Genomic DNA, 115343 nt, shown 5'->3' with positions numbered 1-115343 from the left:
GTCTTCAGCTGAGAGAGAGGAGGATTAACAAATGAGCACGATTATTGATTACTTTATGTCATTACCATCAGATATTATCTTTGCTGATCTGTCTTTCACAATCATGGCGATTGCAGCAGTCTATTTATTAACGAAATATCATAAATGGAAGTGGCTCTGGGCTTGGATGACTTCAACTGACCATAAAAAAATCGGCGTTATGTATTTATTTGTATCGTTCCTATTTTTTATACGGCAGGAATCGAAGCACTTCTCATTCGCATGCAATTGGCTTTTCCAGCGAATGAATTCTGGGTATTTCAGGGGGATAGATTTAACCAACTTACGAGTACACACGGAACTGTGATGATCTTTCTAGTTGCAACCCCTCTCCTCATTGGACTGATGAATGTGATTGTTCCCCTACAAATCGGCGCAAGGGACGTCGCCTTTCCGTTTCTCAATTCATTAAGCCTCTGGCTATTTATTTCTGGAGGAATTCTCATTAATGCGAGTTTTGTAGCTGGTGGCTCCCCTAACGCCGGATGGACCACCTATGCTCCCCTCGCTTTAAAGGAATTCACTCCAGGGCCAGGTAACAGCTATTACCCTATTGGCCTCCAGGTTGCAGGTCTCGGTACGATAATGGGGGGCATTAATTTCATCGTTACCATAATCAAAATGCGGACCCCTGGTATGCGTTTTATGAGAATGCCACTTTCAACCTGGTCAATGTTTATCACTTCTATTTTGATTGTATATGCTTTTTCAGCGCTTGCCGTTGCCCTATTGCTATTGACGGTTGAGCGTTTATTTGGAACGGTTATCCTGTCAGGCTCTGAGGGAAATCCATTAATCTGGCAGCACCTTTTCTGGATATTTGGTCACCCGGAGGTATACATTATCGCACTTCCTGCTTTTGGTATTTTCTCAGACGTCATCAGCACCTTTTCTAAACGAAAGCTATTATATTAATCGGTTTCCTTGGATTTATGGTATGGGTTCATCACATGTTTACTGTTGGACTCGGAGCAAACATTAATGTGTTCTTTGCAATTACAACGATGTTAATTGCAGTTCCTACAGGGATTAAAATTTTCAACTGGCTTTTTACAATGCGAGGCGGGAGGATCCGATTTGATACCCCGATGCTTTACGCGCTCGGTTTTATCTTCACCTTTGTTATTGGTGGAGTAACCGGAGTAATGCTGGGTACTGTTCCTGCCGACTACCAGTATCACGATAGTTATTTTGTAGTCGCCCACTTGCATTATGTCATTATTGGAGCAACTATTTTTGGAGTACTTTCAGGCGTCTACTTCTGGTGGCCAAAAATGTTTGGAAAGATGCTTAATGAAACTTTAGGAAAATGGAACTTCTGGACATTCGCCGTTGGATTCCATATTACATTCTTTCCTATGCATATCATGGGATTAATGGGAATGCCGAGACGCGTATTTACTTATCCGGAAGGAGCAGGAATTGGATGGCTGAACTTTGTTAGTACCTGTGGTGCCTTCTTAATGGGCATTGGTGTCTTATTTTTCATGGTAAACATTTATATAACCGTCCGCTATGGTAAGAGTGTTACAGCGCATGATCCATGGTTTAAAAGAGGGCGTACGCTGGAGTGGACCATCCCATCCCCATCCCCTGCATATAACTTTGCTAGAAAACCCGTAATCCGGAGCAGAGAACCGCTATGGGATGCATACGAAAACGGCAAAGAGAACATTGATTTCATCGGCGAATATGAGGATATTCACATGCCTTCTTCAAGTTCATTACCCGCTTTAATGGGACTTGCATTTCTCATCGCATCATTTGGTTTTGTTTTTGAAATATGGTTCGTTGCAATTACTGGTATGCTTGGCGTTTTCCTACTGATGGGCGTTCGTTCTTTTCAAAATAAAGATGGTTACTATATCCCAAAGAACACAGTGATGTCCAAAGACAAAGGGGTTGAGAAGTAATGGAGTATTCCTTAGAGAAAGGATTATTCAATGGCAAAACGGCTCAAATGAATATTCTTGCCTTCTGGTTCCTGATCGGAGCAGAAATCGTTGTTTTTGGCTGTTTATTTGGTGTTTATCTAGCTGTTAAAGAATTAACTGCCGATAGCCCCGCTCCAAGTGAACTATTTAAGCTTGGAGAGGTTATGATCTCGACGATTCTGTTACTTTCAAGTAGCTTCACCTGTGCCATTGGCGTTTACATGCTTCAACGCCGAAATAAAGTAGCCACACTTATTTGGTTTATTGTAACCATTTTATTGGGACTGGGATTTCTCGGCATGGAAATAAGAGAATTCCTTGCCTATGTACAAAAAGAGGCAACAATTTCCACAAGCGCCTTTCTTGGAGGCTTTTACATCCTGCTGGGGACGCACGGAACCCACGTTCTTTTTGGAGTAGTATGGATTTCATTGCTCCTTGTTCAGATGTGGATTCAAGGAATTAATGAAGTTACTGGTCCAAAATTGTTCATTGCAAGTCTTTACTGGCATTTTATTGATGTAATCTGGGTATTTATATTCACAGTTGTCTATTTATTAGGAAAGGTGTGAGAAAGGTGAAGAGTAAGAAACCACATGTCATCAAACTGTTCTCCTATTTTATAGTGATGATCGTGTTAACCGTTCTTGCATTTTGTCTTGTTATGATAAGTGACTTATCGACCAACTTGCTCATCATCGCTCTCCTTACCTTTGCATGTATTCAAATTGTCATTCAACTTCAGGTATTTATGGAATTAACAGAGAAGGAAGGAAGATATCGCATTACATCTATCGTGGGGGGAAGTTTCATTGCTCTCCTTACGATTTTCTTCTTATTGCTTCTATAACTAACAAAAACCGAAGCATCCGCTTCGGTTTTTGCTAGTTTAGCAATTCTTCTGTTGAGGCGTCTCTATTCTTAATCGAACCAAGCTCTTTTCCAAGGACCAGAAGTGATTGATTGATTCTCCAGATATAATAAAGATCATTCACAAATTTTTTCACTTCAATATCCTCATGTGTTAAGTTTTCAGAAAGACCTTCAATACGCTCACGCTGTTTGTTCAAATTGTATAGATAGATACCTGTTTCACCTTTCAGTAACCGAAGCAGGGTTTGGATATTATGTGTCAAAGCATACTTAATCAGCATCACCGTATCCTCTGTTCCAGAAATCATCTGAGCTCGATTGTTTCTGTTTGTAGAAGCCAGAAGGTGCTTTGCGAAATAATTAATGGCTGTGAGAACAGTAAGCCACCTTTCAATACCAGATCGCGCGAGTATCGCCGGCCTATTTCTAAGTGGCCTGGCATCTTCTGTAATTTTCCTCATCTGCTCATCGATTCCGAATGCTTGATTCGTAAAATCATACTCTTTGTCAGAAGCTACAAACGAATTGAGATAGTCTGACACATAGTCACTGAGCTGATTAAGGAAATCTTCAGCTGTTTCAGCAACTTTTTCTCCTGTCTTTCTAGGATAGATTAAAGCAGCTGCGAGAAACCCGATAAATGCTCCTGCAAGCGTATCAAAAACACGCGCCATCAGAATTTGTTCTGTAATTCCTCCGAGGATAAAATCATACATGATTGCAATCAACATCGTCATCCAGAACATCATCATCGCATAAGAAATGGAAAGAAGATAAAATGCCATAAAGATACAGCAGAACAAAGCTACAAGTTCCAGAATGATTTGCCCTGCCAAAAGATGTGCAAGTCCAAAACCAGCAATCGCACCGAAAATCGTTCCTAGTGAACGCTGGGAAGCTTTTTGAAGTGTCATCCCTACGGTATCTGTTCCGAGGAGGACTACAAAAGCTGATAATAGCACCCAGTACTGGTGAGCAGGTGATAAGAAATAACCTAGAACGATCGCAGCCACCCCCGCCACGATCGCTTGCATGGCCTTCCTTGTTGCTAGACGCGGTTGTTTTATTGATTCATCCTCTTCTTTTTTAGCGTTCTCTTGTTTAACTTCCTCTGCATCTTCTAACCTTTCACTTTCTTCAATGTTCGCTATACGTCGTTTTCCTAATTCCTCAGAACTATCAACTAGATGATTCGCTATTGATTCGATCCTTCTAATAAGCCATAACCAATCTTTATTCTCAGGATTTGATAACCTGAGGTGAGCAACCTGTAATTTAAGTTCTGCAATGACTGTTTCTGTTTGTTTTAAATTCCCTATGATATCATGACTTCGCAATACTTCTGCATCCCTGATCGATTCAACTACTTTATAAAGAAGCCTCCTTACTTCATTGTGTTCAAGGGCATGCATTTCTTTTAGCCGTTTTACTGCGGGGTACAAGGTTTCAATCAGCATTTCAGCATCAAAAACATATAATCTTAATTGCTCTGCATCGATACCGTCCCATATTTCCCCAGGTTTTGTTGATGTTAATTGACTTGAAATGACCTGAGCATATTCGTTTAGTTTTCTAACATCTCGCTTTAGAAGGAAAATTCTAAGGCGATTAGGGGTTGGATCTGCAATTCCTTCTAACACCAGATCTAGCGTTAGGTTAGTTTGAATATGGAATGAACTCATACTTCGCATAAGCTGCTTTTTCGGTCTATTGCGAAATAGTTGGAAATGATAAATATATGAATAGGCACCACCCACAAGAATTCCGAGGATAAAACCAGGTAGATCATCTGGGTGAAGATTTAACAGAGTTGAGAAGTAAATCGATAAAAATGCCACCATAAAAATACCAAAATACCGAAAGCCATAGTGCTGGGTATAATAGGCGAAGAAAATAACCATTAAAAATAGTACATCCGTTACGTATGGCAAAGAGCCTAACCACGTGCTTATGGATAAAGCAATTATACTGGATAGCACTAACAATAAGGTGGTCATTTTTTTCTGTCTTTCTGTGTCGTCATTCACAAGTAAAAGAGTCAACAGCCCTACTACACCAGCTAATATGGCCGGGGTAAAGGCGATTCCTAATATAGAAGTTAACCAGATCATTGTCAAAACCGATGACAATACACTGATTGTAATTCTAGCTGCCTGATGCAATCTTGTTCTGCCGGGGTCCGCCGCAGCTAAACGCGCTGACCAACTACTTATTTTTGTATTATTTTTTTTAGTCCACATGATACTATCATAGCGAATTCTCATTCATTCTGCCAATCTTGAGTATTAATGCCATCAAAAAAAACCCACTGAAGAGCAGGCTCTTCAGTGGGTTTCAGTCGTTAAACCGTTTTAATATCTTTCTTTATTTTCGGTTTTTTGTCAGCGCTGCGCTGTTTTCTTGGTACCTCTTCATTAAATGATTTCAGCATACCCCAGCAAGTAAATAGCAGAATGATGGTTAATGGGAATGCGCTAACTATAATTGCTGTTTGCATACTTTCAAGCCCACCTGTGACCATTAGAACAACCGCCGAAGCTGAAAGTAGAAATCCCCAGCTAAACTTTACAAAATTAGGTGGATTTAGGCTTCCATTTGTCGTTTGCATGCCAAGAACAAATGTGGCAGAGTCCGCTGATGTAATAAAGAATGTGCCGATTAATAAGAGCGTAATCACTGTTAGGACCATCCCAAACGGAAGCTGCTGGTAAAGAAAGAATAATCCTGTTTCAAGACTTTGGCTGGCGATATCAGTTCCCTGAGTAAAATCAAAAAAGATTCCAGAACCTCCAAAGATACCAAACCAGAACGCACAAACAACTGTAGGAACGACGGTTACCGCGACCATGAATTCTCTAATCGTTCTACCTTTAGAGACACGAGCGATAAACGTTCCTACAAATGGAGACCACGCAATCCACCATGCCCAGTAGAAGATTGTCCAGCTTTGAATCCAGGTTTCATTGTCGGCATTCATCGGGGCAAGTCGCATACCCATAGCAAAGATATTTTGCACATATTCACCAAACGTTGTGACGAATAAATCCAGGACAAATTTAGTTGGACCAATAATAAGAAACAAAATGAGCAATAGTACGGCTAACACCATATTGGCGTTACTTAAATACTTAATCCCTTTTTTAATACCTGTTCCTGCTGATACGGTAAATAATATCGTAATAACTGCAATGATAATGAGCTGAACTGTAAAATTATTTGGAATGTTCGTTAAATAACTTAACCCGCCATTAATTTGTTGCGCCCCGAGCCCAAGGGAGGCGGCTACTCCGAAGATCGTTGCATAAACTGCAATAACATCAAATGTAATTCCGATTGGGCCTTTAACTCGGTCGCCTATCAGTGGATAAAGTGTAGCGCTCATTAAGCCAGGCGCACCTTTTCTGAATTTATAATAAGCGAGAGCCAGGGCAATTGTTGCATATATTGCCCAGGCATGAAAACCCCAGTGTAAATATGTATAACGAAGAGCAAGGTGAGCTGATTCAACAGTTCCTCCTTCGCCATATGGCGGGGTAGAAAAGTGGGACATTGGTTCTGACACACCAAAGAACAATAGCCCTATTCCCATCCCGGCGCTAAACAGCATCGCAAACCAGGTTAGTCTGCTGTATTCAGGCTTATCCGTATCCTTTCCAAGTTTAATATGTCCAAATCGGCTAAAAATTAAATAAATAGCGAAAACCAGAAAAAATATTGATGCCAGCTGATAAAACCAGCCAAACTGATCAAGAAAGAAATTCTGTGAAACCGTCATAACCTGGTTAAGGTTACCAGGCATAATCACGCCCCAACCAACAAAGACAATCGCAATCGCGATGCCTATCGAATAAACTTTTGTAACCTTATGCATTTCATCCACTCCTAATTGCATTTGGAACACAAAAATATTTTGAAATAATAACAACCACATACCTATTTATGATAGTTAACCTGGTTGACATTATCAAATTTTATATGGATTTAGTAAAATATACCCCCAGTAATCCTATTAGAAACCCTTCTATCCTTTAATAGACAAAACTTCATAAATAAAAAAAGCAGGAACATCTAAGTTCCTGACGCTCTTTCCATTCTACCTGATCTTCCACAGAAGCTTCGTCACTATGGAGCGCATCACGTTCATCCAATTCGAAATTTGGTTCTTTTGACTGTTTTCTAAGGATATCAATTGACGTATGCCGTGTCATGGTCAAAAGCCAGGAAGAGAATTTCCCTTTGTCTTCGTTATACTGTGCTCGACCTTTCCAGAGTTTAGTGTTTTTCATATTGATCGTAAAGGGATTTGAGAGCTTCTTTATCTTTTGCCTGTACCTTCATATAAAGGTCGGCATCATTAGGTTCTCTCATACCATTCTCCTTTTTCATCGCATCTGGCGCCAGCCCGAAGGGCGGAAGGCATATGTATAGCTAACGTGACTCAGTGCAATTTGGATGTGTTTTATGAAAATGAATTTCCTGTTTTCAAAAAAAAAGGCCTTCCATCAGGAAGGACTCACGCCTCTTCAAATAAGCCCAGCGCAAGAAATGATGCAGTAACATCTGTGGATTCCTCGTTTTCAACAATAACTTCAAGCGTTTGACCTGGTTGAAGCGATAACGCCAATACGCCGAGTAGACTCTTTGCATCTACTACCCAGTGGTCCTTCTTCAGTAGGATGGTTTCAGGAAAGCGGCTTGCCGTATTCACAAGCTGACTTGCTGTTTCTGCAAAAACTGGTTTTAATACTTTTACTTTCATCTCCAGTCTCCTCTCCCATACTCTTTATGGAATTTTCTCTCTTTAACTAAAGCTTATTATAGCATAATTACGGTTTATGAAAGGAATGATGCTTTTATGAAATATACAACCATGAATCTCTCCTTCTTTAGTGATCACTTTTCACAGCTGGACAGTTCCTGTATGATAGGAGTGATTAGAAATTGAAGAGGTGAAATGCAATGGCTAATAAAGTAGCTTTAATAACTGGTGGTACTCGTGGAATCGGAAAAGCAATAGCTCGAAAATTTGCGTCCGAAGGGTATAACCTTGTTCTTAATTTTATGAGGAAGAAGAAAGATGCTGAACAAACGAAGCAAGAGCTAGAAGAAGAATTTGGAATAACTGTACATATTGTTAAAGCCAACGTTGGCGAAGTAAAGCAAATTACGTCTTTATTCAACGAAGCGGAAGAAACATTTGGTCGCCTTGATGTGTTTATTAATAATGCGGCTTCAGGTGTACTGAGACCTTTAATGGAAATTGAAGAAAGTCACTGGGACTGGACACAGAACATTAATGCTAAAGCCTATTTATTTGCTGCCCAGGAAGCCGCTCGTATTATGGAAAAGAATGGTGGCGGCTCCATTGTCGCTCTTTCAAGCCTCGGTTCAATCAGAGCCCTTCCAAACTATGTTGCAGTAGGTGTATCAAAAGCTTCTGTTGAAGCCATTACAAGATATCTTGCTGTTGAGCTCTCACCAAAAGGAATTGTTGTGAATGCTGTATCCGGTGGAGCAGTTGATACAGACGCACTTAAACATTTTCCTAACAGAGAGGAACTACTTGAATCTGCTAAAAAAAGAAATCCAGCCGGTCGTCTTGTTGAACCAACTGACATGGCCGATACGACTTATTTCTTAACAACCCCGGCCGCACAAATGATTCGTGGTCAAACGATTATTGTTGATGGCGGACTTTCCTTACTCGGAGAATAATTGGAAAGCGAGACAGCGGAATAGCCGCTGTCTTTTTTCTTGCATTAAATTCTTAGCGATCTTTCAAATAATTAATTGGAAACACCTGAAACTGTACTTTCTCACATAAAATCAAAGAAATAACGAATAACGTGAAAAAATACAGGAGATGTATAAGCAAGGCTATCTACTCTGCTTAAATAGCTTTCCTTTAAGTCTAATACCCTCGTATTATCTCCCAATAGTAAGTCTCTTTTTAATACTGAAATGGTTAAGCTACCTAGAAAACCCGCAACACTGATCAATACACCTGACAAGACCCCAAACAAAGTTCCAAATGGTGTTAAGTAAGGGAAGAAAACATACGCTAGAGCGGTTGTAGCCAGTAAGGAAAGGATAAATCCTTCAATTGTAAGAAAAGGATTGGAGGATGGGACGACTTTCCGTTTACCGATATATAGAGAAACAAGGTAGTGAAAGACATCATTTACTTGAGTTAATAACACAAGAAATAAGACTAGATTAGCACCATGGACCGGGCTTGCAATTTGGAAATATGCCAGATGACTTAAACCAAACACCATTAGCATTAATCCCCATTGAGTCGAACTGACTGATCGAAGAAACCCTAGTGTGCCTTTTCCTAGAATACGAGGAAGTGGTAGCAAAAGAAACACATAAACCGGAATAAAAACTATGAACATGCCATACCAGTTAATTAAAATCCAATAGAATTGAAGCGGTATCGCTAAATATGACCATAAAAAGATCCTCCGGTCCGCTTTTCTTGTTTTCATCATTGAAAAATACTCTTTAAGAGCAAAGAAGCTTAATATCATTAAAGAGAACAATGATACAATTGGATTGAATAACGTGGCAAGGCAAAACACGAAAAACATTCCCCACCAGGTTTTGACACGTAACGTGATACCTGAAAAGTCTTTATGCTGCTGGTTTGTTTTAATCGTTAAAAACACAATCGTTGCGCTTACTAACGCGACTAGAATAATAGCTAATGTCCACAATGTACTTTCCAGAGTGTACTCCCCCCTAATGATACATGCTTTAAGCCTCAATGCCTGATTCGAAAGGAGTTACCTATGACAAAAACTGTCTACATCCTACTTTCAGACACCGGAACACTATTTACAAAGTCGATTAAAAAATATACAAAAGCTCCCTATAATCATGCTTCACTTGCCTTTGATCGGGATTTAAGCGATATGTACAGTTTCGGCAGGAAAAATCCTACTAATCCATTATATGGCGGCTTTGTTAAAGAAGATATTTTAACTGGAACCTATCGAAAATACCCTAAAACCACCTGTGTGATTTATGAGCTAATAGTCACAGAACGTGATGTACAGAAAATGAGACGATTACTTGAAATTTTCATTAAAAACAGGGAACGCTTTTTGTACAATCTGCTCGGTGTGGTTGGTGTGTCAATGAACGAACCTATTGAATTCAGCAATTCTTACTTTTGTTCTCAATTTGTAGCTGAGGTTTTACACCGCTCTGGCATTAGGTTATGGGATAAGCTCCCCGCTCTTGTGACCCCTGATGACTTCAGAAAAAGCGATAGACTTTCCCTTATTTATGAAGGAAATTTATTCGAATATGAACCTATTAAACAACAACTTTCACAGTAGAAAAGTCCTGTAAAACTAATTATGACGCTCCTGGTACTTCTTTACAATATGCTAAACAGAAAAACCCCGAACGGATTCTAAAAGAGAATCTTGTTCGGGGGTCAATCGTTCATCCGATCAGGTGGGACTGAACGTGTTACTTTATTTTACTGTAAATGCTTCTGTTAAGACAGGGACAATTTGCTTCTTACGAGAAACAACACCCTCAAGCACTGCAAGATTTTCAATAAGCTCCACATTAAATGCTTTTTCCACGTGATGAGAATGCTTTCCAAGCGCAAGAGCAGTTGAATTATTGCTTAGAATGTCTGTCACAACTAATAAGAAAAGATCCAGGTCTTTCGCTTCAATCGCTTTTCTCATTTCCAATTCTACTGCATCCTGACGAGCGAGTACGTCTAGTGTATCAACTACATTTACTTGAGCGACTTCTACTTTTGCTGATCCCATTCCAAATTCTTTTGCATCCAAAGCAATCAATTCAGCAGGCGTTTTACTACTCATGTCCGCTCCTGCTTTTAGCAAATCAAGACCGTATGCTTCTGCATCTACTCCTGCAATTCCAGCTAATTCACGAGCTGCTGCTATATCCTCTTCTGTACAAGTTGGTGATTTAAACAAAAGAGAATCTGAAATAATAGCGGAAAGCATCAATCCGGCTATGCTTTTATCGATTTGAATGTTCTTTTCTTTATAAAGCTTATTTAAGATCGTCGCAGTACAACCAACTGGTTCAGCACGATAATAAAGCGGATCAGCTGTCTCGAAGTTTGCGATACGGTGATGGTCGATCACCTCAAGAATGCGAACATTCTCAATATCCTCAACACTTTGTTGACGTTCATTATGGTCAACTAATATAACATTATTTGTTTCATTGGAAACCGTCTGCACCATACGTGGGGCTTCTACATTGAACTGATCCAATGCAAATTGCGTTTCACCATTAATGGCCCCAAGACGAACAGCTTCTACGTTCATCCCAAGCTTACTTTTTAAGTCTGCATATACAAGTGCTGATGTAATCGTATCCGTGTCGGGATTTTTATGTCCGAAAATCAATACTTTTTCCATTGTTCGACTCCTTTAAACAATAATTTTTATGTACTCACTCCATATTGTAAAGATGTCTTGCACTAAACTCAACATCAATTATCATTCTTAAACAAGAAAAATTAAGGAATCCGATCCCCCACAGAGAACCGGTTTCTGCATCAAATCGATGAGATTGCTGTTTCGATCGATTTGTCGCCAGAAATCAAATCAAAGGAACGACGGATCGAGTGATCTATCGAAAGGACAGCAACAATGACTTTCGCTACATCTTCACGAGGCACTGAGCCACGCTCAAGGTTTTCAGCGATCGCTACCTGACCTGTGCCAGCTTCATTCAACAGGCCTCCAGGGCGTACAATGGTATAGTCTAGAGAACTTGCTTCAAGGTTTTTATCTGCATAATGCTTTGCTGCATAATATGGAAGAAGTGCTTCATTCCATTTTTCCCTATTGTGAGCCTGCAATGCACTCAGCATAACATATCGCTTAATACCAAGTTTCTCTGCTGCTTCCATTGTCTTCACTGCTCCATCAAGATCAACTAAAAGTGTTTTATCAGACCCTGTGCTTCCTCCAGAGCCTGCTGCAAAGATAACGGCGTCGCTACTATTCATTGCTGAGATAATTTCTTCAACTGTATCTTCAAGACTTGCTACAACAGATTCGATACCTCGATTTGATAATTCGGCGGCTTGCTCTTCTTTCCGAACCATCGCTTTTACAGAATGTTGTTCACTATCGTGGAGAAGATTTACAATGTTTTGACCAACCTGTCCATTTGCTCCAATTACAAGTACGTTAATGTTTAAGCTCCCCTTTCTTATTTACTAACATCATTTCAAAATCTTTTTTTCACCGCAACTAACCTGCTCGTTTTTCTAGAGAAGATAGTGCACGAACACTCTGCTGCGCAGGAGTAATTCCCCAGCTAATCATACTCCAAATTATCATTACGATGATAAAGAGCAGAAATGAAAAGGTCGTATATGGATCAGAAGCGGTGCCTCCTAATCCTCCACCTGCAACCGCTGCAAAACCAAAGATCAGATATACCATACTTACCCAGTTTCCATTCGATCCAAGCGTCGTTTTTAGAAAAGTCGCCAAATAGCCCTAAAGTGTTAAATCGCCGGTTAAAAATAAGAAAGATGTCAATTGGGCTGTAAAAATGCGTTTGTCCTTCAACGTTTGAAGCTGTTTTTTAATTGGAATAGCCGATTTAGGGTGAATGATCTCCATAAAGAAATGAACACCCGCGATTGATAGTAAGGTTAAAACATTAATAAGGACAAACGGCGCTTTCGAAGGCATTTCCAAGCATTAATCCGATTGATACTCCAAGAACAAGTTTTAGAAAAAACTCAAAAAAACACCCGTACCAGATCTCCTGGACGGGTGTGTCTTTCTTCCCTATTTAGCTTTTAGCATTTCTTGGTGTTTTAACCCCGATTTGGATTCTAACTCTTCCTGTAAAATAGCCATCCCTGCCGGACTTAGAACAATGCTTCCATTGCCAAATGTCATGTTCTCGTCCAATACGTCGCCTGTAATCATACAGGCCATATCCGCCTGGTATTTCTGCAAGATCACCTTGTTCTCACTTATGAAGATTTCAATAGGGTCCTTTACTTGAATATCTAGCGTACGGCGGAGTTCTTTTGGAATGACAATTCGGCCAAGCTCATCAATTTTTCTAACTACACCTGTGCTCTTCATGTTCATTCCTCCCTTTCGTTTTAGCGAACGAGTGTCGGTTTGTTTAATCATAATACCGTTAACGGTATTATGCAATATATATTGTGCCAAAATTCTGGAAATTTATAATTTAACTTCTTATAGGAACCAATCTCATTATCACTTAATAAAGTCCCTCTTTCAGCTCAAACAGGTCAATTGATACACGTTTCATAAAATTTATTTATATCGCTTGGACCGACTTTATCAAATTAATCCGAGCATATTAACATTTAGAGTTGCGCTGAACAAAGTTTAGGCGTTAAACTAATAATGTTTAGAGGGTAAACTATCGGAGGGCTGATGCATGAATAAGAAGTTATGTGAGGCGGTAGAGTTATTTGAAGAAGTGATTATGTATGGAACGGAACGCGTTATTCGCTCATTTGAACATCAAATTTTCGAAGAATATTCTTCAGAACAGCTTCAGATGCTACAAATTATTTCTAAATCCGGGCATATTTCCCCTGGTAAACTGGCATCCCTACAGGGGGTTCACAAAAGTGCCATTTCAAACCGATACAAGAAGCTTGAAACAAAGGGGCTTGTCACTATTGTCGATTCGGAAGAAGACCTGAGAGGAAAGTCTATTACTCTTACTAACAAAGGACACGACGTTGTTTCATTATTTAATGAAGTCATCTATGAGCACGTAGAAAAGATCGTATTAAACGATTTTCATGAGAAGGAAATAGATGAATTTCTACGTATCTTTCGTAAGCTTAGTTCAATTCTTAAAACAGAAGGAGATTTAGAATGAGACTAATTTTAAAATTTAAATGGCCCATCGCCATTGCATTAATTGCACTTACGGCCGTGTTATTCATCTTATCTCCTAGTCTTACAAAACAAGCAGAGGATGCAGGAACATTCCAGCTTCCTGAAAATGCCGATTCAAAACTCGCAGCTGATATTCTTGAAGAAGCTGGGGCTGGAGATGAAACGATCTCACTAGTGTTTACTTACAACGAATCGATTGACGAGCAATCAAAAAAAGACATTTCTTCGATAGCTAACGAAATTGAGGAAGAAGGTTCGCTTATTAAGAATGTTCTTGATCCTTTTGAAAGTGATGAGATATCTGATCAGCTTGTGTCTGAAGATAAGGAGACGGTGCTGCTTCTAATTACAGTCGACGGGTCTGACGAAGAAGTCAATAAGCTTTCGGAACGTATTCGAGAGGATATTATTCCTGACGGCACAACAGCGTATCTTACTGGTGAAGCAATTATCAATCACGATGTAAACGAAAGCGCACAAAAGGGACTTGAGCGAACTGAAATAATTACGGTTGTGTTAATTTTCGGTCTCCTTTTAGCCGTATTTCGCTCTATCACTACACCTTTTATACCTTTGCTTGCCGTTGGGGTGACATATCTACTCAGTCAATCAATCGTTGCCTTTCTTATTGATTGGTTCGGCTTCCCTGTTTCCAATTACACACAAATATTCCTTGTTGCTATCTTATTTGGTATCGGAACTGATTATTGTATTCTACTATTAAGCAGGTATAAGGAAGAATTAACGCAGGGACATCCAGTTGAAGATGCGATCGTTAATACGTACAAAACAGCCGGTCGTACGTTGTTAATTAGCGGATTGGCTGTATTTATAGGCTTTACTGCGATTGGATTTGCAGAGTTCCCGATTTTCAAATCTGCTGTAGGAGTTGCAGTAGGTATTGCTGTTCTTATGATTGTTCTCTTTACAATCGTTCCATTTTTCATGGCTTTATTGAAAGACAAACTATTCTGGCCTTCAAAGAAGTCAGCATCACACAAAGATAGTAAGCTATGGACTGCATTTGGACGGTTTTCTATTAACCGACCAATTTGGTCCATGGTTATTGTTGCGGTTATTACCGTTCCGCTTCTCTTCACTTATGATGATCAGTTATCATTTAACACTGTGAATGAAATCGGAAATGACTATGATTCTGTTAAAGGGCTCGATGCTATAGAAGCTGGGTTTGGTAAAGGCGATTCCCTTCCTGTAAAGGTTATTATTCAGCAGGAGGAAAATATCGTTACCGAAGATTTCCTACCTTATATTGAAATGATTAGTAAAGAAATTGAAAAAAGCGACGATGTCAATTCCGTACGGTCTATTACAAGACCTGCAGGTGATGTGATTGATGATTTCTATGTTGACTCCCAACTCACTCAAGTTGGTGAAGGATTGAATGAGGCCACAACTGGTATTAATGAAGTACAAAACGGCTTGACTGAGGTTCAAAATGGTCTCGATGATATGAATGGTCAAATTCCAGAAAGCGGAAATGCCAGTGAACTTGAGGATGCAGTTACTGGACTTGGTCATATTAATAATCAGCTCGGCTCCATAACTGAAGGGCTTCAGCAAACACAAAATGTGTCTGCAGCGACTGAACAACTTGGTCAGGTTCAACAGCAGTTAGGACAGATTCAGCAGGGGTTATCTGGTGCTTCATCAGATCTTCAGGGTCAAGCAGGTCAAGTGTCAGAGCTGAGCGGAGGAATCTCTCAGCTTTCTGACGGTGTCGGTTCATCCATTGATGGATTGAAAGAAATTGAAAATGGTTTGCAGGATGCTGCCGATCTGGTGAAAGAGATGGGCTATTCAGAAGCACTTCGTGATACTGGAGTATTTATTCCAGATGGGTCGCTTGATACCAAAGAATTTGAGCCGGCCATTAAGAGATATGCTTTTGATGACCGAAAAGCAGTTACGTTAGAGGTCATTTTAAAAGAAGATCCATATTCAACCGGAGCAATCGACTCGGTGAGTGAAATAAAAGAAACAGTAGCCAAAACGATTGATGGTACGCCACTTGATGATGCAACGATTGCCTATAGTGGTGTTTCAAGTATTAATAGTGACTTATCCCACATTTCAACTAGCGATTTCACTAGGACCGTTATCATTATGCTGGTTGGCTTGTTTATTATCTTGACTGTGCTTTTCCGCTCAATGATTATGCCTCTCGTCATGATCGGTTCACTCTTACTAACCTACTTCATTTCCATTGCGATCTCAGAGCTCATCTTTATCAATCTGCTCGGCTATGATGGCATTACGTGGGCTGTACCATTCTTTGGTTTTGTCATGTTAATCGCGCTCGGTGTCGATTATTCTATTTTTCTTCTAGATCGCTTCAACGAGGAAGCATCAATTGGCATTGAAGAAGCAATGCATCTCTCTATGGCAAAAATGGGTACGGTTGTGATTACCGCTGCGATTATACTAGCCGGAACATTTGGTGCTATGATGCCTTCTGGTGTGCTTAGTTTAATGCAAATCGCTACCATTGTTATTACAGGTTTACTTCTTTACGGTTTAATCGTTTTGCCACTCCTTATCCCAGCCATCACTGTTTCATTTGGGAAAGGGATCTGGTGGCCATTCAAGCAAAAATAACTATAAAACAAACGCTCAGAGCCTTGTATATGCTCTGAGCGTTTTTAAATTCTACTTTTATCGATCTAGCTTGTCTAGAAGCTTGGTTATATTAAAACGAATCATCTATCACTCTCTCCTGTGCTTAATTTTTCATACCCTTATTTTTGTCTTATATTAGTTCGCCATACCTGGTCTTTATCTATCATCCGCTTGGCAGCATAGATGAGTAAGAATTGAATAATAATTATTGGCAGACCCATTAGTCCTGAAATTACTTCTAATGGTGCTAACCCTCCTATCCTCATAAGTACAAGCGCAAGTGCTGTGATAATTGCCGCAATAACAATACGCAGGGTTTTCGGCGGCTCATATTTACTCATATCTTTCGTACTTGTATAGGCAGCTACCGTATAAGTCGTTGAATCAAGGGTAGTTGTTAAGAAAATGAGTGCTACAACTATAAATACGATAATCGATATCTGCCCAAATGGTAGAGTGGACAATATTTCAGGAATAGCTGCATCCTTTCCTCTTCTTTGATCAGTTCCAAGACAGCCACATCTCCATTGAGATACCGATGTACTCCAAGGCCTCCCAGTACTCCTGTAGCGATCCATGAAATCATAGTAGGTGCTAAAAGATATGTAAGAATCATTTCTTTTATTGTTCTACCCTTTGAGATTTTAGCAGCGAATACACTATGAAGCATTGCCCATGTAGCACTATAGGCAAACCAAAAGACAGTATTACTTTGAATGTGCGACGGTGCTCCTTGATGAACGGAGTCCGTGTTTAATGAAATATTAAGATAATTGGATAAAAGAAATGATACGCTATCTGAGAAATAGTTTAATATAAACACCCCGGGGCCAGCTACTACAATGAATAGAGCAAAAAGTCCAGCTAAATACATATTCAATGTACTTAAACGCTTGATCCCTTTTTCAATTCCTAAGTAGGCACTAAGTGAAAATAAGAACACCCAGACAATGGTAACAATGATCGTCATTCCAAATGTCACTTTTATATCCAAAAGTGCTGATAGGTTATTTGTGATAATCGGTGCTCCAAGGCCGAGGGTTACAGAAGCACCTGCTAGAATACTAATCAGAAAAAGGATGTCCAGGACTTTTCCGCCCAATCCATCCGTAAACTTATTACGAAAGATCACACGACAGGCCTCAGAAATCCTCATTAACGGTCGCTTTTTCACATGGAGAATATATCCCATCGCAGGAGCACTCATAACAAAAATAGCGAACACTTGAAATCCCCACAAGAACATGCTATATGTGTTCCCCCAGAGAAGCGCTTCTGCTGACCCAGGATCTACCCCGGCAGGTGGATCGTTAGCTACTGAAGTCCACTGTAGCATACCCGTCCGCATGTTTGTCGAACCTACCCCCATTGCGATCAAAATGGATGCATATTCAAATAATGTAAAGCGAGGTTTTTCCTTTGGGTCCCCCATTACAACCTGGCCATATTTCGAAAATGAAAAATATAAACCAGCTGCTACTAGAATAACTCCATACCATAGATAGCCCCAACTGAACACATCTACTATGTAATCAAAAATCGAATTAAGTAATTTTAATGACTCTGCCTCATATAAAGCAAATGGAATACTGATCCCAATCATTATTAATAATGATGGAATAAAAATTTTGTAATCAATCAAAGACGTTTTACTCATAGAATCCTCCCCTATTTTTTTCTCTAATTTAGGTTCTCTTGAGAGACGATAAAAGAGAATATGAGAATCTTCCCTAATATTAGTAATTTTTTAATGAATTGACGACTTATTAATGCCTGGAGAGGACAATACAATAATATGTAAATTTCACTTTTCAGTACAAAAAAGTACCGCCCGATTAATCGGACGGTAAAAAGGGGGAAAAATTATGTTAGTTTAGAAATACCCCGTATAAAAACAGATAAACCTGTTTTTTATTTTTTTGAGAAAAAATATTTTCACATAACCCCTATGGACCCTGATGACTCAAAATATTCAGTTCATCATTTTAGATAACAGAATCTCGTTGTTTATTTTCCCCTTTGTCAAATGCTACTTATTCTGAAGCATATTCACTTTCATCCGGCCTGTAGCCATTCTTCAATTCACGAATTGTTAAACCAAAATCCATTTGAAGGTGAGGGTAATCTTTAAAGCTTTCCCAATCCCCGCCCCATTCAAATCCAAGATCTTTTGCGATGGCTACCACATCCATCCAATCAGACTTTCCATTACCATTATCGTCACGTTCCATATCCCATACCACGTCACCGTTATTTAGTTTTAATGCGAAATCAATGGCTAGCCCATAATTATGATAGGATCCACCACCCGCTACGTTCGTCACAACCTGTCCATCTTTTGAACGTCCACGTTCATAGAGCTCATTCTGTTCTTCTTCCGTTCGATGGCCATCTGTTACAACAATTTCAATTCCATTCTGACTTGCTCTTCTTATTAATTCATCTCTCGCATCCGTAACAGCCGGGTGAAGATCAGTTGGCATCAGGACGTCTTTCTTTACAAGAAAACCATTCGACTGGTTTATATCAGTGAATACGGTTATGACCACGATACCAATTCCGATCAGAAGGAGGAAAGTTTTGAGTCCATTCGATATAATTTTCAACTTAACAAACCCTTTCCCATCCCTTTCTAGTAATCTGAGAGTAACATATGAATTCATAGATAAGAAGTCTTTACTCCCATGATTCTACTAAAATGTTACGAATGAATAACACTTTCGCATAAATGAGCGATGTTTCCTAAAAAAAAAGTTAACTCACTTCCCTAATGAAAACCCTTCGAACAGACGGCCCCCAAACGGAGCAAGCACTTGATCTACAAGTTTAATCACGGCTTCTTTTTCTCGCGTCTTATAATAATGATCAAAAACGGTAATGAATTCAGTTGCTAAATCGCTGTCATAATTTCTTAAAGCACGGACAATCCACTTTGAAGCACCAATCCATTGACCGTTCGTTCTTAGCACAAATTCATGGAGCTTCTCTGCTAAGGCACTGGCACAAAATAATTCTTCCCCTCCAGTGGCTCCGATAAAGTCCTCAAGAACATCGGTTAGAAAATAACGCTTTACCCTAATAGTCTCCTCTCCCCACTTTTCCGGTCCGCTCCTGAGCAGGGCTTTCGCTTCTACTTTTAATGTGTCAGCAACACCATTATTTTGAAGAACCAAACCTTCTGAGATCATTTTTGGCAGTGAGGGCCTTGCTCGCTTACAATCACTTTCGTAGTACGATTGATAGCTTTTTAGATTATGTACATACCATTCAACAGGCCAGCCTGCATAGAAAAAGCTCTCTCGATAAGAAACAGATACTGACAAATCAAACACTACAATATCAAGATCAGAAGTAGCCGTCGCCTCCCCCCTAACAACACTTCCTGCGAGGAAAGCCGCTTCACAATTTGGGAATTTAGAAAATACTAGGTGTTTAGCAGTTTGTACAGCGTTCGATAACGTTTTCACATTTACTCCCCTTTTATATTAGCTTTCTTATATGGTAACGCATCCTCACACATCATTGCATATCCTTCATTTTGTTAGTCGATACAGACTTCCTCGATCAAGATCTTTTTGGTAAACTTTTGAAAGACGCTACTTTCAAGGGGGGAATACTCGTGAAGCGGATCATGGTAATGGGAGTTTCGGCAGGCGCGGGGAAATCTACATTTGCACAAAAGCTTGGAGAAATCCTTCAAATTGATGTGCATCATCTTGACGCTCTTTTCTGGAAACCTGGTTGGAAGGAAGCATCGCTTGAAGAGTTTAGATCCTCACAGAATGAGATTGTCACCTCTCCCCAATGGATTATCGAAGGAAATTATAGTAATTCCTATGATATTCGCGCAGATCATGCGGATACTATTATTTACATTGAGCTTCCAAGAATGATATGCATCTATCGGGTTTTGAAACGATGGATTACTCATATTGGACAGACGAGACAAGACATGGGCGAAGGATGCAAAGAGAAAATGGACTTGGCTTTCCTGAAATTTATCTGGACGACTTATCACCCTCGCAAGGAAAAAATGAAAAGTAGATTTGAACAATTCCAGCAGAATGGGTCTGAAAAAAGCATTATTATATTACGAAACAAGTCGGAAATCGCTGATTTTCTACATAATCTGCAGCCAAAGCATACAATTTTATAAGAACCCGTGATAAGATAAGATGCAGTATGTTTGAATAAGAGCATTCCTGTTCAGACTGGAGATAGAAAGACTATTTAAGCACATGGAGGCATTATGCTAACTTTTGAAGAAAAACTAGAGATTATTGAATCATCATTCCCTGAACTTACGCGAAAAGATGTTTCGCTTGGACGCGTGAATTTCCACTATGAAGAAGCGGTTATAGATAAGAAAAATGTTGTTTATCATCTTCACCCGAATGGAAACGGCTATGTATTCGCTGACCTTATTGAAGGCTATCCATTGGACGAAAGAGGCATGGTTAACATTCGTGACTTCTCAAGCAATGACCTTCGCAAAATCATTCGTGAATCGATTGACTCTCTTTCGGTACTTCCTGGTTCGGATATAGAAGTTGAGATCTGGATGAATGATGAAAACCAAACGCTCGAATTGATGTACGAGCCAGAGCTCGAACTATGGAATGTGTATGCAGGAGATATTCTAGATGGAACGTTCCCTTCTTATAATGAGGCTGTTCAGTATCTGGACGAAGAAGGATTTACACGACAATAAGACAAAGTCTCACAATTTCCTATCAGGGGTTGTGAGACTTTTTTTCGTCTTCATCCGTAGAAAAGAAAACCCTTTTGAAAGGAAGTGATGATGTGTTCTTCCGAATCTTCCAAAGGTCCTCTCCAGTCGTTCAACGTGTGTTAGTCGCCTCTGTACTTGCTCTTCTTAGTGGAGGTGTCGCTCTCCTTTTGTTCCTGTGAATTCCTATTATCATTTATAGCCGAAAGCAGGCAAATCAACTGCTCCGGCTTCCCATTCATCCAATCGATTTGTAAAAACCAGTTGATTTCCCCAGAAAACCATATCCTTCATAAAACCGGTGCGCAGCCTTTCTCTCTTCTCGATTTCCACTATTCAGAACAACTGTGAAAGCCCCTGCATCGATTGCCTGCTTTTCCGCTTCGGTCATTAATTTTGTCCCCGCTCCTTTTTGCCTATGCGGAGCCGAAGTAATCATGGTAATAATCCTAGCAACCCGTATGTCAGAAACATAAGAACGTTCTATGTGCATGCCGAGCATGCTAATCAGCACGCCTTCTTCTTCTAAAACAAGCGTGGTATAGTTGCTGTCATCCATAATTCCCTTTATTCTATCTTTAAGCTGTGAGCTCGAAACAGGATAGCCCATTTCCGAGAGCAAAGAGGCGATGCCCTCTTCGTCACCAGTCTTCGCTTTTCGTACCTTCATTTGACACTCTCCTCTCTTAGTACATGGTTGTTGTATCTTCTAGTAACCCTTTTATTTGTAAAAAGCAGAAGTAATGGAACGATAAGAATGAGCAAACCAACTACTCCTATCCAGCCAACTGCATCCCACAGGATCCCAACTCCTGAACTACCTGCTGCTACACCCGCATAATAACTGATTAAATAAAAGCTCGATGCACCGCTTTTATGATGCTCTGCCGTACTCGCTACTGATGCAGATGCCATTGAATGGGCGATGAAAAAACCGCCACACACCGCACTTAAACCACTAACCACTACTATAACAGCGTGTGAAAGTGTCATAGCAGTGCCTCCAGCGAGAATAAGCAACCCCACCATCATGGTACGCCTCAGGCCAACATTAGATGAAATTCTTCCTGCAACAGGAGGAGAAATCACACCCAGTATGTATGCAAAATAAGTAAGAGAAATCCATTTTAATGAAAGTGAAAAAGGCTCTTTCTCTAAATAGAATGGCAAATAGGTCCATACCCCTGTAAAGATAACTTGAATAAGGAATCCGACCATAAAAAGTGATAATAGCCTGCGATCGGTTAGGTGCACAAGCATCTCTTTCACATCATTCGTGATACTCCGGTTGCCTCCTTTAAAAAAGCGAGAATCCGGAAGTAACCAATAAAAACAGAGAGCTGCTACGATAGCAAACGCTGCAAGAATCATAATACTCATTTGCCAGCTGTATAAATCAGTTAAATATCCTGCTGCGACACGTCCTCCGAGTCCCCCCATCGCGTTACTCGCGATGTATACGCTTGTTGCAAGCCCAACACTTGAAGGCGCCACTTCATCTGCAAGGTAGCCCATGGCTGCTGCCGGAATACCTGCAAGGAAAAACCCTTCAATACTCCGAAGCACCATAAGCAGGGAGAACGAATTTACAAACGGTATGCCAATCATAGCGCTGATCACGAAAAGAAGTGAAACTTTCATAACAGCTGTTCGCCCGTACCGGTCAGAAATAAAACCTAGAACAAGCAGACCTGGAATCATCGTCATAACGGGGAGCAACATAAGTAAGCTCGCCGTTGTTGCGCTCCGGTCAAACTCAAGCGCAAAAACGGGAAGTAGCGGCTGAAACGCATAAAGTGCTGAAAAAACAAGTAAAGCACCGCATCCTAGACTCGCTGCAGCTCGCCAGAACCCTGCATCTTTTGATGTATATGGTTTGTTTATTGCATTGTTCATAGAATCATCACCTTTTTATATGCTTCATTTTATTTTAAATCAGCTGGGAATTGGGTCAAATCAATCCCCCACACGATTGGCATATAAAAGTAGATGGCAAGCGTGATGATGATGATAGATGTCATATTAAGCCAAAAACCCGCTCTAGCCATATCAGGAATTTTCAAATAACCTGAACCAAAAACAACGGCGTTCGGTGGAGTTGCGACCGGAAGCATAAACGCACAGCTAGCCGCAACCCCAGCACCAATCATTAACGCATACGGATGTACTGAAATGGCTGATGACAGTGATGCCATAATAGGAAACATCATCGTTGCTGTTGCTGTGTTAGACGTAATTTCTGTCAGGAATATGACAAGGGCTGTGACAAGAAGCAAGATGACGAAGAGATGAATCCCTTCAAGAACGGTTAACTGTTCTCCAATCCACTTTGCGAGTCCAGACTCCTGAAAACCTGATGCAATCGCAAGGCCTGCCCCAAATAGAAGCAAAATCCCCCACGGAAGTCCTTTCGCTGTCTTCCAGTCGAGTAGAAATGATCCTTTCTTTGATGGGGCCGGTATAAGAAATAGAAGCATCGCAGCTATCATGGCAATGACGGTATCATTTATGTTTGGATTAAGCTCACTCAACACAAACGAACGGCTAATCCATGCCAGCGCAGTGAGCGAGAAAACGATCAAAATCACTTTTTCCTCAGGTGACATTTCACCAAGATCTTTTCTCTCTTTCGTAATGACTTCTCTACCTCCTGGAAGCTCTTTAATCTTCATTGGAAAGGCCATTTTCACTAGATAATACCAACAGCCAAATAGAAGAATGATCATCAGCGGCACGCCAAACATCATCCATCTCGCAAATGAAATTTCAATGCCGTATAGTTCATTTACTACAGCCGCAAAGATCGTGTTTGGCGGGGTTCCAATTAATGTTGCAAGCCCACCGATCGAAGCGCTATAGGCAATTCCAAGCATTATCGCCTTTCCAAAATTAAACCGCGGTGTTTCCTCCTCGGTATTCATATCTAACTGTTCTGATACTTGATAAATGACAGCCAGACCAATTGGCACCATCATCATAGATGTGGCTGTATTTGAAATCCACATCGATAAAAACCCTGTTGCAACCATAAATCCAAGTACAATTCGCTCCGTACTCGTTCCGATTGCTGATATAATAACAAGTGCAATCCGTTTATGTAGGTCCCATTTCTGCATTGAAAGCGCAATCAAAAAACCGCCCATAAAGAGAAAAATCGTATTGTCACCATAAGCCGAAGCGGTTAAATCACCTTCGAGTCCACCTGTAAGTGGGAAGAGTATAATCGGCAGAAGAGACGTCGCTGGAATTGGGATCGCTTCTGTAATCCACCATGTTGCAATCCATGCCGTACTTGCGAGCACAGATAGGCCCGCCTGTGATAAACCATCGGGATGAAAAAAGGCCATTAGAAAAAAGAATAGTGCAGGACCAAGTAGTAAACCAATCACTTTTCTTCGATTATAAGCAGGTTCTGGTCCAGATTGCTTCACCCCGGTATTTTTTTGTGAAGATTGAGAAGGGATTCCCGGCGTGTTTGCAGAAGCGAATGTTAAGAGCTCCTTCGCTCGATCATGTTCCTTCCATAACTGATTTATAAAAAGTCGTCCTTGTTTCATAGCTGTTCCTCCTCTTATCCATTAACCTATAGTTTAGAATCTCAGTCCTTTTCCTGTCAATTTATTCACAATTTTGGTACTATTTTACTCGAAGAAAAAAAGGACTTTTGTTGCGTTTTATTGAAGTGAAGTCTTTATAGCGTAATCGAACCCCCTTTTATTTCCATTAGGGGCGAATAATATAAGTTGATAACACACTCTTCACACAATTCCTACTTTACGAATCCGGTTATTAACTACACCTTTATTCTTCAGGGTTTACTACAAACTTGCTTAAATTCGATTCAGGGGGTATTTGATGAGAAAGATACAACAGACAACAATTAATTCGGTTGTAAAATACGGACAAACAAAGCTTCCGAAATCCGCTAATACAGAGTGTCCAGAGTGTGCAAATGACGCTTCATTCCAATTAAAATTCGATTATCAAATTAACCAGGCCGTATTTTCAACTTTCTCACGTTGTTCGGTTTGTAAAGAAGCCGTTCTTTTCGTTCTAATTAAAACAACTCATAGCGATCGCGGGGAAGAAGTTGAGTTATTTGTACACCAAACTTCATTCACACGCGAACCACTTGGCAGACTAATCGGGACGTCCAGACTTCCGGACGATCTAGAGAGAGTATATCGCTCAGCAGTCAACGTACATAATATGAAAGATTGGACAGCAACAGCAGTTATGGCCAATCGCGTGCTTGAAAGCATTACAGGTAGCTTCCTGTCAGAAAATGAGCTCGGGCAACCTTTATCCAAGCAGCTAGAAGCTCTTGCTAAACAGATTGATCTTGAAGAACCAATCATTAAACTCGGGCAACAAATGGGAAAAGGGAGCAACTTGAACAACTTGCTCTGTCTCGAGAAAGAAACAAGCGAAGAAACCGCAAATCTTATTATTGATTTATTAGACTCATTGATCGAATACTTGTACATTCTTCCCCAGCGAATTGTCAATCTTCAAAAGCAGATTGAAGGATAGCAAAAAGACAGGCTCCTCGATAATGAAGGAGCCTGTCTTTTCTATTTACTCTTTGATCGTTCACACTTAAATTTATGTCTTTCCTACAGCTTCTTCCTTTTTCTTAAATCCCGGATAGTTAATTGAAATCGCTACGATACCCGCCACAGCAATTAAAATAGGATAAATAGAATACGGCAGCAGCGCAAGTGGCGAAATGGACGCAAGACCGGCAGCCGCAAGTACCTGGGCGCCATATGGCAGCATCCCCTGCACACTTCCGGAAAAAATATCAAGAATGCTGGCTGATTTTCGCGGATCAACCCCATATTCTTCTGAGATATTCTTCGCAAGTGGTCCACCCATAATGATGGAGATCGTATTATTTGCAGTCGATAAATCAAGCACACTTGCAAGCCCGGCTATTCCAAACTCAGCTCCTCGACGCGAGTTTACTCTGCTTAAAATTTTATCAAGCACGTATTGAATCCCGCCATTGTGCTTAATTACCTCGATCATACCGCCGATGATAAGAGCAATCATTGCCAGGTCTTCCATACCTTTAATGCCTTCCGTAATCGTAGAAACAAGACCGTTCATTCCAAATGAACCATTGTACAGTCCTACAATCCCTGCAAATACCGTGCCACTAACGAGTACAATAAGGACATTGACTCCAGCGATTGCAGCCGCCAGCACACCTAGATAAGGGATAATTGTGATAAATTCAAAAGCACGATCGCCACCGACTGTAGCGTGTGCTCCCATCGTCATCACGCCATAGATGATGGTGGTGATGACTGCTGCAGGAAGAACGATGAGAAAGTTCACTTTGAACTTGTCTTTCATTTGTGTATTTTGCGTTCGCACTGCCGCGATCGTTGTATCGGAAATCATGGAGAGGTTATCCCCAAACATTGCTCCACCAATCACCGCTGATAAAGCAAGGGCTGGTGCGACACCTGTCTGTTCAGCAATCCCAATTCCAATTGGAGCGAGTGCCACAATCGTCCCCATTGACGTACCCATCGAAATGGATATAAAGCAACCGATCAGAAACAGGCCGACAATTAAAAGATTTGCAGGCAGGATTGAAATGCCCAGATTTACAATGGAATCTACCGCTCCAATCTTCTCAGCTGTTCCTGCAAAAGCTCCAGCTAGCAAAAAGACAAGAATCATCAAAATGATGTTTGAATTACCCGCACCGCGGCAAAACACCTCAACCTTCTTCATAAAACTTTCTTTTTGATTCATAGATAGCGCTACTCCTGCTGAAATCAATGAGGCAAGAATCACCGGCATACTATAAAAATCTTTTGTAATAATTGCTGTCCCAATAAAAAGTACAATAAATACGCCAAGCGGCAGCAATGCCAGGCCATTTCCTTTTATCTGATCGTCCATTGTCTCTATCTCCTTCTTCTGTCTACTTCATTACAGTTACACTAAAAAAGCCCACTTCAAGAGAAGAGGGCCTTACTCTTATCTCTCAAGATTTCTCTTGCTGGAAGCAGCACCTTTCTGATCAACAGAGGTTGCTGAAGCTTCATTGGGCCAGGTCCCTTCACTTCTCTTAATAAGTAATATGCAGTTATCAACGAACAGCAGTGTAGCACGCATTATTCTGATGAGTCAACTGTGAATGACTGGGATATAAAAAAACTCCTTTGATAAAGGAGTTTGATCCTAGCTGATTTCGTGCTAACGTGCCAGGAATCGTTCGATATCTTTCATAATTAATTGTGGACGTTCTTCAGGAAGAAGGTGCCCAGTTTTTTCATAAATGATTAACTCCGCATTTGGTAAATCTTCACTTAAGCGTTTCCCCACCTTGAGTGGCACCACTCGATCTTCCTGGCCCCAAATTAACAGGCTAGGTGTATGAATTTGTTTCAGTTCTGCCTCAGAAAGGTCGCCTTCACGATCACGAATCATTCTTACTAGCGAACGAAAAATGCCTTCATTGAAAAACGGCTGAATGTAGCCATCCATCATCTCTTCGTCAATCAGCTTTGAATCATAAACGCAATTCAATAAATTTGCTCTTACTCCTTTGCGGTACAGCCAGCGTTTCAAATATACAGAGAAAAACGGTAGATAAGAAGTGTAAACGAGACTTTGCTTTGCTTTCTCAAGGTATCCAGAGCTGCAAAGCAAGATGTTTCTGCTAACGAGGTTACTCTTTATAGCGGAAGCTCGCATCGCCACCTGCCCTCCCATTGAATGACCAATCATAACCGTCTGTTCAACAGAAAGCCTTTCAAGCAGTTCCACTACCACTTCTGCATAATTCTGGTAGGAGTGAACGAAACAGTTTGATTTCTCACTTCGTCCAAATGGCGGAAGGTCGATAGCAACTACCGTATACCCTTTTGTAAGTAATGGGATCAGTCTTCGAAAGCTGAAGCTCGAAGATAAAAAGCCGTGAAGGAGAGTAATAACGGGTCGGTCCGTCGCTTTATTATTTTTATAATACTCATAGTGAATGTCAATGCCTTTAATGTTTTCTTTGTAATGGTTAAGGTGCTCAGCTAATAACATCTCTTATCTCACTCCGGATTTTGGTTTATACCTATTTTACCCGGTTTTACGAATGAAAAACTTTTCTCTTCATGGGGAGTACTACCATTCTACCTCGCTTCCACATGAACAAGATCTGTTAGTGGAATCCTTCTTTTCTTCTCAGTGTCATCAATAATGCGAAACTCACGGTTAAGCTGATCGAAATAATGAACATAGCCATGTATAACATAGGTTTCACCGTCTTTAAAATAATAAAAATATAGCGGGCGATGAAACGCCATCGCTTCACAAATCACTTCATTTATCTCTTCTATTTTCTGTTCATCCAATACTGGTTTATCTTCTTTTCGTTCTGCCGCCTTCCAACCTCTCAGCTCTTTCACATGCTCTGGTAACATCATTGACGTCCATTTAATATTTCCACGATCGCGAATCACGTGCCAGCAACTCCTTTCTACGCTTTGTGACCTCCGACAAGTTTACTTCTATGCAGTGCTGTACCTCCCTTTGTATAGGAAACCGCGCGCAGCAGCGCATCTGAACCGTATTTCTCTCTGATTGAATCCATTACATATCCAAGGTCGTGCTGTTTCGGTCGTTTTTCGTTAAAGAGATCCAGCTGCACTTCTTCATCATCACAAATGTTAGAAAGGCTAATGGAAATTTTCCGAACGGTTCTTCGCTCATAGAACTGTTCAAAAAGCTTTAAACACGCTCCATAAACTTCAAGTGTAATGGATGTTGGGCTATCAATGCTTTTTGACCGATGAAACCCTCCCCCTCCTTCATCCTTGCTGTAACCAATACCAAGACTGATGGTGCGTCCCGCCTTCCCCGCACGCCTCGCCCGTCTTGCTACCTCTTCACTCATTTCAAGAATCACGTGTTTAACTTCCTTGGGATCATGATAGTCACGTAATAAAATTTGGCTTTTTCCGAAGCTGATCTGCCCCTGCATAATGGGAGCACCCATTTCCGAAAGGTCTATTCCCCATGCATGGTGATAGAGTTGATTCCCCATAATTCCAAACTTCTGCTCAAGCAGATGCAAAGGATAATTCGCAAGCTGCTTCACGTTCCTGATGCCCATCCGGTTCAGCGTGCGCTCTACTCGGGGACCAATCCCCCACATTCTGCTAAGCGGTTCAAGTGACCAGAGCTTCTTCTCAATATCATCGTACGTCCACTCTGCAATACCACTTTTTTTCGCCTCAAGATCCAGACAAAGCTTCGCCATCAGTAAATTTGGACCAATCCCAATCGCACAGGGCAGTCCGAACGTCTCGCTGATCTCGTCTTTAATTTTCTTCGCTACTTCAAACTTGCTCCCCCAGAGCTTTTCTGTTCCATCGATCTGAAGAAACGATTCGTCAACACTGTACGTATGGATACACTCAGATGGCACATACCGATGAAACAGCTTCGTAATTTCCATAGACTGTTTTAAATACGAGGCCATTCTCGCATTTACAATATGAATTCTTTCGTCATCAGGAATTTCAAACAACCTACTACCTGTTCGAATACCAAAGTCTCTTTTTAAGGCAGGTGAAGCTGCAAGCACAACGCTCCCCTTCCGTTCTGTGTCACCTACAACAGCCAGATGACATGTAAGCGGATCAAGCCCCATTGCTACTGCAGAGCAACTTGCATAAAAGCTTTTCATATCAATACACAAAATCGTTTTCTTTTTAAATTTTGAATAATCCATCTACACCACCCCTTTCATAAGTTAAACAAGAACATTTGTTCTCTTTTATCTATACCCGTATTTTACTCGAATATACGTTCTGTTTTCAATAAGTACTTTCTTCCAGTCTTAAAACATCTTGACGCCAAAAGATTGATTCGCTAAAGTATCCAGGAAGCTAGAGAGGGGAATGGCGCTTGGAATCCATAACATTCACAAGAAAATTAGTTATAAAAACGTTGGAAGATTATTTTGGAGATGTATCACTTATTCCGCTGACAGAAGAAGAAATCCACCATATTATCCTTCATTCACTTGAAAGGAAAAACGAGCAAAACGAAACTCCCTTCCATATGATTGTTCACGATCTTGTTTATGAATACATAACCACCTGAGCCTTTTGAATCATGTGGTTTTTTGTTTTACAGTAATAACGAACCAGTTACGTATCCAAACGTATAGGTCTCATTTATCAAAATTATTTAAATAGTTTGAATTTTTAACTTCTCGTGATAAAGTAATCTCATCTTAATCACGAGAGGGGAAAAGGAATGAGAAAGAAGAACTTACTATCGATTGGATTATCCGTAGGATTGGTGAGCAGCATGCTCGCTCCGACATCGTCATTCGCAGCTGACAATTCAAACATCAATAAAGAAGCAGGCACACCTTCTTTTGTTTCAGGGAAGCTGACGAAGGCTACTTCTAAGAATCCGAAAGAAATTTTATTCGATTACCTTAATGATCAAAAAAGCCTGTATCAATTTAGCGGATCAACCGCACAAGAATCCTTCGATATTTTATCCACCGAGAAAGACGAGCTTGGATTCACAGTCTTTCGTTTGCAGCAGTTGTATGAAGACACACCGGTTTATGGGTCAACTCAAACAGTCCATGTTGATAAAGATGGCGTACTAACAGCTGTTTCAGGTACTGTTATTCCAGATCTCGGATCGAAGAAAGAGCTTAAGAAAGCAACGAAATTCAAAAAACAGGACGCCATTCAAAAAGCTGAAACGGATCTTGGCTTTACACCTGACTATGAACAAAAGCCAGAGTCCACTCTTGTCGTCTATTCAGAAGGTGAATCTGCAAGCTATGCCTATCATGTGACGCTTAACTTCCTTTCGCCAGAACCAGGAAACTGGCAATACATAATTGATGCAACAAGCGGAGAGGTTCTCACTAGCTTCAACGCGCTCCATGAGGCAAAGAAAGAAGGAGTCGGTAAGCCAGGCGGTGGTGGTAACGTAACTGGAACGATCACAACAGGCACAGGAACGGGCGTCCTTGGTGATCCAAAAACGTTTAACACACTTCTTTCTTCCTCTACTTACTATTTAAAGGACACAACAAGAGGTGACGGTATTTTTACTTACGATGCTGCAAATCGGACGAGGCTACCAGGCTCGCTCTGGGCTGACGCAGACAATGCATTTAACGCAAGCTACGATGCTGCTGCAGTAGATGCCCACTATTACGCCGGTGCTACGTACGACTATTACAAAGACGTTTTTAATCGTGATAGCTACGACGGAAATGGCGCGCCGTTAGAATCAACTGTGCATTACGGACGAAATTATAATAATGCGTTCTGGAACGGAAGTCAGATGGTATACGGTGATGGTGATGGTTCTACCTTTGTTTCTCTATCCGGAGGCGAAGATGTGGTAGCTCATGAATTAACACACGCTGTAACAGATACAACAGCCGATCTTATTTATCAAAATGAATCAGGTGCTTTGAATGAATCCATGTCAGATGTATTTGGTACCCTCGTGGAATACCACGACAACAACAATCCAGATTGGTTAATTGGGGAAGATATTTACACACCTGGCACATCAGGAGATGCTCTTCGTTCTATGTCAGACCCATCTCAGTTTGGGGATCCCGATCATTATTCCGTCCGTTATACAGGAACACAAGATAACGGCGGCGTTCACATTAATAGCGGAATCATGAACAAAGCAGCCTATCTGCTTAGCGAAGGCGGAACATTCTACGGTGTAACAGTATCAGGCATCGGCAAGGACAAGCTTGGCGCTATTTACTATCGTACTCTCACACAATACTTAACTGCTTCTTCGAGCTTTAGTCAGATGCGTTCAGCTGCTGTACAGGCCGCTACAGACCTTTACGGAGCAAGCAGCTCAGAAGTGCAATCTGTTAACAAAGCTTTCGACGCAGTCGGCGTTCAATAATGTGAACTGTGAAGCTTTTCCGTATATGAACCATTTATTTGGACAGCTAGCCCTTGTGCTATCTGTCCTTTCTACTTGTCCAGAGGTTTTATAAAAGTGGAATCGGGAAAAGAGTGGCTAGAATACGTTAAGGAGGTTGCGGCAATGAGTATTTTTAAAGAGGATGCATTGAAGCATGATCACATACTTATCACAGGAGCCACGGGTGGTATTGGTTACGAAACAGCAAAAGCAGCCGTTCAAGCTGGTGCCGCTGTTACAATAACCGGTCGTAATGAAGAGAAACTGAATAAGCTAAAAAGAGAATGTGAAGGGCTTTCTAACGATGCGAAGATAGCAAGTATTCCTGCTGACCTTATGAGCGAAGATGACCGTTCAGAATTAATTGAAAATGCCATTAACCAGAATGGAAATATTACTGGCCTAGTAAACTCAGCGGGAATTGGTGGCGGTGATACGCTCGATAAGCTAACAGAGGAAGATCTCAGAAGAGTAATGGATCTTAACTATACGGCGACAGTGCTGCTTACCCAGGCTGTCTATCAACGGATGCGTGTGGAAGGACAAAAAGGGGCAATTGTCAACCTCTCCTCTCTTTCAGGATTACGCGGAACCTATGGCAATACAGCATACAGCGCATCGAAATTTGCCATAACAGGATTTACTCAGTCATTTGCACATGAAGCCATTCAAGATGGCATCCGAGTTAATGCGGTGTGTCCTGGGTTTGTTGACACTGAGATGGGGCGGAACAGCATTGAATCAAAAGGAAAAAGAGAAAATAAAAGTTTTGAAGAAGAACTAAAAGCAGTAGAAGAAGCAATGCCTTCTGGCAGAATTACTCAACCTGAAGAAGTAGCAAACAGCATCATTTATCTTCTTTCTACCGCTTCAGAAAACATTGTTGGAGAATCTCTAAAAATATCAGGTGGAAGCGTGATGAGGTGAGGAAAAGGTGAAGACCCTTTTCCTTTTTTTATGAAAAAAAGAGGATGAACGAGAAATAGGAAGCAAATTAGAGGGGAACGACTTTTAAAGTCGAAGTAAGGGAGAAAGATTTAAATAGCAGCCTCCTCCGCCCCCCTTTATATGAAGCGGTCCCCAACGTCCCCTGAATGATTCCCATTTCAGTTAGATCGACTTAGAGAAGGAGGATGAATGAATGCAAAATGAGTTATATGAAATTGGAAATAAAATAATCACTGACCGCTATAAGTTAGGGAAGTTCATTTTTGCTCTCCAGGATGAAAACTACGGAAGAAAACTTAAGCTTTCGAAAATAAAGGAAAATCAGATACTTGATTGGCGAGCAGAGCTTTGGAGTACCTAGGTAAAGCAATTTATCAGGAACAATCAGAAATCCAAAATGAAATTATAGATTGGGTCAAAATAACTGGTAAGCGTGGGATTTCGAGTGGGATTCCTCTTGAAGATTCTTTTAGAGTTCTGACCCTTTTTCGGCAGGTAAGTTTCGAAACAGCACTAAGAGAGATTCAATTAAATTCTCACACGGTTTCTTCGAGTGAAGTAAGCAAACGAATTGATTCCATTATTGAGGAAGTTTCGTATACGTATAATAATATTTGCATAGCATTCCGCAATCAGGAGAACCAACGGGAAATACTAGCGAATGATCGGCTACATATCAGTATCATACCGATTACAGAGAGCCTCGCTATCTTGCCAATTACCGGTTCACTGCAATCTGAGCACGCCGACCGGATGATGAAGGAAACATTGAGTGTCTGCAATACTCAAAAGGTAAGCGATATCCTGGTAGACCTTTCAGGGGTTTTAAGTCTGGATCAGCCTATGGCAACTAGTCTTAGTCGTATGAAGCAGGCTCTGATGTATAGTGGCATAAACATGGCTGTTTGCGGCATCCAACCATCCATTGCATTCTCGGTGACCGCTGCCGATATTAACTTAAGTGGGGTGCCTATTTTCGGAACGCTCAGACAGGCATTACTTCAACGGGGGATTCGGCAAACTAAGCCAACACTATAGGAATAACCTCTATTTGGTGATGTAAACAGGCATTCAAGAAATTTAATACACCCTGGCATAGATGCACGTGTCAGTTACTTTTAGTTTATCAATCGATAAATCCTCATTCCTCAGAATACCTTCTAATTGATAGCCAATCCTCTCTGGAACTGAGCGACTTTTATCATTCTCACGATCGCATCTGATTTCAATTCTTCTGCATCCTAATTCATTTTTAGCAAAGTCAGTTAGTACATCGACAGCTTCAGTCATGTAGCCATTTCCGCTAAACCTCGTATCGATCCAATAGCCAATTTCAAGCTTAGGAATTTCCCAATCGATATTGTGAAATCCTGTAGAACCTACAAATTCATTCGTCTCTTTTAAAAAAATAAGAAACCTCAAACTTTCACGCTTTAGAAATTTGATATGGGCATCCCTTGTATTAATCTCCGTTTCTTCAACGGTTGGAACCTCTCGGGCAAAACCTAACCACGGCTTTAACTCATTAATAGAGGATCTAATAGCATGATTTACGACTTTCCCATCTCCGGGCTGTGGCATCCTTAAAATCAAGCGATTTGAGCCCAATTCTGTTTTAATATCTTTTAAAAGTACATTCATTGTTTCTCCTCCAATTCAATTTCAAAAAATAAAACTCTCGCGCTCAAGAAGTCCTCCCTTCTTGAGGGCGAGAGTTAATCGCGGTACCACCTCAGTTAATCGATATGTCACCATACCAAACTCTACAGGTATCAACTACTAATACCCTATCTCTATAACGGGAGAACCCGTCGTAATTTCTCCTCTTAAAAGGTTAATTACGCAGCTCAAAGTCTTTATTCATTAAGAACGCTTTCCTCCTTCTCAGCTACTGGAGGTCTCTGACGGAAACGCAACTTAATTACTCTTCTTTTCATCGCATTTATAATACTTTTATAAAATTAAGATAATTTAACCACTTTTCCCGTTTTTAGTCAAGTGGATTTAGGATGGCTGATCGTGGAGCTTAACATAAACACTTTCCAGAGTTCTTATCCCCGGAGAAACGCGATACTTCACTCCCAGAAACACATCTGAAGCTTATTGTCATCTGGGTCATAAAAGTTAAAGAATGTATTGGTAGCATCAATTTCCAGTTCGCCTATTTTCACTCTTCCACCTTTTGGCTGTTTTCTTCTCTCTTTTTCTTCAAGATTCCTTTGTAAGACAGAAACAAAAAATGGAAAGGTATCTGGCGAGATACCTTTCCACGCATTCTTATTTTTGATCAAAAAACTTGCCAGCTATTTTTTCCACCAATCCGGGTGCAGTATGATATAGTTTCGCACCTACATTCATCCAGCGTGGCAGATTCACTTCACGCTTACCTTTTTCAATCGCTGAAATGATTTCCTCTGACACTTTCTCAGGTGTTAGCATCATTTTTTCAATGTTCTTCGTGTAGGTTCCGCTACTATCTGCTATATCAAAAAAGTTAGTTTTGATTGGACCTGGATTAACTGTTGTGACAGAAATCCCATGTGACTTCACTTCCATTCGCAAGCTGTTTGAGAACCCGAGCACAGCATGCTTTGAAGCTGAGTAGCCGGAAGATTTTGGTGTAGCTAATTTGCCTGCCTGTGAAGCGATATTGACAATGTGGCCTTTACCTTCCAGTATCATTCTCGGCAGCACATGAGAAGTAAAACGCATTAAGCCGATCACATTTACATTAAACATGGCTTCAATATCTTTCATATCAGCTTCAGCAAAAGCATCAAATTTCCCGAACCCTGCGTTGTTAACAAGAATATCAATCGCAGGCATCTCAGGAAGTAGTTGGGGCAGGAGGTGGTCAATCCGTCCCCCATCACCAACATCCATTGACCAGACAGCCGGTGCATAACCGCCTGCTGATTCAATTTGTTTCTTTACATTCATCAACTTTTCTTCTGATCGAGCGACGAGAATGAGCTTTGCACCCTGTTTTCCTAGATCAAGAGCCAACTGCCGCCCTATTCCACTTGAAGCCCCTGTAATCAGCACTACTTTATTGTTTAAATCCATCTGCTCCTCCTCTAGCGTCTTCTGTAAAGCGCCTTTTCTCCACTCTGTATTTTAGTAATCACGCCTTCTGAAAACAAATAATCGAGATGACCTATCGTTTCAGAAAGAGTCAAGCCAGTTTGTTTTTTATAGATCCCCGGAAATAACTTTTGACACAATTCAAATGCCGTCAAAGGCTCTTCCTTCAGGAAAGAAGCCACTTTAGCAGAGCGATCTTCTTGTTTCAAAAAGCGTTCTCTAATTAATTCATCTGGATTTAAAATAGGTTCTCCATGACCGGTATATACAAAAGAAAGATGTGCGTCCAGAGTTTTTTGATAAGAGTTCCGCTGTTGAAGAAGTGGCTTTGGACGTTCAGTCCCCTTCACATATGGCGGCTCGAGGAGAGGATTTGAAGAAATGTTTTTAATTAAATGGTCTCCTGCGATCATTGTCCCGCTTTGTTCATGGAGTAAAGAAATGTGACTTTGAGCATGGCCAGGAGTTTCCATAACCGTCCATCCTGTGCATCCTGGTATTGAATCACCTTCCGAAAGGTGAAAATCACATTGCGCACGATCAGCATAAGAATGATACCCTCTTACATCCCGAACATGATCGAAATATTCTTCACTTACGCCTGCCTCCCGATATATGCTAGTCATAAACGTTTCATACTCCTTTAAGAAGGAATCGCTCAGCTGAAGCCATCGATCATTTTTCCAGTGACCCAGTACCTGCTTTCCTTCCTTCATCAACATGCCAACAAGCCCAATATGGTCTGGGTGATGATGAGTTAGTACAACCTGATCTAACTGTTCAAATGTCAGACCGTGCTGTTGGAGTTGATATTGTAAAGCCTCTTTTGCTTCTGAAGTACGGGGGCCGGTATCTACGAGTGTAATTGCGTCCCCTTTAATAACATAACAATTTACCGGACCAACTGGAAACGGGGTCGGCACCGTGATTGAAAGGATTTCATTAGCCTTTGTTATATTCAATTTAACCGCCACCTCTGCTTTCTTTACATGCTATCCCTACCTTTCATTCTACCCCTCTCTCCACCATTTGTCATTATAGTAAGATAGCTTAATTCTGAATTTTTAAAAAAATGGTTGACATTTTCTAAAATCCGGTGCATACTATGTAAAATTAGAATGAATAAATGGCTTTGAACGGGATTAGTAAAAGCTAAGGCAGGTGCCAGAGAAAGGAATTCGTCGGCTGAAAGATTCCTTAACGTTGCTAGCTTTGAACCTACCCGGGAGCCTGTTGCAGAAACGCAACCGCTTCCCACGTTACAGGGAGTTTGAGGATATCAGATGATATCAAATAAAGGTGGTACCGCGAATCACGCCCATTCGTCCTTTAAATAAGGATGAGTGGGCGTTTTTGACATGGAAAGGATGAGGGGTGAGAAATGACGAACCTAACGAATATCGGATTTCTCGGGGCCGGCTCAATGGCCGAAGCAATGGTGGAGGGAATCATTACAAGTGAATTTGTATATCCAGAACAGCTTATTCTTATGAATCGCTCAAATTCTGCCCGGCTTTATGAATTGAGAAAAAAATATAACGTAGAAACGACGCATTGCCTTAAAGAACTCATTGAGCAATCTAATGTGATCATTTTAGCGGTGAAACCAATTGACGCGGCTCATGCGTTAGAAGAAATACGTCCATATATGACAGATAACCATCTCGTTATTTCTGTTCTAGCAGGAGTAACAACTTCATATATCGAGGAGTCACTCGAAACAAAAACACCCGTTGTCCGTGCAATGCCGAACACATCAGCGACCATCGGGGCTTCTGCCACCGCCATTTCACCAGGAAAGTACACCGATTCCACTCATTCATTATTTGCTACACAACTATTTGAAACGATCGGAACCGTGGCTCTAGTTCCCGAAGATCAACTTGATGCTGTTACCGGTTTATCAGGAAGCGGACCAGCCTACTTCTATTATATGGTGGAATGTATGGAAAAAGCAGCAAGTGCTAACGGTCTGGACAAAGAAACAGCACGAAGCTTAATTCTGCAGACGATAACCGGAGCAGCTGAAATGTTAAGCATTACGAACCATTCCCCCTCCCTTCTCCGCGAAAGGATAACGAGTCCAGGTGGTACAACACAGGCTGCACTAGCTATTTTAGAAGAGTATCAGTTTGAGGAAGCCATCGTGGCCTGTGTTACCGGGGCGACAAAACGTTCTAAAGAATTAGGAAAATCATTTGAGAAACAACATGATTAAACGGAAGCACCACCCGCCAGTACCTTAAGGCGGGTTTTTACTTAAATGAAATTAAAGCGTTTACATAAACACTCAAAAAAAAATGTTTTTATTTAAACGCTCTTCTTTTGAACACCGGCACATAGCTGCTTCAGGTGATTTGCAGCATTTTCTCCATCAGGGCCCGTCGCAATGATCGTAATTGGCCCAAAGTGACCTGTAAGGCGTCCCATGCTGAGCAGACTTTTGGCATTCAATCGTTTGCCATCAACTTCCACAATAATATAGCTAGTAAAGTCATTCGCAGTTTTGACAAAATCCATTATAAAGGCCATCGTTACTTTCCCTGTGATCAAAACGGTTTCTGTGTACGCCATGTAAACATCCTCCTTCAAATCTTATACAACCGTTTGCACTCTTTCATTTTGACATCCCTCGGCAAAAACCACAAGCTTCGCGGCACCTTTCCTTACACATTCTTTACATCCAGGACATGTGATGCGTTAGATATTCTAACATTCTTGTAAATTCTTTAATTTCTATATGATATAATGATACCAGATTACCAGTTTAACACGATGATTTGACTAGTATATGTAGCTCTAGCTGCATTATGAATATGTTCATAGGGAGTGACTGCAGATGTCATACAAAGATAAAAAAGTTTTGCCGATCGGATCTGTCAGTGAGTTAACCGGACTATCTTTACGAAAAATTCGCTACTATGAGGAAAGAGGCCTTATCCTCCCGGAAAGATCAGGTGGAGGTACTCGAAAATTCTCATTTACGGATGTAGAGAAATTAATGGATATTGCTAACCAGATTGAAGATGGAATGCAAACCTTTGAGATTAAAAAGATGTACAAAAAAGAGAAGCAAAAAGATAAAGATAAAATCAGAGATGAGATGATCCGCGGACAGCTCAATGCCGCATTTAAAATGACGAAATAAGATTCGCTTTTAAAAAACACGTTATCCTTTCTCCAAGCAGACGATTTCATTAACCTGCCTCTTTTTATTAACCTGATCCTGTTTAAATAATACACTCCAGGGTATACAAAAGTTTGTAACCCCAAAGAAGCAGAACGTGTATTGAGCAAAGATAAACTCGTTGGTTATTTTCTTCCGTGCAAGATCGTTGTTTTTGATGATGAAGGCCAAACAAAAATCGGTATGCCAAAACCAACTACACTTCTCGGGCTAACTGGTGACGATACTTTGAATGAAATCGGCAGTGATATTGAGAAGCGTTTGATCTCATGCATCGAAACAAGTAAATAATCCAGGCAATTCCCACCCTTTTCTCAGGAATTGGGTGGTTTTTTATTTTAACCACGAGAAAATGCTTCCTTTCAATAAAATGATGCATGCATCTGTTATTATTTTAATACCATTAAAACCTGTAATCAGCCTGTTTTACAGGAAGATGATCTTACATAAGGTCATCTTCTTTTATGTATGGTAAGTTTTGATTCGATCCAATCGCCTGGTACACTCTCAAATCAATTTTATCCTGAGATGAAAATTCCACACCTTCTTCCTCTAGCTGCATCCTCTGCCTGATAAAGCCCTCCCCACTCTTAATTCCCATTTCACCTTTTGCATTTATAACGCGATGCCACGGTAAATCATACTTGCTACTCATCGAGTGCAGAATACGAACGACCTGTCTTGCGCCGCGCGGACTACCAGCGAGACCAGCGATCTGGCCATAAGTCATCACCTTGCCAGGTGGTATTTGTTGAATGATATGAACGACCCTTTCTGTAAATGGCTTCAAACCTCTCACTCCTTTCCTTGCATCTTCATTACCTTACTATAACAAATGCTGAAGCTTTTTAAGACGCTATTATCTAAAGAGCCATCGTATAAAAAGCCCAATTTGTTAGAAACTAAGCTCACAATGGTACTGAAAAGGAGTTAATGAGTGATGGATAAACGGTTAATTGATTGGCCTACGTTTCTCGGTGCACTATGTTTATTACTTCTCGTGACTGTCCCGCTCGTTCTTTTCCCTGAAAGTGGTAAGGAGTTTGTCAACAAAGCAAATGAGTTTGTGACAACACAATTTGGTGTCCTTTACTTGATTGTAGGACTGGGGATTTTCTTTTTCCTCATTTATGTTGCATTCAGTGACAATGGACGCGTTAAACTCGGTGAAGAAAACGAGCGTCCTGAATTCAATAACTTCTCCTGGGTGGGTATGCTTTTCTGTGCCGGGATCGGTTCGAGTATTTTATACTGGGGGACAATCGAGTGGGCTTATTATTATCAGGGCCCTCCATTCGGCATTGAACCTGGAACGAAAGATGCGATTTTATGGGCTAGTACATACGGAATCTTTCACTGGGGGCCGATTGCATGGGCGATCTATACATTGCCCGCTTTGCCAATGGCCTATTTTTATTATGTTCGGAAAAAACCAGTGTTGAAAATCAGTGAAGCTACGAGACCTTTAATCGGGAATTTTGCTGATGGACCACTAGGCACATTGATTGATGTACTGTTTATGTTCGGTTTACTTGGCGGAGCGGGTACTACACTTGCGCTAGGAACACCAATGATTGCAGAAGGTATCAATTCACTCACTGGTATTGGTGTAACAATGGTGTTAAAAACCTTCATTCTTGTGCTCGTAACTGCGATTTTCGCAATTAGTGCGTATTCCGGTTTACGAAAAGGAATCAAAGTTCTTTCAGACATCAATTTAGTTCTGGCGATTTTCCTGCTTCTTTTTGTCCTAATTTTTGGGCCAACTCGCTTTCTCGTCGAAACGACCACGAACAGCGTTGGTTTGCTGCTTGATAACTTTTTTCATATGAGTACGTGGACAGAGCCATACAACGCTCTAGGACCATACAACGAAACAGGGTTTCCCGAAAGCTGGACTGTTTTCTACTGGGCATGGTGGCTTGTATACGCTCCTTTTGTTGGATTGTTTGTTGCGAAAATCTCACGTGGGCGTTCCATTAAGCAAATGATCCTAGGTACGATTAGCTATGGCACCTTTGGTAGTCTTCTGTTTTTCGGTATTCTCGGCAACTACGGTCTTCATATGCAACTAACAGGAAAATTCGATGTTATCGGCGTGCTGAATGACCAGGGTGCGCCGAGAGCCATCATCGACACGATCGGACAACTCCCATTATCCTGGCTCATGATTTTTATTTTCACTATTTTGGCGATTATCTTTCTTGCCACAACTTTTGATTCGAGTTCCTATATCCTTGCCTCCGTTGTACAAAAAGAAGTGGAGGATGAGCCTTTACGCTGGAATCGTCTCTTCTGGGCATTTGCACTTTGCTTAATGCCACTTGTCCTCATGTTTGTAGGAGGTCTCGGTACCCTGCAAACCGCAAGTATTGTGGGGGGATTCCCACTTCTCTTTATCATGATTATGCTCGGGTGGTCCTTCATGCGAGCTTCAACAGAAGACATTCGAGCATCTGAACATTACGAACCAAAAACTTACTCTCTAAATTACAAGAAAATCTTACAAACACTCCGTCTCAAAAAGAAAAAAGACGAGCAGCAAAAAGGACCAGTAGATGCTCACTTTGAGAAAGAAAAAGAAGACAAATAACTCGAAAAACACATTAATTGACAATCCTCTTTTAAGGTTTTTTCAAGGGATTGATAATATTTCCATATCCAAAATCATATTGACACCGTAACTTGAACATGATAAAAATTGAATAACCTTAAATAAATTGAACTGCGTTGAAGGAAAATAAGTAGCTGCCCTTTCCCTGTTGTAGAGAGCCGATGGTTGGTGAGAATCGGTACATAAAAGGACGTGAATTTCATTTCTGGAGCTTCTTTTGCACTGGCAAAAGACGGTGAAGATCGTTACACAAACGAGTGGTGAGATTATCTCACAATCAGGGTGGTACCGCGATAACAATCGTCCCTACGGATAACGTAGGGGCGATTTTTTTTGCGCTAACGTGATCAGCATTCAATCAAAAAACGAAAGGAGAATGAGCATGAGTCAGAACGAACAATGGTCCTCAAGGCTTGGGTTTATTTTAGCCGCAGCTGGATCCGCAATTGGACTTGGAGCCATCTGGAAATTTCCTTACACCGCCGGGCAAAATGGAGGTGGCGCCTTTTTCCTGATTTTTATCTTATTTACCCTTATACTCGGTTTACCTTTGCTGCTCGCTGAATTTTCCATTGGACGAACTGCACAAAGCAACGCAGTAGATTCTTATAAAACAATTGCTCCTGCATCAAAGTGGTATCGGGTAGGGATTATGGGAATGGTCACTTCTTTTATCCTGCTCTCTTTTTACAGCGTTATCGGAGGCTGGATTATTTCCTATCTTTACAAAGCCTTTACTGGTCAACTAACCGGGTTATCTTCTGATGAGTATGCAGAGGTTTTCGGGACAACTATTTCCAATCCATTTATTAGCGTATTAGCTCAGTTCGTCTTTATTTTATTAACCATTCTCGTCGTTGCAAGAGGGGTAGAAAAAGGGATTGAACAGGCAAGTAAAATTATGATGCCTGCTCTGTTCCTGCTTTTCATTATCCTTGTGATTCGAGCTGTCACACTTGAAGGCGCTATGGAAGGGATCGTCTTTTTACTGCAACCCGATTTCTCAAAAGTGACTTCTCAAACCATTCTTGAAGCAATGGGACAGTCTTTCTTCACCTTAAGTGTTGGTGTGTCTGTCATGGTTACGTACAGCTCCTATCTACCAAAAACTCAGAGCTTACCACGCTCAGCGATTTCGATTGTAGCAATGAATATCTTTATCGTGCTACTGGCAGGTCTGGCTATTTTCCCTGCGGTGTTTGCTTTTGATTTGGAAGTCGGTGCTGGCCCTGTTCTGCTCTTTAATGTGCTGCCGACTGTATTCAGTCAACTACCGTTCGGAATGCTTTTCTTCATTGCATTCTTAGTGCTCTTCCTGTTTGCCGCCTTAACGTCAGCCTTCTCTATGCTTGAAATTATTGTTTCTGTCATTTCAAAAGGCGAACGAAATAAACGTAAAAAGTGGGCATGGATCATTGGCCTTTTGATTTTTATCGTCGGGATCCCATCCGCCCTTTCATATGGACTACTAAGCGATGTGACGCTATTTAACAAAACCATCTTTGACCTAGCTGATTATGCAGTAAGCAATATACTCTTACCAATTGGCGCCCTGCTTATCGCAATCTTTGTACCTCTTAAAATGAAGAAAACAGCTTTATTTGAAGAATTAAAGCGTGGAAGTGGGTTGAAAAGGGGACTATTTGAAACGTGGTATTTCCTTATTCGTTACGTCGCACCGCTACTTATCCTTTTAGTAATGTTAGATGTGCTTGGGATCTGGTAATCAAAATGACAAACCCTCACCTATTGTTAAAGGTGAGGGTTTGTTTTAGTGATTCTATGCAGCTTCTTCTGCCTCTTCGTCTGTTGGCGTAGCTGGTTTAGGCTTTTCTTTCAGATCAAAGTAAGCCTTAAATAATCGTTGAGCAATTTCTTTATTAATCGGTTCTCCGTCATCCGTCATGTCTGGTACTACTACAGCAAGTGCAATTTCAGGGTTTTCATACGGTGCATAACCTACAAAGGTAAGGTTATATTTATCACCTATTTCAGCAGTCCCTGTTTTTCCTGCATGGCTATAATCAGCTCCTTTAAAGTATTTAGTCGCAGTACCATCACTTCCATTGGTTACTCTCCACAGACCATTCTGAACCCTATTAATATCACTGTCACTCATTTGAATGTGGTTCAAAACATTTGTTTCATGCTGTTCAACAATAATATCGGAAAGTCCATTTACGTGTGAGGCTTCATGAACTTCTTTTAAAAAGTGAGGTTGAATTCGCTTTCCTCCATTAGCGATTGTTGAAATATATTGAACCATCTGTAATGGTGTATACGTATCAAACTGACCAATCATCAAGTCCATTAAGTTACCAACCTGTTGGATACCCCCGTTGATACCCGTGGACTCAATCGGCATATCAATACCTGTTTTGGTACCAAGACCAAACTGATTAAAGTAATAGCGAACTTCGCTATAAGCATCTGTATCCCAGGGAATTCCTGCAGTTCTTGGTACATAGTCATAGTTCGCCATCATCATAGCAATACGGAACATGTACACGTTTGATGACCGCTCAAGAGCAGTCACATCATTCACATAGCCAAGATTCGCATATGATGCCTTTGGCATGCCTTCAGCAATTATAATTGGTGTATCATACAAGGTCGTGCCATGGCCAATAACCCCTGCCTCATATCCTGTTAGGACTGATGCTCCTTTTACAGAGGAACCCATCGCATACGATTCTGATAATGTACCGTAAGAATACTCCATATAATCATTTTCTTTTGAATCGTATTTCGTACCTCCAAATGATAAGATCTCACCCGTGTTCGGATTCATCGCAATTGCGAATGCTCGATCAGCTTCAGGATTTCCACTAGCCCTTGCCTTTCTCAATTCTTCTTCAAGAATCACCTCTAGCTCCTGCTGAAGGTCAATATCAACGGTTAGCACAAGATCATTTCCGCGTTTCCCCGGCATAACTTCAGGTTCATCAATAGGCTTCCCGGATTTATCTGTTACGTATTTTTTCATCGCTTTTTGACCTCTTAATAAGGACTCGTACTGCTTCTCAAGGTAGCTAATCCCAACGAGATCGTTCTGTTCATATCCCTTCATGGTGTAGTCCTTTAAGGATTCTTTAGGGATTTGGCCAAGGTTACCGAACATGGTTTCCATTGTTTCACCGTATGGATAGACACGCTCAGCGTCAGGTTGAATGTCAATGCCAGGTAAAGCTTCGAGATTCTCGCTAATTTTAGCGATTTCGTCACGTGTTAATCCTTTCTTTATCGCTTGCGACGATAACGCATATCCCGAATCCATTTCTCTCTTAATCGCAGCGATTTCCATCTCATCTTTGTTAGATGTAATTTCTTTCAGGTCTTCTTCATTAATGCGATCAATTTGAAGCTGATAAGCTTTTTTTGAGCTCAAGTTCGACCATTCTTCTTCAGACAACTTCGCTTTTGCTTTATCCGCCCTTGTAATAATCCAGAAATCCTTTAAATCTCGCTCAGTTACATTATCTGCATCCATTTCAATAAAGGTTGCCAGCTTCTTAGCCACTTCATGCCTCTCCTGCTGTTTAGTACTTTGACTTCGTATATAGGTCAGCGTAAATGTTGGCTCATTATCCACAAGTACTCTGCCATAACGATCATACATCTTCCCTCTTGGAGCAGACGATTTAGCGATTACATTTTCAGTTTGTTCTGAAATTCGCTCAAAATCTTCTCCCTGCACAATCTGAATCACTCCAAGTCTAAGAATTAAAATTGAAAACAGTAGAAATACAAAGAGAAATAATATATTCAGTCGAAACGGCACATGTGTTTTTCTCATTTTCGCTTTAATCATAGCATTTCCCCCGCTATTCATTTTCCTTATCTTCCCAACTATCATAACACAGCTTTGTTAGGACTTTTTTCCTTAAAAGAAAATTAATTCAAATAGAATGTCTGGCGTATACCCATTAGTAATACGATGACCAGGACATAATTGTTTCAACATTCACGCTAATCTCATTAATAGAAAAAGAGGATGCCGTTTAACGACACCCTCTTCCTAAAATTCTAGAATTCCTCGTTATAAAATTGGCGATAGCAACCTAGAAATGGACTCTTTAAATCGAATCCATATTGATCGTTCATGATAGCCTGAATCGGTTAACTCGTCACTTTTTTCCATATCTTTTATGAAAATGGCTTCAAGCTGGCGAGTCATTTCTTCATCGTAAATGAAGGCATTCACTTCGAAATTCAGTCTAAAACTACGCACATCAATGTTCGCAGTTCCCACTGAGGAAATTTCCCCATCAACAGTAATCGTTTTCGCATGGATAAATCCATTTTGATAAATGTATATTCTCGCTCCAGCTTTTAACAGCTCACCAACGTATGAATAAGTGGCCCAGTAAACAAATGGATGGTCTGGCTTATTTGGAATCATCAGTCTTACATCAACACCGCTTAGCGCGGCGATACGAAGCGCATCTAATAGACTCGCATCAGGGATAAAGTATGGTGTCTGTATGAAAACCGTTCGCTTTGCAGATGTAATCAGCTTAATATAACCATTCTTAATTTGTTCCCATTCTGAATCAGGACCACTGCTAACAATTTGGATACCTGCTTTACCAGTTGAAGAAATGACCGGAAAATAATTTTCCTCATAGTCTACTTTAAAATGTGAAGCGTGGTTCCAATCCAATAGAAATCTCGTTTGCATTGCAAGGGCTGCACTTCCTTCTATCCGAAGATGGGTATCGCGCCAATAGCCAAACTTCGGATTTAACCCTAAATACTCATTTCCAACATTAAATCCACCAACATAGCCAAGATTGCCATCAATGATTACTAACTTACGATGATTTCGATAATTCAATCGGGTGTTTACATAAGGAATTCGTGATGGGAAAAAGACTTCAACTTCTCCCCCTGCTTTCATGAGTTCCCTGAAGAAACGCTTTCGAGTTTTTCGCGAACCCATTTCATCATAAAGAACCCTGACTTTAACACCTTCTTGAGCTTTCTCTATAAGCTTATCTACTATTCGCTTACCAAGACTATCTTTCTGGAAAATATAGTATTGGAAATGGATGTGGTCTTTAGCCCTGCCAATGTCTTCAATAAGGGTATCAAATTTCTCTTTTCCATCTGTGAACAATTCAATGCTATTATCCTGAGTTAGAACAGCATCATCATTTACAAGATGCATGTAAATAACATCTTTGTGCTTTGCTATTTCTTCATGCCGGAATGGATAAATACCTTCTTTGATTTCACTAACCTGTTCATCAATCAAATCTTCAATGCCGACTTTTTTAATGTTCTCCCAGTCAAAGAGTCTCCTTCTACTTAAGTTCTGTCCGAATATTAAATACATGATAAAGCCAAGAAACGGAATAAAAAACAGAACCATCAGCCAGGCCCATGTTGCACCGGCATCTTTACGTTCGAGAAAGATTACCACTGTTGCAAATACAAGATTTAGTACAAATAAAATTCCTAGCAAAATCGATATGATATTCATATGCAAAAGCTCCTTTGACGAACGATCAGCCACTAAATCGCGTTAACCATGAACTGGCTCATTTCAGTGTACCTTATTTCTTCCTCGTTATTAAGTCTTATTCCACTGAAAGTAATAGAATACATACATTATTTCTCTTCCATTACAAACCATATCCTGGTTAAATAGACTTATGATGAAAGGAGGAGCTTGGATGAATGAAAAACCTATTCATTTTGATGGAAGCTCTATTCCTCATACATCAACCGTTGACTCGAAACCAGATCAAACTTTTAAAGTAACAGATGAGATGAGAAAAGTGATTAGCTGCAATCCGTATGAACTATCACAGAAGTGATACACCCCAAGATTTGCCGTTGTAGCAAGTCTTTTTCTTTTGTATTCGTTCTTCTAGTAAATGACGTAAGCAGATTAGTTGAGTCTTTTACTTACCTCATATATAATTTACCTTGAATTAAAAATATATTAATTCAAAGCAAATATTTAAGAATTTGAAAGGAATGTTTTCGTAATGGCAAAGGTTCTATATATCACAGCACATCCGCACGACGATACGCAGTCTTATAGTATGGCAGTAGGAAAAGCATTTATCGATACGTACAAAGAGGCAAATGTGAATGATGAAGTTGTCCACATTGACCTATATCGTGAGCACATTCCACAAATCGATGCTGATGTATTCAGCGGTTGGGGTAAACTTCAATCTGGTAAAGGGTTTGAAGAGCTATCCGCAAGCGAAAAAGAAAAAGTACAGCGGCTGAACGAATTGAGCGAAGAGTTCGTTTCTGCTGATAAATATATTTTTGTAACCCCACTCTGGAATTTTTCCTTTCCACCGGTAATGAAAGCTTATCTTGATTCAGTTTCTGTGGCCGGTAAATCCTTTAAGTATACTGAGAACGGTCCTGTTGGACTACTTACTGATAAAAAGGCGATTCACATTCAGGCGCGTGGTGGCGTTTATTCCGAAAGCCCTGCCGCTGAAATGGAGATGGGGCACAGGTACTTCTCAATCATGATGCAATTCTATGGCATCCCTGATTTCGAAGGTCTATTTGTTGAAGGACATAACGCAATGCCTGAGAAAGCAGAAGAAATTAAACAGGATGCAATCGCTCGAGCGAAAGACACAGCACATACCTTTTAAATTACGATAAAAAGGGTATACCTGCAATATTTTATTACTAAAAAACCAGCTGACATGTCAGCTGGTTTTCTAATTATGACTCAACATCATAACCCTGTTCTTCTATCGCCTCATTTAAGTCAGAAGCTGCAACTTTATCTGAGTCATATGTCACATCTGCGTTTCCCTCTTCAAGGTGAACTTCTACTGCCGAAACACCATCAAGTTCGAGAAGAGCTGTACGTACAGCAGATTTACAATGATCACACGTCATACCTTTAATCATGATTGTCTTTTGCTCCATTTAAAAAACTCCCTTCGATTTCCTATGACTACTATTCCCTAATAACCCTTTTAATTAACAATGAAAAGTTGAAAAAAATTGCCTCCATTAAAAGAGTATGGCTAGTTCTCCATACCATTTTTCGGTTTCGATACCCAGATTACCCACCAAATTAAAATCGGTTGGAATAACAGTCTAATCCATAATAAGGTCTAATTGACATCTTCCTGCCCAGGTGCTGGAACACCTACAATAGCAGCATATATATTTGCTGGGAAGATCGCAACGAGATAAATCGCCGTCAAGACCCCAGCCTGATTCCGCGTCCGAGGTACTAGCAGAAGAAAGGCAAGTACGATCTCAAGCAATCCGGTTACGTAAACAAGTCCAAGCCGAAACGGAACCCATCCAGGGACCATTGCCCCAAAGCTCTCGCCTTGAGCAAAATGAGCAATCCCTGCAAATATGAAAAAGAAAGCAAAATTACAAGTGCAACGAAACGAACTGTTTTCTTCATAAAAGACTCCTTTTCAAATCCTCACTCCTATCATAGCAAATTCTTCTACTTTGGAATAAGACGCTTACCTTAACAACTGACGAATCGTGTAAGGCAGCATTTCGTGCAGGGTACCAAACGAATAAGTTAATTCAAGGCGTTCCGTCCATTTATGTGGATCTTTTCCTTTTGGTCCAAGGTTCATCACAGGCACCTTAAGCTGCTCTAGAGCATCGAGCGGCAAATTGTAAGACCGACCATACAGTGGCATGTTATCTTGTAAGGGTCTGATCGTCTCTTTCGTACGTTCAAGTCCAACGAAACTTAAGTCTGATAGCCCTGGAAAGTAATGCTGTGGCTTAAGCGTTACTTCGTGCTCCGACTCACTATGGGAGACAACTCGCTTGATTGTTTCCTGTATAAAAGGATCGTTTCTGGATGATACGGCAGGATAGAACGGCGGATTATAAAATAGAACGATCATCGGCCCGTCATCTTTACATAAAGCCGCAAGGTCAAACACCATTCTTGTTGAAAGATCTCGATCACCAAGATCCTTGAAATTCGCTGTTATATAGTCCTCACGCCGTTTAATCTCCGCTTCACCAAAGAGCTCAACCGCTCGATTATGCAGCTGCTCATAAGTCAGCACCCTCACATGAAAAGGCTTTGGCTCATAGTGTTGAAGCTTAGCGAAGTGCTTTGCTTTTGTTAAATACTGATCTTCTATTCGTTTCGCTGCAACTTTTACTGCTTTCAACAATTGATCGGTAATATCCTGAATAGTACTTTCCATTCCGAGAACGTTAAAAAGGGTAACACCTACATGTGGAATTTGGACCGAATATTCTTCTTTTAGATCTTTTTGCATTAAGTTCGTTGGAGGTGGTGTTACTTCTCCATCTACCACTTCACAAAAATCAGCATTTAGCTCAAGTTCCCTCGTCACTTCCGCCGCCATATAATTCGCATTTAATCCTGAGAATGGCTCCCCAACATGAGTTTCCTGGCCGTAACAGAAAAATCCAGGAAGAAGTTTACCAATGGAACCTGTGTAAACGTATAAGTTCCGGTCACCTGGATAATTTGTAAAAACAGGCTCGGAATTTAAACACGCTGTATACTCCAGCCCATGTTGTTTGGCAAGTTCTACGAGTACAGGCACAGCTTCAATCATACCGAGAGAGTTCACTTCTTCATCTGGAACCGTAAGCAGAAGTATATTGCCATCAAATGCACCCATGCTCGCTTTTTCTAGCATACTCATTTGAAGCGCAAGACCAGCTTTCATGTCCATAACCCCTCGCCCGAAAAGCCACTCTCCAGTCTCAAGGTCCTGCTGAACTTCTTCTGGCATATTATCAAGATTTTTATAAATCTCATCAGTTAAATCATAAGGACTAAAGGCAAGGTTTTTAAACTGACCGTAGTCTTCTACATCGACTACATCAAAATGGCTGATGAGAATAACAGTTTTTTTCGAGGTCCCTTTCTTAACAAGTCCGGTTACAAAAGAGCGTCCGTCACTTGTAGGGTGAAGTGAGAGCTGCTCCGGATTTTCTTGAAAATAAGCTAAATCCTGAAGCTGCAGATGAATATACTCTGCTAGAGCAACTTCAGGATAAGTGCCTGTAACACTTTGATACTCAACAAGTCTCGATAGCAAATACATTAATGTCTCTTTCGTTTGCCATTTCCCCATACCTTCGCCCCCTTATATGTCTGTTTTTTTGCAAATACAACCTGTTTTTGGTAGGTTTAATGGGAATAGACGGACTTTTATGATAGCTTCATCCGTTATCATATTTTATACATACTGTTTCTGAAAAGACCAGAAGAAATGAGGTAGACGATGACAATCATTTTCGCTCATAGAGGAGCAAGCAGACAATGCCCTGAAAACACAATGAGCGCCTATAAACGCGCTGTCGAAATAGGTGCTGAAGGCATAGAAATCGATGTCCAACTGTCCAGAGATGGCATCCCTGTCGTGTTTCACGATCGTACTCTAAAACGAACAACGGCAGGGAAAGGGATTGTAACACAAACAAGCTTCTCAGAACTCAGAAACCTTGATGCGGGTAGCTGGTTTGCACCATCATTTAAAGATGAGAGGATTCCTTCTCTAGAAGAAGTACTTATCTTTGCATCGGAATATCCTGATCTGTGGCTGAACATCGAATTGAAATATTATAATGAGGATGATGATAAACTAGCCAGAGCGACCATTCCACTAATTAAAAAATACCGCTCTTACAAAAACACGGTGATTTCAAGCTTTGAACATGACCGCCTGCTGGAGGTTCATAAATTATGGTCGAAAGTGGAAACAGCACCGCTCTACAAAGGAAACTTACATGAACCATGGCATTATGCGAAGAAATTAAAGGCCGAAGCTCTTCATCCTCACTACAAATCGCTTCACCACTCCCTGATTCAATCAGTCCATTCCCACGGCATCGCGATTCGACCCTACACTGTGAATGATAAGAGATGGATCAGACAATTTCTGGAATGGGAAGTGGATGGTTTGATGACAGATGTGCCTGACCTTGCGCTTGACATCATGAACAATAACCATCTTTCACAGATAAAGAAGCCCTGGTGGAAATATGTATGGACTCTTATAACGAGATAAGCATGATTTGCGACTTATCGAATTGTGCATGCTATACTCTTAGGGACACGAAACATGTACCAAAGGAGAGATACTATGGGATCAGCTTTATTCACACCTTATACAATTAAAAATATAACATTGCCTAATCGAATTGTCATGAGTCCAATGTGTATGTATTCATGCGAAGCACAGGACGGAAAAGCAACAAGTTTTCATTACACGCACTATACATCACGGGCTGTTGGTAGGGCTGGCCTTATTATAACCGAAGCAACTGCAGTGACGGAACAGGGACGTATTTCCCCACAGGATCTCGGAATCTGGAGCGATGAACATATCGATGGGCTAAAAAAGATTGTGCAACTTTCTCAGGAGCAGGGGGCTAAAGTTGGCATTCAGCTCGCACATGCTGGTAGGAAAGCCGTACTCGACGGGCCAATTATTGCCCCATCACCTCTCCCGTTCAATGAGGATATGAAAACACCCGAAGAAATGACAACCAGTCAAATTAATGAAACCATTCACGCCTTTAAAGAAGGCGCAAGACGTGCGAATGAAGCAGGATTTGATGTGATCGAACTTCATGGCGCACACGGGTACTTAATCAACGAATTTTTATCTCCTCTAACCAATAAACGAACAGATGAGTATGGAGGATCAAAAGAGAAGCGCTATCGCTTCTTACGCAAAATCATTTCTGAGGTAAAGGAATTATGGGACGGTCCTCTTTTCGTGAGAATTTCAGCTGACGAGTACCACGAAGATGGAAATACAATGGATGACTTTATCTATTTTTCTAAGGAAATGAAGAATCAGGGTGTAGATATAATCGACTGCAGTACTGGAGGTGTCGTTCCTGCACGTATTAACGCTTATCCAGGGTATCAGGTGACGCATGCTGAGCAAATCCGAAAGCAAGCGGAAATTCCGACTGGCGCTGTTGGGATGATAACACACCCTCTTCAAGCAGAAGAAATTATTCAAAATAACCGTGCTGACCTAGTCTTACTTGCAAGAGAGCTACTAAGGGATCCTTACTGGGCTAGAACTGCTGCAGCTGAACTTGGAGCTGACCTCCAAGCACCAAAGCAATATGAGCGAGGGTGGTAGATAGCGCCTATTAGATGTACAGATAGAAGCAAAAGCCGGCTCAAGAGCCGGCTTTATTTGGTGGGATTTGATAAGTGGTTTGATCTGCTACAATAGTAGAATTAGCAAAGACTGACCTCGCTTCAGCAAGCATGATTTGAAGATCAGAGTCCTGATATCGCGAGCTAATATGATTAATCAACAGCTCTCCCGCTCCTGCTTCGCGCGCAATATGCGCCGCTTGAGTAGTCGTGGAATGGAAATAGTCATAAGCAAGCGATTCCTTTTCCCGGGAAAAGGTAGCTTCATGAACAAGGATATCAGCTTTTTCTGCAAGATCTATTGTTTTTCTGGAGTACCGTGTATCTCCACAAATCACAATACAGCGACCTTTAATAATAGGACCAGTTACCTCATCTGGATGAAGGATCCGACCACTCTCAAGTTCAATGGATTTTCCCTTCTTAAGTTGCTGATAAATAGGACCTGGTTGAACGCCTAACTCCACCAGTTTCTTAACATTCAATGATCCAGACTTATCAGCTTCTTCGATCCGATAGCCGTAGCTTTGAATGCCATGCTCTAGTAATGCCACAGTAATTTTAAATTCCTCTTCTTGAATTTGAATACCATCGCTTATTTCTTCTATACGTAGTGGATAACGCAGATAGGTTTTGCTTAGAGATAACGCGCTATCAATAAAGGCTTTGATTCCCAATGGACCGTAAACAACAACTTCCGTTTCTCCACCTTGAAAAGATCGACTTCCTAATAAACCTGGCAATCCAAATATATGATCACCGTGTAAATGCGTAATGAATAGTTTCGTTATTTTACTAAGTGTTATCGAAGCAGATAGGATCTGGTGCTGAGTGGCTTCTCCGCAGTCAAATAGCCAGATAGCGCCATCATCCAGTCGAAGCGCTGCAGAGCTAACGTTTCGTTTCGTAGAAGGGACACCTGCCCCTGTACCTAGAAATGTAATCTCCACTGTCATCTTCTCCTTTCCAATAAGCACTGCGAGTCGCAAACAACAGTTGTATCCGCTAAACTGTATGTAGAATGTCTCACAGGAGCTGAACGTTTATGTCTACTGCTAAATCACTATCAGGAGCGATTATTCTAGCTCATTTATTATTGTGTCTATCTTTCTTTCTTTATTCTAATCTGTTCTGGCCATTCTTTACTGTTTCGCTACTTAGTCTTGGAATTTTTTCTTTTCGTTCAACAAAGTGGAAAGCTCCTTCAATCAAGCACGCTGTTTTGGGCGTTGGTAGTGGGATCTTACTTTATTTAGTATTCTACTTCGGGAAGTTGATCATGCTGGCTATTTTTCCAGAGTCAATTACTCAATTAGAAGACCTCTATGGTCTTGTCGCTCCAGAAATAGGATGGCATTACCTGAGTCTCATACTCATAATCATCCCCGGTGAAGAATTATTTTGGCGAGGGTTTGTTCAGTATCATCTTGAAAAAATGAACGTCCCTTTTCCCGTTGTGCTCGCTGCCATTTTTTATATGAGTGCGCACCTTTATGCGGGTGCCCTCCTCTTACTAGTAGCTGCATTACTAGCAGGAAGCATATGGGGATACCTATATAAGCGCACAGTTAACTTAACCGTGCCTCTACTCTCGCATCTAGTATTTGATTTACTTTTGCTAGTCTTCTTTCCACTTCTTTAATTTCTTCTAATCTTTCATTTCATCCACCAGGCTCTTCATCTTTTTATGGTAGTGTTGAGCCTTATTCCTTTTTGTTTTTATAATTCCAGAGAAAATCGCGATCAAGACTTGTCCCTCGTCGTTTCTCATCCCGCAGTTTATGACTGCCGTCTCTTCCAAACTGATTTCCTTTTAGAAGCGAACTCTCACCATACTTTGCCCGTATTGATCCAATCGTATTTTGAAGGTTAACTCGTTTTGAATCGGCTTCGAATGAAAACAGATCCAGTTGAACAGTCGCTTCATTTCGATCTACGAGCTGTTGACCCGTGACGCCAAGGAGCCTGATTGGCTGTCCCGACCAGTGTTTCTCAAGTAAGTGCCTTGCTGCTTCCAGAATATCTCCTGATTGTGAGACAGGGTTTTCTAACTTTCTGCTTCTTGTAACTGTGGTTCGATCGTTGTATTTGATTGTAAGCTGAATATTAAAGCTTAAGACTCCTTTTTTGTCCATGCGTTTAGCAACAGAGTCGGATAAATTCGTCAGAGCCACGTTGATTCGCTGGTTGTCAACGAGGTCTTCAGGAAACGTAGTTGAGTTCCCCACACTCTTAAATTCATCTATCGCATTTGGATCAACAGGACGATCGTCTCGCCCATTCGCACGATCGTAAAGTCTTTTTCCATTAATTCCGAGCTTCATTTCAAGCTGAACAGGATTGGCGTGAGCCAGGTCTCTAATCGTTTTAATTTTAAGTTCATGTAATTTCTCTTTTGTTTTCTTTCCTACTCCGTGCATTTCACCTACATCAAGCGGCCATAGCATCGCGTCGAGCTCACGTTTCCTTAGAATTGTAATTCCTAGCGGTTTTTTCATTTCAGAAGCCATTTTTGCAAGAAATTTATTCGGTGCAATGCCTATGCTACAAGGAATACCAATTTCTTTATGAATGCGTTCCTGAATTTCTTTTGCAATAGCGATGGGGCTTCGATTTCCACAGTCGTCTGTTATATCCAAATAACCTTCATCAATCGATACTGGCTGGACGATAGGGGTATAAGACTCGAGTAATGTGAAGATCTGAAGAGATGTTTCTCGATAAAGCGGAAAGTTAGGGGGCATGACAAGAAGCTCTGGACAATATTTCTTCGCTTCCCATACGGGCATTGTTGTTTTTACGCCCTTCGTCCTCGCTTCATAACTACTCGTAACCACAATTCCCCGCCGCTCCTCCACATTACCTGCAATCGCAAGGGGCTTCCCTTGAAGATCAGGATTATAAGCAACTTCAACAGACGCATAGAAACTATTCATATCAACATGGAAAATGATCCGCCCACGCTTACTTTTCTGATCCATCGCTCTCCCCCCTTAACTACCATCCAATTCGACACCATTCGAGCAAAACCGGGTGGTGCCTGTCACCACAAAACAAAAGACAGGATGGCCATCCTGTCTTAAGTGGTCGGAACTTTGGGCTTTTCGACCCATTTCACAAATTCATGACCATGGAAGTGCTTGTTGAAGTCCATCTGGAATTGATACATGGCATCAAGGAACTCTGCATTTTCCTGTGATTGGTTTCTATATTCATCAAGGTATTTCATGACTGCATAAGAATACCTGGCACTAGCATCAATTTTCTCCTGGCCTTCTTCTGTAAGACTGACATAAGATACTCGTCTGTCATTCGACTTCTTATCAAGTCTGACGTACGCTTTGTTTTTCAATCGCTTTAACACCTGCATCACAGTCGAAACATCCCATAGCCCAATTTCAGAAATTCTCGTAATGGTTACTTCTTTTTCTATATAAACGATCCACATCACATGCTGTTCGGCTTGCGTGAGCCCGATTGCTCTTGCGTTTTTCTGCCATTCATTCTCCAGCACTTTGTATGTTCCACGCATATAGTTCATGAGTTTGTGAGTTTGAATAGAGTCCATCTAAACACCGCTTCCAATTCATTAATATAATTATACTAATCTATTTTAACATATTATAGGAACTGCGCCACAGACATGAGCACATGAAAAAAGAACATTGTCAAAAAGATGACAATGTTCTTGAAAATTTTTAACCATTCGCTACTTCTTTAATAATCGATACAACAGCTTCAGAAACCTTAACTAATTCTTTCACTGGCATACGCTCATTTTTAGTGTGGATTTCTTCATATCCAACAGCAAGGTTCACCGTTGGAATACCATGCCCTGCAATCACATTCGCGTCACTACCTCCACCACTTGTAAGAAGCTCTGGCGTGCGGCCAATTTTCTCCATTGCTTTTTTAGCGACTTCAACAACATGGTCGCCTTCACTGAATTTAAAGCCTGGATACATCACTTGAATATCCAGCTCAACAGAGCCACCCATGTTTGAAGCGGTTGATTCAAACGCATTCTTCATCTTTTCTACTTGTGCTTCCATCTTCTCAGGAACTAGAGAACGTGCTTCAGCAAGAACTTCAACATAGTCGCATACGATGTTTGTCTGCGAACCACCTTCAAAGCGACCTATGTTTGCAGTCGTTTCGTTATCAAGACGGCCAAGTGGCATTTTCGCAATCGATTTAGCTGCCATCGTTATTGCCGAAACACCTTTTTCAGGTGCTACACCAGCATGTGCAGTTTTACCGTAAATCGTTGCCTTTATTTTTGCTTGAGTAGGAGCAGCTGTAATGATTTTGCCAACTTCCCCATCACTGTCAAGTGCGTAGCCAAACATAGCAATTAATTTTGAAGGATCTAGTACTTTTGCTCCCTGAAGGCCAGATTCTTCTCCAACTGTAATAATAAACTGGATCGTACCATGCTCAATATTTTGTTCTTTAAGGACGCGGATCGCCTCGAACATTGCTGCAAGGCCTGTTTTATCATCAGCACCCAGAATTGTCGTACCATCTGTCCAAATGTAGCCGTCTTCAATTGTCGGTTTAACGCCTTTACCAGGAACAACGGTATCCATATGAGAAGTAAAGTAGATCGGATCTGCACTTTCAACTGTGCCTTTAAGTGTGCAGATTAAGTTCCCTGCTTCATGATCTGTTTTATCAGCAGCGTCGTCTTCTTCTACTCCAACGCCAAGTGCTGTGAACTTCTCTTTTAAAATGGCAGCAATTTTCTTCTCGTGTTTTGTTTCTGAGTCAATTTGGACAAGTTCTAAAAATTCGTCCACTAATCTTTGTTCATTAATCATGCTGTTGTGCCTCCCGGGATTCGGTTTAAAGTGGTATGTTTCCATGCTTTTTCTTAGGGCGCTCTTCCTGCTTATTTCTCATTAGTTCTAGAGCTTCAATAAGCTTGATTCTCGTTTCTCTTGGATCAATCACATCGTCTACCATCCCACGTGAAGCTGCTATGTAAGGGTTGGCAAATTTCTCACGATACTCTTCAATTTTCGCAGCTCGGGTTTCCTCTGGATGATCGCTCTCGTTAATTTCTCTAGCGAAAATAACGTTCGCTGCACCTTCTGGCCCCATAACGGCTATTTCCGCATTTGGCCAGGCGTATACGAGATCTGCTCCAATCGATTTTGAATTTAAGGCAACATATGCTCCTCCATACGCTTTTCTTAGTATAACCGTAATTTTAGGAACTGTTGCTTCTGAGTAGGAATACAATATTTTCGCACCGTGGCGGATAATTCCTCCATGCTCTTGCTTAATGCCAGGGAAAAATCCAGTTACATCTTCAAAAGTGATAAGTGGAAGATTAAATGAGTCACAGAAGCGAATAAACCTTGAAAGCTTGTCTGAGGAATTGATATCAAGTCCCCCTGCCATTACTTTTGGCTGGTTACAAATCATTCCGACGGTTTCTCCTTTAATTCTTGCAAAGCCGATGACGATATTCTTCGCAAAATGCTCTTGCACTTCCATGAATGAATCTTGATCTACGACTGAATCGATAACATTTCTAACGTCATAAGGTCTAGTAGAGTCAAATGGAACGATATCGGCAAGATCTGGACAGAAATCATCACGTTCAGAGCTTTCTTTAACGGGACTTTTCTCTTGGTTATTAAGTGGCAGATAATTCACAAGTTGCCGAACACTTGCAAGAACTTCCGCTTCCGTTTTTCCAGTAAAATGTGCGTTACCACTCTTTGAGCGGTGGACTTTTGCGCCACCAAGATCTTCTGCTGAAATCTTCTCGCGTGTTACTGTCTCGATTACCTTTGGCCCCGTAATGAACATCTGACTCGTGTCCTCGACCATAAAAACAAAATCAGTAATAGCAGGTGAATAAACAGCTCCACCTGCACAGGGTCCCATTATAACGGAAATTTGAGGGATGACTCCAGAATAAATTGAATTGCGGTAGAAGATATGTCCATATCCATCCAATGATACCACACCTTCTTGAATTCTCGCACCTCCAGAGTCGTTCAAGCCTATGATGGGCGCTCCATTACGTGCAGCAAGATCCATTATGTTCGCCACCTTTTTGGCATGCATTTCACCCAATGCACCGCCAAAAACAGTAAAGTCCTGTGCAAACACATAAATGGGCCTTCCATCCACTTTCCCATACCCGGTCACAACCCCTTCACCCGGTGCGCGCTTATCAGCCATACCGAAATCCTGTGATCGATGCTCAATAAAGGAATTAAGTTCAACAAACGTCCCAGGATCTACAAGCAAATCAATTCGTTCTCTAGCTGTAAGCTTTCCTTTTTCATGCTGTTTATTGATTCGCTCGTCTCCACCACCAAGCTCTACCTCTCTACGTCGATCGTATAGTTCATTAATTTTATCGTACATATCCATTATTCTGCCTCCTTCGTATCCTTTTCACATAGCTCGTAAAGTACTCCTCCTGTTGACTTTGGATGCAAAAAAGCAATATTGGCTCCTCCGGCTCCTTTTACAGGTGTTTCATGAATGAGCTTGATCCCATTTGATGATAGTTCACGCAGCCGTTCTTCAATGCGATCATCCGCAAGGGCGATATGGTGAATGCCTTCGCCTCTTTTTTGGATAAAAGACGCAATCGGACTTTCTTCACTCAACGGCTCGAGAAGTTCAAGCCGCGATTCGCCAATTTTCATGAATGCCACTTTTACCCCTTCGGAGGCAACTTCTTCGATTGCCTCAAGTTTTAGATGAAGATGGTTTACATAGAACGGGAGCGCTTCTTCAAGAGAAGAGACAGCAATTCCGATGTGATCAATTTTCTTCGGTGGTTCTTTCACTGTTTGCTGCACACCGTCTCGTTCGAAAACAGCCTTTTCAATAAATACCGCCGTATCTTTTGTTGGTGTACCCGGAGTAAACACCTTCTGAATCCCTTTGGATTCTAGAAACGGGATGTCTTCCCATGGAATAACACCACCACCGACCACAATAATATCCCCTGCTCCCCTTTCATTTAGCATGGATACGATCTCCGGAAACAGTTCATTATGCGCGCCTGACAAACAAGATAGTCCAATCGCATCCACATCCTCCTGAATGGCAGCAGCCACAATTTGCTTAGGAGATTGCCTTAATCCTGTATAAATGACTTCCATCCCATAGTCACGAAGCGCCTGCGCGACAACCAGTGCACCCCGGTCATGACCATCCAGTCCTGGTTTAGCAATTAATACGCGAATTTTCTTCTTCATGTCTCTTCACTCCCTGATTAAATTCCTGTATACTCACCAAATTCGTTACGAAGGACACCACAGATTTCTCCTACCGTACAATAATCTCGAACGCAATCAATGATAAGCGGCATCAGGTTCGCATCTCCTTGTGCACCGCTCCTTAATTCTTCTAACCGAGCGCTCGCTCGGTTTTGATCTCTTGATGAACGTAGCCCTTCTAATTTCTCGATTTGTTTGCGCTGAAGCTCTGGATCAATACGGTGAAGTTCAGGCCTCGGCTCATCTTCTAGCGTGTATTTATTCATACCAACGACCACTTCTTCGCCGCTCTCAATTTTCTTTTGCGTCTCATATGCAGCCTGGTGAATTTCACGTTGCATATACCCCTGTTCAACGGCAGAAACTGCGCCGCCCATGTCATCAATCTTCCGAATATAATCAAACACATATTCTTCTAACTGATCTGTTAATTGTTCAATATAATAAGAACCACCAAGTGGATCTACCGTGTCAGTAACCCCGCTCTCATTTGCTATAATCTGCTGTGTCCTGAGGGCAATTCTCGCTGAATCTTCTGTCGGAAGGGCTAGTGCTTCATCTTTTGCATTTGTATGCAAGCTTTGCGTTCCACCTAACACGGCAGCTAGCGCCTGAATGGTCACTCGAATGATGTTGTTATCGGGTTGTTGGGCTGTTAATGTTGATCCTGCGACCTGAGTATGAAAACGTAATTGAAGACTCTTCAGTTTCACAGCACCGTACCGCTCTCTCATAATCTTTGACCATATTCTTCTCGCAGCCCGGAACTTGGCTACTTCTTCTAGAAACTGATTATGCCCGTTGAAAAAGAAAGCAAGTCGAGGAGCAAAGTCATCTACTTTTAACCCTGTTGCGATTGCAGCATCTACGTAAGCAATTCCATTTGCAATGGTAAAAGCAAGTTCCTGTGCAGCAGTAGAACCCGCTTCACGAATGTGATAGCCTGAAATACTAATCGTATTCCAGCGTGGAACATGTTCAGCACAGTATGCAAAGATATCGGTAATCAGTCTCATTGAAGGTTTCGGCGGGAATATGTAAGTTCCCCTTGCAATATATTCTTTTAAGATATCATTTTGTATCGTTCCTGAAATTTCTTTTTGAGAGACTCCCTGCTTCTCAGCAACAACGATGTACATTGCGAGTAGAACCGAGGCAGGCGCATTAATTGTCATTGAGGTGCTTACTTTATCAAGAGGAATGTCTCGTAAAAGCGCTTCCATATCATCGAGTGAATCAATGGCAACCCCGACTTTCCCTACTTCTCCTTTTGCCATCATGTCATCTGAATCATAACCAATTTGAGTCGGAAGATCGAAAGCAACAGATAATCCTGTTTGCCCCTGATCGAGTAAATAGCGAAAACGGCGGTTTGTCTCTTCTGCAGATCCAAACCCTGCATATTGTCGCATGGTCCACGTTCTGCCTCGATACATAGTCGGTTGTATGCCACGTGTATAAGGGTACTGGCCAGGTAATCCAAGCTTTTCCATGTATTCCTTATCAAGCTGTTCCGGATGTCCCAGACGATCTATATCGATTCCAGAGCTTGTCTTAAAAACTTCCTTCTTCTCTGGAAATTTCTCAATCAATTTCTCTGTCATGGCTTTCCATTCTTCATATTGCTTTTCGAATTCTTGGTGATCTGTCGCCATCTCCATTCCTCCCTGGTAGTCATGCTATAGTAGAATATTATCGAAATTCAGATGTCTAACTTATACTTTATTCTTTATTAAGTAAGCGTTTTCCTGCATGAATTAAAAAATTGTCGATTTCGGGAACAATTGTCTTTTCTAAAATTTCAGCAGATGTGCTTGTCCATGAATGTGAATCCATGTAAAATAACGTTAGAATGCTCAGTTGAGGGAGGGACTTTCATGCCCCGCAAAGCAACAAAGATTGTTGTGTATATTATGATTATCTCCATGCTGCTCAGCTTATTTGCTGGCGCAACCGCTATGCTGTTTTAGGCGATACGATAATATCAATAGGATAAATAAACAGGAGCCTGTCTCATTTCGAGACAGGCTCCTGTTTATTGTTTAGCTATGCTAGTTCATGCTGCCCTATTTTGTTAACGCACCAGCTTTTCTTCCAAGCTCAAGAAAGGACTCTGCACTCGACGTAATCAGGATTTTCGTTCCATAAGGCACTTCATCAAATAGTTTCTCTACTTCGTTATTTTGCAGACGCACACATCCCGCTGTCGTGTGTTCACCAATTGAAGATGGTCGATTGGTGCCGTGAAGACCGTATATTCGCCCATCAGTATTTTGAGCGTCAAACCCGATCCACCGTGTTCCAAGCGGATTATCCTCTCTACCTCCAGGTATGTTTTTCTTTCGGTAGTAGGGATTCTCTGCTTTTACAATAACCATAAATGTCCCTTCAGGTGTAAGCTCTGAGCTGCGTCCTGTTGCTACAGGAATCACTTTTACGATTTCATTTTCATTCAGATAAGCGAGCTCATTCGATTCTTTGTTAACAATAATAAAGGGATCACCCGGGATCGGCTTATCTCCAAATGGAAAAAGAACGGATGCAGCGAGGAACATAGAGAAGAAGAGTTGAACCATCTTTGTTCACTCCTTTTTCTATTTAGCATGCATCCGTTCAAAAATATCATTCAGATTTTGAAAAAGCACCTGGTTTGAAATAGCGTTTCAGTAGTAAATACTGTTCGATTTCGTTTAAGAAATAGAGGAGAGCTGATCTCGTCTCAAATTCAGCTCTATCTGCTGGGAGAGGTGAATTGCGAAATTCTTCCCTCATAGCAAGCAGCTCATCTAGAAATACGTTTGCCGTATTTTGCGGTTTAACGGAGTCACTTAGTTTCTCCATAAATTCAGCTATCGTCTTGCCGTGAATGTACGTCTGATCAAGCGAAGAGATGATTGGAAGAACCCTCTCAAGAATCGCAAATTGCTTTTCTCTCATTTTGAAATAGACATAATATTTGTCGTCGTCACGAAGCATGTGATTTTCAATATCCTTTAATGCAATGCTCTTCGCGTTCTGAAGGAGGTCCCCCACTTCGATGATTTCTTTTCCATCCCAATTACTTTCTCCTTCACGAAGATAAACGGCATACTCCATCAAAATAATCGAAAACTTTTCTTCTATTTGCTTCCTTATTTGTTTCAGATCTTTTTCAAGATTAGGCATATATAAATTAAAGAGCAGCGCAACTCCTATTCCGATGACAATTATCGCTACCTCATTCCAAACAATATCCCAACTGACCGTATTAAAATTATAGATGTGTAATATAATGACTGAACTCGTAATAACACCTTCAGTTGCTTTAATAGCTACAACAGACGGGATAAAGAAGAGCAGTAATAAAGAAATACTCAAAGGGGTATAACCGATACCCTCAAAGAAAGCAGCACTAAAAACAATCCCTAGTATACAAGCTATAAACCTCTCCCAGGAGCTTCGAAATGACCTTTTTGTAGTAGGTTTGATACATAGTATCGTTAAAATTCCAGCCGAAACGTAATTTTCAAGGGAAAATAGCTGTGCAATTGTGATTGCTACCCCGGTTCCTATTGCGGTTTTTAGCGTTCGATAACCAATTTTCACTTTCACTACCATACTTCCTTCCAACTGGAGTTACTTCCATAATATCCTTCAATTAACAGAGTTTAAACCATTTTCGCCCTGTTGAACAGACTTCTTTTTTGAATATAACGCTTTCATGGTCACATTTATAAAAAAAAGAGCGAACGCGCTGGTTCGCTCTCTCACAATACCTTTTCGAGAAATGTTCTTGCTCGTTCGGTTTTAGGACGATCGAAGAATTCTGATGGCCTGCCTTCTTCTACTAGCCTTCCACCATCAAGAAATAAAATTCGATCTGCTGCCTCTCTTGCAAACGCCATTTCATGTGTCACAATTACCATCGTCATCCCGGTTTCACCTAGACTTTTCATGACATCAAGAACTTCTTTAACCATTTCAGGATCTAGAGCCGAGGTGGGTTCATCAAACAACATATATTTCGGTTCCATTGCAAGAGCTCGCGCAATCGCCACCCGCTGTTTTTGCCCCCCGGATAATCGCTTAGGATATTCTTTCGCCTTTACGGATAATCCAACCTGCTCTAACAATTGATGTGCTTTTTCTTCAGCGTCTTTACGACTGATCCCTTTCACTTTCATCGGGGCATAAATGAGATTCTCTAAAACTGTTTTATGAGGGAAAAGATGGAAATGTTGAAAGACCATACCGATTTTCTGTCTCAATTCCATAATGTTTGTTTGCGAGTCAGTTAGTTTTTGATCATCTATCCAAATGGATCCAGCTGTCGCATCTTCTAATCTATTCATGCAGCGAAGTAGTGTCGACTTTCCAGACCCTGAAGGACCAATAACCGCTACAACATCTCCTTTATGAATGGAAGTTGATATATCGCTTAGCACTTCAAGATTCCCAAATTTCTTTTGGAGGTTTTCTACCTTAATCACTGCGGCTCATCCTCCTTTCTACAAGCTTACCAACTAGTGTTAAAACCATCACTAGTAAATAATAAATGATCCCGGCTATTAAAAGCGGCTCAAAATATTTAAACTTCTCTGCAGCAACAATCTGACTTCGGCGCATAATGTCAAATACCCCGATCACTGATACAATCGCCGATTCCTTCGTGAGTGTAATAAATTCATTCATTAATGCAGGTAGGATGTTTTTCATCGCCTGAGGTAAAATGATGTCTCGCATCATTGGCCTGTAAGGGATTCCTAGGGCTGCCGCTGCTTCATTTTGTCCAGAGTCCACTGCACGAATTCCTGCGCGAATGATTTCTGAAATATAAGCAGCGGAATTCAATCCAAAAGAAAGTACGCCTGCCTCAAAAGCACTGATGTCATATCCAGTCAGCTGCGGTGTCGCATGATAAAATAATAAAAGCTGTAAAATAAGCGGGGTTCCACGAAAGACTGACGTATACGCATCAGCTATCCAGCTTAGGAAGCGAACTCTACCTATTTTAAATAGTGCGAGAATTGTTCCGAGCACAAATCCTACGATTGCTGATACACTAACAAATTTTAACGTGACCAATATTCCTTGCAGGATGTAGGGAATATTAGGCACGAACTGGGTGAAGTCCAAATTCATGCCCTTTCATCCTTTCTTCTCTTGAAGTGTTATTCTACGGTGTCCTGGCCGAACCATTTTTCAATGAGCTCGTCCATTTTTCCATTTTCCTTCATTTCTTTAATAACCGTATTAAACTCTTCTGTCAGTTCACTGTCTTTCGGAAATGCGACTGCCGATCCAGCTTCTTCAGTGTTAGGAAGTTTCTCGCCCGCTAAATCTTCATTGCTTTCCAGGTATCCATTTGCAACGGTGTCTTCGATGATAATAGCATCATAACGTCCTGATTTCAGCTCTTGAATGAGTTCTGGTATACGATTGAGTGTGATAACTTCCATATCGACTCCGCCTTCTTTTATTTCATTCGCTTTGTCTTCTTGGATTGAACCGAGTTGAACACCAACTTTTGTTCCTTCTAAATCCTCAGGTGCTGAAATATTACTATCCGCTTTCGAAACAATCATATGATTTGCTGTATAGTAGATTTCTGAAAAGTCAACGTTCTCCTTCCGTTCTTCAGTAGGTGTCATTCCCGCAAGAACAAAATCAACTCGCTCACTGCTTAGTGCCGTAATTAGTCCACTAAAATCCATATCTTTAATTTCAACGTTATAGCCAAGTTCTTCAGCAATGTAGTTCGCAATGTCCACATCAAAACCGATAATGTCTTCACCTTTAGCAGAATCGATATATTCAAATGGTGGGTAATCTGCAGATGTTCCCATAACAAGCGTTTTTTCAGATTCGCTCTCACCAGCTTCTCCACCTGAATCATTACTCTCATTTGTAGAACCACAAGCTACAAGCACGGCTAATAATAGTCCAACCATTATGACTAACCAATTCTTTTTCATTTTTAATCCCCCTGTACGAAATGTATAATAATTCATTTTAACGAATAAATAAAACTATAACAGACAAGTTTGAAATTATCTATATCTTTATACATGTTTCTTGCATATCTATTAAAGTTTATATTTTGTTATTATTCAGTTATTTTTACGTTTGAAGCTAACTGCAAAAAAAAAGCACCCTATAGAAAGACCTTTTTTCAAAGTGTCTAATCTATAGGGTACAGTTTATAATAGCCTGGCGCAGTGATTTTAGCAATATTTATTAAATAGATATTGAAGCATGCCGGATACTTCTTCTGGGTCACTGCCCTCAATTTCATGACGTTCAACCATATTAATAATATTGCCATCTTTTAATAGTGCAAAAGAAGGAGATGACGGTGCAAATCCAGCGAAATAAGAACGTGCTTTCGCCGTTGCTTCTTTATCCTGTCCTGCAAAAACGGTTACAAGTTTATCAGGCGTTTTCTCGTTTGCAATAGCCATTCTTGCTGCTGGACGAGCTACTCCTCCTGCACAACCACATACAGAGTTAACCATAACAAGCGTTGTACCTTTCCCAGTAACAACCTCTTCCACCGCTTCTGGTGTTGTAAGCTCTTCATAGCCAGCTGCTTTTATCTCTTCACGTGCTGTAGCTACGACGTCATTCATAAATAAATTAAAGTCCATTGACATTCTTATATTCCTCCCTTATTTCGTGACACCTTACGTTATATTGTATCGCGAATCCCCGATAATTTCCAAGAAAGCCTTCTATTGTTTTTGTTCTGTTTATAAACAGTGTTGACATTCAGCTCATTTACGGCTCTGTGAGTAAGAAATAGCATCAGATCGATTCTAAAAACCGTCCCGCAAGCGGAACGGTCTAATAAAGTAAATCTTGAAGATTTAATTCAATAGATAGATGTGTTTTCTTTCGAAATGGTTTCAAGATTTTCTTTAACTCGAGCTAGGAACTTCCCACAGATCATACCATCAAGAACACGATGATCGAGTGAAAGGCAAAGGTTAACCATATCTCGAACGGCAATCATGCCATTGTTCATCACGACTGGACGTTTCACAATACTTTCAACCTGGAGAATAGCGGCTTGAGGATAATTAATAATCCCCATCGACTGCACTGAACCAAACGATCCGGTATTGTTCACCGTAAACGTTCCACCCTGCATTTCTTCTCCTTTTAATTTGCCTGTTTTTGCTCTTTGAGCAAGCTCTTTCACTTCACGAGCAATGCCTTTGATTGATTTTTCGTCAGCATTTTTGATCACTGGAACGAAAAGAGACTCGTCAGTTCCAACTGCTATTGATATGTTGATATCTTTTTTCTGAACGATTTTGTCACCAGCCCACATCGAATTCATTTGTGGGAATTCTTTTAGAGCTTCAACAACAGCTTTTACAAAAAATGCGAAGAATGTTAGGCCATAGCCCTCCTTCTTCTTAAAATCATCTTTAATACCGTTACGGTACTCAACTAGATTTGTTACATCAACCTCTACCATTGTCCACGCATGTGGCGCTTCATGTTTGCTGCGAAGCATGTTATTCGCAATAGCACGTCGCACACCTGTTACAGGAATTTCAATATCGCCTTCAGCAACAGGAACTTCCGACCCTTTTGGATCTGGAGATTTAGGAGCCTCTGCTTTCTCCTGTTTCGGTTCCGGTTCTTTTTGCTCTGCTTTAGGTTCAGGAATCTCTCCAGAATCGATAACTTTCTGGATATCTTTACGCGTAATGCGTCCACCCTTACCAGATCCGCTAACCTGTTCAAGGTCGATATCATTTTCCTGAGCAAGGCGCAGAACAGCTGGTGAGTAGCGACGCTTCATCGGCTGCTCCTCGTCCTGTTCCTTTTTCTCTTCAGAAATGTTTTCGATTGCCTTCTGGCCAGTAGACTCTTCTTGCTTTTCTTCTACGGCCGCTCCACCCTCGACATCGATATAGCATACTAGCTCACCAACTTCGATTGTATCGCCTTCTCCAGCGACAAGCTCTTTAATAACGCCAGTATACGAAGAAGGAACCTCCGCATTGACTTTATCTGTATTAACCTCCGCAATAGGGTCATATTTATTGACAGTATCGCCGACTTCTACAAGCCATTTTTCGATTGTACCTTCGGTGACACTCTCCCCAAGCTGAGGCATCAGTATTTTTTCAACTCCCACAATAAAACCTCCTTTTCTCGCAATTCGTTCTTTAGAATTCTGCTAGTTCACGCATCGCTTTCTCCACTTTGTCAGGATTAAGCATGAAATACTTTTCCATAGGAGGCGAATACGGCATTGCGGGCACATCCGGGCCAGCAAGACGCTGAATTGGTGCATCAAGGTCAAATAGACACTCTTCTGCAATAATAGCTGATACTTCGCTAATAATACTTCCTTCTTTATTATCCTCTGTTACAAGAAGAACTTTTCCTGTCTTTTTAGCAGCTTCAACAATGGCCTCTCGATCAAGCGGATATACTGTACGAAGATCAAGTATATGAGCAGAAATACCATCTTTCTCAAGTTTTTCTGCAGCCTGAAGGGCAAAATGTACGCTTAGGCCATAGGTAATGACCGTAATGTCGTCACCTTCACGTTTCACATCAGCCTTTCCAATTGGAAGTGTATATTCCTCTTCCGGTACCTGTCCTTTGATCAAGCGATAAGCACGCTTATGCTCAAAAAATAGTACGGGATCATTGTCTCGAATCGCCGCCTTAAGAAGCCCTTTTGCATCGTAAGGTGTGGAAGGCATTACAATTTTCAAACCGGGGACATTAGCAAACAATGCTTCCACAGACTGTGAATGATAAAGCGCACCATGAACACCGCCACCATAAGGAGCGCGAATTGTAATCGGGCAATTCCAATCATTATTTGATCGATAGCGAATCTTAGCTGCTTCTGAAACAATCTGGTTAACAGCAGGCATAATGAAGTCAGCAAACTGCATCTCAGCTACAGGTCTCATTCCGTACATAGCAGCGCCAATTCCAACACCTGCAATTGCAGATTCAGCAAGTGGTGTGTCAATAACACGCTGCTCTCCAAACTCATCATAAAGACCATCAGTCGCTCGGAAAACACCCCCGCGAACGCCAACATCTTCGCCTAGGACAAAGACTTTCTCGTCACGCTGCATTTCTTCCCTGAGGGCCTGTGTTATCGCTTGAATATATGAAATAACTGGCATATTGGTTCCCCCTTACTCTCCGTATACATGCTTCATTGCATCTTCAGCAGGTGCATAATCCGCATTTTCTGCGTATTCTGTTGCTTCATCGACTTCTTTTTGAACACGGTCATGAATTTCTTTTTCAATGTCTTCTGTAAGAACGCCTACTTCTTTAAGATAAGCAGCAAATGTAATAATAGCATCTTTCTTCTTCGCTTCCTCAACTTCTTCACGTGTGCGATAAGCACGATCATCGTCATCACTTGAGTGAGGAGTTAAGCGATAAGACACAGTCTCGATTAGGGTTGGACCTTCGCCACGACGGCCTCTCTCAACTGCTTCCTTAGCTGCTTCATACACAGCAAGAGGATCATTTCCATCAACCGTCACACCCGGCATTCCGTAGCCAATAGCACGATCAGACACTTTTTCACACGCTAGCTGTTTTGAAACTGGAACTGAGATCGCATACTTGTTATTTTCACAAACAAAAAGTACAGGTAGCTTATGAACACCAGCAAAATTTGCGGCTTCATGGAAATCACCCTGATTAGAAGAACCTTCTCCAAACGAACAGAATGCTACAAGATCCTTTCCTTCCATACGACCAGCAAGAGCAAATCCGACCGCATGAGGAACCTGTGTCGTTACTGGTGAAGATCCCGTAATGATATTGTTTTTCTTTTGACCAAAGTGACCCGGCATTTGACGTCCTGCTGAATTAGGGTCTTCCGCTTTTGCAAACCCTGAAAGCATAAGGTCACGAGCCGTCATTCCAAACGATAATACAACGCCCATATCACGATAGTAAGGCGCGACAAAATCTTTTTCGGGATCCATCGCAAATGCAGAACCAACCTGAGCTGCTTCCTGACCCTGACAGGAAATAACGAATGGAATTTTACCGGCACGGTTTAAAAGCCACATACGCTCATCAATTTTACGAGCCATTAACATTGTTTCGAACATCTCTAGCACACGCTCGTCGGATAATCCGAGTGCTTCATGACGTTTTTCAGCCATAGTGTTTACCTCCTTAAATGAACCTGTATTAAGAATGAATTGCCTTTCCTTCTACTGCGAGTGCCGCTTCCCCTATCGCTTCAGATAGCGTCGGATGAGGATGAATGGTATGAGCCACTTCCCATGCAGTAGCATCAAGAACCTTAGCCAGCCCTGCTTCAGAAATCATATCTGTCACGTGAGGTCCTATCATATGTACACCAAGCAAATCCTCATTATCTGCATCAGCGACAAGCTTTACAAAACCATCAGATTCACCAAATACAAGCGCTTTTCCGATTGCCTTAAAAGGAAACTTACCAACTTTCACATTATGGCCTTGAGCTTTCGCATCCTCTTCTGTTAGTCCTACACTTGCCATTTCTGGACTACTGTAGATGCAGCTCGATACCATTGTATAGTCGATCGGCTCTGGATTTTGATCTGCTAGATGCTCAACTGCTGTAATACCTTCGTGTGATGCTACATGGGCAAGCTGCATTCCACCGATTACATCACCAATCGCGTAGATATGAGATTCTTTCGTTTGGTAGAATTCGTTTGTGTGAATCACGCCATTTTCAACTTCAATTGTCGTGTTTTCGAGACCAATATTTTGCACATTAGCTTCTCGACCAACAGATACAAGTATTTTGTCTGCAGTAAAGGTTTTGGTTTCCCCCTCGTGCTCTGCTTGAACGGTGACACCTTCACCTTTCTCAAGGGATTCACCTATTACTTTTGCTCCGGTGAAAAGCTTGATTCCTTTTTTCTTCATTAACTTATGTGCTTCTTTAGAAATGTCATGATCTTCTGTCGGAACGATGCGATCTGCATATTCAAGCACGGTAACATCAACTCCAAAATCAACAAGCATTGATGCCCACTCAATTCCGATAACCCCTCCACCTACAATGATGATCGATGATGGGAGAATTTCCATTTGAAGCGCTTCATCAGAAGTCATCACAAATTCTCCATCCACCTCTAGCCCTGGAAGGGTTCTTGGCTTAGAGCCTGTCGCAACAATCACATTTTTAGGGATTAGCATTGGGTTTTCTTCCCCGTTGTTCATTTCTACTGAAACAGTACCGGGCATTGGGGAGAAAATCGATGGGCCGAGAATTCTTCCAAATCCTTCGTATACATCAATCTTACCCTGCTTCATAAGATGCTTGACACCGTTATGAAGTTGATCAACGATCCCCTGTTTCCGTTCCTGTACTTTTTTGAAATCAAGTGCTACTTCTTTCGCCATCACACCAAATTTCTCACCATCTTTTGCAGTTGCAAAAACTTCAGCACTGCGAAGCAGTGCTTTACTTGGAATACATCCGCGGTGGAGACAGGTTCCTCCAAGCTCCCGCTTCTCTACAATTGCCGTTTTCAACCCGAGCTGCGAGGCGCGAATTGCAGCAACATAGCCACCTGTTCCTCCGCCCATAATGACAAGATCATATTCTTCAGCCATTTCAATTCTCCTTTGAAACGTATTATCTAAACCGTCGGGCAGGAACCGCGCACCCAAATTCGAAATTCAATCTAGAGGCTTGAGTGAGGATTCATTGCCGCTAACCGTCTGATTGGTTCAATTAACCGTTTGAGGCGGATGCCCCTCAGATGAAAGCTCTCTTTATAACACCATCGATTCAACCGATGAGACAGGATAGATTTTGGCACCTTCTTCTTCTCTTAATACGCGCAATCCGCCTTCAGCAAGAGCTTGGAGCTCGTTTTCACCGGGATGAACAATCACATCAGCGATCCATTTAATCTTGTCTGTAATTTGAGAGACAAACTGTTTTCCGTAAGCCATACCGCCTGTAAGAACAATCGCATCAACTTCTCCTGAAAGAACCGTACTTGCTGCACCGATTTCTTTTGCAACCTGGTAGGCCATCGCATCGAATACTAGCTTTGCTTTCTCGTCGCCTTCACTTATTCGCTTCTCTACTTTTACTGCATCGTTGGTACCAAGGTAGCCAACAAAGCCAGCTTGTCCCACAAGCTTCTTCATGATTTCCTCTGCATAATACTCACCAGAAAAGCACATGGAAACAAGATCGCCAACAGGAACCGTACCTGCACGTTCAGGTGAAAATGGTCCTTCTCCATGCAATCCATTGTTCACGTCAATAACTTTTCCATTCTTATGTGCGCCAACTGTTATCCCGCCACCCATGTGGGTCACAATCAAATTCAAATCCTCATATTTGCTGTCAAGCTGGGCTGCCACTCTCCTTGCAACTGCTTTCTGATTTAGGGCATGAAAAATACTTTTTCGTTCAATCTGTGGAACGCCTGAGAGGCGTGCCACATCCTGAAGTTCATCCACCACAACCGGATCCACTATAAACGAAGGAATATTCAGCTGCTCTGCGATTTCGAATGCGATGATACCGCCTAGATTTGAAGCATGTTCACCAGAGAAACCGTTTCGCAAATCTTCAAGCATTTTCTCGTTAACGGAATAGGTGCCACCCTCGATCGGTCTCAATAAGCCACCGCGACCAACAACGGCATTAAGCTTTGAAATATTAATCGCTTCTTCATCAAGCGCTTCAAGGATTGTGTTCTTCCTAAATTCATACTGATCAATAATGGATTTGAATTGATTAATTTCATCCGTATCGTGCCTCAATGTTTTCTCAAAAACAGCACGTTCATTATCAAAAATCCCTATCTTCGTTGATGTTGATCCTGGATTGATAACTAGCAATCGAAATTCTTTTTCTATCACTTTCTAAACCCTCCGTTTATCTGCGATGCCCTAGAATATGCTGAGAGTTTATCAAGAATTGGCTTCTTGATTGTTTCATCTGTTCAATTCTTTCTTCAGCAAGACGATCTGCAGCCGCATAAGTAGGAATTCCATCCCGTTTAGAGATTTCAATAACTTTAGCGATGTTGTCATAGATTCCTTCAACACGCTTCATTGCACGATCGCGGTTATAGCCATAAAGCTCATCAGCTACGTTAATTACGCCACCTGCATTGATAACATAGTCAGGCGCATATACAATGCCCATCTCATGAATCTGATCACCATGAGTTGTTTCACGAAGCTGGTTATTAGCAGCTCCTGCAATCACCTTAGCCTTGATCTTCCCAATCGTTTCATCGTTGATAATGGCACCAAGCGCACATGGTGCGAAAATATCACAATCTACCTCGTAAATGTCATCAGGATCAACAGCTTTTGCACCGAAATCTGCTACGGCACGATCAACAGATTCTTTATTAATATCTGTAACAACCAGGGAAGCGCCCTCTTCGTGTAGATGCTTACATAGGTTATAGGCGACGTTTCCTACACCTTGAACGGCAACTGTCTTACCTTCTAATGAATCTGTTCCGAATGCTTCATTAGCAGCAGCTTTCATTCCCACATAAACGCCGTAGGCAGTCACAGGAGACGGATTACCAGATGAACCGAATGCTGGAGAAATACCTGTTACAAATTCTGTTTCTTCATGAATAGTATCCATGTCATGAACAGTTGTACCTACGTCTTCAGCCGTTATATAGCGGCCGTTTAGGCCCTGGATAAAACGACCGAACGCCCGGAACATCGCTTCATTTTTATCTTTCCTAGGATCCCCAATTATAACCGTTTTACCACCACCAAGGTTTAGTCCAGCTGCCGCATTTTTATATGTCATCCCTTTTGCTAGACGAAGCGCATCTTCAAAAGCTGCTTCTTCTGAAGCATATGTCCACATTCTTGTTCCGCCAAGAGCAGGCCCAAGTGTTGTATCATGAATAGCGATAATTGCTTTTAGTCCTGAAGCTTTATCCTGACAAACGACTACTTGTTCATAATCATATTTCTCCATATAAGTAAAAAGTTCCATTGTAATCTCCCTTTCTGATTTTCCTCTAAATTATCTTGTTGAATTTACAGCTAGCGCGATACTATATACCTTGCTTTGTGCACTATCAGCTCTTGAAGTTAAAACGATAGGTGCTTTTGCACCCGCGATAACGCCCCCGACTCTTGCATTTGCAAAATAAACTAGTGATTTGTAAAGAGCGTTTCCAACTTCAATCGAAGGGACAAGTAAGATATCTGCATTTCCAGCGACGTGACTTTTGATCCCTTTGTGTTCTGCCGCTTCCGATGAAATTGCATTATCAAGCGCAAGCGGACCATCAATGATACAGTCAGTAATTTGCCCTCGGGCATTCATCTGAGTGAGCGCTGCTGCATCAAGCGTTGCCTGCATGGCAGGATTTACTACCTCAACTGCAGCTAGTGCTGCAACTTTCGGAATCGTTATACCAACTGTTAAAGCAACGCCTACAGCGTTTTTGGTAATTTCTATTTTTTGAGAAAGGTCAGGTTCAATATTCATACCAGAATCCGTTACAAAGATTAGACGTTCATACCCTGGTACATCAAATGCCGCAACGTGAGATAGGACCTTCCCTTTACGAAGTCCATAATCTTTATTTAAAACTTCTTTTAAAATAACGGAAGTCGAAACCATTCCCTTCATCAGTACATCTGCTTCACCACAACTGACAGCGGTTACAGCTGCCTTTGAGGCTTCTTGATCAGATGAAGCATGAATAACCCGAACAGTTTCAGATGGAGTAATTTGATGCATAGTAAGCATTTCATTAATTACTTTTTGGTCTCCATATAGGATGAAGGAAGCAAGGTTCTTCTCTACTGCTAGTTTCACTGCTTCAACCACTTCCGGATCAGCAGCCGCAGCTAGTGCAACAATTTTATTCGATTGATGGGATGCGTTATTCAATAGCTGATCTAAATTCATTGATGTCCCTCCTAATACGCCACAAGTCTAATATGCAAGATCCGTGCCAACTTCAAAACGCCGCTACAAGGCAGTTGTGTCCACTTTAAATATGCAAATGTCTGCAAACCATGCAAACTATTGCATGCTGGATTTTTCAATTCCGTGCTTCTCCATTTTATAATAAAGATTTCTGAGCGACACTCCTAACGCTCTAGCTGTTGCCGTTTTATTTCCTTCGTAAAGTTCAAGTGTATGAATGATCGTCTTTCTTTCAAATTCATCCACAAGTTGAGACAGCGTCATCTCAGGTGTACGTTCAACAGAAAGCAATTCTTTATCCTTATTTTCACTCAAAAGAGAAGGGAGATGATGAAGATCAATTAAAGTTTCCGCAGGATCCATATGGATAACGATTCTTCCAAGGACGTTTTCAAATTCTCTTACGTTTCCTGGCCAATCATACTGTTTGAAGTAATCAACCGCAGCAGGGGTAATTCCCTCAACGTTCCTTCCATAATCTTGATTAATTTTCGCAAGCAAATGCTTCGCAAGTGCAGCAATATCTTCTTTTCGCTGCCTTAAAGGAGTGATTTGGATGGGAAGACGATTTAATCGATAGTATAAATCTTCCCTAAATGAACCATCTATTATTCTTTTTTCAAGCTTCGCGTTTGTTGCTGCGATAATCCTAACGTTGATCGAAATAGGTTTTGCCCCGCCCACGCGGACAATTTCGCGTTCCTGAAGAACGCGAAGTAATTTCGCCTGTGTTCCAAGAGATACTTCGCCTATTTCATCTAAAAAGATGCTTCCGCCATTTGCTTCTTCAAAAAGCCCTCGCTTACCACCCTGCCTCGCACCTGAAAATGCTCCGTCTTCATACCCAAACAGTTCACTTTCAAATAGCGACTCAGATATTGCTGCACAATTCACTCTAACGAACTTTTTGTACTTCCTGTCACTCGCATTATGTATCGCGTGGGCAAATAATTCTTTCCCTGTCCCTGATTCTCCACGCAGTAAGACTGTAGCGGGGGTCGAAGCAGCTAACTTAGCCTGTTGAATCGAAAATGTCATCTCTTCTGAATCGCCGATAATATCCTCGAATGAATACTTTGCTTCCAGCGTTCGAATGATTTGTCTAGCTCGTTGAAGTTGATTGTTAAGTGAGTGCAGCTCAGAGATATCGTGAATCACTCCAACGCTTCCTTTTAATCGCCCATCAACTATTACAGGGGAAACATTCACAACAACTTCGCGCTTTTTGGGACCTACTTTCATTTGCACCCCTCGAACAGGCTTCCGTGTTCGAAGTACACGCATGTGCATGCTTTCCCCCTCAGAAATATCCGTACTCGCCGGTTTTCCAATCACCTGATTTTTGTCAAGTCCCGTAAGTCTTGTATAAGCAGGGTTAATCATCAACCCTTTTCCATCTTCGTCTACAACAGATATAGCTTCATCTGAAGATTGGATAATCGCTTCAAGCATCGACTGAACACTTTTCAAGTTGGTCACTTCTTGAGCCATTTCTTCAATTGCCGTCATATCCTTGAAAACAGCCAGTGCTCCAATGCGCTTTCTTTCATCGTCAAACATGGGTATTCTGGTTGTAACAATTCTTTTACCGTTTGGCAGAAGCTGTTTTTGATTGACTTCCGGCTCTCCTGAGGCAAGAACTCTCGGTAATTTACTGGACGCCATAAGCGAATCAATTAATTTACCGGTTGCATCTTCTTTACTAATCCCTGTGATTCTTTCAGCACTTCGGTTAAAAAGCGTTACTTTCTCATCTACATTTATAGCAATCATACCGTCATGAGTAGAATCTAGAATGATCTCCTGCTGCTTTGACTGATGCTGTAATGTATCAATTAATACTTCTTTTTCTTCAATTAAATTAAGCACAATATTAGCTACAGATCCAGGAATTAAGACAGTGTGTTTCTCTCGCTTATCTCTAACTTCTTCAAATACCGCTTCAATTCCAGTAGCTTCAATAATGACATCGATTTCATAAAGATCTAACGGTTCTTTCCAATCAGAATAAACGGCAATTCCGGCTTCACGGGCGACAGTAATGCCCGGCGCCTTCATATCACAGTCAGCAATTGCTATTACTTCCATCATCTCTGTTTCTCTTAGTATATTGAGAAGCGCCTGACCACCTTTACCAGCACCTACAATCATACACTTACGCAACTATTCATCACCTGCATTCCATACATGCAATATATTTCATACTAATCATACATGTCTTTTGTTATTTTGACAAATCATGCACGGTATTTTTTTCTGTTAAAGACCCCTTATCGCATACATAGACATAACAATGTTACTCCGCTACAATGATTATAGTGATATGTGTAGAAAGGGTGCACCACCAATGCGTTTAATCGCTTTGCTTATTGTTTTGATCCCCGGTATATTCGGTGTGATTGGCATTAAATTAATGAGAGATGTTTTGTTCGGCGTATTAAACCCTCCATTTACCTCTCTCATTGTTCAATTTATACTTGGCCTCATCTTTCTTATCCTGGGTCTTTCATTTGTTGGCGGATTTATCTTCTATCGTGATCGGAAACGCCACAAAGTGCAGGAACGATTTTCTTCAAAAAAACGCTAAAAAAACAAAGCCCGCAAGTTGGGGCTTTGTTTTTTAAGTTAAGTAATAGTGCTAATTACCTGCTATGAGAATAATTATCCGAGTTGTGTTCAATCCGAAGCTTGTCGGCAACCATGGCGATGAACTCTGAATTTGTTGGTTTTGCTTTAGACATGCTCACCGTATAACCAAACAAATTAGAGATGGATTCCACATTACCTCTGCTCCACGCAACTTCGATCGCATGACGAATCGCTCGCTCCACTCGTGATGATGTTGTGTTAAACTTCTTAGCAATATCAGGATAAAGAACTTTTGTAATCGACCCAAGCAGTTCGATGTCATTGTAAACCATTGTAATCGCTTCCCTTAAGTACATGTATCCTTTAATATGGGCAGGCACACCAATTTCATGAATAATGCTTGTAATGCTTGCATCTAGATTCCTTGGTCTGTTTTCGCGTGGCTGGCGTTTGTACCCTCCACTGCTTGAAGTAAATGTGGTTTTCTTTCCACTTACCTGCCTGACGTGACTTGCAAGGTTATCCATGTCAAATGGTTTAAGAATAAAGTAAGAAGCCCCAAGGTCAACCGCTTTCTTAGTAACATCTTCTTGCCCAAATGCAGTGAGCATAATTACGCTGCACGTATAGTTCATTTCTCTTAAACGTTCAAGAACAGCAAGACCATCGAGGTGAGGCATAATAATATCGAGTACGAGAACATCAGGTTTTTCATCTTCTAGCACTTCCAAGCATTCCTGACCATTTGAAGCAGTTCCAACTACCTCCATATCCTCCTGTCGTGACATATATTCCTCAATTAAATTAACTAATTCGCGGTTATCATCAGCAAGACATACTTTTATTTTTTGCACGGTTCCGTCTCTCCTTCCACAAGTTTGATTACGGTAGTATAGACATTCAACGGGATTAGTAATTTTCCTCTAAAGTTTTCTAAAAACTTTTATAAACGATATTATTTCATCATATATCTCTTTATTTCATCAGTTTACTTTCCTTTTCAACAATTTCAGAATACTCTTTCAATTTTGTCGAATTTTCTTCTTCCACAGTATATCACGGTTAGAATATGAAAGAAAGCGAACAGAGAGCTTTTTTTTCAGCTCGCTGTTCGCTTTTCATTTTGACCCTTTTGATAAATGTTAATCCCGGCTTCCTCAAGCATCCATTCGATGTGAACACCATAACCGGACGTGGAATCATTTACAAAAACGTGAGTAACTGCCCCTATCACTTTACCGTTTTGAATGATTGGACTTCCGCTCATTCCCTGAACAATGCCGCCAGTTTCTTTTAGCAGTTCAGGATCGGTTACTTTGATTACCATTCCCTTTGTAGCAGGAAATTTTTGCGGAATCGAACTTACAACTTCAACGTCATACGCTTTTACTTCACTACCTTTTACAACTGTTAGAATCTTCGCTGGTCCTTCTTTCACCTGATGTGAAAGAGCAATTGGCATCGGCTTATCATACATACCCTTTTTTAATTCGATATTCATTTCACCAAATATGCCAAACGGACTATTACGCGTGATCGTCCCCAGTTTTTGTTCTGTTTTTGAAAATCTCGCCAGTTTTTCTCCGGGGTGACCATTGGTACCTTTTTCAATTGACGTAACGGAAGAAGGATAGATCTCTCCATGATGTACGACAATTGGTTTTTTTGTATCCATATCGGATATCACATGCCCTAATGCTCCATACTTTTTAGTATTGGGATGATAAAAAGTGAGTGTGCCCACACCTGCTGCAGAATCACGGATATACAAACCAATTCGATACGCTGCGTTCTGCTTATCTTTAACAGGAACTAATTTTTTACTTAATTCCTTGTTTTCTCTCACGATTGTTACTTCAAGCGCATTACCATCACTACCAGCTTTCTTTACGATTGACCCTATGTCACTCATTTTCTGTACAGACTGTCCATTAATTTTCGTTATAATATCTCCAACTTGAATATCAGCTATTTCTCCTGGTGATCGATCTCCTTGATTCGTATGAATCAGGTGATGACCTACAACTAAAACACCTCGCGTGTTAAGCTTTACACCGATTGATTGACCACCCGGGATAACTTTAAAGTCAGGAAGAACTTTCACATCCACCTTTTTAACTGGGAGATCTCCTACTGTTAAGTCAAGTATATCCGAACCGCTGCTTTCTCCATTGATTGTTACAACGTTTTCCGACTGATCAACATTTACGATGTCAGAACTCGCAACCGATACCACAGCAGGTTTAACAGATGAGATAGTGGTCTGATCTCCTTCAAACATAACGATCTCATCTGGAATCGATAAAAATAATTGTACTGGTTTTGAAAACCCCAGTGCAATTAGAAAACCAAGGAGAACTACGCCTAACAATTTACGAAATATATCTGTCTTCAATCTTTCACTCTCCTCGCTCTTGCCCACACCTCCAACATGGCTGTATCTATAATTTTGCCTTCACAGGCCGTTATTATAACCTGCAAAAATGAAAATGCTACCCACAGTTGGATAGCATTTCAAATCATGATTTAATTTGGTTTGCTTGTAAGAGTAATTCTTGAGCGTGTTTTTTCGTAAGTTCAGTCATCTCAGCACCTGATATCATTCTTCCAAGTTCTTCAATTTGTTCTTCAGTTGTTAAATTTCCAACACTTGTCTTCGTACGACCTTCTCCGGTTTCTTCTTTCGAAATGTAAAGATGATGATCTGCCATAGCAGCTACCTGTGGAAGATGTGTTATCACGAGAACTTGCGAACCAGCAGAAAGGCGTTGGATTTTCTCTGCCATTGCCTGAGCTACCCTGCCACTTACACCAGTATCCACCTCATCAAAAATGATTGAGGTAATTCCCTGGTGTTTTGAGAAAATCGATTTTAACGCAAGCATGATTCTCGATAATTCACCGCCTGATGCTGTTTTAGAAAGTTGTTTTAATGGCTCTCCGGGATTAGTGGAAATCATAAAATCAATATCGTCAACTCCAGAAAAATGAAACATCTCTTTTTTAGTCAAATTTTCATTAAAATGGATGGCAAATTCCGTTTTTTCCATATACAAATCTCTAAGCTCATGATGAATCGAATCCACGAGAACGAAAGCTACCTTTTTACGAAGCCCTGTCAGGTTTTTAGCTTCTACTGTAAGATCTGCCTTCATACCTTTCAAGTTGGCCTCAAGCTCCTGCACACGATCTTCTCGATTCATAAGCTCATCCACTTCATCTTCAATCAAGGCTGCATATTCAAGGATATCCCCTACAGATTCACCATATTTTCTTTTTAGAACCTGTATTTCATTTAAACGCTCTTCAACAAAATCTAAACGTGCAGGATCAAATTCAAGTTGGTCACGGTATGTATTTAATTTACCAGCTGTTTCTTCAAGAAGATAAAATTGATTAGCGACTTCTTCATGGTATTCTTTTAATTCTTCATCAAGGTCTGCCACTGATTCGAGTTGGGACATAGCAAGACCTATCCAATCAAGCCCTCTATTATCACCACTTAACGAATGATACACATCCTGAAGAGCAGAAAAGAGTTTTTCAAAATTTCCGAGGCGCAACTTTTCTTCCATTAACTCTTCATCTTCATTCGGCACAAGCTCTGCTTTAGTGATTTCTTCAAGCTGATATTGAATAAGGTCAAGCCTGTGAGCCATTTGCTGCTCATTTTCAGTCAAATTCTTCATCTGCTGTGTAATTTTCTTATAGCGCTGATAAACTTCCCTGTATTCTGTTAAGGCCGGGGCAATTGATCCATCGCCAAACTGATCAAGGAGTGATAAATGTTTATCTGGTTGCATGAGATCCTGATGCTCATGCTGCCCATGGATGTCAATAAGCGTTTGTCCAATTTCTCTTAAAATGCCTAGTGTCACTAATTTGCCGTTTACTCTGCAAATACTTTTACCTGCATTTGAAATATCTCTTCGTAAAACGACCATATCATCCATAAACTCAATACCAACATCTTCTAACTTTTGAACAGTTGGATGACCAGGATCGATATGAAACAACCCTTCAATTTCAGCCTTTTTTGTACCATAACGAACGAATTCGGCCGAACCTCTGCCGCCTACAAGTAATCCAATGGCATCAATAATGATCGATTTTCCTGCACCGGTTTCTCCTGTAAGCACAGTTAAGCCGCGATCAAACGAAACAGTGATTGCTTCTATAATCGCAAAATTACGAATGGATAGTTCCGCTAACATATTCTCCCACCTTCAAAGATCGTTATCACCTATAGCATATCAATAAAGCGTTGAGATAGCATAGGAGCGGCTTCAGCACTCTTACAAATAATAAGAATTGTATCATCTCCGCTTATGTTTCCCATGATCTCTTCCCAATCCAGATTGTCTATCAAAGCACCGATGGCATTCGCATTACCCGGAAGCGTTTTCATAACAATAAGGTGATCAGCGTGATCAATACTAATAAACGCGTCTGTTAGGGTTCTTTTCAGCTTTTGAAGTGGATTAAAGCGCTGATCTGCAGGAAGACTGTACTTGTATCTTCCATCTATTGTCGGCACTTTAACAAGATGAAGCTCTTTAATATCACGAGAAACTGTTGCCTGCGTTACATTGAAGCCTGCACTTTTCAGGCAATACACAAGCTCGTCCTGTGTTTCTACATCCTGGTTAGCAATCAATTCACGAATTCGAATATGGCGTTGTCCTTTATTCATTGTAAAACCTCCAGAAATTCCGGTAAGTAATTGTGACAGCACTATTATATATTCCTGCCTCATTTTTGTATAGCCATTCATAAATATTCATTCTAAAAAGGTATTAAAAAAGGACACACATGGTGTATCCTTTATAGCTGTTGATGGGCTTGCTCTACTATTTCTTCTGCTAAAGGTACGTTCATAGAGGTGCGATTTTGCTTCCATCCAAGATAAAGCAAAAATTCAATGTTTCCTTCTCCGCCTGTAATAGGTGAGAAAGATATACCATTGACCTGGTACCCTTCCCGTGTAGCAAAGTCCATCATTTCCGTTAGGACGCGAAGATGAATTTTCTTATCGCGAACAATGCCTTTCTTTCCTACTTCACCTCGCCCCGCCTCAAACTGGGGTTTAACGAGCGCCACAACCTCACCATTTTCTTTTAATATTTCTTTAAGAACTGGTAAAATCAGTTTCAATGATATAAATGAGACGTCGATTGTTGCTAAATCAGGTAAGCCGCTTGTAAAGTCTTCCTTTACTGAATAGCGGAAGTTCGTTCTTTCCTTAACGATCACTCGATCGTCAACACGTAGCTTCCAGGCAAGTTGGTTATATCCAACATCTAACGCATAGACGAGAGATGCTCCGTTTTGAAGCGCGCAATCTGTAAAGCCACCAGTGGATGATCCAATGTCGAGAACAATTTTACCTTCCGGCTGAAGCGAGAAGACCTCAATCGCCTTTTCAAGCTTTAATCCGCCCCGTCCAACGTATCTAAGTGTATCGCCTTTTATTTGCAAACTGATATCCTCATTTACTTTCACGCCAGGTTTGTCCATTCTTTCCGTTTCAGAATATACAAGGCCAGCCATGATTGCCCTTTTTGCTTTTTCTCTTGTATCGATAAGTCCTCGATTAACAAGAATTACATCAAGTCTTTCTTTTTTTGCCATGCCTTTTTATGCCCTCTTTTGTTTTGCTGGAATCGTTTTTTTTGCTTTCGTAGCAATATCTTCAGGTGTTAATCCAATTTCTTCAAGCAACTCACTAACGCTACCGTGCTCAATATAAGCATCAGGAATCCCCATTCTTTGAATGGTTCCGTGCTGATAACCACTATCGTTCACATATTCGAGAACCGCACTGCCAAAACCACCTTGTAGAATTGCTTCCTCAACGGTTAGCATTGGAATACCCTCTTGCATTAGTTCAGCCATCATTTTCTCGTCTAAAGGTTTAATGAAGCGTGCATTCACTACACGCGCTGAAATTCCTTCTTTTTCAAGTATATCAGCTGCTTTTAGTAGATCCTGTAGAGTTGGACCAAATGACAATAGTGCGACATCAGAACCGTCCCGAATAACTTCCCAGGAACCAATTGAAATTTCCTTCAGCTCTTCATCCATTTTAGTACCGATCCCATTTCCTCTCGGATAGCGAACCGCAATAGGTCCTTGATTGTACTTAAGTCCGGTATAAACCATGTGCTGAAGCTCATTTTCGTCTTTTGCCATCATTAATACCATGTTAGGCAAATGGCGTAGGAATGATACATCAAAAACACCCTGGTGCGTTTCACCATCAGCACCAACAAGTCCTGAACGATCTACTGCTAGAAATACGTTTAGGTTTTGTCTGCATACATCATGAACTAATTGGTCATAAGCGCGCTGCAGAAAGGTTGAATAAATCGATAATACCGGCTTAAGGTCTTGTGTAGCAAGTCCAGCAGCCATTGTTGTCGCATGTTGTTCTGCAATCCCAACATCAAAAAGCCTCTCAGGAAACTGCTTCTCAAAAGCTTCCCACTTCGAGCCAACTGTCATCGCAGGAGTAATCACTGAAATACGATCATCCTTTTCTGCAAGCTTACGCACAGTTTCACTTACAACCTTGCTATATCCTGGAGCTGCGACTTTTGGTTTAATTTGCTCGCCGGCTTCAATTTTATAAGGGCTAACTCCATGCCATACACCAATCTCATCGCTTTCTGCCGGGTGATAGCCTTTTCCTTTTTTCGTTAGAACGTGAATGAGCACTGGCCCTTTTGTTTTCTTAGCATATTTAATGTTTTCCATTAAAGCTTCAACATCATGGCCATCGACTGGGCCAAGATATGTGAAGCCGAGCTCTTCAAAGAATATTCCCGATACAAGAAGATATTTAAGTGCATCTTTAACCCGTTCAGCTGTTGAGGCTAATGCGCCACCAAAAGCAGGAATTTTCTTAAGCAGATACTCAAGTTCATCCTTCGCTTTGTGATATTTACCAGCCGTGCGAAGTTTTCCAAGCACATTATGAAGCGCACCGACGTTTGGAGCAATTGACATTTCATTGTCATTTAAAATAACGAGAAGATCTTTTTGTTCATGGCCAATATGGTTAAGCGCTTCTAACGCCATACCACCAGTCAGGGCTCCATCCCCAATAATCGCCACAACGTTCTCGTCGGTTCCTTTCATATCTCGAGCAGTAGCCATGCCCATTGCTGCTGAAAGGGATGTTGAACTATGTCCGGTCTCCCAGACATCGTGCTCACTTTCATTTCGCTTCGGAAAGCCACATAACCCCTTATACTTACGCAATGTATCAAATTTTGAAGCTCGGCCAGTCAAAATTTTATGGACGTACGCCTGGTGGCCAACATCCCATATAAATTTATCCTTCGGGCTATCAAAAATTTTATGCAGTACAATGGTAAGCTCAACCACACCTAAATTGGGACCCAGGTGTCCTCCTGTTTCAGATAATTTATTAATTAAAAAAGATCTTACTTCTTCTGCAAGCTCGGTCATTTTACTGGTATCATAATTTTCGAGAAATTTAGGATTCTCAATCTTTTCTAAATCCATGGGAATGTCCTCCCCTTCTTTATTTCGATTTACGGTTATCTTTTTTCTTTTTTGTCTGATTACCAACCATCTTAATTTTAAATGTGTTTTCTACAAAATATAGGAACCGTCCAACTTGAAAGATGATCCCTGTTGAAAAGTATATGGCAAATGTTTTACCGAGCGCTTTTCCGCCAACCGTTAACGCTGCAATGATACTTGTAAATACTACTGATATTATATATTGAAACAAAGATCCTTCACCATGTCCAAGTTGAAGTGTCAATTGAACGACTACGGTGGCAGAAGCTGTACCACTTATAATACCCGAAATATCGCCAATGACATCATTACAAAAGCTTGCTACACGATCTGCATTTCGAGTAACAAAAATAGCATGCTTGGCACCAGTAAGTCGCTCTGCAGCCATCGCATGAAATGGAACTTCATTTGCTGCTGTTGAGGCTACACCTATTGTATCAAAGAAAATGCCTATCAGAACGATTAATAGAACAACGAGCATACCAATTGCCCACGATACACCACTTAAAACAGCAGTTGATATAATTGAAAAAATAGCCGCTAACACAAGTGTGATAACGGCAATAGCTAAACTCCAGTTTATGGATTTTGATACGGATGCTTTCATATCTACTCCTTGTCCATTATATAATCACATAAAAATAGGTGTTCAAAACTAACAGGGAGCCCAAGGGGTCAGATAAATGCCCCCTGTTCCCTGTCAGCTGAACACCCCTGTTGTCGTATGTATCGCAGAGTGGTCACTTAAAGAGTAAAGACTGCGGCTTAGGTCCAGTAGGTTTTCCCAAACGGATACCCGAACGTCGCCATTCAGGCGGTTTCCCTTTACATCCGTCTTAGCGTGTCACCATGCGCTAGACTGGATTACCACTTAGTCCGCACTATAATCCCCTTTAAGTGTCACTCGGAACAGTCTAGGAGTTTTCCTCAACAGTCCTGATCATTTCCTAGCCTCTTTTGCAGAGCAGATTTCATATGGGTGGTAGGAAAAAAGCTGCCGGCCGAGCTGCAAATTTCCAATAATCCATAATCCCCTCTAGCTCCACTCAAGGCAGGCTACGCTGTTCAACCGCGTTCCCATGCGGCTGAAACAGGTTCATACCCCAATTCATAGCAGGCAGCGTTAACCGCACTGCTACAAGAATGGGCCTCCGCGGAAGCAGGGTCAACGCCCACATGCCTTTGTGGATCGCCCTGCAACCTTAACTCCCAGCATCGACCCAAATCTGGGCGACTCAAGCCAACACCAGGAACTTCATCGATGTGCCCTATGGCGGATTTTTAGGCCCGCCTTCAGAAATGCCGGACTGACTAGAATACTGCACCACTCAGTCTTATTTTATTATACCATAGGATATGGTAATACTCAATTATATGTGTTAATGGTCACGATCTACAATAAACTTTGCAATCGATTCTAATCTTTTATCATCTATACCTGTGGCAGTTAAATGCTTCAATGCTTCTTCAAAATGAAAGGTCAATTTTTCTTTGGCGCCGGTTAATGTGAGAAGTTTAGGATAGGTGCTTTTCTCCTTATTTTCATCGCTCCCGGGAAGCTTTCCAATTTTATCCTGATCGCCTTCAACATCAAGAATATCGTCGCTGATTTGAAAGGAAAGGCCCATATGTTCCCCAAATTCTTTCAAATGCTCCATCTGCTCTTCATTTGCGTTCGCAATAATCGCTCCAGCTAAAACTGAATAGACAAGAAGCTTTCCAGTTTTATGATGATGAATGTACTCGAGCTGTTCAAGTGTTAATTCCTGCTTCTCTCCGTTAAGATCAGCCATTTGACCACCGACCATACCTGCCGGTCCCGCAGAATAAGAAAGCAGCTTAATGAGCTTCACTTTTTGTTCATTTTTCAAAGTTGAATCTGCAATAACTTCGAAACTCTGGGTGAGGAGAGCATCACCAGAAAGAATAGCAGCCGCTTCTCCAAACACTTTATGATTTGTCGGCTTACCTCTTCTTAAGTCATCATCATCCATTGCGGGCAGATCATCATGAATAAGAGAATAAGTATGAATCATTTCTACTGCACATGCAACAGGAATGGCCTCTTCAATCGATTCACCAAATGCTTCTACAGTAGCAAGCATTAGAATCGGTCTAATTCGCTTTCCCCCGGCATTTATGGAATAAATCATAGCGTCTTTTAACGACTCAGGCATCTCAACACTTTCAATAAAGGCTGGAAGCTTATGATCCAGAAGCTCTTTTTTTTTATTCATATAAGCCATTAAATCAGAGGTCACGCTTCATCCTCCTGTACTGAGAAACGTTTAATTTCACCGTTCTCTTCTACGATCTGATCCATCTTCCCTTCAATTGATTGAAGTTTCTCATGGCATAAGTTTGATAAGTTCATGCCTTCCTGAAACAGAGAGATTGCTTTTTCAAGTGGAACATTACCTTCTTCAAGCGCACCTACAATTTGTTCTAGTTTCTGCATTGCTTCTTCAAACGTTACGTTCTCATTTGTCTCCATTTGATTCACTCTCCTCTATTCCCCATACGTGGCAATCAATTTTCCCATCAGTCATGTCTATTTTAAGTACGTCACCTGGTTGTACCTGTTTAACTGATTTAATGAGTTCCTCTTCTTTATAAGCAAGACTGTAGCCTCGCTCCATTACTTTCAGTGGGCTCATTGCATTCAACTTGCCCGCAGCTAGTGAAAAATCTCGTTGCTTACCCTTAAGAACTCTTTGCATCTCCTTATGTAAGGAGCTTTTTAATTCACTCAATTCTAGAGAAGCTTCTTTTAGAAGTCGGTCAGGATGCTGCTTAATTAGCTGTTTGTGATTTCGTTCGACGCGCTCATTCGTATGGATGAGCAGTCGCTTCATTGTTTTTTGAAGGCGATCTACTTGCAAATCTAATTCTTGCTCTTTTTGCCTTAACAGCTGATCAGGATACCGAAAAGCATAGGATTTCTGCAGATTTGTTAACCTTTCTCGCTCTGATAGCAGTTTTTCTTTCATTGCTCTTGTTGACCTATGTACTCTTTGCTCTAGTCGATCTTTCAGCTCGATAACGCTTGGGACTGCTAGTTCTGCAGCACCGGTAGGAGTAGGTGCTCTTAAATCCGCTACAAAATCAGCAATTGTAAAGTCCGTTTCATGACCAACAGCTGAAATTACAGGAATAGTTGAATTTGCTATACTCCTTGCTACTAATTCTTCATTAAAAGCCCATAGTTCTTCAATTGATCCACCACCGCGTCCAACAATTAGGACATCAAGCATATTCATTGCATTAGCCATTTGAATGGCTTGTACAATTGATCCTTTCGCACTATTACCCTGAACAAGCACGGGAAACACAGTGATTCTCGCAGCAGGATAGCGCCTCTTAATTGTCGTGAAGATGTCGCGAATAGCGGCACCTGTAGGAGATGTAATGACACCGATCTCTGTTGGGTAACGAGGAATCGGTTGCTTGCGATTCTCAGAAAAAAGCCCTTCTAATTCGAGCTTACGCTTTAATTCTTCGTAGGCGAGATACAGATTCCCTATTCCGTCCGGCTGCATTTCTTTGGCGTATAACTGATATTGTCCGTAGGGCTCAAATACAGAAATTTCACCTCGTATCAGAACCTTCATACCACTTTCTGGTTTGAACTTCATATGGCGATTGTTTCCTGCAAACATAACCGCCTGCACACGTGACTTATCATCTTTCACTGTAAAGTATAAATGCCCTCTATTATGAAGCTTAACGTTCGATAATTCACCTCGAAGCCAGACATCCTGAAGCGCAGGTTCATTATCAATCATCCGCTTCACATGCCTTGTGAGGGCAGTTACTGTGATATAGCGATCAGCTTTCATACATTCCCCTCCTCTTGCCCTAATCTTTTTGAATAATTTTGGAGAGGACACCATTAACAAACCGTCCTGATTCTTCTCCTCCGAACAGTTTTGCTAATTCTACCGCTTCATTTAAACTAACATTAACTGGGATGTCATCCCTTATAACCATTTCATATGAAGCCATACGAAGTACCGAACGGTCGACGTTTCCAATTCTGCTAAAGCTCCAATTCACAAGATTCTCTTTAATTACTTCATCTATCTTTTCGAGGTTATCAAGCGTTCCGAAGACAAGCTCAGATAGAAATTCATCACCTTCTCCTTCATTCAATACATGTTCTAATGCCTCGCGTGGATCGGTGTCTGTTACATCTATTTGAAACAATACCTGGATGGCTTTTTCTCTTGCATGTCTTCTTTTCATTGCTATACTCCCTTTACGCTTATATTGCTATACCAATAGATAATAGCATATTGTAGAGGACAAATACAGGTTTTCCATTGAAGCATCCGTTTACTCCAAACAAAAAAGCAGGGGGAAGGTCCCCGCTGCTTATTCTTCGTTTTCCTGCTCTTTTTTATCAAAAGTAATGCCTACAACACTGATGTTAACTGCACTAATTTCAAGAGCAGTCATTGTAAGAAGAGCCTGTCGAATATTTTCTTGAACTTTCTCACATACTTCCGGGATGGAAAGCCCGTAGCTTACGACAACGTAAGCATCAAGAATAATGCCGCCTTCGTCAAGTTCAACTTTCACACCTTTTCGGTGATCTTTGCGCCCGAAGCGCTCAACAACGCCAGAAGCAAAATTGCCTCTCATTTCAGCTACTCCATCTACTTCAGATGCAGCAATGCTTCCAATGACCTCGATAACCTCTGGTGATATTTCGACTTTTCCAAGTCCAGTATCGTGCTCTTCCATTTCAAATGATTGAAGTTCATTCATTTTGAACACCTCACTTAGAATTCGTTGTTTGTTCTGTCAGATCGTATTTTTCTAGAAATTTCGTGTTAAATTCTCCACTCACAAACTTTTCGTGATTCATTAAACGCATGTGAAACGGAATCGTTGTTTTCACACCTTCAACGACAAATTCTCCTAGTGCACGCTTCATTCGTGCGATTGCTTCTTCTCGCGTATCTGCATAAGTAATCAATTTCGCTACCATTGAATCATAAAATGGCAAAATGTCGTAACCAGGATATACAGCAGAGTCAACACGAACACCAAACCCACCTGGTGGAAGGTACATGTCTACTTTACCAGGTGATGGCATAAATTTCTTGTCAGGATCTTCTGCATTGATGCGACACTCGATCGCCCACCCTTTAAAGGTTACATCTTCTTGAGTATACCGAAGTGTTTCATCAGAAGCTGCCCTGATTTGTTCTTTGATTAAGTCAATCCCAGTTACCATTTCAGTTACCGGATGCTCAACTTGAATCCTTGTATTCATTTCCATAAAGTAAAAATTCCCTGTTGGTTCAAAAATAAACTCAACTGTACCCGCACCGGAGTAATCAACCGCTTTAGCAGCACGAACTGCTGCGTCTCCCATTTTTTGTCTGATCGATGCATCAAGAGCAGGAGATGGGGTTTCTTCAACAAGCTTTTGTAAACGCCTTTGAATTGAGCAATCACGCTCACCAAGATGGATTGCATTTCCGTGGTTATCAGCGAGCACCTGAATTTCCACATGGCGGAAATCCTCAATAAATTTCTCAATATAAACACCTGGATTACCAAATGCAGTCGATGCTTCCTGTTGGGTGATATTAATCCCTTTAACAAGTTCATTCTCATCTTTTGCAATACGGATCCCTTTACCGCCACCACCAGCTGTTGCTTTAATGATGACCGGGTAGCCCATTTCATTTGCAAGTGACACTGCTTCGTCCGCGTCTTTAATGATGCCTTGTGAACCAGGAACGATTGGAACTCCCGCTTCTTTCATGGTCGTTCTGGCCACATCTTTCGTACCCATTCGATTAATGGCTTCAGGGCTCGGGCCTACAAACGTAATATTGCACTCTCTACAAAGCTCTGCAAAATCGGCATTCTCAGCTAAGAAACCGTATCCTGGATGAATCGCATCCACCCCGGTGACCGTTGCGATACTCATAATGTTTGTGAAATTCAAATAACTGTCTTTTGCCGCTGTAGGTCCAATACAATATGCTTCATCCGCAAGTCTGACGTGCAACGCTTCCTTATCAGCCTGAGAGTAAACCGCTACGGTTTCAATGCCCATTTCTTCACAGGCGCGAATAATACGTACAGCGATTTCCCCTCGATTTGCTACGAGTAATTTTTTAATTTCCATATTCGCATCACCTATGCTTTCACTAGGAACAGAGGCTGCCCGTATTCAACTAGTTGGCCATCCTCTACTAACATTTCTACAATTTCTCCATTTACTTCAGCTTCAATCTCATTGAAAAGCTTCATTGCTTCAATAATACACACCACGCTGTCTTCTGAAACCTTTTCACCAGTTTTTACGTAGGCATCAGTTTCAGGATTAGGTCGAGCGTAGAACGTCCCCACCATTGGTGATTCAATTTTATGTAATGATTCATCCTGCTTCTTCTCTGTTGAATCTTCAGCAGAGGCTTCTTTAGCAGTTGCTGTTACAGATTGTTTTACAGGCGCTGCTACTTCTTGAGGAGCTGGCTGCTCAACAGGCGCCTGAGCCGGCGTTTCAGCATATTTTACTTCGTTTTTCTTTAAAACAATTTTTGATCCGTCACTTTCATATTCAAATTCATCAATGTTTGATTGATCAATTAGTTTGATCAATTCCCGAATTTCTTGAACTTTTAACAAGATGTCCACTCCTTGTCCTATTTTTTGCGCTTACATAATTAGGAGGGTTATTCTATGCAGAAGACACTCTCCAACTAATAACGATTATAGCATAATTCAATCGTACAATAGTATGTCCGTCAAAAGGCATGTAGAATCAAAACCCTTGATTGTGACCATTCTATACGAGCTGGTCCTAAGCCTATTCATCATATCATATCTTCAGTTCTGTTGGTAGAAACACAGTAAACCTGAATTCCCTCCTTTAGATTAACAAACAAAGAAAGCGTTTTCATTAAAACCACAGAAAACTTTTAAGACCTGCTCAAAATGGATGGTCTCAACAATAGTTAAGCCAAATAAAAAAGATGGAGAGATCTCCATCTTTACTTAGTTACTGGCTGAAATTCAACCGCAATTCGATGCCCTTCACCTAGTTGTTCTTCTGCCAGTACCATAATATTATTCGCTTCTTCGTTTGATAGCTGATCTGCTTTTACGATAACTCTTACTTTTTCATCATCAAGTGTGTAAACGACTGCATCGTTGTAACCCTCAGATTTAATTACATTTTCTAAAACCGCTTCTTTCTGCGACAGGGCCATTAACTCCTGACGCTGTTCATGCGCTTCGTTTCTAAGATCTGCAGAAGCTTCACTTGCGATAACTGCTGTATAATCCTCAATTGCAGCATCTCTTTGCTCCTGGATTTCAAGTCGTAATGCGGCAAAAGCTTCGTCACTCGAGATACTGGATGTAATGACATCATCCTCACTAGCATTCGTTTCCTTAGCGTCTTCTTTTGTACCTTCTTCACTCTGTTCCTGATCGCCTACAAACGCAACATCATCAGTTCCAGGTGTCATAATGTAGTAAGCCGAGAGCACAATGATTAAACTAAGCATCGTTAACAACCAAACCGTTTGCTTTTTTAAGACCATGTTATGATTCCCCCTTTAATTTCTTCGGCAGTACCATGACGCGGTGACTTTTCACATCTAATAGCCTTGTAACGGCATCTACAATCATTTTTTTTACTTCCATATTCTCAGCCCCGATTGCCACTACGACAACCCCTCTCACGACAGGTTTCTTTATGCTAATGACAATTGGTTCCTGTCCGTTATCATTCTGTACAGTGACTACCTGATCTTCGCTCGATTGTTCTTCTATCTTTCTTGATCCACCTTCATTGGGTGTTTCATACGTATATTTATCTGTAGAAGTCCTGTTTTTCTCTATAACCTTTTCTTCAGTTGAATCTAAATTCACTATAACCGTAGCATCGGACACACCCGCTACTTCATCCAGTGCTTCTTTCAATTGTGTTTCATATACATTTTCATATTCTGCCATTGTTGAGGGATTAGACTTGCTGTGATTGAATGCAGGATCGCTATCGGGTGAATTAGTCTGTTCAGAAAAGACTTCCTGGTCAGGATCAGAGGTTGAGAAGAAGTTTCCGGCAAACATGAATACAATACCAATCGATGCTGCGATAATTAAGTAAAGAAGTGGTATACCTTTCTTCTTCTTTGGTTTTTTTAATTGATCAAGCCAGCTCTTTGATTGTTTGTCCATGAACCCTACTCCCCTCCCTTCATCTGAACCACGACCTGTTTAGGGTATAATTCCCATTCGTCAGCAAGAAAATAGGCTACTTTCCTTACTTCACTATCTGTTGAACTGACTTCCTCTACAGCTAACGACACAGACACTGCCTCGATCTCGCTTACAGACCCATCATCCGCAGATTCCTTTACTGTAACTGCAATTTGATCGATCTGCTTCTCACCCTCAATTTCTGTCACGTTTAAAGCTACATCGCTTATTTCAAGATCAAATCGTTCTCTCAACTCCTTTTCAACCTGACTTTGCAATTGGACAGCCATTTGTTCTTCAATATATGCAACGTTTGATGCTTGTATTTCACTTTTCTTTGTTTCAATGGTATTTTCTATTTCTGCACTGCCTGCCGCATCCTCAATTGTCACTGACCTTAGCAGCCTATCAAAGTCTTCTGTAAAAATGGAAAGGATAGGAGAAAGAATTACCGCCATTAACATTAATCCGATGACCATTTTCACATAACGCTGCATACTGGAGTTCGGAAGTAATAGTTCAAGAACTGTCGCAAGCAGGATGAGCACAATGATATTTGTTACCCAACCTGTAATAATCCCCATCAAATCCCTCCATTAGCGCACCATTAGCGTGATATTTCCGGAAGCTATGATAATCGTAACTGCCAGGAAGAACATAAGAGATACAATCGCTAATGCCGCAAAAATAAATAGAATACTTTTTGAAATAACGTTTAATGATTGTATGATCGGTCCCCCGCCTAATGGCTGTATGACTGCTGCTGCGATGTTATAAATGAGCACAAGTGCTAGCACCTTTAGCGCGGGAAAAGCGCAGATCATCAATAGAATGACAACACCAGCTAGTCCCACTGTGTTTTTCAGGAGAACAGAAGCGCTTAGTACCGTATCCGTTGCATCTGTGAACATCCTCCCAACAACTGGGATGAAATTCCCAGTTACAAACTTCGCTGTTCGGATTGTGATTCCATCAGCTACTGCAGTTGTAGCCCCCTGAACTGATATCACACCAAGAAATATGGCAAAGAATACACCCAGGGTCCCAATAGCAATGTTACGGATAAGGTTGGACAGCTGCGATACTTTATAATGCTCACTAATGGTGCTGACAATCGCTAGAACCGCAGAAAGAAATAGCATTGGTAGTACAAATTTTTGAATGAGCAGCCCCCCTGTGTTCACTAGAAACAATACGATAGGATGAAAGAAAGCAACTGATGCTACCCCGCCAACGGATGCCATTAAAGCCAGTAATAAAGGAATTAACGCTAAAAGAAACCCCATCATATTTGCGATTGCGTTCTCTGTATATTGGATAGCCACATGGAAACTGTTCAACGCCAGAATAATCAATACCATGTAGGTAATCGCATAAGCAACTGTACTAACAGCTTTATGCTCGAACGCATTTTGCATGTTCTGCAGAAGGATACTAAAAATTGTTAATAAAATCAGACTTCCTAGAAGCTTCCCGTGAACAAGTAATTCATGAAAAAGGAATTTTAAAAACCCGATAAAATAAGCCTTTAATGAGAACTGTTTCTCTCCTTTTACAAATTCAAGAAAGGATCCTTTCTGACTCTCCGGTAAGAAACCACCATACTCTTCGATTACTTCGTTCCAGTAAGCCTGGATCTCCTGTAATCCTAGGGAGTTTAACTGCTTGTCTACTAATTGACCAGAAACCGGCTCTTCTTCCTCACCATCTTGCGCAAACACAAGTGAAGTGGAGCCAAACAAAGGAAAAAAGAGGAATAGAAGCACCAGCAAAATCCTCGCAATATAAGGCATGTCCTTCTTCCTCCCCTCCTAGGACGGCAGCAGCTTTAGGACCGTCTCAATAATCAATGTTAAAATCGGAATCGCCATCGTTAGGATAAGTAGCTTCCCTGCCAATTCTATTTTTGAAGCGATTGCCCCCTGGCCTGCATCTCGAACAATTTGTGCGCCAAACTCCGCAATATAAGCAATACCAATGATTTTGAGTACTGTTTCTACATATACAAGCTCAACATTGGCCCTTGCCGCCAGACTTTCTAGCATTTGAATAATATGTTGTATTTCTCCAATTAAATATAGGAAGATTAAAGTGCCTGTGAACACTGTGATGGTAAACGCAAATACAGGTTTTTGTTCTTTCACTACAATGACTAGGAAGGTTGCGATCAAACCCAGACCAACTATTTGAATAATATCAATCGCAAACACCCCCTAGCCCTGGAAAAGAAAGACTCCCCGTATTTTCTGAAAAAGGTCATCAATGATTGTGATTACCATGTACAACACAACAATAAATCCAATAAGTGTTACCCACTGTGCATACTCCTCTTTCCCCATTTGTTTAAGAATCGTATGAAGCATAGCAACAATAATACCGATGCCAGCAATTTGAAATATCGTATTCACATCATGATTCATCCACATTTCCTCCCAGTGACTAAATCAAAAGTATGACAAGAAGAATCCCCCCAAGTAGTCCGAGGCTTTTAAACATTCGTTCATACTTCATTTGGTTATTTCTTGCTTCAAGTTCTTCTCTTTCAAGATGAATCAATGCAAGTTTTAACTGCTTTTGCTCATGCTCCCGATCCTGCTGACCAATAGTAGCTCCAAGCTGCTTCATAATTTCCTTTTCTTCCTGCTTAAATGCTGTGTATTTCCAAACTTCTTCTATGCTTTCAATCCACGCTTCATAAGCAGTTGTATGCCCGGCATCAAGCTTTTTTCTGAACGAATCAAAAAACCACGAAATAGGATGACCAACCTGTCTACAAATATGACCACACGCCATGCTTAATGGGGTCATTCCATAAACTATTTCTGCTTCTAATGATTGAAGTGCCGCTTTTAGTTGTCTTAGTTGTCTAGAACGTTCGCTTACTGTTCTTGACCACTCAATCCCTGCCCAAGTACTCGCTAAAATGATTAGTACCGCTCCCAGGAGCTTCATGCTACATCACCTTTTTACGACGGATTTCTCTTCCACTCTTATCCTTAATCGCTTTAATCGTGCCTGGCCCATCGGCTCGTGAAAGTTCAACAATTCGATCAAAGACTCCTGAACGGACTAATCCCTGGATGCTTGGTCGCCTGTATAAATCGTCTATCGATTGACCATGGACAGTAACGACAAGGTGTATACCAGCATTTACAGCCTCGCTTATTGCTTCGCTGTCTTCAGGTCTCCCAATCTCATCAACCACTATAATATCCGGGCTCATGGAGCGTACCATCATCATCATTCCTTCCGCTTTCGGACAGGCATCAAGAACGTCTACACGATGACCCAGGCGATGCTGAGGGATACCGTGAACACATCCAGCTATCTCAGACCGTTCATCAACGATCCCCACTTTAGATGATGGGATTCTTCTCCTCTCGTCACCTTCTGCCATGATTCTGGTTAAATCTCGTAACATTGTCGTCTTTCCTGTCTGAGGGGGACCGAGGATAATCGTATTCATCCATCCTCCTGCATAAAGATATGAGACAAGGGGACCAGCTATACCTAGCTTTTGTTTTGCTATCCTTATGTTAAAAGAAGCGATGTCTCTGATCGCCTTAACATGTCCATTCGCTGTAACGACCTTGCCGGCAAGTCCTACTCGATGCCCACCTTGAATGGTGATATAACCTTTTTTTAATTCTTCTTCTAGCGCGTATAACGAGTACTGACTAAGTTTATTGATCATTTGTGCTGCCTCATCTTTGGAGACAACGTAATCTCTTCCATCTAACTTAGGGAAGTCTGGTTTGCTACTTATCATGATTTCAAGCGGACGATTGATACGGATTCGAATTTCTTCTATTGCCACTCGTTCGGATTCTGAATAGTGATTGATTATTCGCTTCACACCTTCTGGCAGCACACGAAGAACTTCTTCCACATATCTCCCCCCTTCCTATGCCTGTACCTCCCTACACTAGTATTCCAGGCATAGATTAAATATGTCATAGTGTATCTAAGAGAGCATTCCGAGAAGTATAAAAGCAACACCTAAGATAATAAGGATAATTTTCAAAACAGATAGATCGCCTGCTAGCCCAATTAACCCCACCGACATGGTTAGGAGTAAAATAAACGGACCAACGACAGCCAGTATGGCATTGATCATCATGGCAGTACGGAGGTCATTTACAATCAGGATCAAAATAGCAGCGGTGATTTCAATAGTACCTGATAGGATCCGTAACACTCCCATTACAAGGATTGATTGAAGCATCAAACTCCTCCCTGCTTGTTTGTACACTTTATGATAGGAAGAAGGATTTCAGAAGAACGTTTTATTTCATAAAAAAACGTCCAGTGCTCTCACACCAGACGTTCATCTTGCCTTAAAACCATTCATAATAAATTGGATAGTGATGTTAATTTCTTCTTCTTCATTCCATTCGTTTTCCGGGAGAAAGATATACCTTGCAAAGAAAAAACCAATAATTGATGAGATCGATAGTCTAATAACAGATGATGGGGGGACCTGAATAAGTTCCCCCTTTTCTTGAAAGTGGATGACGATCTTCTCAAAACGTCGGTAGATATCTTTCGCCACAAGATTAATAAACTGAGATCTGAGTTCTTCTTGAAATGGAATTTCCTGGATCAAAATTTTGACGATAGGTAAATGTCTCCTGATAAAATCATGTCTGTTTCTTACCATCGCTTTAAGAAAATCCTCATAATGCTCGTACTCCTGCTTTAAAACCTTATCGAGATCTCTCACGATAAAAGGAGCGACGAGATTACTCATCACTGGAGTAACAATGGCCAGTAGCAAATCCTTTTTTGTTTTGTAATGCCTGAAAATTGTGCCTTCTGCCACTCCAGCACGCCTGGCAATCTCACTCGTTGAAGACGCAGAAAATCCTTTTTCTGAGAACATTTCAATAGCTGATTCGACAATTCGCTTTTGTTTTTCTGTTAAGTCGTCGCCTTGTGAGTCTGTGCTGAGAAGGCGATTGATCTCACGGTTGTTCATGTTCATATGGTCCTCCTGGTTCTAAGTGCGACGATGTTTTTTGAGCGCTTGGATATTCAAAGTGATAAACACGAGTGAAAATCCAATTAACGCCACTAAATCGAGCCAAATATCGGTGAAGCCCTGTCCTTTAATCATAACATTCCGAAGCGCATCTGCTCCATAATAGAGAGGCGTTAATGGACCAATCCAACTTAAATAAACTGAAATAGTATCCAGGTTAAAGAGACCCGAAAAGAAAATTTGTGGAACTACGACAAGCGGGATAAATTGAATCATTTGAAGCTCATTTTTCGCAAAAGCTGAAAGTAAAGTACCAAGTGTAAGTGCACTCAATGCAAGTAACAGTGTAATCAGAAGAATATAAAGAAACGATCCTTCCATCTTCAAATCAATGACGTAAACACTATATAAGGCAATGATTGCTGATTGTAGCAAAGTAAAAAGTCCAAAGCCAAGGACATAACCACTCACGAGTTCAGAGCGTTTAATCGGACTTGCCAGGAGACGCTCCAGTGTTCCTTGTGTTCGCTCCCTTAAGAATGAAACTCCAGCTATTAGGAAAACAAAGAAAAAAATAAAGAAGCCAACTAAAACAGGACCAAAGTGATCAAATGCCGTCATATCACTTGACCCATAGGTGTACTCAACAGCTAGATCCGTTTCAATACTACCTACTGCTGCGCTTGTTTTGACAAGTTCTAGAATAGCTCTATTGATTGAAGGGTCGCTTCCCTCAATATAAACTGTTTTTTCACTACTCCTAAAATCAATAACAGCATCGAAATCCTCCTCTTTTATATACCGGGGAATTTCCGATTCTTCAACCTCTATAACCTTCGCATTATTTTCTTCCATCTTCTGAACCACTCGATCAGGCAAACCCAGCTCCCCAACCTTTAACTCAAGGTCCTCTCCATTAAAAACGAGAGACAGCATAGTCAGGATGAGTATAGGAGCGACAATCATCAATGCCATTGTACGTTTATCACGAATGAACTGTCTTAAGATGCGGATGATAACAGCATTAATCCTCACTTACTCACCCCCGTAAGATAGAAACGCCTGTTCAATTGTATGGCTTTCCGTTCTAGCTTTTATTTCTTCCGGTGTTCCTACTGCTATAAGACGGCCGTTTCGAATCATCCCTAACCTTGAGCACCTTTCAGCTTCGTCCATGACATGAGTAGTTACAAGGATTAAAACACCTTTCCTGCGCAAATCTTCAAACGTGCTCCAGATTCTCTGCCGTAATGCCGGATCAATTCCTACCGTTGGTTCATCAAGAAGGAGAATATCTGGTTGATGCAACAGAGCTATTGCAAGCGACAGCCTCCGTTTCATTCCACCTGAATATTGTTCCACCTTTTTATGAATGTCTTGCTCAAGGTCTACGAGTTGCATGACCGACCGAATTCTTTCTTTTAGTTGAAGCCTCTTCACCCCACTTAAACTTGCAAAGAATTCTAAATTCTCTTTAGCGGTTAATTCAGTGTAAAGCGCATCTGATTGTGCCATATAACCGATCCTCTTCATTAAATGAAGAGCTGGCATTAGCTCATCGAATACTCGAACGGTTCCCTCAGACGCTTCATCAATCCCACAAAGAAGTTTAATAAATGTAGTCTTACCTGAACCAGAAGGACCAAGCAGACCGAAAATTTCACCTTTCTTTAATGACAATTGGATATGATTCAGGATCGTCACTTTCCCAATGCGCTGCGTTACTTCTGCTTGAATAGGATATGTCTCCATAAGCTACCTCCTCAAAGAGTGTTGACTCACTTTTATTATATATCAGATTCTCTGTTTGCGAAGTGAGTAATCACTCATTTTGTCAGTGGAAAAAAGCCGCTCTCTATTGAGCGGCTTTAAACTTCATTAACCCCTGGAAACATATTCCCCTTTTGTTGTATCGATGATCAAAACATCACCCTGGTTGACAAAGAATGGCACCTGAACTGTTAAACCAGTTTCTACTGTTGCTGGCTTTGTTCCGCCTGAAGCTGTATCACCCTTGATTCCTGGCTCTGTTTCAGTAACGACAAGTTCAACCGTGTTCGGTAATTCAACTCCGATGGTTTCTTCTCCATACGTACGAATTGAAATTTCCATATTTTCCTTCAAGAACTTCAATTCATATGCAATCTGTTCAGCAGGAAGTTCAACCTGCTCGTAATTTGTTGTATCCATAAACGTATGCATATCACCGCTCGCATAAAGGTACTGCATTTTACGGTTTTCAATGTGTGCTTTCGCTACTTTTTCACCTGCACGGAATGTTTTTTCTTGAATCCCGCCTGTACGTAAATTACGTAGTTTCGTTCTCACGAAAGCGGCACCTTTACCAGGTTTAACATGCTGGAAGTCCATAACCGTCCAAATGCCGTTTTCTACTTCAATTGTTAGCCCTGTTTTTAAATCGTTAACAGAAATCATAGATAGTCCCTCGCTTTCATTATTCGCCGAGAATCAGCAATTCCTTAGTGGAATGAGATAACTTTTCGTTCCCGGTTTCAGTAATTACAGTATCGTCTTCTATTCTAACCCCGCCTTTACCAGACAAATAAATACCTGGTTCAACGGTTACAACCATCCCCGGCTCAAGTACGGTGTTAGATTTTGCAGAAAGACCCGGGCCTTCATGTACTTCTAGGCCAACGCCATGACCAAGTGAGTGACCAAAGTAGTCTCCAAAACCTTTAGCTGTAATGATATCACGAGAGATTGCGTCTGCTTCTTTCCCGCTCATACCCGGCTTGATTTGCTCCATTGCTTTTAACTGAGCTTCAAGAACAGTATGATAAACGCCTTTCAATTCTTCACCGGGATCTCCAACTGCTACTGTACGAGTAATATCAGAGCAATAGCCTTTGTAGTAAGCACCGAAATCAAGCGTAATCAATTCGTTTTTTTCAATTACTTTATCACTTGCAACCCCGTGCGGAAGAGCAGAGCGAACACCTGACGCCACTATAATATCAAAAGAAGACGACGTTGCACCATTTTTTCTCATAAAAAATTCAAGCTCGTTTGAAACATCGAGCTCAGTTATACCGGTACGAATATAGTTAGTGATGTGTTGAAAAGCAGCATCTGCAATTTCAGTTGCTTCTTTTAACACTTTCAATTCGCCAGCATCTTTAATCATTCGTTGCTTTTCAATAAGGCCGCTAATCGGGATAAGCGAACATTCAACTCTAGTTTCATATGCTTTAAATACCTGATATGTAAGCTGGGCTTCTTCAAAACCAAGCTTCTTTACACCTAGCTCGTTAGCTACTTTAGAAACTTCGTCAATGATCGGGCCTTTATGTTGTATGATCTCAAACCCTTTTGCCTGTTCTTCTGCCTGATCAATATAGCGGAAATCTGTAATAAATTTCGCTTGATTCTCTGTTACGAGGACCACGCCGGAGCTTCCGGTAAATTGAGATATGTACCTGCGATTGCTAGCTGAAGTAATTAACATAGCATCGATATCATATTCTTTAAATGACTGACGTAATTTCTCAATACGTTCCACTTATTCGTCCTCCTTCAGGATTATAAGAATGAAAGCAGGGCAAGTTCGTAGCCTTTCGTTCCAAAACCAACAATTTGACCTTCGGTTACTGGTGAAATAACTGAATTATGTCGAAACGACTCACGCTTATGTACATTTGAAATATGTACTTCCACTACCGGTACAGGAACACTGGCAATCGCATCGCGAATGGCATAACTATAGTGAGTAAAAGCTCCAGGATTCATAATGATCCCATCAGCGTTTTCTGCTTCATGTATCCAATCAATTAAATCACCTTCATGATTGGATTGTTTAAAAATAGCAGTTACCCCTTTTTCATTAGCTAGTTCAGCAAGTCGATGTTCAACCACTTCGAGAGTTTCGTTGCCATATACCCCGGGCTCACGTTTGCCAAGCCTATTCAAATTTGGTCCATTAAGTACGTAGAATGTTTTCATCTCTGGCTCCTTAACTTTGAATGCAGAGTAAAAAAAAAGAGAATGTTCCATGAACATTCTACCATAGCTTCATTTGTTTGAATAGGAAACTCGAGCCTGCTGGTTTTCGTGGTATTCAAATGAAATTGAATAACCGATAAAAACACCATAAAGCAAGTAAAGACAAATGGTAGTAATCACCGTGTTCTTATCCAGCTTCATTAAAGACGGTAGGTCTGAAAACATTGGATTCAACAAGTAAAATACAATTAACCAGAGAACTGCACCGTACACAAGTCCTGCAAGCATATTATTGATTTTCACTAGTGTCACTTTATAAAGAAAGGCGACAAGGATCGAGATAAGACCAATAGCGAGTATGCCAATCCACTGACCTAAATGCTGATTCTTCCACTCTCCAAGTGCCCACGGTGAAAGAATCAGCGACGGAGGTACCTTTGTAAATTTAAATAAATAGGTCAGGTACCCTATCAGTCCCCAGAATAACCCACCGGCAATCCCAATTGTAACCACTTTAGAAGCAAAAGAGAGCGGCTGTTCCTGTTTATTTTGTTCAAGCTCCTGATCATGGTTTTGATCTTTTTTTTCCATATTCGTTCACCTCCATATCCTATAATCTCCATCACATTGACAAATTATTTATTATGAAATCCTCTATTGTAAAGATTAAAATAAACATTACTGGGGAAAATGAATATTAGCATCTCTTACCTAGAGGTTTTCACCTATTTCTTGTAGAATGTAAGTAAGTACATTTGTATTAGATAATATAGTGTATTAGAATCATTTTACTTAACATAATAGGTTGGTGAGAGATATTGGCAGATACTAACAAGCCTGCATATGGTGGGCAAGCAGTTGTTGAAGGAGTTATGTTTCAAGGAAAACATACTTCCGTAACTGCTATTCGGCGCAAGGATGATTCAATTGAATACCTTGAGGTACCAAAACAGCCGAAACCAATTCGAACGAAACTAAAAAAGATTCCGTTTCTCCGTGGCGTCGTGGCGATCATTGATGCAAGTGGAAATGGTACCAAACATCTAAACTTTTCTAGTGAACGATATGATGTGGATCCAGCTGAAGACAATGAGGTGCTTGGCAAAGAGGAACCCTCAAAAATGACACTATTGTTAGGGGCAGCTGCTATTGGAGTCATCTCATTTGCATTCGTTAAAACGATTTTCACCTTACTACCCGCACTAGCAGCCGCTTCTCTGGAATTTATGTTCCCAGGTCATGTTGTTCAGAACTTAATAGAAGGATTCATTAAGCTCATCCTTCTCCTTGGCTACATCTATTTTATTTCGTTAACACCGATTGTGAAGCGAGTTTTCCAGTACCACGGGGCTGAGCATAAAGTTATTAATACCTATGAGGCAGGGCTGCCGATTACTGTTGAAAATGTTCAGAAGCAGTCTCGCCTTCATTACCGATGCGGAAGTAGCTTCATATTGTTTACAGTTGTTATTGGCGTGTTTATTTATCTACTAGTACCTTCCGACCCATTGTGGGAAAGGTTACTGTATCGTGTTTTGCTAATACCAGTCGTTCTTGGTGTTTCATTTGAAGTCCTTCAGCTAACTAATAAAGTAAGGGAAATACCGGTGCTTAGAGGGCTAGGTTATCCTGGTTTATGGGTTCAGCTCTTAACGACAAAGAACCCTGATGATAAGCAAGTCGATGTTGCAATCCACTCCTTTAAAGAAATGCTTTCTCGCGATAAACAACGAGAGGAAGATAATTCAAGTACAAAAGTTGTTTAAAGACAAACAGGAGGTGAATCATTTGTCAGGCCGTGTTGTTCAACCTCTTATTTATCTCGTTATTGGTCTTGCCGTAATCGGCTTTATCTGGAAGCTATTCACTAATCCTATGGGGCTTTTTACTCAGCTGCTGATTACCGCTGCGATCGCTATGCTCATTATTTTCATTGTTAGAAAGGTTATGGCGAAAAGAATGGGGAAGCAATCGTCAGCATATCAGAAAGCTGCAAAACAATCTTCTAATATGCAAAAGAAGAAAAGTACACCACGTAGAAACGCATCTCATCTGCGTGTTATTCCATCGAAACGGCTTATGCCAAGAAAACGTGCTTTACAGGATAATAAAAAACAAAATCCATTTACTGTCATTGAAGGTCGTAAAGGAAAAAAGAAAAACAGAGCTTTATTTTAAAATTAAAGAAAAGCTGGCTGGGAAATCAGTCAGCTTTTTCTATTGGTAATTTCCTCCACTTGTCTAAAAAATGAGTTGTCCTCTCTTTCCCTAGCTGAATTAATTTCTTTTGCCCCTGTCTCTCTAATTTAAATTCGGTTGTTAGACTTTGATTAACGGGAATAAACACGATGTTTTTCGCTTTCTGATTGTCGATATACCTTGCATCATGCGCCTGTTTCATCGTATCGAATAAGGCCTGATACATATCTATGGCATTAATAATCTTATGCTCCGGAACGTTGTCAAAATTCGCACTCAATTGAAAGCCAAGCACCGGACGGAGTGGTTTATGCCAATCCGAAGGTTGAAATACCCACAGAGGGAAGTTACTCAAAATTCCTCCATCTACAATATAATGCTTCTTTCCGTCTATTGTATAGAGCGGCTGTGGTTTAAAAAAGAAAGGCAAGCTGGCGCTCATTCGTACTGCCTTAGCTACGGAAAATTTCTCAGGTACAAATCCATATTGGGGTAAATCATCTGGGAAAACGATAAGTCTCCCTTTCGTTATATCGGATGCGATGATTTTCAATGACCCCTCTGGTAAATCTCCAAATGTCTCAATCCCTTTCGCTCTCAATAATTCGCATACCCACATTTCCAGATCCTTTCCAGAATAAAGCCCCAATTTCCAGTAGAGCATAAACCAGCGCATTAAAGGGAATTTAAATCCAGGGTTTCGGTCCAGCAATTTACTTAGATCTGTATCAAGTAAAATTGATTCCAATTCACTCCCGTTGTACCCTGCCATGATAAGTGAAGCCATAAGAGCACCTGCGCTTGTGCCTGCGGTTCGTTTAAATGTAAAACCCTTTTTTTCGACGGCCTGAAGTGCACCTACCAACGCAATGCCTTTCACCCCACCACCGGAAAACACACCATCTATATCCATCAGCACCGCCCCTTTCCCCTTTTTAAATCGTAATCTCTCAGTGGGAAATTTAGTACAAAAAAGAACAACCCGGTTATAATTCGGATTGTTCTTCATGACCTTCTTCATTTTTACGCTGCACTTCACGCAGTTCATCTACACGGTTTGCTGTTTCTTCAAAATATTGTACAAGATCGCCAATTCGATCAATTGCATCCCAGCTTAGATGGTGTTCAATACCTTCAACATCTTCGTATATATTTTCTTCATTCACCCCGATAACGCCCAGAAATTGTTCAAGTAAAGCATGGCGATCAACGAGTCTTTTGCCAAGCTTCTTCCCTTTAGGAGTAAGCATGAATCCACGATATTTTTCGTAAACGACATATTTACCTTTATCTAATTTTTGAATCATCTTGGTTACCGAGGAGGGATGTACCTCTAATGCTTCCGCGATATCTGATACGCGAGCATAACCTTTTTCGTCTATTAGTGCATAAATACGTTCGATATAATCTTCCATACTTGGAGTAGTGGCCATTGGATTCCCTCCATCTATTATTCCATTTAAGCCAGTTAATAAAAGCATACACCATCGTATGGGCGGATACAAGAAAAGGTTCCAGCTGCTTCTATTACTGCTTAGAAAATTGTTTTGTCTGAGTGGACAAAAAAAGACGAAGGATAAGCCTATTGCTTATCCTTCAACATGCATATGCTTAGAGTCCGCACTTCAACTGAGCGCTACAGTTGTCACACGTATTGCATCCCCCTATTTCTTTTACCTGTCCTTTTCGACAAACTGGACAGGTGTTTCCTACTTCAGATCCAATTGTTACATCTGTTGAGCGAAGATCTGTAATGGTGTCAACGAGAACTACCTGTTTTTTCTCTTCCATTCCATTATCAAATTCAAGCTGTTCAAACGAGTTCTCCTCAGCTTTAAGCGTTAGTACCTGTGAGTCACGACTACCGTCAACGTAAACAGTCCCGCCTTTGGCACCACCATTATAAAGGCGCTCATAAACTGCTTCTACCTGCTTAACAGAATAGCCTTTTGGCGCGTTCACAGTTTTGGAAATTGAGCTATCAACCCAGCGCTGTATGACACACTGTGTATCAGCATGGTCTTCAGGAGCAAGTTCCATTGCAGAAACGAACCATTCAGGTAGTTTTTCAGTATCTGCATCTGGATTTTTTTCAAAGTACTCTGCAAGAATATCTGCTTTCACTTCGATAAACTTACCAAGCCGTCCGCTGCGGTAGTAAGAGAAGGAGAAATAAGGCTCAAGACCTGTAGAGACTCCTACCATTGTTCCTGTACTACCTGTTGGCGCTACAGTTAGAAGATGGGAATTGCGAATTCCATAATCAAGAATATTGTCGCGTAAATCAGTGGGCATTTGCTGCATATAGCCTGTGTTTACAAATGCTTCACGTAGTCGATTCGTTTCTTCTGTGGTTGAGCCTTCCAGGAACGGGAAGCTTCCCTTTTCTTTGGCCAATTCCACTGATGCACGATAAGCAGTCGTGGCAATTGTTTCAAATATTTGATCAGTTAGTTTATTCCCTTCTTCTGAGCCATAAACAGTTTCACAATAAATAAGTAAATCATGAAGTCCCATTACCCCAAGACCTACTCGACGCTCACCTAATGCCTGCTTCTCATTCTCATCAAGGAAATAAGGTGTAGCATCAATTACATTATCCTGCATACGCACGCCAACTTCGACTGTTTCTCTTAACTTATCAAAATCAACGGTCTTCGTTTCTTTATTTGCCATTTCTGCAAGGTTGACAGCTGCAAGGTTACACACCGAGTATGGTGCTAGTGGTTGCTCTCCACAAGGATTTGTTGCTACTACTTTTTGACCATAAGAAGTAGCATTCGTCTTTTCATTTGCATTGTCAATAAAGAAGATACCCGGCTCTGCAGAATACGTTGCACAGATATTAATAAGATCCCACAGTTCCTTTGCTCTTACTTTACGATAGGTTCTAACAGGGTACCCCTGTTTCTCCCACTCACGTACATCGCCTGACTCATGCCAGTTTTCGTTATAGAACGACATTTGCTCTTTAGAATAATTTTCTACATCAGGGAAGCGGAGATCATATTCTCCATCATACTCAACAGCATCCATGAAATCCTTCGTTAAGCAAACAGAGATGTTGGCTCCTGTTAAAAAGTCCGGATTATGAACAGAATACGTTCCACCAGTAAGAAGCTTCTCCTGTGCATCCTGCATCACTTTTTCTTCGAACCCACCCGTTCCAGGGATGCTTCGATAATTTAAGATACTTTGATACATCGAACGCTCAGATTCTGAAAGAGGCGTGAACTTTAATTTATCTTCGGCAAGCTTTTTAATTTGCTCATCTTTTGTATTCTCTACAAGGAAGCGAAGAATACGAGGATTTTGCATTTTAGAAATAATGAATTCTATAATATCTGGATGCCAATCAGCTAGCATGATCATCTGCGCACCACGTCTTGAACCACCCTGCTCTACAAGGTGAGTGAGCTTGGCAATATCATCAAGCCATGAAACAGAACCAGAAGACTTTCCGTTAACTCCTCTAGCAAGTGTATTCCGTGGACGGAGCGTTGAGCCGTTTGTTCCGACTCCACCGCCACGGCTCATAATCTCCATTACCTGTTTCCGATGTTCTGAAATACCTTCTCTTGAATCCTGAGGAAACGGCATTACGTAGCAGTTAAAATAAGTCACATCTGTATCTGCCCCAGCACCATAAAGCACACGCCCAGCTGGTACAAAGTTTAGTGAGGATAGCTCATTATAGAAACGATCTTCCCAGTACTTCTTTTCACCATCTGTTTTCTCTACGTCAGCGAGGCCACGAGCATTGCGGCGCGCAATTTGCTCATAATAAACCTCAAGGGGTTTTTCAATGACATCAAATGAACGAACAATAAGGCCAGTATTCCGTTCTTCCTCGGTATCAAGAACACCGACATAATCCTCATGAACAGCCACGGTCGCCTTTTTTGAGTGATGATCCAGATCTTTGATAAATCCAAGACCTCGAGCAGGAAATTTTGGATCTTCTTTAATTGTAAGAACGACAAAGTCACCTTTTTGCAACGTGCGTTTTTCTGTATCTTTGAACGCATAGCGATCAAGCATAACCAGACGGCTAACTCCCTTATGAGAAAGATGCATATCCTCTGTTATGGGATGAACCTGTGCGAACAGCTCTATATCTTTATTTAACTGCTCAATGTTAATTGACCTTCTTTTTTCATTGGTTTGAATAGTCATATAAACCCCTCCGTTTCGACATTTATACATATATAAGTCTTTCTAGATGTATGTATTAGATACAAATCGTCTTGATTAATAGTAGCACATGTCCATCTCGCAGACAATCATTTTCCACCATATATAGTGTTCAGAATTGTTTACCCAATACTACATATAGTAAAACAACAGAATACTTTGTAGTTTTGTCAACTTCAAAATCCCATGAAAAGAAAAGATTTCCCACGATAATTTGAGCATCACTACGAACAACGTAGAAAAAAGAGGGATTTTGTCTATTGCACATTTCTTTTTTCTTTGTCCTTTTCATTTCACATTGATTACGCCTATTAGACAAATACTCCATTAAGGTTAGAACATTCGTTCTTGTTTCCTCAATAGGAAAAAGCACCCTGACTAGGTGCTTATTTGCTGTAATTCCAATTATCATTTGCATATTTTTCTTCTGCAAGCTGACTCACAAATTCCTTTTGTTCATCTGATAAAGTGTACGGAACTAGCTCAATCCCAAGCCCATCTTCAAAGCCACGATAAAACGCTTCTACGGCTTCCTGCATCGAAACAGGAGTACTACGAAGTGCATTGATCGCAACGGCTTTTTTTCGAAAACCACGCTGCATTCTTTCACGAATCCGTACATTTTTAAATTTAAAACAATCAAACAATTTGTCCTCATCAATATCAAGTAAGATCGAACCGTGTTGAAGGATGACGCCTTTTTGTCTTGTTTGCGCACTACCTGCAACTTTTCTTCCCTCTACCACGAGTTCGTAATAAGAAGGAGAATCAAAACAAACTCCTGAGCGAGGCGCGCGCAACTCAGCCTTTTCTTTTTCAGTTTCAGGAACTGCAAAATAAGCATCAAGTCCGAGTCGTTGAAAACCGATAAGTAGCCCTTCTGAAATAACCCGATAAGCTTCTCTAACGGTTGTCGGCATATTGGGATAATCTTCTGTCACAATGACGCTATAGGTTACTTCTTTGTCATGTAAAACGGCACGTCCACCTGTCGGTCTTCTCACAAATCCAAGATTATGCTCTACCACAGCTTCTAAATTAATATCTCTTTCCACTTGCTGAAAGTATCCGATTGACAGAGTTGGTGGATTCCAACCATAAAATCGAATCACCGGCGGGATCAATCCCTCGCTATGCCACTTAAGAAGAGCTTCGTCAAGTGCCATGTTATAACCTGGAGAACGTTCTCCCGAATCAATAAATGCCCATTGCTTCATTATCGGAACTCCTTTACCACTTTCAGTTTTCTAACACCTCTCCTATTCTAGCAGAGGAAAAATACGATGACCAATGAACGCTCTTATTTGAAAAAATTGTAAGGAAAAAGACGAATAACCTGTTTAAAATGCTTGAATGATGACCTTTACGATACAATTCGTCTTCTTTTACAAAAAGCTCACTTTTTTCTTTTGCGGAAACTCGAAAAGACGTGTAAACTTAAGGTTGTCGATTTTTATTTAAAGGGGTGTAACACAGATCATGGAATGGATTATCGCCTTACTTGTCGCGATTATTGTTTATATTGTCATTACGCGATTTATGCAAAAGAAGAATTTGAAAACGTTAACGGAAGAAGAATTCCGTGCAGGCTATCGCAAAGCTCAACTTATTGATGTCCGCGAACCGAATGAATTTGACAACGGACATATACTGGGTGCAAGAAATATCCCAGTCAGTCAATTGAAAATGCGTATTAAAGAGATTCGTAAAGACCAGCCAGTCTATATGTATGATTATAACGGAATTATCGTGGCTCGTGCTGCAAGCATTCTGAGAAAACAGGGAATTAAAGATTTGTACCAACTTAAAGGCGGCTTCAAAAAATGGGGCGGCAAAGTAAAGAAAAAATAAAAGGCAGCTGCTTACGCAGCTGCCTTTTATTTTTTCAATTATGCTTTTTGATATCGTAAAATTGGTTTCCTTGCTGCAGTCGTTTCATCAAGGCGTCCGATCACTGTTGTATGAGGCGCCTCCTGAACAATTCCAGGATTTTCTTCTGCCTCTTTCGCGATTTGCAACAACCGATCACAAAATTCGTCGAGCGTTTCTTTCGATTCTGTTTCAGTTGGTTCTATCATCATACACTCTTCCACATTAATCGGGAAATAGATAGTTGGTGGATGATAACCAAAATCAAGTAGTCTCTTAGCCATATCCAGCGTTCGAACGCCGAGCTTTTTCTGCTTCTTTCCAGAAATAACAAACTCGTGCTTACAATGTTGTGAATACGGAAGCACAAACGCCTCCTGCAAGCGTCTCATCATATAATTGGCATTTAAAACAGCATTCTCAGAAACTTGCTTTAACCCTTCTGGCCCCATCGTGCGGATATACGTATAGGCACGTACATTAATTCCGAAGTTTCCATAATACGGCTTAACTCTGCCAATGGACTGAGGTCGGTCATATTCAAAACGATAAGCTCCGTCTTCTTTCACTAATACAGGTTTAGGTAAGTAAGGAATCAAATCGGCTTTAACCCCAACTGGACCTGACCCTGGACCGCCACCACCATGTGGACCAGTGAATGTTTTATGAAGATTTAAGTGAACAACGTCAAATCCCATGTCTCCAGGACGAGCAGCTCCCATAATCGCATTCATATTCGCTCCATCATAATAAAGCTTTCCGCCTGCGTTGTGAATTATTTCAGCCATCTCTGTAATTTGTTCTTCAAATAATCCAAGGGTATTCGGGTTCGTTAACATAAGAGCAGCGACATCCTTATCCACGACACGCTTGAGATCATCTAAATCCACAAGCCCTTTTTCGTTAGACTTCACGGTCACTGCTTCAAAGCCAGCGACTGTTGCTGACGCCGGGTTTGTTCCATGTGCAGAATCAGGGACGATCACTTTCGTACGGTTGTAATCACCATTCGCCTCATGATAAGCACGAATCATCATTAATCCTGTCCACTCTCCATGCGCTCCCGCAGCAGGCTGAAGCGTTACCTCATCCATCCCTGTTACGGCCACAAGATTTTCCTGAAGGTTAAACATCATTTCAAGAGCTCCTTGTACCGTTTCTTCCTCCTGAAGGGGATGAATAAAGGCAAAACCAGGGTATCTCGCCACATCTTCATTAATCTTTGGATTGTACTTCATTGTACATGATCCCAATGGATAAAAACCTGAGTCTACACCATGGTTACGTTTGGATAACGCTGTATAGTGACGCATTAACTGAAGCTCAGATACTTCAGGGAGTTCTGGCTCTGTTTTTCGATTAAATTCTTCAGGCAACCATTCATCAAGATCAACATCAGGTACATCAAGCTCAGGGAGACTATAAGAAATACGTCCCGGCTCACTCAGTTCGAATATCAAAGACTGGTCTTTGTTTGTGTTCATTGTGCTCCCCCCACTTCGCTTATGAATGTATCAATTTCTTCTTTCGTGCGATTTTCTGTTACAGCAACAAGCATATGATTCTCAAGCTCAGGATAATCACGCCCAAGATCATAACCACCGATGATTCCTTTTTTCATCAGTTTACGATTCAGCTCTTTTACAGAACCATTTAGCTTAATCACAAATTCATTGAAATAAACGCCATCGAAAACCGTCTCTAAACCAACTTCCTCTAAGCGACACTTTGCATAGTGGGCTTTCTTGATATTCTGCTCAGCCATTTTACGAACTCCGTTTTTACCAAGGGCACTCATGGCAACTGATGATGCGAGAGCGTTCAACGCTTGATTGGAGCAAATATTAGACGTCGCCTTATCTCTGCGAATGTGCTGTTCACGAGCTTGAAGCGTCAGAACAAAACCACGTTGCCCATCGTCATCCGTCGTTTGCCCGATCAAGCGACCCGGCACCTTTCGCATAAGCTTTTTCGTAACAGCGAAATATCCGCAGTGCGGCCCCCCAAACTGAGCTGGAATTCCAAATGGCTGACAGTCCCCTACTACAATATCCGCTCCCATTTCACCCGGAGGTGTTAAGCGTCCAAGGGCTAACGGATTGCTGGATACCACAAACATCGCCTTTTGTTGATGAACAAGCTTTTCAATTTCTGGTAATGGTTCTAATTGTCCAAAAAAGTTTGGATACTGAACCATCACGCATGCTGTACCTTCATCAATTTCACCTTTCAGTTTTTCGAGATCGGTGATCCCATTCACTGAGTCCACTTCAACAACAGTGAGGCGCTGACCACGAGCATACGTATCAATAACAGCGCGTGCCTCAGGGTGCACGGCTTTTGATACAATGATTTTCTTTTTCTTTGTTTGACCTGCACTAAGCAAACCTGCCTCAGCAAGCGCGGTTGGTCCGTCGTACATCGAAGAGTTCGCAACTTCCATTCCGGTCAGTTCACTGATCATTGTCTGGAATTCAAAAATCGCCTGTAATTCCCCTTGTGAAATTTCAGGTTGATATGGCGTGTAGGCGGTATAAAACTCCGAACGCCGAATCACGTGATCAACGACAGATGGAATCGCATGGTCATACACACCCGCACCAAGAAACGAAACGTTTTCTAGCGAATTAGCATTTTGAGAAGCAAGTTTAGACATATAGCGAATAAGTTCAGGTTCAAATAACTGCTTTTCCACTTTTAATTCCCCTTTGAAGCGAATCGCTTCTGGGATGTCAGCAAATAAATCCTGAACAGAATCTACACCAATTGTCTCAAGCATTTCTTTTCGATCTTGATCGGTTGTCGGCAGGTAACGATGTTTCATATGTCTTTCTCCTCCTCGATATCTCTTTATTTCTGGCGCTTATAAAATGGTGATGGCACAACTATCGCACTCACACGTTTTTTTCTAATCTCTACATCAAGCTCGGTACCGATTTCTGTAAACTCTTTCTTAATTAGAGCAAGACCAACGTTTTTCTTTAATGTTGGAGATTGGGTTCCTGTCGTTACTTCGCCAATCAAAACGTCACCTTTATAGACAGGATAATGAGTACGTGGAATTCCCCTGTCAATCATTTCAATTCCCACTAACTTTCGTTTAAGTCCATTCTCACGCTGTGCTAACAGTGCACTTTTCCCTATGAAATCAGCTTCTTTACCGGTTTTAACAGCAAATCCTATTCCCGCTTCAAGAGGAGAAATGTCTTTCGTTAACTCCTGGCCGTACAAAGCAAGCTTTGCTTCAAAACGAAGCGTGTCACGAGCTCCAAGCCCACATGGCAGAATATGCTCAGGCTCTCCAGCGGATAAAATAACATTCCATAATGCAGGGGCATCCTCCCAAGCCGTATACAGCTCAAAACCATCTTCACCTGTGTAACCCGTTCTAGAAACGAGCACTTTAATTCCGTCGATTAAAACGTCATCTTGAAACTTAAAAAAGCCAACCGTACTTAAATCAACATCTGTTAGACGCTGTAAAATATTTTCAGCTTCTGGTCCCTGAATCGCTAATTGAGCCATTTGGCTTGAAATGTTGTTAATCGAAACACCTGTTTCAAGGTGGTCTTCTAGCCACTTATAATCTTTTTCAGTGTTGGCTGCGTTTACGACAAGTAAATAATGATCTTCTGCCTGCTTGTAAACAAGAAGGTCATCAACAGTGCCTCCATCTTCATAGCACATTGCTGTATACTGAGCTCCGTTTACCATCAGCTTGCTTATATCATTTGTCATCATCTTTTGAAGATAGTCGAGTGCTCCATTACCTCTAACATCAATCTCTCCCATGTGAGAGACATCAAATAATCCGGCACGAGTGCGCACTGCCTCGTGTTCTTCTTTAATACTTGAGAACTGCACTGGTAGTGCCCATCCTCCAAAATCAATTGTTTTAGCTCCCATAGCCTGATAGGTTTCATATAACGGGGTTTTTAATAATGTTGTCATCATTTTCCCTCCTGAAATCGTTGATCTTTCAGATGAAAAACCCGGCTTACCGCCAAGCCTAGCGGAAGCCTTAGTTTTTCTTATACCTTAACTCTTTAATATAGTTGAGCATTCTCAAAGTACAAAAAAGGACAGAGAAACCCGCTGTATTAAGCGTGATTTCTCTGTCCCGTTGACCTGAAAGTTTCTCCTCGCCATCGCGAGAGTTACATCTTTGGCGGCTTTTAAAAAAGCACTCTCCAGAGGTGCGTCTAGCAAGAGTCTTTTTGCCTGAGAGATTCACAAATTTGCTTGCTCCTTCGGCGCTGCATATAGCAGTCTCTCCTCTTGCTTTCATTCGCCTATTTTCAGTTTTAAGGTATTGGAACCCTGCGTTTGATTCATACTAGTAGTGCTTTCGATTTCAATCCTACCACTACCATCATAAGGTTGGCAACAATCTTTTTAATAATGAAAGTATTTCCACTACTAGTTTAAAAACGAACATTATTATATATTATTGTTTTTTCATTCGTAAATACCTCTTTTGAGAAAGGGTTTTCATTTTGAAGACAGAACTACATTTCGACAGAGAT

General features: G+C 41.1%; 116 protein-coding genes, 3 pseudogenes, 2 riboswitches and 3 other annotated features (2 of these 124 only partly in view). Of the genes and pseudogenes, 32 read left to right on the top strand and 87 right to left on the bottom strand.

The features are described 5' to 3' along the window. The 4 genes and pseudogenes from coxB to ABFG93_RS19925 form a co-directional block, all read left to right on the top strand. Nucleotides 1-28, top strand: the final stretch of a protein-coding gene (gene coxB / locus ABFG93_RS19940; protein WP_347549747.1) for a cytochrome c oxidase subunit II. 689 nt of this gene lie to the left of the window's left edge; 28 of the gene's 717 nt are visible here — the last part of the coding sequence; the start codon falls outside the window, past its left edge; it ends in the stop codon at nt 26-28. Between the two features lie 3 nt (nt 29-31). Beyond that, nucleotides 32-1952 (top strand): annotated as a pseudogene (locus ABFG93_RS19935) (cytochrome c oxidase subunit I). Beyond that, nucleotides 1952-2545, top strand: coding sequence for a cytochrome c oxidase subunit 3 (locus ABFG93_RS19930; protein ID WP_347549746.1), 594 nt, complete (start codon nt 1952-1954; stop codon nt 2543-2545). The pseudogene ABFG93_RS19935 and the gene ABFG93_RS19930 overlap by 1 nt, the downstream one beginning before the upstream one ends. A gap of 5 nt (nt 2546-2550) precedes the next feature. Next, nucleotides 2551-2823 (top strand): cytochrome C oxidase subunit IV family protein, encoded by a 273-nt coding sequence (locus tag ABFG93_RS19925; RefSeq protein WP_347549745.1) that lies wholly within the window; start codon nt 2551-2553, stop codon nt 2821-2823. 34 nt (nt 2824-2857) lie between these two features. Here the strand turns inward: ABFG93_RS19925 and ABFG93_RS19920 are convergent, their stop codons facing one another. The 4 genes from ABFG93_RS19920 to ABFG93_RS19910 form a co-directional block, all read right to left on the bottom strand. Then, a complete protein-coding gene (locus tag ABFG93_RS19920) occupies nt 2858-5086 on the bottom strand; it encodes an FUSC family protein (protein WP_347549744.1) in 2229 nt (742 codons plus the stop codon). Nucleotides 5087-5187: 101 nt separating this feature from the next. After that, nucleotides 5188-6717, bottom strand: a complete 1530-nt coding sequence (locus tag ABFG93_RS19915; protein WP_347549743.1) for a glycine betaine uptake BCCT transporter — start codon at nt 6715-6717, stop codon at nt 5188-5190. 172 nt (nt 6718-6889) lie between these two features. Further along, entirely contained in the window at nt 6890-7132 is a 243-nt protein-coding gene (locus ABFG93_RS23190; protein ID WP_431522026.1) for an RNA polymerase sigma factor, read from the bottom strand. Between the two features lie 227 nt (nt 7133-7359). Then, the gene (locus ABFG93_RS19910; RefSeq protein WP_347549742.1) at nt 7360-7605 is read right to left on the bottom strand and encodes an HPr family phosphocarrier protein; all 246 of its coding nucleotides are present in this window, start codon (nt 7603-7605) and stop codon (nt 7360-7362) included. A gap of 200 nt (nt 7606-7805) precedes the next feature. Between ABFG93_RS19910 and fabL the strand changes: the two genes are divergently transcribed. Continuing rightward, nucleotides 7806-8561, top strand: a complete 756-nt coding sequence (gene fabL, locus ABFG93_RS19905; RefSeq protein WP_347549741.1) for an enoyl-[acyl-carrier-protein] reductase FabL — start codon at nt 7806-7808, stop codon at nt 8559-8561. Between the two features lie 101 nt (nt 8562-8662). Here fabL and ABFG93_RS19900 read toward each other — a convergent pair whose 3' ends face one another. Then, a complete protein-coding gene (locus ABFG93_RS19900; protein ID WP_347552907.1) occupies nt 8663-9577 on the bottom strand; it encodes a phosphatidate cytidylyltransferase in 915 nt (304 codons plus the stop codon). A gap of 63 nt (nt 9578-9640) precedes the next feature. On the opposite strand from ABFG93_RS19900, the gene ABFG93_RS19895 reads away from it, so the two are divergent. Beyond that, nucleotides 9641-10192 (top strand): hypothetical protein, encoded by a 552-nt coding sequence (locus ABFG93_RS19895; RefSeq protein WP_347549740.1) that lies wholly within the window; start codon nt 9641-9643, stop codon nt 10190-10192. 141 nt (nt 10193-10333) lie between these two features. Here ABFG93_RS19895 and ABFG93_RS19890 read toward each other — a convergent pair whose 3' ends face one another. From ABFG93_RS19890 to ABFG93_RS19875, 4 genes are all read right to left on the bottom strand, one after another. Continuing rightward, the gene (locus ABFG93_RS19890) at nt 10334-11266 is read right to left on the bottom strand and encodes a manganese-dependent inorganic pyrophosphatase (RefSeq protein ID WP_347549739.1); all 933 of its coding nucleotides are present in this window, start codon (nt 11264-11266) and stop codon (nt 10334-10336) included. Nucleotides 11267-11406: 140 nt separating this feature from the next. Continuing rightward, nucleotides 11407-12051, bottom strand: coding sequence for an SDR family oxidoreductase (locus ABFG93_RS19885; protein ID WP_347552906.1), 645 nt, complete (start codon nt 12049-12051; stop codon nt 11407-11409). A gap of 58 nt (nt 12052-12109) precedes the next feature. Then, nucleotides 12110-12355: a hypothetical protein gene (locus ABFG93_RS23185; RefSeq protein ID WP_431522025.1), complete on the bottom strand. Its 246-nt coding sequence runs from the start codon at nt 12353-12355 to the stop codon at nt 12110-12112. A 303-nt stretch (nt 12356-12658) separates the two neighbouring features. After that, nucleotides 12659-12964: an AbrB/MazE/SpoVT family DNA-binding domain-containing protein gene (locus ABFG93_RS19875; protein WP_347549738.1), complete on the bottom strand. Its 306-nt coding sequence runs from the start codon at nt 12962-12964 to the stop codon at nt 12659-12661. A 325-nt stretch (nt 12965-13289) separates the two neighbouring features. Here ABFG93_RS19875 and ABFG93_RS19870 point away from each other — a divergent pair, with 325 nt between their 5' ends. Both ABFG93_RS19870 and ABFG93_RS19865 read left to right on the top strand, forming a co-directional pair. Further along, nucleotides 13290-13742, top strand: coding sequence for a MarR family winged helix-turn-helix transcriptional regulator (locus tag ABFG93_RS19870; RefSeq protein ID WP_347549737.1), 453 nt, complete (start codon nt 13290-13292; stop codon nt 13740-13742). Beyond that, entirely contained in the window at nt 13739-16378 is a 2640-nt protein-coding gene (locus ABFG93_RS19865) for an MMPL family transporter (RefSeq protein WP_347549736.1), read from the top strand. Before ABFG93_RS19870 ends, ABFG93_RS19865 begins: the two co-directional genes overlap by 4 nt. A 140-nt stretch (nt 16379-16518) precedes the next feature. Here ABFG93_RS19865 and ABFG93_RS19860 read toward each other — a convergent pair. The 3 genes and pseudogenes from ABFG93_RS19860 to ABFG93_RS19850 form a co-directional block, all read right to left on the bottom strand. Further along, nucleotides 16519-18056, bottom strand: a pseudogene (locus ABFG93_RS19860) (BCCT family transporter). Nucleotides 18057-18432: 376 nt separating this feature from the next. Then, nucleotides 18433-19005 carry a M15 family metallopeptidase gene (locus ABFG93_RS19855; protein WP_347549735.1) on the bottom strand — a complete coding sequence of 191 codons (573 nt, stop codon included), beginning with the start codon at nt 19003-19005 and terminating at the stop codon, nt 18433-18435. A 153-nt stretch (nt 19006-19158) separates the two neighbouring features. Further along, a complete protein-coding gene (locus ABFG93_RS19850; RefSeq protein ID WP_347549734.1) occupies nt 19159-19866 on the bottom strand; it encodes a nucleotidyltransferase domain-containing protein in 708 nt (235 codons plus the stop codon). A 152-nt stretch (nt 19867-20018) separates the two neighbouring features. Here ABFG93_RS19850 and ABFG93_RS19845 point away from each other — a divergent pair, with 152 nt between their 5' ends. Both ABFG93_RS19845 and ABFG93_RS19840 read left to right on the top strand, forming a co-directional pair. Further along, nucleotides 20019-20555, top strand: coding sequence for a topology modulation protein (locus ABFG93_RS19845; RefSeq protein WP_347549733.1), 537 nt, complete (start codon nt 20019-20021; stop codon nt 20553-20555). 93 nt (nt 20556-20648) lie between these two features. After that, nucleotides 20649-21110 carry a hypothetical protein gene (locus tag ABFG93_RS19840; RefSeq protein ID WP_347549732.1) on the top strand — a complete coding sequence of 154 codons (462 nt, stop codon included), beginning with the start codon at nt 20649-20651 and terminating at the stop codon, nt 21108-21110. A 256-nt stretch (nt 21111-21366) separates the two neighbouring features. On the opposite strand, the gene ABFG93_RS19835 is transcribed toward ABFG93_RS19840, so the two are convergent. Genes ABFG93_RS19835 through ABFG93_RS19825 form a run of 3 tightly spaced genes read right to left on the bottom strand, consistent with a single transcriptional unit; the run spans nt 21367 to nt 24685 of the window. After that, nucleotides 21367-21798, bottom strand: a complete 432-nt coding sequence (locus ABFG93_RS19835; protein ID WP_347549731.1) for a GNAT family N-acetyltransferase — start codon at nt 21796-21798, stop codon at nt 21367-21369. Next, on the bottom strand, nt 21795-23024 hold the full coding sequence (locus ABFG93_RS19830; RefSeq protein ID WP_347549730.1) for an MFS transporter: 1230 nt from the start codon (nt 23022-23024) through the stop codon (nt 21795-21797). The genes ABFG93_RS19835 and ABFG93_RS19830 overlap by 4 nt, the downstream gene beginning before the upstream one ends. A 29-nt stretch (nt 23025-23053) precedes the next feature. Next, entirely contained in the window at nt 23054-24685 is a 1632-nt protein-coding gene (locus tag ABFG93_RS19825; RefSeq protein ID WP_347549729.1) for an SLC13 family permease, read from the bottom strand. Nucleotides 24686-24983: 298 nt separating this feature from the next. Here ABFG93_RS19825 and ABFG93_RS19820 point away from each other — a divergent pair, with 298 nt between their 5' ends. Then, the gene (locus ABFG93_RS19820; protein WP_347549728.1) at nt 24984-25661 is read left to right on the top strand and encodes a hypothetical protein; all 678 of its coding nucleotides are present in this window, start codon (nt 24984-24986) and stop codon (nt 25659-25661) included. A 72-nt stretch (nt 25662-25733) separates the two neighbouring features. Here ABFG93_RS19820 and ABFG93_RS19815 read toward each other — a convergent pair whose 3' ends face one another. From ABFG93_RS19815 to ABFG93_RS19800, 4 genes are all read right to left on the bottom strand, one after another. After that, nucleotides 25734-27047, bottom strand: a complete 1314-nt coding sequence (locus ABFG93_RS19815; protein WP_347549727.1) for a Na+/H+ antiporter NhaC family protein — start codon at nt 27045-27047, stop codon at nt 25734-25736. 75 nt (nt 27048-27122) lie between these two features. After that, nucleotides 27123-27226: riboswitch (SAM riboswitch) on the bottom strand. Nucleotides 27227-27344: 118 nt separating this feature from the next. Then, complete coding sequence (locus ABFG93_RS19810) at nt 27345-28184, bottom strand: alpha/beta fold hydrolase (protein ID WP_347549726.1); 840 nt, start codon at nt 28182-28184, stop codon at nt 27345-27347. A gap of 89 nt (nt 28185-28273) precedes the next feature. Beyond that, nucleotides 28274-28603 (bottom strand): YolD-like family protein, encoded by a 330-nt coding sequence (locus ABFG93_RS19805; RefSeq protein WP_347549725.1) that lies wholly within the window; start codon nt 28601-28603, stop codon nt 28274-28276. 17 nt (nt 28604-28620) lie between these two features. Then, entirely contained in the window at nt 28621-29877 is a 1257-nt protein-coding gene (locus ABFG93_RS19800) for a DNA polymerase thumb domain-containing protein (protein ID WP_347549724.1), read from the bottom strand. Nucleotides 29878-30053: 176 nt separating this feature from the next. Here ABFG93_RS19800 and ABFG93_RS19795 point away from each other — a divergent pair, with 176 nt between their 5' ends. The 5 genes from ABFG93_RS19795 (at nt 30054) to ABFG93_RS19775 (ending at nt 34067) form a co-directional block, all read left to right on the top strand. Then, nucleotides 30054-30251, top strand: coding sequence for a YqzH family protein (locus ABFG93_RS19795; RefSeq protein ID WP_347549723.1), 198 nt, complete (start codon nt 30054-30056; stop codon nt 30249-30251). A 156-nt stretch (nt 30252-30407) separates the two neighbouring features. Next, nucleotides 30408-32060, top strand: coding sequence for a M4 family metallopeptidase (locus ABFG93_RS19790; protein WP_431522024.1), 1653 nt, complete (start codon nt 30408-30410; stop codon nt 32058-32060). A gap of 144 nt (nt 32061-32204) precedes the next feature. Next, a complete protein-coding gene (locus tag ABFG93_RS19785; protein WP_347549722.1) occupies nt 32205-33008 on the top strand; it encodes an SDR family NAD(P)-dependent oxidoreductase in 804 nt (267 codons plus the stop codon). Between the two features lie 214 nt (nt 33009-33222). Further along, a complete protein-coding gene (locus ABFG93_RS19780; protein WP_347549721.1) occupies nt 33223-33390 on the top strand; it encodes a hypothetical protein in 168 nt (55 codons plus the stop codon). Beyond that, the gene (locus ABFG93_RS19775) at nt 33378-34067 is read left to right on the top strand and encodes an STAS domain-containing protein (RefSeq protein WP_347549720.1); all 690 of its coding nucleotides are present in this window, start codon (nt 33378-33380) and stop codon (nt 34065-34067) included. The genes ABFG93_RS19780 and ABFG93_RS19775 overlap by 13 nt, the downstream gene beginning before the upstream one ends. 42 nt (nt 34068-34109) lie before the next feature. Here ABFG93_RS19775 and ABFG93_RS19770 read toward each other — a convergent pair whose 3' ends face one another. The 3 genes from ABFG93_RS19770 to ABFG93_RS19760 form a co-directional block, all read right to left on the bottom strand. Next, on the bottom strand, nt 34110-34670 hold the full coding sequence (locus ABFG93_RS19770) for a GNAT family N-acetyltransferase (RefSeq protein WP_347549719.1): 561 nt from the start codon (nt 34668-34670) through the stop codon (nt 34110-34112). 60 nt (nt 34671-34730) lie between these two features. After that, nucleotides 34731-34975, bottom strand: a binding site (T-box leader). Between the two features lie 331 nt (nt 34976-35306). Next, complete coding sequence (locus ABFG93_RS19765) at nt 35307-36095, bottom strand: SDR family NAD(P)-dependent oxidoreductase (protein WP_347549718.1); 789 nt, start codon at nt 36093-36095, stop codon at nt 35307-35309. Nucleotides 36096-36106: 11 nt separating this feature from the next. Next, the gene (locus ABFG93_RS19760; RefSeq protein WP_347549717.1) at nt 36107-37075 is read right to left on the bottom strand and encodes an MBL fold metallo-hydrolase; all 969 of its coding nucleotides are present in this window, start codon (nt 37073-37075) and stop codon (nt 36107-36109) included. A gap of 161 nt (nt 37076-37236) precedes the next feature. Beyond that, nucleotides 37237-37446 (top strand) — a binding site (T-box leader). Between the two features lie 48 nt (nt 37447-37494). On the opposite strand from ABFG93_RS19760, the gene proC reads away from it, so the two are divergent. Next, nucleotides 37495-38331, top strand: coding sequence for a pyrroline-5-carboxylate reductase (gene proC, locus ABFG93_RS19755; protein WP_347549716.1), 837 nt, complete (start codon nt 37495-37497; stop codon nt 38329-38331). A gap of 92 nt (nt 38332-38423) precedes the next feature. Here proC and ABFG93_RS19750 read toward each other — a convergent pair whose 3' ends face one another. After that, nucleotides 38424-38687, bottom strand: coding sequence for an HPr family phosphocarrier protein (locus tag ABFG93_RS19750; protein ID WP_347549715.1), 264 nt, complete (start codon nt 38685-38687; stop codon nt 38424-38426). 265 nt (nt 38688-38952) lie between these two features. On the opposite strand from ABFG93_RS19750, the gene ABFG93_RS19745 reads away from it, so the two are divergent. Together ABFG93_RS19745 and ABFG93_RS19740 are read left to right on the top strand one after the other, a co-directional pair. Next, nucleotides 38953-39261, top strand: a complete 309-nt coding sequence (locus ABFG93_RS19745; protein WP_347549714.1) for a MerR family transcriptional regulator — start codon at nt 38953-38955, stop codon at nt 39259-39261. 108 nt (nt 39262-39369) lie between these two features. Further along, nucleotides 39370-39591: pseudogene (locus ABFG93_RS19740) on the top strand (DUF302 domain-containing protein); the annotation flags it as partial. Nucleotides 39592-39742: 151 nt separating this feature from the next. Here ABFG93_RS19740 and ABFG93_RS19735 read toward each other — a convergent pair. Beyond that, nucleotides 39743-40030, bottom strand: coding sequence for an MGMT family protein (locus tag ABFG93_RS19735; RefSeq protein ID WP_347552904.1), 288 nt, complete (start codon nt 40028-40030; stop codon nt 39743-39745). Between the two features lie 210 nt (nt 40031-40240). Here ABFG93_RS19735 and ABFG93_RS19730 point away from each other — a divergent pair, with 210 nt between their 5' ends. Both ABFG93_RS19730 and ABFG93_RS19725 read left to right on the top strand, forming a co-directional pair. After that, complete coding sequence (locus ABFG93_RS19730; protein ID WP_347549712.1) at nt 40241-41893, top strand: BCCT family transporter; 1653 nt, start codon at nt 40241-40243, stop codon at nt 41891-41893. 128 nt (nt 41894-42021) lie between these two features. Beyond that, nucleotides 42022-42225 (top strand) — a binding site (T-box leader). Nucleotides 42226-42296: 71 nt separating this feature from the next. After that, nucleotides 42297-43640, top strand: a complete 1344-nt coding sequence (locus tag ABFG93_RS19725) for a sodium-dependent transporter (RefSeq protein WP_347549711.1) — start codon at nt 42297-42299, stop codon at nt 43638-43640. Nucleotides 43641-43694: 54 nt separating this feature from the next. Here the strand turns inward: ABFG93_RS19725 and ABFG93_RS19720 are convergent, their stop codons facing one another. Together ABFG93_RS19720 and cls are read right to left on the bottom strand one after the other, a co-directional pair. After that, on the bottom strand, nt 43695-45725 hold the full coding sequence (locus tag ABFG93_RS19720; protein ID WP_347549710.1) for a peptidoglycan D,D-transpeptidase FtsI family protein: 2031 nt from the start codon (nt 45723-45725) through the stop codon (nt 43695-43697). Between the two features lie 228 nt (nt 45726-45953). Next, nucleotides 45954-47399 (bottom strand): cardiolipin synthase, encoded by a 1446-nt coding sequence (gene cls, locus ABFG93_RS19715; RefSeq protein WP_347549709.1) that lies wholly within the window; start codon nt 47397-47399, stop codon nt 45954-45956. 193 nt (nt 47400-47592) lie between these two features. Between cls and ABFG93_RS19710 the strand changes: the two genes are divergently transcribed. Continuing rightward, the gene (locus ABFG93_RS19710) at nt 47593-47736 is read left to right on the top strand and encodes a hypothetical protein (RefSeq protein ID WP_347549708.1); all 144 of its coding nucleotides are present in this window, start codon (nt 47593-47595) and stop codon (nt 47734-47736) included. A 174-nt stretch (nt 47737-47910) separates the two neighbouring features. Further along, on the top strand, nt 47911-48546 hold the full coding sequence (locus ABFG93_RS19705; RefSeq protein ID WP_347549707.1) for an FMN-dependent NADH-azoreductase: 636 nt from the start codon (nt 47911-47913) through the stop codon (nt 48544-48546). A 73-nt stretch (nt 48547-48619) separates the two neighbouring features. Here ABFG93_RS19705 and copZ read toward each other — a convergent pair whose 3' ends face one another. From copZ to ABFG93_RS19690, 3 genes are all read right to left on the bottom strand, one after another. After that, nucleotides 48620-48829: a copper chaperone CopZ gene (gene copZ / locus ABFG93_RS19700; RefSeq protein WP_347549706.1), complete on the bottom strand. Its 210-nt coding sequence runs from the start codon at nt 48827-48829 to the stop codon at nt 48620-48622. A gap of 191 nt (nt 48830-49020) precedes the next feature. Next, on the bottom strand, nt 49021-49263 hold the full coding sequence (locus ABFG93_RS19695) for a DoxX family protein (RefSeq protein WP_347552903.1): 243 nt from the start codon (nt 49261-49263) through the stop codon (nt 49021-49023). Between the two features lie 126 nt (nt 49264-49389). Then, entirely contained in the window at nt 49390-51006 is a 1617-nt protein-coding gene (locus ABFG93_RS19690) for a M20/M25/M40 family metallo-hydrolase (RefSeq protein WP_347549705.1), read from the bottom strand. Between the two features lie 150 nt (nt 51007-51156). Here ABFG93_RS19690 and ABFG93_RS19685 point away from each other — a divergent pair, with 150 nt between their 5' ends. Beyond that, nucleotides 51157-51942 carry a glycerophosphodiester phosphodiesterase gene (locus ABFG93_RS19685; protein WP_347549704.1) on the top strand — a complete coding sequence of 262 codons (786 nt, stop codon included), beginning with the start codon at nt 51157-51159 and terminating at the stop codon, nt 51940-51942. A 75-nt stretch (nt 51943-52017) separates the two neighbouring features. Next, nucleotides 52018-53034 carry an NADPH dehydrogenase NamA gene (gene namA, locus ABFG93_RS19680; protein ID WP_347549703.1) on the top strand — a complete coding sequence of 339 codons (1017 nt, stop codon included), beginning with the start codon at nt 52018-52020 and terminating at the stop codon, nt 53032-53034. A 40-nt stretch (nt 53035-53074) separates the two neighbouring features. Here namA and rnz read toward each other — a convergent pair whose 3' ends face one another. Further along, nucleotides 53075-54004, bottom strand: coding sequence for a ribonuclease Z (rnz, locus tag ABFG93_RS19675; RefSeq protein WP_347549702.1), 930 nt, complete (start codon nt 54002-54004; stop codon nt 53075-53077). A gap of 95 nt (nt 54005-54099) precedes the next feature. Between rnz and ABFG93_RS19670 the strand changes: the two genes are divergently transcribed. Next, nucleotides 54100-54696, top strand: coding sequence for a CPBP family glutamic-type intramembrane protease (locus ABFG93_RS19670; RefSeq protein ID WP_347549701.1), 597 nt, complete (start codon nt 54100-54102; stop codon nt 54694-54696). Nucleotides 54697-54757: 61 nt separating this feature from the next. Here ABFG93_RS19670 and ABFG93_RS19665 read toward each other — a convergent pair whose 3' ends face one another. From ABFG93_RS19665 to ABFG93_RS19640, 6 genes are all read right to left on the bottom strand, one after another. Then, a complete protein-coding gene (locus ABFG93_RS19665; protein ID WP_347549700.1) occupies nt 54758-56035 on the bottom strand; it encodes a DNA polymerase IV in 1278 nt (425 codons plus the stop codon). Nucleotides 56036-56133: 98 nt separating this feature from the next. Then, complete coding sequence (locus ABFG93_RS19660) at nt 56134-56622, bottom strand: transcriptional regulator, SarA/Rot family (protein WP_347549699.1); 489 nt, start codon at nt 56620-56622, stop codon at nt 56134-56136. A gap of 130 nt (nt 56623-56752) precedes the next feature. Further along, nucleotides 56753-57874, bottom strand: coding sequence for a M20/M25/M40 family metallo-hydrolase (locus ABFG93_RS19655; protein ID WP_347549698.1), 1122 nt, complete (start codon nt 57872-57874; stop codon nt 56753-56755). A 25-nt stretch (nt 57875-57899) separates the two neighbouring features. Next, nucleotides 57900-59447: an acyl-CoA carboxylase subunit beta gene (locus ABFG93_RS19650; RefSeq protein WP_347549697.1), complete on the bottom strand. Its 1548-nt coding sequence runs from the start codon at nt 59445-59447 to the stop codon at nt 57900-57902. Beyond that, a complete protein-coding gene (mce, locus tag ABFG93_RS19645) occupies nt 59447-60286 on the bottom strand; it encodes a methylmalonyl-CoA epimerase (RefSeq protein WP_347549696.1) in 840 nt (279 codons plus the stop codon). Before mce ends, ABFG93_RS19650 begins: the two co-directional genes overlap by 1 nt. A 17-nt stretch (nt 60287-60303) precedes the next feature. Next, on the bottom strand, nt 60304-61962 hold the full coding sequence (locus ABFG93_RS19640; protein ID WP_347549695.1) for an acyl-CoA mutase large subunit family protein: 1659 nt from the start codon (nt 61960-61962) through the stop codon (nt 60304-60306). Between the two features lie 222 nt (nt 61963-62184). Between ABFG93_RS19640 and prli42 the strand changes: the two genes are divergently transcribed. Further along, nucleotides 62185-62277 (top strand): stressosome-associated protein Prli42, encoded by a 93-nt coding sequence (gene prli42, locus ABFG93_RS19635; RefSeq protein WP_142329569.1) that lies wholly within the window; start codon nt 62185-62187, stop codon nt 62275-62277. 96 nt (nt 62278-62373) lie between these two features. On the opposite strand, the gene ABFG93_RS19630 is transcribed toward prli42, so the two are convergent. From ABFG93_RS19630 to ABFG93_RS19565, 14 genes are all read right to left on the bottom strand, one after another. Then, on the bottom strand, nt 62374-62883 hold the full coding sequence (locus tag ABFG93_RS19630; protein ID WP_347549694.1) for a L,D-transpeptidase: 510 nt from the start codon (nt 62881-62883) through the stop codon (nt 62374-62376). 46 nt (nt 62884-62929) lie between these two features. Next, the gene (locus tag ABFG93_RS19625) at nt 62930-63904 is read right to left on the bottom strand and encodes an aromatic acid exporter family protein (RefSeq protein WP_347552902.1); all 975 of its coding nucleotides are present in this window, start codon (nt 63902-63904) and stop codon (nt 62930-62932) included. Between the two features lie 149 nt (nt 63905-64053). Beyond that, on the bottom strand, nt 64054-64776 hold the full coding sequence (locus tag ABFG93_RS19620) for an amino acid ABC transporter ATP-binding protein (protein ID WP_347549693.1): 723 nt from the start codon (nt 64774-64776) through the stop codon (nt 64054-64056). Further along, the gene (locus ABFG93_RS19615; protein WP_347549692.1) at nt 64769-65428 is read right to left on the bottom strand and encodes an amino acid ABC transporter permease; all 660 of its coding nucleotides are present in this window, start codon (nt 65426-65428) and stop codon (nt 64769-64771) included. Before ABFG93_RS19615 ends, ABFG93_RS19620 begins: the two co-directional genes overlap by 8 nt. Before the next feature lie 29 nt (nt 65429-65457). Beyond that, on the bottom strand, nt 65458-66261 hold the full coding sequence (locus tag ABFG93_RS19610; protein WP_347549691.1) for a transporter substrate-binding domain-containing protein: 804 nt from the start codon (nt 66259-66261) through the stop codon (nt 65458-65460). Nucleotides 66262-66510: 249 nt separating this feature from the next. Beyond that, nucleotides 66511-66939: a BrxA/BrxB family bacilliredoxin gene (locus tag ABFG93_RS19605; RefSeq protein WP_347549690.1), complete on the bottom strand. Its 429-nt coding sequence runs from the start codon at nt 66937-66939 to the stop codon at nt 66511-66513. A gap of 218 nt (nt 66940-67157) precedes the next feature. Next, nucleotides 67158-68438: a dihydrolipoamide acetyltransferase family protein gene (locus ABFG93_RS19600; RefSeq protein ID WP_347549689.1), complete on the bottom strand. Its 1281-nt coding sequence runs from the start codon at nt 68436-68438 to the stop codon at nt 67158-67160. A 31-nt stretch (nt 68439-68469) separates the two neighbouring features. Beyond that, nucleotides 68470-69453 carry an alpha-ketoacid dehydrogenase subunit beta gene (locus ABFG93_RS19595; protein ID WP_347549688.1) on the bottom strand — a complete coding sequence of 328 codons (984 nt, stop codon included), beginning with the start codon at nt 69451-69453 and terminating at the stop codon, nt 68470-68472. A 12-nt stretch (nt 69454-69465) separates the two neighbouring features. Further along, nucleotides 69466-70458, bottom strand: coding sequence for a thiamine pyrophosphate-dependent dehydrogenase E1 component subunit alpha (locus ABFG93_RS19590; RefSeq protein ID WP_347549687.1), 993 nt, complete (start codon nt 70456-70458; stop codon nt 69466-69468). A 28-nt stretch (nt 70459-70486) separates the two neighbouring features. After that, nucleotides 70487-71908: a dihydrolipoyl dehydrogenase gene (lpdA, locus tag ABFG93_RS19585; RefSeq protein ID WP_347549686.1), complete on the bottom strand. Its 1422-nt coding sequence runs from the start codon at nt 71906-71908 to the stop codon at nt 70487-70489. 162 nt (nt 71909-72070) lie between these two features. Then, complete coding sequence (buk, locus tag ABFG93_RS19580) at nt 72071-73177, bottom strand: butyrate kinase (protein ID WP_347549685.1); 1107 nt, start codon at nt 73175-73177, stop codon at nt 72071-72073. A 16-nt stretch (nt 73178-73193) separates the two neighbouring features. Beyond that, nucleotides 73194-74291 (bottom strand): branched-chain amino acid dehydrogenase, encoded by a 1098-nt coding sequence (bcd, locus tag ABFG93_RS19575; RefSeq protein WP_347549684.1) that lies wholly within the window; start codon nt 74289-74291, stop codon nt 73194-73196. A gap of 30 nt (nt 74292-74321) precedes the next feature. Continuing rightward, nucleotides 74322-75218, bottom strand: a complete 897-nt coding sequence (gene yqiS, locus ABFG93_RS19570; protein WP_347549683.1) for a phosphate butyryltransferase — start codon at nt 75216-75218, stop codon at nt 74322-74324. A 117-nt stretch (nt 75219-75335) separates the two neighbouring features. Beyond that, entirely contained in the window at nt 75336-77402 is a 2067-nt protein-coding gene (locus tag ABFG93_RS19565) for a sigma 54-interacting transcriptional regulator (RefSeq protein WP_347549682.1), read from the bottom strand. A 184-nt stretch (nt 77403-77586) separates the two neighbouring features. On the opposite strand from ABFG93_RS19565, the gene ABFG93_RS19560 reads away from it, so the two are divergent. Beyond that, the gene (locus ABFG93_RS19560) at nt 77587-77826 is read left to right on the top strand and encodes a DUF2627 domain-containing protein (RefSeq protein ID WP_347549681.1); all 240 of its coding nucleotides are present in this window, start codon (nt 77587-77589) and stop codon (nt 77824-77826) included. 55 nt (nt 77827-77881) lie between these two features. Here ABFG93_RS19560 and spo0A read toward each other — a convergent pair whose 3' ends face one another. From spo0A to ABFG93_RS19410, 30 genes are all read right to left on the bottom strand, one after another. Next, nucleotides 77882-78682: a sporulation transcription factor Spo0A gene (gene spo0A, locus ABFG93_RS19555; RefSeq protein ID WP_347549680.1), complete on the bottom strand. Its 801-nt coding sequence runs from the start codon at nt 78680-78682 to the stop codon at nt 77882-77884. Nucleotides 78683-78927: 245 nt separating this feature from the next. Continuing rightward, a complete protein-coding gene (spoIVB, locus tag ABFG93_RS19550; protein WP_347549679.1) occupies nt 78928-80223 on the bottom strand; it encodes a SpoIVB peptidase in 1296 nt (431 codons plus the stop codon). A 124-nt stretch (nt 80224-80347) separates the two neighbouring features. Then, nucleotides 80348-82042, bottom strand: a complete 1695-nt coding sequence (gene recN / locus ABFG93_RS19545; protein ID WP_347549678.1) for a DNA repair protein RecN — start codon at nt 82040-82042, stop codon at nt 80348-80350. Between the two features lie 29 nt (nt 82043-82071). Then, nucleotides 82072-82521: a transcriptional regulator AhrC/ArgR gene (ahrC, locus tag ABFG93_RS19540; protein WP_347549677.1), complete on the bottom strand. Its 450-nt coding sequence runs from the start codon at nt 82519-82521 to the stop codon at nt 82072-82074. A 131-nt stretch (nt 82522-82652) separates the two neighbouring features. Continuing rightward, the gene (locus ABFG93_RS19535; protein ID WP_347549676.1) at nt 82653-83459 is read right to left on the bottom strand and encodes a TlyA family RNA methyltransferase; all 807 of its coding nucleotides are present in this window, start codon (nt 83457-83459) and stop codon (nt 82653-82655) included. Between the two features lie 6 nt (nt 83460-83465). Next, nucleotides 83466-85358 (bottom strand): 1-deoxy-D-xylulose-5-phosphate synthase, encoded by a 1893-nt coding sequence (gene dxs / locus ABFG93_RS19530; protein WP_347549675.1) that lies wholly within the window; start codon nt 85356-85358, stop codon nt 83466-83468. A 19-nt stretch (nt 85359-85377) separates the two neighbouring features. Further along, nucleotides 85378-85986, bottom strand: a complete 609-nt coding sequence (locus ABFG93_RS19525) for a hypothetical protein (protein WP_347549674.1) — start codon at nt 85984-85986, stop codon at nt 85378-85380. A 772-nt stretch (nt 85987-86758) separates the two neighbouring features. Further along, nucleotides 86759-87625: a polyprenyl synthetase family protein gene (locus ABFG93_RS19520; RefSeq protein WP_347552901.1), complete on the bottom strand. Its 867-nt coding sequence runs from the start codon at nt 87623-87625 to the stop codon at nt 86759-86761. A gap of 11 nt (nt 87626-87636) precedes the next feature. After that, nucleotides 87637-87873: an exodeoxyribonuclease VII small subunit gene (locus ABFG93_RS19515; protein ID WP_347549673.1), complete on the bottom strand. Its 237-nt coding sequence runs from the start codon at nt 87871-87873 to the stop codon at nt 87637-87639. Then, nucleotides 87860-89218, bottom strand: coding sequence for an exodeoxyribonuclease VII large subunit (xseA, locus tag ABFG93_RS19510; protein ID WP_347549672.1), 1359 nt, complete (start codon nt 89216-89218; stop codon nt 87860-87862). The genes ABFG93_RS19515 and xseA overlap by 14 nt, the downstream gene beginning before the upstream one ends. Before the next feature lie 19 nt (nt 89219-89237). Next, nucleotides 89238-89624, bottom strand: a complete 387-nt coding sequence (gene nusB / locus ABFG93_RS19505; protein WP_347549671.1) for a transcription antitermination factor NusB — start codon at nt 89622-89624, stop codon at nt 89238-89240. Nucleotides 89625-89753: 129 nt separating this feature from the next. Next, the gene (locus ABFG93_RS19500; RefSeq protein WP_347549670.1) at nt 89754-90149 is read right to left on the bottom strand and encodes an Asp23/Gls24 family envelope stress response protein; all 396 of its coding nucleotides are present in this window, start codon (nt 90147-90149) and stop codon (nt 89754-89756) included. A gap of 10 nt (nt 90150-90159) precedes the next feature. Next, nucleotides 90160-91527: an acetyl-CoA carboxylase biotin carboxylase subunit gene (gene accC / locus ABFG93_RS19495; protein WP_347549669.1), complete on the bottom strand. Its 1368-nt coding sequence runs from the start codon at nt 91525-91527 to the stop codon at nt 90160-90162. A gap of 11 nt (nt 91528-91538) precedes the next feature. Further along, complete coding sequence (gene accB / locus ABFG93_RS19490) at nt 91539-92030, bottom strand: acetyl-CoA carboxylase biotin carboxyl carrier protein (RefSeq protein WP_347549668.1); 492 nt, start codon at nt 92028-92030, stop codon at nt 91539-91541. A 365-nt stretch (nt 92031-92395) separates the two neighbouring features. Then, entirely contained in the window at nt 92396-92950 is a 555-nt protein-coding gene (locus tag ABFG93_RS19485) for a SpoIIIAH-like family protein (protein WP_347549667.1), read from the bottom strand. 1 nt (nt 92951) lies between these two features. After that, entirely contained in the window at nt 92952-93590 is a 639-nt protein-coding gene (gene spoIIIAG / locus ABFG93_RS19480) for a stage III sporulation protein AG (RefSeq protein ID WP_347549666.1), read from the bottom strand. 5 nt (nt 93591-93595) lie between these two features. After that, on the bottom strand, nt 93596-94195 hold the full coding sequence (spoIIIAF, locus tag ABFG93_RS19475; RefSeq protein WP_347549665.1) for a stage III sporulation protein AF: 600 nt from the start codon (nt 94193-94195) through the stop codon (nt 93596-93598). Between the two features lie 12 nt (nt 94196-94207). Further along, nucleotides 94208-95404, bottom strand: coding sequence for a stage III sporulation protein AE (gene spoIIIAE / locus ABFG93_RS19470; RefSeq protein WP_347549664.1), 1197 nt, complete (start codon nt 95402-95404; stop codon nt 94208-94210). An 18-nt stretch (nt 95405-95422) separates the two neighbouring features. Next, nucleotides 95423-95812, bottom strand: a complete 390-nt coding sequence (gene spoIIIAD / locus ABFG93_RS19465; protein ID WP_347552900.1) for a stage III sporulation protein AD — start codon at nt 95810-95812, stop codon at nt 95423-95425. A 12-nt stretch (nt 95813-95824) separates the two neighbouring features. After that, the gene (gene spoIIIAC / locus ABFG93_RS19460; RefSeq protein WP_347549663.1) at nt 95825-96031 is read right to left on the bottom strand and encodes a stage III sporulation protein AC; all 207 of its coding nucleotides are present in this window, start codon (nt 96029-96031) and stop codon (nt 95825-95827) included. 19 nt (nt 96032-96050) lie between these two features. After that, complete coding sequence (gene spoIIIAB / locus ABFG93_RS19455; protein WP_347549662.1) at nt 96051-96563, bottom strand: stage III sporulation protein SpoIIIAB; 513 nt, start codon at nt 96561-96563, stop codon at nt 96051-96053. 1 nt (nt 96564) lies between these two features. After that, nucleotides 96565-97500, bottom strand: a complete 936-nt coding sequence (gene spoIIIAA / locus ABFG93_RS19450; RefSeq protein ID WP_347549661.1) for a stage III sporulation protein AA — start codon at nt 97498-97500, stop codon at nt 96565-96567. Nucleotides 97501-97575: 75 nt separating this feature from the next. Next, nucleotides 97576-97836 (bottom strand): DUF2619 domain-containing protein, encoded by a 261-nt coding sequence (locus ABFG93_RS19445; protein WP_347549660.1) that lies wholly within the window; start codon nt 97834-97836, stop codon nt 97576-97578. Between the two features lie 102 nt (nt 97837-97938). Further along, nucleotides 97939-98595: a TetR/AcrR family transcriptional regulator gene (locus ABFG93_RS19440; protein ID WP_347549659.1), complete on the bottom strand. Its 657-nt coding sequence runs from the start codon at nt 98593-98595 to the stop codon at nt 97939-97941. 15 nt (nt 98596-98610) lie between these two features. After that, on the bottom strand, nt 98611-99627 hold the full coding sequence (locus ABFG93_RS19435; RefSeq protein WP_347549658.1) for an ABC transporter permease: 1017 nt from the start codon (nt 99625-99627) through the stop codon (nt 98611-98613). Beyond that, nucleotides 99628-100344, bottom strand: coding sequence for an ABC transporter ATP-binding protein (locus tag ABFG93_RS19430; protein WP_347549657.1), 717 nt, complete (start codon nt 100342-100344; stop codon nt 99628-99630). 126 nt (nt 100345-100470) lie between these two features. After that, complete coding sequence (efp, locus tag ABFG93_RS19425) at nt 100471-101028, bottom strand: elongation factor P (RefSeq protein WP_347549656.1); 558 nt, start codon at nt 101026-101028, stop codon at nt 100471-100473. A 19-nt stretch (nt 101029-101047) separates the two neighbouring features. Then, the gene (locus tag ABFG93_RS19420) at nt 101048-102115 is read right to left on the bottom strand and encodes a M24 family metallopeptidase (protein WP_347549655.1); all 1068 of its coding nucleotides are present in this window, start codon (nt 102113-102115) and stop codon (nt 101048-101050) included. 20 nt (nt 102116-102135) lie between these two features. Beyond that, nucleotides 102136-102555, bottom strand: a complete 420-nt coding sequence (aroQ, locus tag ABFG93_RS19415; protein WP_347549654.1) for a type II 3-dehydroquinate dehydratase — start codon at nt 102553-102555, stop codon at nt 102136-102138. 69 nt (nt 102556-102624) lie between these two features. Beyond that, nucleotides 102625-103146, bottom strand: coding sequence for a YqhR family membrane protein (locus ABFG93_RS19410; protein ID WP_347549653.1), 522 nt, complete (start codon nt 103144-103146; stop codon nt 102625-102627). 227 nt (nt 103147-103373) lie between these two features. Between ABFG93_RS19410 and ABFG93_RS19405 the strand changes: the two genes are divergently transcribed. Beyond that, nucleotides 103374-104321: a DUF1385 domain-containing protein gene (locus ABFG93_RS19405; RefSeq protein ID WP_347549652.1), complete on the top strand. Its 948-nt coding sequence runs from the start codon at nt 103374-103376 to the stop codon at nt 104319-104321. Nucleotides 104322-104343: 22 nt separating this feature from the next. Then, on the top strand, nt 104344-104733 hold the full coding sequence (locus ABFG93_RS19400; RefSeq protein WP_347549651.1) for an SA1362 family protein: 390 nt from the start codon (nt 104344-104346) through the stop codon (nt 104731-104733). Nucleotides 104734-104758: 25 nt separating this feature from the next. Here ABFG93_RS19400 and ABFG93_RS19395 read toward each other — a convergent pair whose 3' ends face one another. The 4 genes from ABFG93_RS19395 to ABFG93_RS19380 all read right to left on the bottom strand — a co-directional run bounded on the left by ABFG93_RS19395 (nt 104759) and on the right by ABFG93_RS19380 (nt 110165). Next, a complete protein-coding gene (locus ABFG93_RS19395) occupies nt 104759-105667 on the bottom strand; it encodes a patatin-like phospholipase family protein (RefSeq protein WP_347549650.1) in 909 nt (302 codons plus the stop codon). Nucleotides 105668-105740: 73 nt separating this feature from the next. Further along, nucleotides 105741-106187, bottom strand: a complete 447-nt coding sequence (gene mntR, locus ABFG93_RS19390) for a transcriptional regulator MntR (protein ID WP_347549649.1) — start codon at nt 106185-106187, stop codon at nt 105741-105743. A 178-nt stretch (nt 106188-106365) separates the two neighbouring features. Then, nucleotides 106366-108930, bottom strand: a complete 2565-nt coding sequence (locus ABFG93_RS19385; RefSeq protein ID WP_347549648.1) for a vitamin B12-dependent ribonucleotide reductase — start codon at nt 108928-108930, stop codon at nt 106366-106368. 404 nt (nt 108931-109334) lie between these two features. After that, nucleotides 109335-110165 carry a lipoate--protein ligase family protein gene (locus ABFG93_RS19380; protein WP_431522023.1) on the bottom strand — a complete coding sequence of 277 codons (831 nt, stop codon included), beginning with the start codon at nt 110163-110165 and terminating at the stop codon, nt 109335-109337. Between the two features lie 262 nt (nt 110166-110427). On the opposite strand from ABFG93_RS19380, the gene ABFG93_RS19375 reads away from it, so the two are divergent. Next, nucleotides 110428-110799 carry a rhodanese-like domain-containing protein gene (locus tag ABFG93_RS19375; protein WP_347549647.1) on the top strand — a complete coding sequence of 124 codons (372 nt, stop codon included), beginning with the start codon at nt 110428-110430 and terminating at the stop codon, nt 110797-110799. A gap of 38 nt (nt 110800-110837) precedes the next feature. On the opposite strand, the gene gcvPB is transcribed toward ABFG93_RS19375, so the two are convergent. Genes gcvPB through gcvT form a run of 3 tightly spaced genes read right to left on the bottom strand, consistent with a single transcriptional unit; the run spans nt 110838 to nt 114768 of the window. Continuing rightward, nucleotides 110838-112301: an aminomethyl-transferring glycine dehydrogenase subunit GcvPB gene (gene gcvPB / locus ABFG93_RS19370; protein WP_347549646.1), complete on the bottom strand. Its 1464-nt coding sequence runs from the start codon at nt 112299-112301 to the stop codon at nt 110838-110840. Continuing rightward, nucleotides 112298-113641 carry an aminomethyl-transferring glycine dehydrogenase subunit GcvPA gene (gcvPA, locus tag ABFG93_RS19365; protein ID WP_347549645.1) on the bottom strand — a complete coding sequence of 448 codons (1344 nt, stop codon included), beginning with the start codon at nt 113639-113641 and terminating at the stop codon, nt 112298-112300. The genes gcvPB and gcvPA overlap by 4 nt, the downstream gene beginning before the upstream one ends. 26 nt (nt 113642-113667) lie before the next feature. Then, nucleotides 113668-114768 carry a glycine cleavage system aminomethyltransferase GcvT gene (gene gcvT / locus ABFG93_RS19360; protein WP_347552898.1) on the bottom strand — a complete coding sequence of 367 codons (1101 nt, stop codon included), beginning with the start codon at nt 114766-114768 and terminating at the stop codon, nt 113668-113670. A 248-nt stretch (nt 114769-115016) separates the two neighbouring features. Further along, nucleotides 115017-115105, bottom strand: a riboswitch (glycine riboswitch). 208 nt (nt 115106-115313) lie between these two features. On the opposite strand from gcvT, the gene ABFG93_RS19355 reads away from it, so the two are divergent. Beyond that, a protein-coding gene (locus tag ABFG93_RS19355) for a DEAD/DEAH box helicase (protein ID WP_347549644.1) crosses the window boundary here: on the top strand, nt 115314-115343 show its 5' portion. 1650 nt of this gene lie beyond the right edge of the window; only the first 30 of its 1680 coding nucleotides appear in the window; its start codon is at nt 115314-115316; its stop codon lies off the right edge, out of view.

Origin of the sequence: Pseudalkalibacillus hwajinpoensis (genome assembly GCF_039851965.1) — a bacterium.
Classification (GTDB): Bacteria; Bacillota; Bacilli; order Bacillales; family Guptibacillaceae; genus Guptibacillus; species Guptibacillus hwajinpoensis_E.
Note: the sequence above shows the minus strand (reverse complement) of the source record. Positions and strands in the feature narration are given on the sequence as shown.

What these genes read in the sequence shown, in the direction of transcription:
- ABFG93_RS19930 (WP_347549746.1), top strand. Translation starts at nt 1,952, where the DNA reads ATGGAGTATTCCTTAGAGAAAGGATTATTCAATGGCAAAACGGCTCAA.
- ABFG93_RS19920 (WP_347549744.1), bottom strand. Translation starts at nt 5,086, where the DNA reads ATGTGGACTAAAAAAAATAATACAAAAATAAGTAGTTGGTCAGCGCGT.
- ABFG93_RS19915 (WP_347549743.1), bottom strand. Translation starts at nt 6,717, where the DNA reads ATGCATAAGGTTACAAAAGTTTATTCGATAGGCATCGCGATTGCGATT.
- ABFG93_RS23190 (WP_431522026.1), bottom strand. Translation starts at nt 7,132, where the DNA reads ATGAAAAACACTAAACTCTGGAAAGGTCGAGCACAGTATAACGAAGAC.
- ABFG93_RS19910 (WP_347549742.1), bottom strand. Translation starts at nt 7,605, where the DNA reads ATGAAAGTAAAAGTATTAAAACCAGTTTTTGCAGAAACAGCAAGTCAG.
- fabL (WP_347549741.1), top strand. Translation starts at nt 7,806, where the DNA reads ATGGCTAATAAAGTAGCTTTAATAACTGGTGGTACTCGTGGAATCGGA.
- ABFG93_RS19895 (WP_347549740.1), top strand. Translation starts at nt 9,641, where the DNA reads ATGACAAAAACTGTCTACATCCTACTTTCAGACACCGGAACACTATTT.
- ABFG93_RS19890 (WP_347549739.1), bottom strand. Translation starts at nt 11,266, where the DNA reads ATGGAAAAAGTATTGATTTTCGGACATAAAAATCCCGACACGGATACG.
- ABFG93_RS19875 (WP_347549738.1), bottom strand. Translation starts at nt 12,964, where the DNA reads ATGAAGAGCACAGGTGTAGTTAGAAAAATTGATGAGCTTGGCCGAATT.
- ABFG93_RS19870 (WP_347549737.1), top strand. Translation starts at nt 13,290, where the DNA reads ATGAATAAGAAGTTATGTGAGGCGGTAGAGTTATTTGAAGAAGTGATT.
- ABFG93_RS19865 (WP_347549736.1), top strand. Translation starts at nt 13,739, where the DNA reads ATGAGACTAATTTTAAAATTTAAATGGCCCATCGCCATTGCATTAATT.
- ABFG93_RS19840 (WP_347549732.1), top strand. Translation starts at nt 20,649, where the DNA reads ATGCTAACTTTTGAAGAAAAACTAGAGATTATTGAATCATCATTCCCT.
- ABFG93_RS19835 (WP_347549731.1), bottom strand. Translation starts at nt 21,798, where the DNA reads ATGAAGGTACGAAAAGCGAAGACTGGTGACGAAGAGGGCATCGCCTCT.
- ABFG93_RS19830 (WP_347549730.1), bottom strand. Translation starts at nt 23,024, where the DNA reads ATGAACAATGCAATAAACAAACCATATACATCAAAAGATGCAGGGTTC.
- ABFG93_RS19825 (WP_347549729.1), bottom strand. Translation starts at nt 24,685, where the DNA reads ATGAAACAAGGACGACTTTTTATAAATCAGTTATGGAAGGAACATGAT.
- ABFG93_RS19820 (WP_347549728.1), top strand. Translation starts at nt 24,984, where the DNA reads ATGAGAAAGATACAACAGACAACAATTAATTCGGTTGTAAAATACGGA.
- ABFG93_RS19815 (WP_347549727.1), bottom strand. Translation starts at nt 27,047, where the DNA reads ATGGACGATCAGATAAAAGGAAATGGCCTGGCATTGCTGCCGCTTGGC.
- ABFG93_RS19810 (WP_347549726.1), bottom strand. Translation starts at nt 28,184, where the DNA reads ATGTTATTAGCTGAGCACCTTAACCATTACAAAGAAAACATTAAAGGC.
- ABFG93_RS19800 (WP_347549724.1), bottom strand. Translation starts at nt 29,877, where the DNA reads ATGGATTATTCAAAATTTAAAAAGAAAACGATTTTGTGTATTGATATG.
- ABFG93_RS19790 (WP_431522024.1), top strand. Translation starts at nt 30,408, where the DNA reads ATGAGAAAGAAGAACTTACTATCGATTGGATTATCCGTAGGATTGGTG.
- ABFG93_RS19785 (WP_347549722.1), top strand. Translation starts at nt 32,205, where the DNA reads ATGAGTATTTTTAAAGAGGATGCATTGAAGCATGATCACATACTTATC.
- ABFG93_RS19780 (WP_347549721.1), top strand. Translation starts at nt 33,223, where the DNA reads ATGCAAAATGAGTTATATGAAATTGGAAATAAAATAATCACTGACCGC.
- ABFG93_RS19770 (WP_347549719.1), bottom strand. Translation starts at nt 34,670, where the DNA reads ATGAATGTACTTTTAAAAGATATTAAAACAGAATTGGGCTCAAATCGC.
- ABFG93_RS19765 (WP_347549718.1), bottom strand. Translation starts at nt 36,095, where the DNA reads ATGGATTTAAACAATAAAGTAGTGCTGATTACAGGGGCTTCAAGTGGA.
- proC (WP_347549716.1), top strand. Translation starts at nt 37,495, where the DNA reads ATGACGAACCTAACGAATATCGGATTTCTCGGGGCCGGCTCAATGGCC.
- ABFG93_RS19750 (WP_347549715.1), bottom strand. Translation starts at nt 38,687, where the DNA reads ATGGCGTACACAGAAACCGTTTTGATCACAGGGAAAGTAACGATGGCC.
- ABFG93_RS19745 (WP_347549714.1), top strand. Translation starts at nt 38,953, where the DNA reads ATGTCATACAAAGATAAAAAAGTTTTGCCGATCGGATCTGTCAGTGAG.
- ABFG93_RS19735 (WP_347552904.1), bottom strand. Translation starts at nt 40,030, where the DNA reads ATGACTTATGGCCAGATCGCTGGTCTCGCTGGTAGTCCGCGCGGCGCA.
- ABFG93_RS19730 (WP_347549712.1), top strand. Translation starts at nt 40,241, where the DNA reads ATGGATAAACGGTTAATTGATTGGCCTACGTTTCTCGGTGCACTATGT.
- ABFG93_RS19725 (WP_347549711.1), top strand. Translation starts at nt 42,297, where the DNA reads ATGAGTCAGAACGAACAATGGTCCTCAAGGCTTGGGTTTATTTTAGCC.
- ABFG93_RS19720 (WP_347549710.1), bottom strand. Translation starts at nt 45,725, where the DNA reads ATGATTAAAGCGAAAATGAGAAAAACACATGTGCCGTTTCGACTGAAT.
- cls (WP_347549709.1), bottom strand. Translation starts at nt 47,399, where the DNA reads ATGAATATCATATCGATTTTGCTAGGAATTTTATTTGTACTAAATCTT.
- ABFG93_RS19710 (WP_347549708.1), top strand. Translation starts at nt 47,593, where the DNA reads ATGAATGAAAAACCTATTCATTTTGATGGAAGCTCTATTCCTCATACA.
- ABFG93_RS19705 (WP_347549707.1), top strand. Translation starts at nt 47,911, where the DNA reads ATGGCAAAGGTTCTATATATCACAGCACATCCGCACGACGATACGCAG.
- copZ (WP_347549706.1), bottom strand. Translation starts at nt 48,829, where the DNA reads ATGGAGCAAAAGACAATCATGATTAAAGGTATGACGTGTGATCATTGT.
- ABFG93_RS19690 (WP_347549705.1), bottom strand. Translation starts at nt 51,006, where the DNA reads ATGGGGAAATGGCAAACGAAAGAGACATTAATGTATTTGCTATCGAGA.
- ABFG93_RS19685 (WP_347549704.1), top strand. Translation starts at nt 51,157, where the DNA reads ATGACAATCATTTTCGCTCATAGAGGAGCAAGCAGACAATGCCCTGAA.
- namA (WP_347549703.1), top strand. Translation starts at nt 52,018, where the DNA reads ATGGGATCAGCTTTATTCACACCTTATACAATTAAAAATATAACATTG.
- ABFG93_RS19670 (WP_347549701.1), top strand. Translation starts at nt 54,100, where the DNA reads ATGTCTACTGCTAAATCACTATCAGGAGCGATTATTCTAGCTCATTTA.
- ABFG93_RS19665 (WP_347549700.1), bottom strand. Translation starts at nt 56,035, where the DNA reads ATGGATCAGAAAAGTAAGCGTGGGCGGATCATTTTCCATGTTGATATG.
- ABFG93_RS19660 (WP_347549699.1), bottom strand. Translation starts at nt 56,622, where the DNA reads ATGGACTCTATTCAAACTCACAAACTCATGAACTATATGCGTGGAACA.
- ABFG93_RS19655 (WP_347549698.1), bottom strand. Translation starts at nt 57,874, where the DNA reads ATGATTAATGAACAAAGATTAGTGGACGAATTTTTAGAACTTGTCCAA.
- ABFG93_RS19650 (WP_347549697.1), bottom strand. Translation starts at nt 59,447, where the DNA reads ATGGATATGTACGATAAAATTAATGAACTATACGATCGACGTAGAGAG.
- mce (WP_347549696.1), bottom strand. Translation starts at nt 60,286, where the DNA reads ATGAAGAAGAAAATTCGCGTATTAATTGCTAAACCAGGACTGGATGGT.
- ABFG93_RS19640 (WP_347549695.1), bottom strand. Translation starts at nt 61,962, where the DNA reads ATGGCGACAGATCACCAAGAATTCGAAAAGCAATATGAAGAATGGAAA.
- prli42 (WP_142329569.1), top strand. Translation starts at nt 62,185, where the DNA reads ATGCCCCGCAAAGCAACAAAGATTGTTGTGTATATTATGATTATCTCC.
- ABFG93_RS19630 (WP_347549694.1), bottom strand. Translation starts at nt 62,883, where the DNA reads ATGGTTCAACTCTTCTTCTCTATGTTCCTCGCTGCATCCGTTCTTTTT.
- ABFG93_RS19625 (WP_347552902.1), bottom strand. Translation starts at nt 63,904, where the DNA reads ATGGTAGTGAAAGTGAAAATTGGTTATCGAACGCTAAAAACCGCAATA.
- ABFG93_RS19615 (WP_347549692.1), bottom strand. Translation starts at nt 65,428, where the DNA reads ATGAATTTGGACTTCACCCAGTTCGTGCCTAATATTCCCTACATCCTG.
- ABFG93_RS19610 (WP_347549691.1), bottom strand. Translation starts at nt 66,261, where the DNA reads ATGAAAAAGAATTGGTTAGTCATAATGGTTGGACTATTATTAGCCGTG.
- ABFG93_RS19605 (WP_347549690.1), bottom strand. Translation starts at nt 66,939, where the DNA reads ATGTCAATGGACTTTAATTTATTTATGAATGACGTCGTAGCTACAGCA.
- ABFG93_RS19595 (WP_347549688.1), bottom strand. Translation starts at nt 69,453, where the DNA reads ATGCCAGTTATTTCATATATTCAAGCGATAACACAGGCCCTCAGGGAA.
- ABFG93_RS19590 (WP_347549687.1), bottom strand. Translation starts at nt 70,458, where the DNA reads ATGGCTGAAAAACGTCATGAAGCACTCGGATTATCCGACGAGCGTGTG.
- lpdA (WP_347549686.1), bottom strand. Translation starts at nt 71,908, where the DNA reads ATGGCTGAAGAATATGATCTTGTCATTATGGGCGGAGGAACAGGTGGC.
- bcd (WP_347549684.1), bottom strand. Translation starts at nt 74,291, where the DNA reads ATGGAACTTTTTACTTATATGGAGAAATATGATTATGAACAAGTAGTC.
- yqiS (WP_347549683.1), bottom strand. Translation starts at nt 75,218, where the DNA reads ATGAATTTAGATCAGCTATTGAATAACGCATCCCATCAATCGAATAAA.
- ABFG93_RS19560 (WP_347549681.1), top strand. Translation starts at nt 77,587, where the DNA reads ATGCGTTTAATCGCTTTGCTTATTGTTTTGATCCCCGGTATATTCGGT.
- recN (WP_347549678.1), bottom strand. Translation starts at nt 82,042, where the DNA reads ATGTTAGCGGAACTATCCATTCGTAATTTTGCGATTATAGAAGCAATC.
- ahrC (WP_347549677.1), bottom strand. Translation starts at nt 82,521, where the DNA reads ATGAATAAAGGACAACGCCATATTCGAATTCGTGAATTGATTGCTAAC.
- ABFG93_RS19535 (WP_347549676.1), bottom strand. Translation starts at nt 83,459, where the DNA reads ATGGCAAAAAAAGAAAGACTTGATGTAATTCTTGTTAATCGAGGACTT.
- dxs (WP_347549675.1), bottom strand. Translation starts at nt 85,358, where the DNA reads ATGGATTTAGAAAAGATTGAGAATCCTAAATTTCTCGAAAATTATGAT.
- ABFG93_RS19525 (WP_347549674.1), bottom strand. Translation starts at nt 85,986, where the DNA reads ATGAAAGCATCCGTATCAAAATCCATAAACTGGAGTTTAGCTATTGCC.
- ABFG93_RS19520 (WP_347552901.1), bottom strand. Translation starts at nt 87,625, where the DNA reads ATGGCTTATATGAATAAAAAAAAAGAGCTTCTGGATCATAAGCTTCCA.
- ABFG93_RS19515 (WP_347549673.1), bottom strand. Translation starts at nt 87,873, where the DNA reads ATGGAGACAAATGAGAACGTAACGTTTGAAGAAGCAATGCAGAAACTA.
- xseA (WP_347549672.1), bottom strand. Translation starts at nt 89,218, where the DNA reads ATGAAAGCTGATCGCTATATCACAGTAACTGCCCTCACAAGGCATGTG.
- nusB (WP_347549671.1), bottom strand. Translation starts at nt 89,624, where the DNA reads ATGAAAAGAAGACATGCAAGAGAAAAAGCCATCCAGGTATTGTTTCAA.
- ABFG93_RS19500 (WP_347549670.1), bottom strand. Translation starts at nt 90,149, where the DNA reads ATGAATGAACTTCAATCATTTGAAATGGAAGAGCACGATACTGGACTT.
- accC (WP_347549669.1), bottom strand. Translation starts at nt 91,527, where the DNA reads ATGGAAATTAAAAAATTACTCGTAGCAAATCGAGGGGAAATCGCTGTA.
- ABFG93_RS19485 (WP_347549667.1), bottom strand. Translation starts at nt 92,950, where the DNA reads ATGGTCTTAAAAAAGCAAACGGTTTGGTTGTTAACGATGCTTAGTTTA.
- spoIIIAG (WP_347549666.1), bottom strand. Translation starts at nt 93,590, where the DNA reads ATGGACAAACAATCAAAGAGCTGGCTTGATCAATTAAAAAAACCAAAG.
- spoIIIAF (WP_347549665.1), bottom strand. Translation starts at nt 94,195, where the DNA reads ATGGGGATTATTACAGGTTGGGTAACAAATATCATTGTGCTCATCCTG.
- spoIIIAE (WP_347549664.1), bottom strand. Translation starts at nt 95,404, where the DNA reads ATGCCTTATATTGCGAGGATTTTGCTGGTGCTTCTATTCCTCTTTTTT.
- spoIIIAC (WP_347549663.1), bottom strand. Translation starts at nt 96,031, where the DNA reads ATGAATCATGATGTGAATACGATATTTCAAATTGCTGGCATCGGTATT.
- spoIIIAB (WP_347549662.1), bottom strand. Translation starts at nt 96,563, where the DNA reads ATGAAGCTCCTGGGAGCGGTACTAATCATTTTAGCGAGTACTTGGGCA.
- ABFG93_RS19445 (WP_347549660.1), bottom strand. Translation starts at nt 97,836, where the DNA reads ATGCTTCAATCAATCCTTGTAATGGGAGTGTTACGGATCCTATCAGGT.
- ABFG93_RS19440 (WP_347549659.1), bottom strand. Translation starts at nt 98,595, where the DNA reads ATGAACATGAACAACCGTGAGATCAATCGCCTTCTCAGCACAGACTCA.
- ABFG93_RS19430 (WP_347549657.1), bottom strand. Translation starts at nt 100,344, where the DNA reads ATGGAGACATATCCTATTCAAGCAGAAGTAACGCAGCGCATTGGGAAA.
- efp (WP_347549656.1), bottom strand. Translation starts at nt 101,028, where the DNA reads ATGATTTCTGTTAACGATTTAAAAACAGGGCTAACAATTGAAGTAGAA.
- aroQ (WP_347549654.1), bottom strand. Translation starts at nt 102,555, where the DNA reads ATGAAAACATTCTACGTACTTAATGGACCAAATTTGAATAGGCTTGGC.
- ABFG93_RS19410 (WP_347549653.1), bottom strand. Translation starts at nt 103,146, where the DNA reads ATGGAAAAAAAAGATCAAAACCATGATCAGGAGCTTGAACAAAATAAA.
- ABFG93_RS19395 (WP_347549650.1), bottom strand. Translation starts at nt 105,667, where the DNA reads ATGGATATAGATGGTGTGTTTTCCGGTGGTGGGGTGAAAGGCATTGCG.
- mntR (WP_347549649.1), bottom strand. Translation starts at nt 106,187, where the DNA reads ATGGCCACTACTCCAAGTATGGAAGATTATATCGAACGTATTTATGCA.
- ABFG93_RS19385 (WP_347549648.1), bottom strand. Translation starts at nt 108,930, where the DNA reads ATGACTATTCAAACCAATGAAAAAAGAAGGTCAATTAACATTGAGCAG.
- ABFG93_RS19380 (WP_431522023.1), bottom strand. Translation starts at nt 110,165, where the DNA reads ATGAAGCAATGGGCATTTATTGATTCGGGAGAACGTTCTCCAGGTTAT.
- ABFG93_RS19375 (WP_347549647.1), top strand. Translation starts at nt 110,428, where the DNA reads ATGGAATGGATTATCGCCTTACTTGTCGCGATTATTGTTTATATTGTC.
- gcvPB (WP_347549646.1), bottom strand. Translation starts at nt 112,301, where the DNA reads ATGAACACAAACAAAGACCAGTCTTTGATATTCGAACTGAGTGAGCCG.
- gcvPA (WP_347549645.1), bottom strand. Translation starts at nt 113,641, where the DNA reads ATGAAACATCGTTACCTGCCGACAACCGATCAAGATCGAAAAGAAATG.
- gcvT (WP_347552898.1), bottom strand. Translation starts at nt 114,768, where the DNA reads ATGACAACATTATTAAAAACCCCGTTATATGAAACCTATCAGGCTATG.